Raw genomic sequence first — 112630 nt, 5'->3', positions numbered from 1 at the left:
CCGAGATGCGCGACGGCACTGGCCGTCGCTTGCGAGTCGGTGACTACCGGGTCCTGTATCGCCTCGACGGAGACGAATTAATCATTCACGATGTTGGTCATCGTAAGGACGTCTATTCGTAAGCCACACAGGTCTGCGCCTCGTCTGACCGCGACAGAACTGACGGCCAAGGGTTGGCGATCGGTGCGCAGACGCCAGCCGGCGGTGGGCGACAATCCATCACATGCGTTTCCGCATCCTGGGGCCGACCCAGGTGGTGCTTGCCGATGGGCGAGAGGTCCCCGTGGGCGGTCCGCGGCTGCGCGCCCTGCTCGCGCTCCTGCTGCTCGACGCCGGCCGGGTGGTCTCCGCCGAGCGGCTGATCGACGGCCTGTACGGGGAGCACCCGCCCCGGGGCGCGGTAAACGCGCTCCAGTCCCAGGTGTCGCGGCTGCGCCAGGCCCTGCCCGCCGACCACGACCCGGTCGAACTCCACCCGGCCGGCTACCGCCTGGCCGTGGCACCCGACGAGGTGGACGCGTACCGGTTCGAACGGCTCGCCGAGGCGGGTCGACGCGCGCTCGCCGACGGTGACTGGCACCGGGCGGCGACGGTGTTGCGCGAGGCGTTGGAGCTGTGGCGTGGTCCCGCTCTGGCCGATGCCACCGGCGCGGCCGCGCAGGCGGCCCGGTTGGACGAGCTGCGGCTGACCGCCGTCGAGGACCGGGTCGAGGCGGACCTCGCGCTGGGCGCGGACGGCGCGCTCGTCGCGGAGCTACGGGAACGGGTCGTCGCGCATCCGTTGCGAGAGCGCCTGCGCGGGCAGCTCATGCGCGCCCTGACCGCGCTGGGTCGGCCGGCGGAGGCGTTGGCCGAGTTCGAGGAGGCCCGGCACACGCTGGCCGAGCAGCTCGGCGTCGACCCGTCGGCGGAGCTGGCCGCAGTCCACGTGGCCGTCCTGCGCGGTGCGGAACGCCCGTCGGCCGAAGCGACGCTGCCCGGTCAGCTCACCACCTTCGTCGGACGCGAGGAGGAGCTGAAACGGGTCGGTGAGCTGCTCGGCGGGCGGCGACTCGTCACCCTCACCGGCCCCGGAGGTGCCGGTAAGACGCGCCTCGCCATCGAGGCCGCGGGCCGGGCCGACGGTGAGGCCCGGTTGGTCGAGCTGGCCGGGGTGGCCGACGGTTCGGACGTCCCGCAGGCGGTGCTGAGCGCGCTCGGCCTGCGCGACGCGGGCCTGCGGGCCCCGGCCGAGCCGGGCCGGCAGACGGTCGACCGGCTGGTCGAGGCGCTCGCCGAACGGCGACTGCTGCTGGTGCTCGACAACTGCGAGCACGTCCTCGTCGACGCGGCCCGGCTGGCGGCCCGGCTGTTGAGCGCGTGCCCGGCGTTGCGCGTCCTGGCCACCAGCCGAGAGTCGCTCGGGCTGGCCGGGGAGGCGCTGTGCCCGCTGTCCGGGCTCGCCGTGCCACCGCTCGGCACGTCCGCGCTCGCCGCCGACGACTACGCGGCGGTCGGCCTCTTCGTCCAGCGGGCCGTCGACGCCGCGCCCGACTTCACCGTCACCCCTGCGAACGTCGAGGAGGTGTTGCGGATCTGCCGCAGTCTCGACGGCCTGCCGTTGGCGATCGAGCTGGCCGCCGCGCGTCTACGGGCGCTCCCCGTCGCCGAGGTGGCCGCCCGTCTCGACGACCGGTTCCGGCTGCTGTCCACGGGCAGCCGAGCCGTGCCACCGCGACACCGCACCCTGCGGGCCGTGGTCGAGTGGAGTTGGGACCTGCTCGACGACGCCGAACGGAAGGTCGCCCGGCGGCTGACCGTCTTCGCCGGTGGGGCCACGCTAGAAGCGGCCGGGCGGGTCTGTGACCTGCCCACCGCCGAGTTCGTCGACGCGCTCACCGGCCTGGTCGACAAGTCCTTCGTGGAGATGGCCGGTGGCCGCTACCGGATGCTCGAGACGGTGCGGGCGTTCTGCGCCGAGCGTCTCGCCGAGGCCGGCGAGGCGGACCGGCTCCGTCGCGCGCACACCGCGTACTTCCTGGAGTTCGCCTGGGCGGCGAGCGACCACCTCCGGTGCGCGGAGCAGCTGCACTGGCTGCGCCGGCTCGACGCGGAACGGGACAACCTGCACGCGGCGTTGCGCCGGGCCACGGCCGCCGGCGACGCATCCGACGCGGCCGGAATGGTCGCGGCCCTGTCGTTCTACTGGTGGCTGCGCGGCATGCGGGGAGAGGGGGCGCGGCTCGCCGCCGACGTCCTCGACCTGCTCGGCACCGAAGCGCCGCCCGGGCTGAGCGAGGAGTTCGCCCTCTGCGTCTACAACGCCTCGCTCGCCGGCTCCGGTCACCTGCCGTCGGTCGGGACGCAGTCGTCGGTGATCCGCAGCCTCGACCGGCCGCCGCGGCAGCCGTTCCTGCTGTACCTGTCGGGGATCTCGACCGGACCGCCCGCCGGGGGCGCGGACGATGTCGACGAGCTGCTGGGGGAGCTGCGACGGCTGGTCGGCCCGGGAGACGAGTGGGTCAACGCGCTCGGCGCGATGGGCAGCGGCTCGGCGCTGATGTGGAGCAACGACTGGGACCGGGCCGGGACCGCGCTGGCCACCGCGCTCGACGGCTTCCGGAGCACGGGAGACCGATGGGGCACCATGATCACTCTGGGTGCGCTCGGCGAACTGGCCGCCTGGCAGGGCGACCCGGAGGCGGCGGCCGCCCACATGGACGAGGCCATGGGCCTGGTCGAGGCGCTCGGGTCGGCCGTCGACCAGGCCGACATGCTGCGTACCCGAGGGGAGATCAGGCTGCGCGCCGGTGACCTCGCGGCGGCGCACGACGACTTCGCCGGCGCGTTGCTCCTCGCCCAGCGCAGCGGCGCGCCCGAGTTCGTGGCCAGCGCCCGGCTCGGCCTGGCCCAGGTGGCCCGGGGGCGCGGAGACCTGGCCGAGGCGAGGCGGCTCTGCGAGGAGGCGTTGGCCGGCGGGCTCACCGGCTGGTACGTCGGCGAGGCCGCCCGTGCGGAGATCATTCTCGCCCTCGCGGAGATCACCAAGGCCGAGCAGGCCGGTGCGCGGCCGTCAGCGGACGGTGCGTGATCCGTCAGCGCCCGACCGCACCGTGGGGGCATGACGACATTCGAAGTGGTCGCCGAGGGTCTGGGCAAGCGGTACGGCCCGACCCGCGCGCTCGACACGTTCGACCTCACCGTGCCGAGCGGCACGGTCCACGGACTGCTGGGACCGAACGGCGCGGGCAAGACGACTGCCGTACGGATCCTCACCACGCTGCTGCGGTTCGACACGGGAAGGGCGACCGTGGCGGGGTACGACGTGCTGCGCCAGCCGGACCAGGTGCGCGCCCGGATCGGGCTGACCGGGCAGTACGCCGCGGTCGACGAGATCCTCAGTGGCCGGCAGAACCTGGAGCTGTTCGGCCGGCTGTTCCGGCTCGGCCGACGGGAGGCCCGTCGACGCGCCGACGAACTGTTGGAGCGGTTCGGGCTCGACGAGGCGGCGAGCCGCTCCGCAGGTGAGTACTCGGGTGGCATGCGCCGTCGCCTGGACCTCGCCGCAAGCCTGATCCGTACGCCGCGGGTGCTCTTCCTGGACGAGCCGACGACCGGCCTGGACCCGCGCAGCCGCAACCAGGTCTGGGACCTGGTCCGTGGTCTGGTGGCGGACGGGACCACGGTGCTGCTCACCACGCAGTACCTGGAGGAGGCCGATCAGCTGGCCGACCGGATCTCGGTGATCGACGCCGGTCGGGTGGTGGCCGAGGGCTCGCCGGACCAGCTCAAGGCGATGACCGGCGGTGACCGGATCGAGGTGGTGGTCCGCGAGGCCGCCGAGCTGAGCCGTGCCGGCCTGCTGGTCGCGCCGATCTGCGGCGCGGAGCCCGAACTCGACCCGGAGATCCGACGGCTCAGCGTGCCGGTGGTCGATCGGGTCGCCGGCCTGGTCGACGTGGTACGCGCGCTCGACGACGCCGGGATCGCGGTCGAGGACGTCGGCCTGCGGCGCGCGACGTTGGACGAGGCGTTCCTGCACCTGACCGGGCACCGACCGGACGAGACCCGGGAACCCGTCGCAGCCGGACGAAAGGTGGACGTGGCATGACCACAGCTGTGGCCGACGGCTGGACGATGACCAGGCGGAACATGACGCACGTGGTCCGCGCGCCGGAGGAGCTGATCCTCTACTTCTCGCTGCCGATCATGTTCGTGCTGGTGTTCGGGTACGTGTTCGGCAGCGGCATGCAGGTGCCCGGTGGTGGCAACTACCGGGAGTTCCTGCTGCCCGGGGTCTTCGTGATGACGATGCTCTACGGGCTGGGGGCGACCGCGACCGGCGTGGCGCTGGACCTCAGCCGGGGCGTGGTCGACAGGTTCCGGTCGATGCCGATGGCACGGTCCGCCCTGATGACCGGTCGCAGCGCCGCCGACCTGCTGCGCGCCCTGCTGGAGATGTCCACCCTCCTGGTCTGTGGGCTGCTGGTCGGCTGGCAGTGGCGACTCGGTGTGGGCAAGGCGTTGCTCGCCGTCGGCCTGCTCCTGCTGCTGCGGATCGCCATCACCTGGATGGGGATCTACCTGGCACTTCTGGTCCGCAACCCGGACACCGTCGGTGTGATCGTCTTTCCGGCGGCGTTTCCGCTGACCGCGATCTCCAACGTCTTCGTGTCGCCCGAACTGATGCCGTCGGTCATCGGCACGATCTCGGAGTGGAACCCGCTGTCGGCCACCGTCGCGGCGATCCGTGAACTGTTCGGCAACCCGGGCCTCGGCGGCAACTCCTGGCCGGCAGAGCACGCCGTCCTGTTGGCGGTGCTGTGGCCGGTGCTCCTGACCGCGATCTTCGCCCCGCTGGCAGTGCGCCGCTACCGGCGGTTGAGCCGCTGATCAGGCCGCCGGTGGCCCGCCCGTAGTGCGTACCAGGCGGCACCGACGGCGGCCAGCACCAGGTAGATCACGAGCACCACCCCGAGCGCCAGCGGCACCGCGCGGGGGATGGTCCGCTGCAGGTCGCGGACCTCCTCGCCGAGCGTGGCGATCCGGGCGTACGAAGACGCCCGCGCCAAGCATCGAGCCCAACCCGATGACAACCGCATCGCGTACGCCCAGCCGCCGCGCCAGTCGATCCACGAACCAGAACCTAGGGGTACGAGGTGAACGGCCGGTCCCACGCGCGTAACCGGCCGGGGAGCGGCAGACCGTCCCAGGGCACCCGGTGCAGCAACCGGTCCAGGAGCAGGCCCAGCAGCAGCCCGGCGACCGAGTCGGTCAGCCAGTGCCAGCCGAGGTAGGTGGTGGTGGTGAGGACGACCAGCGGCGGTACGACGCGGATCACGGTGACGAGCCGGCTCGGGAGTTGCCGGCCGAAGCTGCGGGCCAGCGGGGCGAGCAGCAGCGCGATGACCCCGTACCAGACGATCGCGTTGGCGACGTGGCCCGACGGGTAGGACTGGGCGAACCGCACCGGCAGGTCGTCGTGGAACAGCGGCAGGGTCTGCTCGGGTGTCAGGAACGGCTCCTTGACGCTGGCGCTCGGCGCCGCCCGCGCGGTCCAGACCTTCAGCGGACCGATCGTGAAGGTGGTGATCACGAACCCGACCACCGGCAGCAGGATCGGCCGCACCGACCGCAGCCGGACGGCCAGCAGCACGCCCAGCCCGACGCCGATCAGGGTCAGCGGGGTGCCCTGACCGAGGAAGTTCAGCACCCGGGCGACCCAGTACGCGGCGGCCGGCCGGTGCCCGTCGGCCCAGTCGGCGACCGCCCGGTCCAATCCGAAGAGCTGGTCGGCGGCGAGCGCCACCGTCAACCCGACCAGACCGACCAGCAGGAGCGCGTCGAACCACCAGCCGGCCGGGCGAACGGGCCGTAGCCGCAGGTCACGTCGTACCGCCGTGGGTTTGAGCACGCGACCACGCTACCGGCCCGGCGCGAGGCCGGGACGGTCGGCGCTGTGGGCCCAACCACGATCAGAGGCGGATGCGGGGGGCGACAGGTCATGCTTGTGCGCGTGCGGATCACGTCTGCCCTCGTGGATCCGGCGCTGCTCGACCTGCCGTGGTCGACACCGCTGGAGGAGTGGCCTGCCCAACACCTGGTGGCGCTGCCGCAGGGCATCTCCCGACACATCGTCCGGTTCGTCCGGTTGGGCGACTACGTGTACGCCTTCAAGGAGACCCGCGAGCGGATCGCCGAGCGGGAGTACGACCTGCTCCGGGCCCTGGAGCGGATCGACTTCCCGTCGGTCGAGGCGGTGGCGGTGGTCGCTGACCGGCAGACCGAGGACGGGGAACCGCTGGAGTCGGTGCTGATCACCCGGCACCTCCAGTTCTCGCTGCCGTACCGGGCGCTCTTCTCGCACACCCTGCGGCCGGAGACGATGAGCCGGCTGCTCGACGCGCTCGCCGCCCTGATCGTGCGGATGCACCTGACCGGCTTCTTCTGGGGCGACTGCTCGCTGTCGAACACGCTGTTCCGGCGGGACGCGGGAGCCTTCGCCGCCTATCTCGTGGACGCGGAGACGGGCGCCCTGCACAACTCGCTCTCCAACGGTCAGCGTGGCGAGGACCTGGAGATCGCCCGGGTGAACATCTTCGGTGAGGCGCTGGACCTGCAGGCCGCCGGGCTGCTGCACGAGTCCATCGACCCGGAGGTGGTCTGCGAGGAGGTCGTGCAGCGCTACGAGCGGCTCTGGCACGAGATCACCTACGAGCAGGCGATCGAGCGGGAGGCGCGGCGCGACATCGAGGGCCGGATCCGCCGCCTCAACGAGCTGGGTTTCGACGTGGCCGAGGTGGCCATGTCCTCCATCGACGGTGGGCGCTTCCTGGTCCGGCCGAAGGTCGTCGACGCCGGCTACCACACCCGCCGGCTTCTGCGGCTGACCGGCCTGGACGCCGAGGAGAACCAGGCCCGCAAGCTGCTCAACGACCTGGACGCCTATCGGGCCGAGAGTGACCTGACCGACGAGCAGCAGGCCGCCCACCGCTGGCTCACCGAGGTCTTCGAGCCGGTGGTCCGGGCCGTCCCCGCGCACCTGCGCCGCAAGCTGGAGCCGCAGGAGCTGTTCGCCCAGATCATCGAGCACAAGTGGCTGCTCTCCGAACAGGCCGGCCGGGACGTCGGGATGCGCCACGCCGTCCAGTCGTACCTGTCGGACGTGCTGGTGCACCGACCCGACGAGCAGGCCGTCCTCGGCGTGGAAGTCCCCAGCCTGAACTGAGGCCCAGCCCGGCGGCCCGTGCTCCGTGGTTAGTGGTCCGGAGTCTGGTTGTTCGTGGCCTGCGGGGTCCGAGGCATGGTGCTTTCGGGGCCTGGGGTCTGGCTCGCTGACGAGGCTGCCGGGCGGCTCGGTGGCTGGGATTCTCCAGGTCGCTGCCTTTGGAGCTGATGTCGTAAACGATTCAGCTCCAAAGGCTCCTCAGGTGCACTGCGGGGCTAGCGGCAGGCGGGCAGTCTGCGGCCACGGGCCGACGCCGGGCACGGGTGGACGGACTGGGCGACTCCCCAGCCGCGCAACGGGCGTGTCACTCCACCCAGGAGCCGCCGCGAAGCACCCGCACCACGTTGAAGTCGTCGTCCAGCACCACGAGGTCGGCGCGGAGGCCCACCTGGAGGGACCCGACCCGGTCGCCCAAGCCGATGGCCCGTGCCGGGGTGGTGGCCACCATCCGGGCGGCGTCGGCGATCGGGATTCCGGCGTTCACGGCGTGCCGCAGCGCGGCGTCCATGGTCAGGGTGCTGCCGGCGATCGCGCCGTCGCGGGCGAGTCGGGCCACCCCGTCGGCGACGGTGACGGCCTGGCCACCCAGCTCGTACTCGCCGTCGGGCATTCCGGCGGCGGCCATCGCGTCGGTGATCAGCGCGGCGCGGTCCGGGCCGGCGGTCGCCGTGGCGAAGGTGAGCATGCCGTCGTGCAGGTGCACCCCGTCGGCGACCAGCTCGCAGATCACGGTGGGCGCGTCGAGCAGGGCCACCACCGGGCCAGGCTCGCGGTGGTGCACCGGGCGCATCCCGTTGAACAGGTGGGTGCCGACACTGGCGCCGGCGGCGACCGCGGCGCGGGTCTGCTCGTACGTGGCGTCGGTGTGGCCCACCGCCGCCACCACCCGCTGCGCGGTGAGCAGCTTGATCGCCTCCAGCGCACCGTCGCGCTCCGGGGCGAGGGTGACCATCCGGATCGCGCCCCGGCCCAACTCGATCAGCTCGGTCAGCTCGTCGGTCGACGGGTCACGCAGGTACTCCGGGTTCTGCGCGCCGCAGCGGGCGGCCGACAGGTACGGCCCCTCGAAGTGGATTCCCGCCAACACACCCTCGTCGACAAGCGGAGCGAACGCCTCGGTGGCCGTCCGCATCAGCGGAAAGGGCGCGCTGACCAGGCTGGCCAGCAGCGTGGTCGTGCCGTGTGAGAGGTGGAAGTCGGCCGCCGCGCGGGCCTCGTCGGCGTCCCCCGTGGTGAAGGTGTGCCCGCCACCGCCGTGCGTGTGCATGTCGACGAAGCCCGGCAGGATCCAGTGCCCGTCACGAACCGACGGATACTCGGCCACCGCGGTGATCCGGTCCCCGTCCCACTCGACGCAGCCCTGTCGGACGACTCCGGTCGGGGTCACCACTCGGCCGTTCACCCGTACGGTCATCGATTCTCCTGACGGTCACGGACACCCACGGCGTCCAGGGCGAGCAGTGCGGCACCGAGGCAACCGGCCTCGTCGCCCAGGGCTGCCGCGACCAACTGCGGCTCCCGGTGAAAGGTCAATCTTTCGTGCAGCGCGGCGCGCAACGGGGTCAGCAGGCGGTCCCCGGCCTGGGCCAGACCGCCCCCGAGCACGATCGTCGCCACGTCGAACAGCGCCTGCCCGCTGGCGAGGCCATCGGCGAGCGCCTCGACGGCCTCCTGCCAGACCTGGCTGGCGAGCGGTTCGCCGGCCGCCGCCCGCTCGGCCACCTCGGCCGCAGTCACCGCGGCGTCCGCGGCTCCGCCGGCCAGTTCCGCGTACCGGCGGCCGATCGCGGCGGCCGACGCGATCGCCTCCAGGCAGCCGGGGCGACCGCAGCCGCAGCGTGGACCGTCGGGCCGGACCAGGATGTGGCCGATCTCCCCGGCGGCGCCGTGCGCTCCCACCGCCGCCGCGCCGTCGACGACGTGCGCGGCGGCGATGCCGGTGCCGATCGCCACGAACAGCACGTGCCCGGTGCCCCGTCCAGCACCGAGCCGGGCCTCGGCGAGACCACCGACGCGTACGTCGTGGCCGAGCGCCGTCGGCAGGCCGAGCCGCGTCACCGACAGGTCCCGCAGGGGTACGTCCCGGAAGCCCACGTTCGCCGACCAGACCGCGACTCCGCGCGCCTCGTCCACCACTCCGGGCACGGCGATGCCGACCGCGATCGGGGTGAGCCCGTCGGCGCGGGCCTTGTCGGCCAGCCCACCGGCCACGTCCAGGATGGTGGCCACCACGGCAGCCGGGCCACGTGCGGCCGCGGTGGGGTGCCGCTCGGTGCTCACCACGACGCCGTCCGGTCGGACCAGGGCGCACTTCATGCCGGTGCCGCCGACGTCAAGCGCAACGACAACGCGGTCGTCGCTCACGCCAGCACCTCGGTTCGCGACTGCGGGGCTCGCAACCCCGGCTCACTCCTCGCGCTCACGCCAGCACCACGGAGCGGGTCAGGTGTCGGGGCGCGTCCGGGTCGAGGCCCCGGCTGGTCGCCAGCGCGACCGCGAAGCGCTGCGCCAGGATCAGGTCCGCCATCGGGTCGACCGGGGTACGGCCGGCGGACCAACTGCCGAGCACCGTGCGCCAACCGTGCGTGCGACTGTGCACGAAGGCCGCGCCGGTGGCGGCCACGTCCTCGGGCAGCCCGTCGGGCAGCTCACCGAACGCCCACACCAAGCGGCCCGGAGCGGCGACCGAGATGGGCCCGTGGCGGTAGTCCATCGCCGGGTACGCCTCGGCCCAGAAGGTGGCCGCTTCACGGCACTTCAGCGCCGCTTCCTGCGCCAGCCCGACCGTCCACCCCCGACCGAGGAAGGTGGCCTGCTCGATGGTGGCCGGGTCGATCGGCAGCGGAGAGCGCACCGCCACCTCGGCGTCGGCGGCGAGTGCGGTCACCGGGTCGCCGAGCTGGGCCCGGAGCAGGGCCAACGCGGTGGTCGCGAAGCGGGTCTGCACCACCGACCGCTCGTCGGCGAAAGGCATGGTCACGGTCGCGGTGGCCAGATGGACCGCCGGGGACGCGGGGTCACCGACGATGACTGTGGTGGGTGTCCGGCCACGCAGTGCGGCGAGCAGCTCCAGCACCTCCGTGGTGGTGCCGGACCGGGTGATCGCGATCAGCCGGTCGTAGCGGCGCCCGGCGGGGAACTCGGACGCCTGGAACGCGTCGGTCTCACCCTGGCCGGCCTGCTCGCGGCGGGCCGCGTACGCCATTGCCATGAACCACGACGTGCCGCAACCGACGACGGCGACCCGCTCGCCGGGGCGCGGCAGGTCACCGCGGACCACCTCGGCCAGGCCGGCCGCCTCCCGCCAGCAGTCGGGTTGGCTCGCGATCTCCGCGTCCACGTACGCCATGGGAACTCCTCGCAGGCCGGGGCGATGCGCAATACGGCTCGTTACAGCCGCATTTCGCGCGTTATTCTGCGCGAACGCGGGTGACCATGGCAACCGGCCGGCCGATCGCGCAGGTCAGTCTTTTGCGCCAGCCTAGTTTTGCGCACTAGTGTGCACGCAATCAATCACCGTCCGTGCAGTTGCTGGGAGGGCCCCCGCAGTGGACCGGTACGCCAGATGGAACGCCCTGCTCGAGATGTTGACCGACAACGGTCGGGTCAGCGTGGAGGCGGCAGCCGAGCGGCTGGATGTCTCCCAGGCCACCATCCGGCGTGACTTCGACCAGCTCGCGCAGCAGCAAATGATCACCAGGACCCGGGGTGGCGCGGTTGCGAACGGCGTGTCGTACGACCTGCCGCTGCGCTACAAGACGGCCAAGCACTCGGCCGAGAAGCAGCGGATCGGGGCGGCCGCCGCGGCGCTGGTCACGCCCGGCACCGTGGTCGGCCTGAACGGCGGCACCACAAGCACCGAGGTGGCGAGGGCGCTCGCCGTACGACCGGATCTGAACACCAGCGCGGAGGGTGCCCAGCTCACCGTGGTGACGAACGCGCTGAACATCGCCAACGAGTTGCTGGTCCGATCCCGGATGAAGGTCGTGGTGGCCGGCGGTGTGGTGCGCCCGAAGTCGTTCGAGCTGGTCGGCCCTCTGGGCGGGGCGCTGCTGCGCGAGGTCACCCTGGACGTCGCCCTGCTCGGGGTGGATGCGATCGACCCGCAGCTCGGTGCCGCCGCCCACCACGAGGGGGAGGCGGCGATGAACAACCTGATGGTGGCCCGCGCCAAGCGCGTGGTGATCATCGCGGACTCGTCCAAACTGGGGGGTCACGCCTTCGCCCGGATCTGCCCGGTCGAGCGGGTGGAGACGCTGGTGACCGACTCCGGTGCCGCGCCGGAGGTGGTGGACGCGTTCCGCGCCGCGGGCGTCCAGGTCATCTGCGCCTGATCGGTCACTCTCCGTCGATGAATTGACCTGATCGGCGCGTCACTGCATACCGCGTATTGCGCGCTCCTGCATACCGCGTATGGTGTCCGCTGTCACGCCCATTCATCGGGGGAGGTGCAGCTTGCCAGCTGTCCTGGAGATCGAAGGTCTACGTAAGACGTACAAGAGTCGTCGACGCGGCACCCGCAACGCGCTCGACGGCTTCGACATGCGGGTCGACGCGGGGCAGGTGCACGGCTTCCTGGGCCCCAACGGGTCCGGCAAGACCACTACGCTGCGTACCCTGCTCGGCCTGATCCGACCCGACGGCGGCCGGATGTCGCTGCTCGGTCACGAGGTTCCCGACTCGCTGCCCACCGTCGCCGGCCAGGTCGGCGCGATCGTGGAGAGCCCGCAGTTCTTCCCGCACTTCACGGCACGGGACACGCTCTCCCTGCTCGCCGGGGCGGGCGAGGTGCCGAGCCCTCGGGTCGACGAGGTGCTTGAACTCGTCGGGCTGCGCGACCGGGCCGGCGAACGGGTCAAGACGTACTCGTTGGGCATGAAGCAGCGGCTCGCCGTGGCCTCGGCCCTGTTGAAGAACCCGAAGCTGCTCATCCTCGACGAGCCGGCCAACGGCCTCGACCCGGGCGGCATCCGGGAGATGCGCACGCTGATGCGCACCCTCGCCGAGTCCGGAATGACAGTGCTGCTGTCCAGCCACATCCTCGGCGAGATCCAGCTCATCTGCGACTCGGTCACCATCATCTCGCTGGGCCGACGGGTCGCGTTCGGCCCCGTCGACGAGGTGCTCGCGCAGCACTCGTCAGGTGCGGTCCGGATCCGGCTGGAGGCGGTCAGTGACCTGCCGATCGCCACCGAGGCGCTCACTCAGGCCGGAATCCGGGTGACCGGCCACCCGGACCACCTGATGCTTGCCGGCGTCGACAAGCCGGCGTCGGTGACGCGGCTGCTCGCCGAGAAGAACCTCTACGTCAGCGAGTTGGCGCCGATCGCCGTCGATCTGGAGAGTGTCTTCCTCGAACTGACCGCCACCGCGCCGGTACCCGGTCAGCACCGGCAGGTCGACGAGTCCATGAAGGTCGGCGGGACGGGTCAGCCCGGTCCCGCCGGGGGAGGGTGGGGCGCGTGAGCCTCTTTCGTACGGAGCTGCGCCGGCTCACCAAGCGGCGCTTCACCCGCTACTCGACACTGCTCGGCCTGCTCGTGCTCGTCGCGGTCGTGGTCGGGGTGTTCTTCACCAACCAGAAGATCGACGCTGGCCAGCTTGCCCGGGCCGAGCGGCAGGCCGACCAGCAGTACCAGGAGCAGGTGCGCTGGAGCGAGCAGGAGCGCGCCGAGTGCGAGAAGGCCAAGACGGCCGGTACCTCGACCGACGGCCGCTACCCGGACGACTGCTCGGTGATCACAGCCCCGCCCCGGGACCAGATCCAGGCGAGTTGGTTCCTGCCCTCGACGTTCGACTTCAAGGAGACGTTCGACGAGACGCTGATTCCGTTCGCGGCGATCCTCGCCCTGGTCGGGTTCGTCGTCGGAGCGTCCTTCGTCGGTGCCGAGTGGAGCACCGGCGGCATGATGAACCTGCTGCTCTGGCGGCCGAAGCGGCTCACCGTGCTGCTCACCAAGCTGGCTGCGCTGCTCACCGGCATCCTGGCGGTGACGCTTCCGGCCGCGGTGCTGTGGATCGCCGGGTTCTGGGCGGTCGCCACGTTCCGGGGCAGCACCGAGAAGATGACCTCCGGGGTGTGGCAGTCGTTCCTGCTGACCGGTCTGCGCGGAGTGGCGCTGGTGCTGGTGCTCACCACCATCGGCTTCGCCCTCGCCTCGCTGGGTAGGCACACCGCGATGGCCCTCGGCGGCGTGGTGGCGGTGATGGTGGTCGGTCAGTTCGGCCTGGGCATCCTGCTGGGGATGGCGGGCGTGCGGTTCGCCGAGGCATGGCTGCTGCCCACGTACATCCTGGCCTGGATGACGAAGACGGTCACCCTGCAGGACTGGAACTCCTGCAACGCGACCTACTTCGGCGAATGTAAGCCGGCGACGATGGAGATCACCTGGCAGCAGTCCTCCGTGCTGCTCTCGGTCTCGGTGTTGGTGATCCTCGGGGCCGCCCTCTGGACGATGCGTCGCCGCGACATCACCTGATGCCGGCGCGCGGTTGATGCCGGTGCCAGGTTGATGCCGGTGCCCGGTTGATGCCGGCGCGCGGTTGATGCCGGTGCTCGACGGGAAGGCCCTCGGCTCGTGCCGGGGGCCTTCGTGTCGTCGTGGGCGCGACAGGTCCGCGACGCTCACATGGCTGGCCGCGCCGGCTGGTGCGACCCGGATCGTCCCTGGCTAGGCTGAGTGTCATGTCCGCCGACGCCACCCCGGCCACGCCCGAGCCGTCCACTGACGCTCGTCCGGGCGACGCCCCGGGTGCGGTCGGGCCGGCGGTACCGACGCCGCGGCCAGCGCCGCCGATCGAGAGCACCGACGATTCTTCACCGGACGGTGGCGCGGATGTCGAACCCGCAGGGCCGGCGGTCGGGCTCACCGAGCGGGAGCGGGCCATCCTCGCCTTCGAGCAGCAGTGGTGGCGGCACGCCGGCGCCAAGGAGCAGGCCGTCCGGGACACCTTCGGGATCTCGTCGACCCGGTACTACCAACTGCTCAACGGTCTGCTGGACAATCCGGCCGCCCTCGCGGCCGACCCGGTGCTGATCAGCCGCCTCCGCCGCCTGCGCTCCTCCCGAGCCCGCAACCGCCGCCGCTGACCCCGCCCCGCCCGCGCTCTGCCCTCGCCCCCGCCCGCCCCACCCCCGCTTCACCCCCGCCGAGCCCCCGCCCCGCCGAGCCCCGCCTCGTCGATCTTGCAGTTCCTGTCGCCGTTTAGCGTTCTATGGGGCTTTTGTCGGGACACAAAGTGCAAGATCGCGGGGACGGTCGGCGGGCCGCGCGGGGGTTGGGGCCGCGCGGGGGGTGCGGCCGCGGGGCGGGCGGGGCGGGCGCGCGGGCGGGCGTGGGCCGCATGCCGGCTGGCGGGGCGGGTAGGCGGGAGGTTTCCGGGGTCGCCTGCGGCCTTGGGCCCAGGGAGGGAGTGGGACATGACGGCAACGAACCAGAGCGGCGCAGGACAGCAGGCCCGGGGCTGGCGTCGGTGATGCGGGTATGTTCCGCGTCGGCGCCAGCCCCGGGCCGGCCGGTCAACGAGGATCTGGTCTTCCGGTTCGGGCCGTTGGTCGGTGTCCTGGACGGTGCGACGGTGCCGGACGGCTTCGACACCGGCTGTGTGCACGGTCCCGAGTGGTACGTCCGGCACCTGGCCGCCCGGCTCGGTGTCGCCGAGGCGGTACGCCCCGCCGCCCGGCTCACCAGCAACCTGGCCGCGGCCATCCTCGCGGTACGCGCCGACCACGGCGGGCAGTGCGACCTCGACCATCCGGGCACCCCGTCCAGCACGGTCTGTCTGCTGCGGGAGTGCGGCGACCAGGTGGACTATCTGGTGCTCTGCGACAGCCCACTCGTCCTCGATCTTGCCGGGCAGGTGAGTGTGGTCACCGACAACCGGCTGGACGCGGCGATGGCGGAGCTGCGGGAGACCGTGGCCGTGGTGCCGGGCGGCGGGGCGGACCCGGTCACCCGGTTCCGGCACGCCGTGAGCGTTCAGCGGGAGCGGATGAACCGCACCCACGGCTACTGGGTGGCGGCCTCCGACCCGGATGCGGCGTTTCACGCGGTGACCGGGACCGCGCCCCGGCACGGTCCGGGGGCGCTCCGGCGGGCGGCGCTGCTCAGTGACGGAGCGTCGAGCGCGGTGGAGCAGTTCGCGCTCACCGACTGGGCTGGTCTGCTGGACCTGCTCAGTGTCGACGGTCCGGGCGCCCTGATCGACCGGGTCCGGGACGCCGAGCGCGACCACCCCGACCGGCTGCGCCGGCACAAGTCCACCGACGACGCGTCGGTGGTGTTCTGCGAGTTCGGGGAGACGGTTTGAGCGTTCGACACCCGGTCGGGTGACAACAGAGCGTGATGTGGAACACCCGGGCCGCCCGACCGGCCGGTACCGCTACCCGGACCGCCAGTGGATGGCCAATGGGGTGGACTTCGGCCGATGAGGGCGGCAGACTGCGGCACGTGGCGGGTGCGGTCCGGCTGGAGCCGGTGGACGAGCGGAACCTGGAGCCGTTGCTCTCCGTAGCGGCTGCGGAGGCGGAGCCGGGTGACGTGATGCCCCCGGTCGAGGCGCCTGCCGGCTGGTCGCTCGCCCGCCGCGAGGCGTTCCGCGAATTTCACCGGGCGAGCTTCGGCGGGCTGGACGGCCCGACCGGTTCGCAGATGTACGCCATCCTCGTCGGCGGCGAGGTGCTGGGCATGGTCCGAATGACGCGCTGTGACGAGCCGCGCACGGTGGAGACCGGGATGTGGCTCGGCCGGTCGGCGCGCGGGCAGGGGATCGGCGCGGCGGCTCTGCGGGAGTTGCTGAACGCCGCCGCTCTGGCGGGCATGCGGGCGGTGGTCGCCGAGACGACGAAGGACAACGTCGGCGCGATCGCCGTACTCGAAAAATGCGGCGCGAAACTGCGCGAGGACGACGGCAAGGTCCGCGCCGAGATCTGCCTGGATTCGACGCCGCCCGCGTTGTGAGGTGCGCCCGGCGGGGTCGGCGGCGACCGGTGGGCCGCCGCCGACCGCCTCGGTCAGGCCGGTACGCGGACGATGTCGTAGTCGGTGCTCGGCGTCGACTCCACGTCGAACCGGCCGTTCACCACGTACAACGCCGAGCCGAGCAGGTCGCCGGTGGCCGGTGAACGCAGCAGCGGGCTGGTGATCTCGCGCTGCACCACACCTGCGGTGTAGCCGGCGTTCAACCGGACCACCGCGATGATGTTCGACAGGTTCCGGATCACGTGCAGGGTGCGACCACGCAGCACCAGACCGTCGGCCCGGTCCACCGAGTAGCCGCCCAGGTCGAAGAGGCGGCTGCCGCCGGTACGCGGGTCGACGCGGACCAGTTGGCCGGTCAGCATCTGCGCGACGAGCAGGTCACCGTTCGGCAGGGCCACGATCCCGTTGTTGAACGCGTCCGGGGTCGCGCCCGGACCGGTGAGTGGCAGCACCCGGAAGGCGTCGGGGGCCGGCAGTCGACCGCTCGGGCCCAGCGGCACCACGTACAGCACCGGCCGGACGGAGTCGGTGAAGTAGATCGCCCGTTCGGTGATCACCAGGTCGTTGACCAGGGTGTTGGGGTCGGTGGTGAACTGGTATTGGGCCAACCGGGTGCCGCTGCCCGGGTCGTACACGCTGGCGCCGCCACCGTAGAAGTCGGCGGTCCAGAGCCGACCCTGCCGGTCGAGCTTGATGCCCGCCTTGGCGGTCCCCGGTGTGCCGGGAATCAGCACCGAGCCGCGTCCGGTGCGTAAGTCACCCCGCCACACGGCACCGTCCAGGACGGAGCCCACGTAGACCGTGGTGCCCCGGCCGATCGTCAGTCCTTCCGGGGTGTAGCCGTTCGGCAGCGCGATGCGGGCGGGGAACGGCTTCGCCGGGTGAGCCGTCGCCGGTGCGCCGACCGAGACCAGGGTCGCCGCCGCCACGAGGGGGACGAGGAGGAGAGAGAGCCGCTTGCGCAAGGAACACCACCTGACGTCGCAGTGGATGACTCCACTGAGGAATGTGACGTACTAGGGACGTCCGGGGCGCGGCGAAAGGTTGTGCCGGTCGGATCACTCCCGGTTGGCGGCGTACGTGGCCAGCCACTCGACCTGGGCCGGGTCCAACGACGGGCGGACCCGGGCCCGCGCGGCCGACACGTGTTCGGCGGTGACCGTGGCGGCGGCGAGCGACTCCCGCATCGCGGCCAGCGCCGCCTCGCGGACCAGCGCCGCGCAGTCCGCGGCGGAGAAGCCGGTCAGCTCGTCGCCGAGGGCGGACAGGTCGACGTCCGGTGCCAACGGCACCTGCCGGGACGCGGCCCGCAGGATCTCCGCGCGGGCGGGCCCGTCCGGTGGCGGCACGTAGACCAGCCGCTCCAACCGGCCCGGCCGCAGCAGCGCCGGGTCGATCAGGTCCGGTCGGTTCGTCGCGCCGACCACCACCACGTTGCGCAGCGTCTCGACCCCGTCCAACTCGGTGAGCAGGGCGGCGACCACCCGGTCCGTGGTGCCCCCGTCGGTGGCCTGGCCGCGTACCGGGGCCAGCGCGTCCACCTCGTCGAGGAAGATCAGCGTGGGGGCCGCCTCGCGGGCCCGCCGGAACAGCTCGCGGACCGCGCGTTCGCTCTCCCCGACCCACTTGGAGAGCAGCTCGGCACCCTTGACGGACAGCACGTTGGCCCGCCCCGACCCGGCCAGCGCGGTGACCAGGAAGGTCTTGCCGCAACCAGGCGGCCCGTAGAGCAGCACGCCGCGCGGTGGCTGCACCCCGAGCCGGGCGAAGGTGTCCGGATAGGTGAGCGGCCACAGCACCGACTCGGTGAGCGACTGTTTGACCTCGTCCAGGCCGCCCACATCGTCGAGGGTCACCGAGGCCAGGTCCAGGGTGGACGTCGCCATGGTGGTGGGCCGGACCACCTCCCGGGCGGCGGTGAAGTCGGCCATCGACACCGTCGGCGTCTCGGCGGACTTCTGCCGCAGCGCCGCGCGTACCCCGGCCTCCCGGACCAGTGCGGCCAGGTCCGCCGCGACGAACCCGGGGGTACGCGCGGCTACGTCGTCCAGCCGGACGTCGTCGGCCAACGGCACCTGCCGGGTCAGCACGGTGAGCTGCTCGCGGCGCAGCGCCTGGTCGGGAAGCGGCACGCTGATCCGCAACGACAGCAGGTCGGGTGCGCGCAGCGCCGAATCGACCGCCTCCGGTCGACCCGAGGTGCAGACCACGGCGACACCGGCGCGGATGCTCTCCGCGAGCACCTGACGGAACACCGTCGCCACCGGGCCGGGGTCGTCCGCGGGTGCGAGCGCCTCCACGTCGGTGACCAGCAGCACCGCCGGGCCGCCGGCTCGGGCCGCCGTCGCCGCTGCCCGCAACCGCTCGGCGGCGGCCTGGTTGGACAGCGCGGCCAGCTCGGGTGCCCAGATCGGGTGGACGCGTGCGCCGACCCGGGCGGCCACGGCCCGGACCAGCGCCGACTTGCCGGAGCCGGCCGGGCCGACGAGCAACACCCCCAGTGAGATGGTGGTGCCGAGCCGGCCCAGCACCTCCCGGTGGTGGAAGCCGAGGTCGAGCAGCTCGGTCAGCTCCTCGGCCTGGGCGCGCAGCCCGGGCAGCTCGTCCACGTCGGGTGCGTCCCCGGTCGCAACCGCGTCGGCGCTCGCACCCGGCCGGGCCGGCGTCGCTCCGACCGGGGCCGGTCCACCGTGGGTGGTCGCGCCGTGCTGCCAACCGGTCACCGTGCCCATGGTGACGAGCGCGCCGTCCGCAGGTTCGACCGTGACCACGGTGAGCAGGGTGCTGGTCCAGGCGAAACCGACGGTGTTGGCCAGGCTGTGCCGCGCCGCCTCGACCAGGCCGCGGACCGAGGCGTCCGGCAGCACGTCCTGCGGCAGCAGCGACACGTCGTCGCCGGCGGTGAGCACCTTGCCCAGCAGGGCGAGCCGGAGCATCTCCGGGCTGACCGCCGCGACGACCCCCACCGGCCCGGCCAGCACGACCCGGCTCGCCGGAACCAACGGCACCGGGCTCACCCGCACCTGGCCACCGTCGCGCAGGCCCAGGTTGCCCAACGTCAGGTCGTCGGCGTACAGCAGGGCGCTGCTCGCGCCCGTCCCGGCCGCCGCGGCGATCCCGGCCGTCTCCCGACGGCCGGCGAGGCGGACCGGGTCGCCGGGGGAGAGGCCCAGCGCGGTGAGCGCCTCCGGGTGCAGGCGCACGATGCCCCGTCGGGCGTCCAGCGCCGCCGGTCGCAGGCTCGCCGTCAAAGTCAGGTCGGGTTGCGCCACTGCCCGACCGTAGCCGCCGGCAGCCAGCCCCGCCGGTCAGCGCCGCGGATCCAGCTCGTCCAGGAGCGTCGGGTCGCGTCGGATCAGCTCGGCCAGCCGGGCCGCCGGGTCCGGGGTCAACCCGTCCGGGCCGGGCGCCCACGCGGGCACCGTCCGCCCGGAGAGCGGCCAGGCCGGCGGCGGTTCCACCGGGGTCGGCGGGGGCACCGGCCCGACCGTGACGGTGGGCCCGTCCCAGGAGACCCGCATCGGGTACGTCCGCCCGTCATGCTCCACCTGCACGGTCACCACCAGCCCGGGGTACGCCTCGACGACCTGGCGGACCACCTCGGCCACCTCCTCGACCGGCCCCCAACCGGCCACGTCGTTCGGAGCCTCCACCCCCGCGTGCCGAGGGTCGTGTCGACCCGATCGGGCGTTGCGGGTGTCGCCGCCGAGGCCGGGCGGGCTCGACGGTGCGGTGGTGTCGTCACGGTCGGTGGCCCGACGGCGCGACGCCTCCTCACGTCGAGCCAGCCGGGCCAGCGTCTCGTCCAGGTCGCCCCTCACCAGATCACCCTCTTCCCGCCACGGCCGGAGCCGGTCGGCTCAGGCCCTCCTGTCCCGGGTGGCGCGATCCAGCGCGCGGTCCAGGACGACCAGGAGGGCGTCCCGCACCGAGAGCCGGTCGCGGGCGTCGAACTGCACCAGGGGTACATGATCGCCGATGGCCAGCGCCCAGCGGATCTCGCCGAGTTCCAGGGCCAGTCGACCGTCGAAGGCGTTGACCCCGACGACGAACGGCAGCCCGGCCCGTTCGAAGAAGTCGATGGCCGGGAAGCAGTCGTCGAGTCGTGCGCTGTCCACCACCACGAGCGCGCCGAGCGCGCCCCGGGCCAGGTCGTCCCACATGAAGCCGAACCGGGTCTGCCCCGGGGTGCCGAACAGGTAGAGCTTCAGGCTGCGATCGATCGTCACGCAGCCGAAGTCCATCGCCACCGTGGTCGTGGTCTTGGCAGACCGGGCACCCGGGTCGTCCACGCCGATGCCGGCGCTCGTCATCTCGGCCTCGGTGGTCAGCGGTGCGATCTCGGAGATCGCACCCACGGTGGTGGTCTTGCCCACCCCGAAGCCACCGGCCACCAGGATCTTCACCGGGATCGGCGGTGCGGCCGGCTTACCCGGCGAGGGCGACACCGACTGCGCAGACGGGGGCCGGTACGGCGGCGGTGCGGTCGGCGACGCGGTCGGCGGTGGGCCGGCCCGCCCGATTATCGGCCCGGTGCCGGGGGACATGCCGTATCGGGCGGCGGCGCTGTTCGCGGCGACCCCGCCGAGCGGGGCGGCCGGCCATTCAGGAGATCGCACGGAGTCCATCAATCACTCGCAGGATGAGATCGGGATCGACAGCGTCGTCGGTGTCGTTGACGTGCACGTCCAGGTGCCCGGCGGCGCGCAGGTCGCCGACCAGGACCCGCACCACGCCGAAGTGCAGCCGGGCGCGGGCCGAGATCTCGGCCACCGAGATCGGCTCGGCGCAGAGCGCGATGATCGTCTGAAGCTCCGGTGCCAGCAGGGTGCCGGGTGGGCCCGCCCACCAGCCGCTCTCCGCGCGGAGGGTCACCTGGGTCTCCAGGCCGATCGCCGGGTCGGCGCCGGCAACCCGCCCGGAGGTCAGCACGAACGGACGGGGACCGGCCGGCTGGTCCCCGTCCGACTCCGGCTCGGACTGCGCCGGTGTCGCCGTCGCGCCACCCCCGGCCGGGGGTGGCGTACGCAGGTACGGGCGGATCCGAACCCTGGGTTCCGGATCCGGATCCTCGCCGGCGACGTCGGGGGTCACTGCTGAACGGCGTTCTTCAACTCGACGATCAGTCGCGGGGTCAGGGCGCCACCGGCCCGCCCGGCGAAGAGCGTCATCTCGTACGCGACGGTGCCCAGGTTCGCCGAACGGTCGGCGACCACCCCGAGCACGGAACCGCTGCTGATCGCGCTGATCAGCAGGTAGCCGTCGGCCATGTCGACGATCACCCGGTTCAGACCGCCGAGCGCGTACCAACTGGCGGCCCCGCCGGCGAGGCTCGTCATCCCGGACACCACGGCGGCCAACCGCTCCGCGTTGGACCGATCCTTGATCGCCGACATGGCCATCAGCAGGCCGTCCGAGGAGACCGCGATCGCCTCCAGGACACCCGCGGTGCTGGAGGTGAAGGAGTCGAGCAACCAGTTGAACGTACGGGCCTCCGGGCTGAGGTCCCCATTGGTGCTCGGCTGACTCTGGTCGACATTGTCGTGCAGGAAGGGGCTGGTCACCGTGATGATCCTTCTTCGTTCCGGTGGTCGGGGCTGACTTCGCGGAGAGCGCGGGCGACGCCCGCCTCGAACTCGCTGATGAGGTCACGGACCTCGGCCGGGTCACCGAGGTGCGTACTTGGCGGTTGGCAGGCCGGGATGGCGGTGAGGTTCGCCCCCGGGACCCGTCGACTCAGCCGCGGCTGCTCCGCTGCGGCATCGGTGGAGCCGCCGCCACGTGGCACCGCGGGGCCGGCGCCGCCCGGCGTACTGGGCAGGTCGAGGGTGCCCAGGTCCACCCCGGCAGCCCCGGAGCTGGTCGTCCGCGTCGACGCGCTGTCGAGGCCCGGTGCCACCTGCAGCTCGGCGCGTCGTACCCCGGCTTGGAAGGCCTCGACGAGCGCGAGGGCTTCGGCGGGGTCCGCGCCTGTCGCGTCCACCGGCCGGGTCGGCGCGGCGGTGGCCTGCAGGGTGGCCCCGGGGACCCGCTGCCGCACCCGTGGTCCGGCCGGCTTGCCCGCCGGCTCCGGGCTCGGGGTCTCGGCAACGACCTGCTCCGGCTGGATCCGACCGAACGCGTTCCAGGACGGGCCGGCGTCCAGGCTGCGGGTGGCCCGGCTGAGCAGGTCCGAGTCGAAGCGGGCCGGCGCGGCGACGGCCACCGCGGCGGGCTGCTTGACGTCGGGCGTCGCCGTCGTACGCCGATCCCGTTCCGGCACCGCCGCGCGGGCCACGGCGGCCCCGGCGCGGTCGGCGCGGCGCAGCACCAGCGACGTCGTCGGGATCTCCAGCTGTGCGGTCACTCCGCCGCCGCCGGTGGCGGCAAGGGCGACCTGCCAGCCGTGCCGACGGGCCAACCGGCCCACCACGAAGAGACCGAGCACCTCGGTCGGAGTCAGGTCGAGTCGTTCCCGTCGGGTGAACCTGGCGTTCTCCTCGGCCAGTCGTTGTTCGCTCATGCCGATGCCGTGGTCCACCACGGTGAGCCGCGCGCCGAGGCCGGACGTCTCGGCGGCCACCAGCACCCGGGTGTGCGGCGGGGAGAAGACCGTGGCGTTCTCCATCAGCTCGGCAAGTGCCAGCACGAGGTCACCGACCACCGCCGGCGCGGCCGAGACGCCCGCCGGCACCTGCACCTCCACCCGGGTGTAGTCCTCGATCTCACCGAGCGCCAACCGGACCACGTCGGCAAGCGGCACCGGCGCGGTGTGCGCGTCGGCCCCGGCCGATCCGGAGAGCACCACGAGGCTGCCGGCGTTGCGCCGCAACCGGCTGGAGATGTGGTCGAGCCGGTACAGGTGCTCCAGCCGGCCCGGGTCGGCCTCCTGCTGTTCCAGCCGGTCGATGAGCGCGATCTGCCGGCCCACCAGATTCTGGGTACGCCGCCCGACGTGGCCGAACATCTGCGCCACGTTGCGCCGGCCGGCGACCTGCCGCTCGACCAACTGCGCCGCCGTGTTCTGCACCCGGTCGAAGGCCCGCGCCAGGTCGCCGATCTCGTCGTTGGCGCGGATGTCCACCGGCTCCAGCCGGACCGACTGGGGTCTCTCCGTCTCGTCGTCGGTGACCCGGACCAGCTCCGCCTCGGCGACCCGGGCGACCCGGTCGGCCGAGCGGGTGAGGCGGGTCAGGGGTCGGGCCACCGTCCGCGCCACCGCCACGCTGAGCAGCACCACGAGCGCCAGGATCAACGCCGCCACGGCACCGACGAGGTACGCGGCGGTAAGCGCGCGCTGCTGCTCGGCCGTCACCTCGGCGAGCACGTCGGCGACGAGCTTCTTCTCGACGAACTGACCGAGCCGGATCATCGTGCGGACGGCCGGGAAGAGCGCCTCCATCGGTACGGGGCGGACCGCGGCGGCCGGGTCCCGGGCACTCTTGACCAGGAAGTCCGGGCTGGTACGCGCGGCCACCGCCGCGTCGTTGAGCTGCGCCACCGTCAACTGCTCCGGCGTGATCAGGCTGCGGAACCGCGAGTTGTCGACCTGGAGCGCGGCGATGCACGCCACGTACCCGGCGGTGGTGTCCGGGGTGCCGATCGCCTTGACCAGCAGGCTCAGGGTGGCGCAGGCGGCCAGGCCCTCGTCGGCGCGGAGCAGCCCGTCGAGGGCGAGCACCTGACGACCCGGCAGCGTGTCGGTGTCCACCCCGAACACCAGCCGCAGGGACTCGATGATCCCGATGTTGACCGGGCGGAAGGCGTCCATCACCTGCCCCGGGTTCGCGGCGCGGGCCAGGACGGCACTCCGCAGGTCGATGAGGTTGGACACGGCGTCGAGGGCCCGTTCGACCCGGTCGGTGAGCGCGTCGCTGCGGGCCGCCCGGATGTCGGCCACCCGGTCGTCCACGTCGGCGGACTTGCGGACCAGTTCGCTGCGGTCGACCCGGCCGAGCAGGAAGCCGACGGAGAGGATGCGCTCCTGCTGGAGGTCCTGGACCAGGCTGCCGACCCGGCTGGCGAGGCGTACCCGCTCGGCGGTGTCGTCGGCCCGCTGTGCCGCGGCGGCCCGGTCGAGCATCACCGGCACGGCCAGGCCGACCATGCTGAGTAGCGGGATCACCACGAGCAGCGCGAGCTTGCCGCGGATCCGGAGCCTACCGAGCAGCATCGAACGCCCCCCACTGTGTCGTCTCCGGGTCCCGGGCAGCGCCGACCGGTTGCAGCGCACGCTGCTCGTCGGTCGGCGATTGCCAGGGGTCGCGCTGCGGCGGGGAGTCGAGGCTCCCCGTGTGGGTGGCGGCCAGGGCGGCCCGACGGCGTGCCCGGCGGCCGGCGACGACAAGCAACGCGGCGAGCCAGCTCAGCAACAGCACGGCGACGACCCCCGCCCCGGCGGTCAGCCAGCGGTCCCGGTCGAGCCGATCGATGCGCTCGGCCAGCAGGGCGTCCAGCTCGGTGAGGATGACGGGCTGAAGTTGGCGGGCCGAGCGGTGCGAGTTGAGCGCGGCGGCGTTCAACTGGTCCGGGTTGACCACGCCCGTCTCCCTGCCCGGCAGGGAGTACCCGGCGAGCGCCTCCACCGACCGCTGGTAGGTGTCCAGCGGGGTCAGCACGTTGGCACCGAAGTCGGTGCTCTCCGAACCGTCCACGGCCGAGCGGAGGTTGTCGACCAGGTCGGCGGCGGGCGTCAGGGCGGACACCCGTAGGCCGGTCAGCTCCATCAGGCCGCGCGGTTTCTCGGCGGCCGGCCGGCGGGAGACAAGCGTGCCGAGGTCGGCGAGCCGGCCAGCGGCGACCACCGCCTCGGGCAGTTCCTGGCCGGCGCTGTCCTGGAGGAAGAACGAGTCCTCCTCGGGGTCGCGGACCAGCCCGGAACTCTCCCGGACCTTGCGGTGCAGGGCCAGCAGCAGGTCGGAGACCTCACCGTACGCGGTGAAGGCGGCCTCGGGGTCGGTGGCGTTGCGGCCGCGCAGCGCCTCCAACTTGGCCCGTACGCCGGCCCAGCGTTCCTGGCTGAGCAGCTCGCCGCCGATGCGGGCGTCCACCGCGGCGGCGGTTTCGACCGCGCCGTTCAACGCCTCCCGTGCGACGGGGCGGCCGTTGACCGCGTTGGACTGGGCCTCGACCAGGGCGTCGGTGACCGCCGCCAGCGCGGTGAGGTACTCCACGCCGAGCCGTTCTCGGGTGGCGAGGTCCCGGTCGGCCGTGATCTGCCGCCAGTTCGACGTCACGAGCAGGCCCAACGGTGCCAGCAGTGCTCCGATGAGCAGCAGGGGCAGCAGTCGGCCCAGCGTGGACGGCCGTCGACGGGCCCGCGGCGCGGGGATCGTCATGTGTGTCTCCTCCGGCGTGGGGCGCGGATCGGGGCGGCGTCGGGCTAGCCGACAAGTCCCGTGCACCGGACCGGAAAACTAATCGAACCCTCGCCTGGTCAGACCTCGCGCGACGAGTCAGGTTCGCGTCACTTCGAGCCATGTCACCATTTGTCCGCGTTACCGGCACGCTCTGTGTCATCTGTGGGTGTGACATGGAGGGATCGAGGTGGATATCTGTAGAAGATCGGAATTTACGGGATCCGAACTCAACTCACTGTGCCGCGCCGGACGTTGCGCGCTCGCACCGCCTCACGCACCGATCGGGGCAACCGGACGGACGTACGGCGGATCTCAGCCAATGCTCAGGTGGCGGGCCGTACCGTGTGCCGCATGACATCGCCGTCGCCGGCCGCGTGGTTCCGGCGTGCCCTGCCCACCCGCCGCCACGCGACCGCCGCCGCGGTGGTCGCCGTGCTGTTGGCCGCGGCCGTGACCTGGGCGGTGTGGCCACAGGGGTCGGGTGTACGCACCGAGAGCACGATGCTCACCGTCCGCTCCGGACCATCGGGCGACCAGCCGGTGGACCTGGACACCACTCTCTACCTGCCGGACGACGCGTCGGCCGGTCGGAAGGTGCCGGCGGTGCTGCTGGCGCACGGGTTCGGCGGCACGAAGGAGTCGGTGCGCTCCGACGCGGAGGAGTTCGCCGGGCGCGGCTACGCGGTGCTCACCTGGACCGCGCGGGGTTTCGGTCGCAGCGGCGGTGAGATCCACCTGGACAACCCGGACTACGAGGTGCGCGACGCCGAGCGGCTGCTGGACTGGCTGGCCGCTCGGCCGGAGGTGCGCACCGACGCCCCGGGTGATCCGAAGGTCGGCGTGGTCGGCGGCTCGTACGGCGGTGGGTTGGCGCTGCTGCTGGCCGCCCAGGACCGCCGCGTCGACGCGATCGTGCCCATGATCACCTGGAACGACCTGTCCCGCGCGTTCCTGCCGGAGAGCACCGGCGCTGCGCCGACCGAGGGTGTGTTCAAGAAGGGCTGGGCTGGCCTCTTCTTCGGTGGGGGCGGCAACGTGGGCTCCGGCCCGGCCGGGCTCTCCGGTGCGACCGCCGCCCAGCCGCAGGGCGCACCGATGTCGGCGGGCCCACCCAGCCCCGGCCCCGGTGCCGGCCCGGGCAGCGGTCCCGGTGGCGCCCCGGCGGGTGCCGCCGACCCGTCCTGCGGTCGGTTCGCCGCCGACGTGTGCGCCGCGTACCTGCGGATCGCCACCACCGGCCGCGCCGACCAGGCCGCCGTGGACCTGCTGCGCCGCTCCAGCCCGGCCGGCGTGCTGGACCGGATCAAGGCCCCCACCCTGCTGGTGCAGGGCGAGGCGGACACGCTCTTCCCGCTCGGCGAGGCGGACGCGAACGCCCGTGGCATCGCCGCCACCGGCACCCCGGTGCGGGTCGCCTGGTTCACCGGCGGACACGACGGCGGCAGTGGACCCCGCTCGGACGAGGACCGGGTGAAGTTCCTGACCGTCAAGTGGCTCGACCACTACGTCAAGGGTGAGGGAGACGCGCCCGGCGACGACTTCACCTGGTCCCGGATCGCCGGCTTCGACGCGCTCGACCGGGGTCTCGTCGCCACCGGCTTCCGCCGCGCCGACTACCCGGGCCTGACCGGAAACGCCCGCCGGGAGGTGACGGTCACCGGCCCGGCGCAGCCGATCGCGAACCCGCCGAACGGCAACCCGGCGGCCATCTCGTCGATCCCGTTCGCGGGCGGGCTCACCTCGCTGCTGGGCGGCGTGGCCGGCGACGTGCCAGGTCAGCACGCCCAGTTCGAGTCCACCCCGTTGACCGAGGCGGTCGACGTGGCGGGTGCGCCCACCGTCACCCTGCGCGCGGCGTCGCCGACCGGCGAGGCGGTGCTCTTCGTCAAGCTCTACGACGTCGACAAGGACGGCGCGGCCACCCTGCCCAACGGCCTGGTCGCCCCGATCCGGCTCACCGGGCTGCCACAGCAGGTGCAGGACGCCCGCCCGGTCACCGTGACGCTGCCCGGGATCGTCCGCCGGGTGGAGGCCGGGCACCGGCTGCGGCTGGTGGTCGCCACCTCCGACCAGGCGTACACCACGCCCGCCGCGCCGACCGTCTACACCGTGGCGGCGGACGGCGCGGTCAGCCTGCCCACCGTCAACGGCGAGCCGATCCCCACCGCGGCGACGGTCTGGCGCTGGGTGCTGGCCGGCCTGCTCGCCGCGATCGTGATCGGGCTCGTCGTGGTCGTCGCCCTGGTCCGCCGCCGGCACCGCCGCCAGGACCGGTCGGTGCATCCGGAGTACGCGGACACCCCGCTGACCGTGCGCGCACTGCGCAAGGAGTACGCGGACGGCTTCGTCGCCGTGTCGAACGTGGACTTCGAGGTCCACCCCGGTCAGGTGGTGGGTCTGCTCGGGCCGAACGGTGCCGGCAAGACCACCACCCTGCGGGTGCTGATGGGGCTGACCCAGCCGACCGCGGGGGAGATCTACGTCTTCGGTCGTCGGCTGGTGCCCGGCTCGCCGGTGCTGTCCCGGATCGGGGCACTGGTGGAGGGGCCGGGCTTCCTGCCGCACCTGTCGGGTCTGGACAACCTGAAGGCGTACTGGCGGGCCACCGGGCGGCCGTGGGAGGACGCACAGTTCGACGCGGCGCTGGAGATCGCCGGGCTGGGCGACTCGGTGCACCGCAGGATCAAGAACTACAGCCACGGAATGCGCCAGCGTCTCGCCATCGCCCAGGCCATGCTCGGCCTCCCCGAACTCCTGGTGTTGGACGAGCCGACCGACGGGCTGGACCCGCCGCAGATCGCCGAGATGCGTCGGGTGCTCCAGCGCTACGCCACCGACGGTCGCGCGGTGCTGGTCTCCAGCCACCTGCTGGCCGAGGTCGAGCAGACCTGCACGCACGCGGTGGTGGTGAACAAGGGTCGGATCGTGGCGTCCGGGCCGGTGGAGGAGATCGTGGGCGAGTCGCCGAGCGTGCTCTTCGACGTGACCGACCCGGTGGCGGCGCGGGCGGTGCTGGACCGGCTGCACGGGGTCCGGGTGTTGCCGGAGAGCGACGGCCACCTGGTGGTCGACACCAACGGCACGGCCCGCAGCGAGGTGGTGGCGGAACTGGTGCGCGCCGGCATCGGGGTGGACCGGGTGGTGCCCCGGCGGCGCCTGGAGGACGCGTTCCTCGCCCTGGTGGGCGACAACTCTCGGGGAAGCGGTGATCGGTGATGGCTGGATCTTCCGTCGAGGCGCCCGTAGGCGTCACCGACCCGGCCGGTGCGGCCCGGGGCTACCGACCCTCGGCCACCTTGCCGTTCGCGGCGGAGTTCCGTCGACAGGCGTCCCGGCGGCGGACCCAGCTGGCGCTCGGGTTCATGGTGCTGCTGCCGCTGATCATCCTGATCGCGTTCCAGTTCAACTCCGGTGGCGACGACGACAACGGCAACAACGAGTTCGCCAGCCTGGTCGACCTGGCCACCTCCGGCGGGCTCAACTTCACCCTGTTCTCGATCTTCGTGTCGGCGTCGTTCCTGCTGGTGGTCGTCGTCGCGCTGTTCTGTGGCGACACGGTGGCAAGCGAGGCGAGCTGGGGCAGCCTGCGGTACCTGTTGGCGATTCCGGTGCCCCGGGCGCGGTTGTTGACGGTGAAGCTGGTGGTCGCGCTCGCGTACTCGGGTCTGGCCCTGCTGCTGTTGGCCGGCACGGCGTTGCTGGCCGGCACCCTGCGCTACGGCTGGTCGCCGCTGCGCAGCACGGTCGCCGCCGAGCTGGAACCCACCGAGGGGCTGCTGCGGTTGCTGGCCGTGCTGGGCTACCTGGCGGTCGTACTCCTGGTGGTTGCCGGTCTGGCGTTCCTGCTGTCGGTGATCACGGACGCCGCGCTCGGCGCGGTCGGTGGCGCGGTTCTGCTGTGGATCCTGTCCAGCATCCTGGACCAGATCACCGCCCTGGGTGCGTTGCGTGACTTCCTGCCCACCCACTACAGCACCGCCTGGCTGGGGCTGCTCTCGACTCCGGTGCAGACCGACGATGTGGTGCGCGGCTGCATCTCGGCGATCGGTTACGCGACGCTGTTCTGGGGGTTGGCGTTCTGGCGCTTCACCCGCAAGGACATCACGTCGTAGCCTTCTGCCAGGCGCTGACGCCGATCCGGCCGGTGTTGCCGAGGTCGATGGGCCCGTCCGGGTCCACCTCTTCGTCCGGCTGCCCGGCGGAGGGTGCCACTGTCAGGAACTCTCCACTGGTGGCTACCACCGTCGAGTCGGTGACCAGGTTGCGCCAGAGCACCACGGCGGTGGCCCGTTCCCCGGCGGCGAGGGTGACGTTTCCGGGTGGTTGGTCGAAGCCCGCGGTGATCTCCTTGGCGCCGTTGACCACGCGCAGCATGATCGGCTGACGCTCTTCGTCGAACACGTGCAGTACCGGGTACCCGTTGAGCTGGTAGGGGCGCTCGCCGCAGTTGACCAACTCCAGGCCGAGGGCGCGCAGACCCATTGCCGCGTCCCCGCCGGTCGACCGGATCCGGACGCCGGAGGCCGGGCACGCCGCCAGCGACTCGACGCTGGCCGACGGGGTGGGGCTCGACACGGTCGGCAGCGGGCCCGTCGGGTCTCCGCCCTGGCCGCGATGGTCGCCGGGGGTGCAGGCGGCGAGCAGAAGAGCCGCCGCGACCACTGCGCCGGCGCGTCGCCGTGCTGCTAGATGGCTGGAGATCATCTGTCGATCCTCACCCATTGAGGTGTCCCACCGCTGCCTGGCCCCCGCCGCAGCGCTGGTGTAGACCTGCCGTCGGCTGATCGAGGCATGCAGAGCTGCCCCGGATCCAGGGCGTTGACACCCTGCCCCTGGCCGGCTGGCGTGCCGTCCCGGTCCGCCTTTGGAGCTGAATCGTTCAGGGCATCGCTCGCAGGCAGCACGGGGCCGACCCGGCCCGCAAACGACCCGCCGAGGCCCGTCTCACGGTGCCAGGCACTGTCCGTCTTGGTCGGCCGGGCGTCCGCAACGGCCGGTCCCGGCGAGCCTGGTGTCGCACCAGACCCGGGTACGCACGGACTGCCGGTCCTCCTCGCTGAGCGTCGTCTCGCCGAAGTCGATGGCGAGCACATGGCCGAGGAAGTGGCGCAGCGCCATGGTCAGCGCCGCCGCGTCGTCGACCCGGTGCAGGGTGGTCGGCAGGTGGATGATCCAGTGCGGTTCGGTCACCGGGACCACCGGCTGTTCGGGGCCGCCGAGGTGTGCCGACAGTCGGTGTGCCCGCGACTGCCACTGCCGCAGACCCTGCCGGATGCGTTCAGCCTCGGTGTTGGCGGTGGTGAGATCGCGGGTGAGCCGTTCCAGTTCGTCGGCGACAAGGGCGAGGTAGGTGGTGGCGCGGACGTGCTGGGGAAGCAGGCGCCGCATGGCCTGGTAGATCAATTTGTACCGAGCAGGAGGGTCGCGCCGATCTTGCGTTTTCGGTAGTCGATATAGGCGGGATGCCCTCTATGTCAGGACAGAAAATGCAAGATCGCGGGGATGTGGCACTCGACCTTGTCGATCAAGGAGTCTTGGTGCCTGATTTGCTCATCTTGAGGATTATTTGTCACCCACCACAACTCCATGATCGACGAGCAGGAAGCGCAAGATCGCGGAGATCGGGCGGGGTGGGGTGGGGTGGGGTGGTGAAACGTCATGCCATTTTCAGGGTGGATTTTCCCACCAGCAAGGAACTTATGTTCTTCGATGCGTTCGTCCTCCACGATTAACGGGACCTATTCGCTCTCTTCGATGGAGGTTCGATGAACGTCTCTCGGCTCGGCGGGCCGATCCTGTCCCTGTTCCGCATCGTGATCGGCCTGCTGTTCACGCTGCACGGCCTGTCCTCGGTGTTCGGGTTGTTCGGCGGCAACCCGATGACTGGCAAGGCGGTGCCGTTCGGCACCTGGCCCGGTTGGTGGGCCGCCCTGATCCAACTGGTCTGCGGCGTACTTGTGCTGGTCGGGCTCTTCACCCGACCCGCCGCGCTCCTCGCCTCCGGCTCGATGGCGTACGCCTACTTCGTGGTGCACCAGCCGGACGCTCTCCTGCCGCTGCACAACGGAGGCGAGCGGGCGGCGCTCTTCTGCTGGGCGTTCCTGCTGGTCGCGGCCCTCGGTCCGGGTGCCTGGGCGCTCGACACTCTGCTCGCCCGGCGGCGCGCCGGCTCCACCTCCACCTCGACATCGGCTTCGGCTTCGGCGGCTGAGCCCGATTCGGTGCCTGTCTGACCGCATCCCCGCCCGTCCGCCGAAGCCTCGACGAGGCGGCTTCGGCGGACGGGCGGCGGCTTTCGCCTGATGTCGTAGACGATTCAGCTCCAAAGGACGTGTCAGTGGCAAGTTCCACCAGCCCGCCGACAGGGAAGCGCTGCCGGTTGAGCCGACAGGGAAGCGCTGCCGGTTGAGCCGACAGGGAAGCGCTGCCGGTTGAGCCGACAGGGAAGCGCTGCCGGTTGAGCCGACAGGGAAGCGCCGCCGGTTGAGCCGACAGGGGCCGCGCTGCCGGTTGAGCCGCCAGCGGCCGCGCTGCCGGTTGAGCCGCCAGCGGCCGCGCTGCCGGTCGAGCAGGCAGGCGGGCGGTGCAGCGTGCGGACCGCGGCCGGCGGGCCGGCGGGCGGGCGGGCGGAGCGCTCAGGCCGGCGGGCGCTGGCTGAGGACCGCGTCCAGCAGGCCGGGGTAGAGCTTGTCCACCTCGTCCCGGCGGAGCCGGACCAGTCGGCTGGTGCCGGCGGCTCTGGTCCGGGTCAGGCCCGCCTCGCGCAGCACCTTGAGGTGGTGACTGCGGGTCGCCTTGGAGACGCCGAAGTCGAGGCTGCCGCAGGCGGCCTCGCCGCCCTCGGCGAGTGCCCGGACGATCTGTAGCCGCACGTCGTCGGCGAGTGCGGCCAACACGCTGGTGACCGGGACGACGGTCAGGTCGGGCTCATGCGGCTCCATGTGACCAGTGTAACCCTTGTTCGACAATGATCGAACAACGCCTTATGGTCGGTGTCGTTGGTTCGACGATACTCGAACATTGGAGTTGCCGATGCGATCCCGCGCCACTGCGTACCCCCTGGTCGCCGTGCTCGGCTGGGGCGTCATGTTCCCGATCCTGGCCAGCGCGCTCCACCGGATCGACCCACTCAACCTGACCACCGCGCGCTACCTGCTGGCCGCCGTCGTTCTGGTCGCCATCCTGCTGATTCGCGAGGGGGCCGGCGCGCTGCGGCACGGTGGTCGGGCGGGGGAGGTCGTGGTGCTCGGAGTGGTCGGCTTCGCCGGCTTCAACCTGCTCACCAACCTGGCACTCGAACACGCCGCCCCGCAGCAGATCTCTCTCTTCGTGGCCACCACTCCGGTGATCACCCAGCTCGTCCGCTGGGCCCGCGACGGCGTACGCCCGAAGCCGCTCCTGCTGGCGCTCTCCCTGGTGGCGCTCCTCGGAGTCGGCTTGGTGATCACGCGCGGCAGCCTGGCCGGACTCGGCCAGTTCGGCCTGGGCGGCCTGATGATGATCGGCGCGGTGCTGGGCTGGGGCATCTACACCCACGGTGCGAGCCGGTTCGGTGAGTGGTCCCCGCTGCGCTTCACCACCCTGACCGCGCTCGCCGGCACGGCGGCCATGCTCGTCCTGAGCATCGGCGCCGACGCGGTCGGTTGGCAGCACGCGCCGGCCGCCGCCGACCTCGTGGCGGTCGCCCCGCAGTTGGCGTACGCCGTGCTGGTGGGCGCCGTGATCGCGGTCCTGGCCTGGAACACCGGTGTGCAGCGACTCGGCGCCGCCAACGCCGCGCTGTTCATGAACCTCGTTCCGGTGACCACCTTCGCGGTGCAGATCGCCCGCGGCTACCGCCCGGAGCCCGTCGAGCTGGTCGGGGCTGCCATCACGATCGCCGCCCTGATCGCCGCGAACCTCGCCGCCCGACCCCGGACCCCTTCGCTGCCCCGGCCGAGCGCGGTGACGGACCCGATCGCGGTGACCGACCCGGTTGCGGTGAGTGCGCGCTGACCCACTGACTGGGATCGGCGGTAGCACGGGGCGACAGCGTTGTCCTAGACTCGACGGCACAACTGCATACCTCATCCAGAGGGGCTGAGGGATACGGCCCGACGACGCCCCGGCAACCACCCCGCGCGCTCACCGCTGAGCGACCCGCGGGGCAGGTGCCAATTCCGTCCCCGCCGCACCGTGCGATGCGGGGAAAGATGAGAGGACTCTCGACATGACGTCGACGCTCGTCGCCTCCGGCATCGACACCGCTGCCAGCCCCGCCCGCGCCCTGGTCTGCCGTGCCTGCTCGGCCCGCTACCCGCTCGCCGCCCAGCACGCCTGTTACGAGTGTTTCGGCCCGCTTGAGGTCGACTACGACGCCGCCGCACTGGCCGCCGTCACCCGTGAGCAGATCGAGGCCGGCCCGAACAACATCTGGCGGTACGCCGCGCTGCTCCCCGCAGGTCAGGACCCGGCCAGCCGGGTCACCCTCGACCCGGGGCTGACCCCCCTGGTGGCGGCCCCGCACCTCGCCGCCGAGCTGGGCATCACCGCGCCGCTCTGGGTCAAGGACGACAGCGCCAACCCCACCCACTCGTTCAAGGACCGGGTTGTCTCGGTGGCGCTCACCGCCGCCAAGGCGCTCGGCTTCACCCGGTTCGCCTGCGCGTCGACAGGCAACCTGGCCAATTCGGTGGCCGCCCACGCGGCCCGGGCCGGGGTGCCCTCGGTGGTCTTCATCCCCAGCGACCTGGAGCAGGGCAAGGTCATCACCACCGCCGTCTACGGCGGCGAACTGGTCGCCATCGACGGCTCGTACGACGACGTCAACCGGCTCTGCGGTGAGCTGGTGGAGACCGACGAGTTCGAGGACACCGCGTTCGTCAACGTGAACGTCCGGCCGTACTACGCGGAGGGCTCCAAGACCCTCGGCTACGAGGTGGCCGAGCAGCTCGGCTGGCGGATCCCGGCGCAGGTGGTCATCCCGATGGCCAGCGGCGAGCTGCTCACCAAGATCGACAAGGCGTTCTCCGAGCTGGTGGAGGTCGGCCTGGTCGAGGCGCCGGCCGGTGGTTGGAAGGTCTTCGGCGCGCAGTCCGCCGGCTGCAACCCGATCGCCACCGCCCTGCACGCCGAGACCGACACGATCGTCCCGGTCAAGCCGACCGGCATCGCCAAGTCGCTGAACATCGGCGACCCGGCGGCCGGTCTCTACGCCCTGGAAGCGGTCCGTCGCACCGGCGGCTGGATGGAGTACGTCGACGACGACGAGATCCGTGCGGGCATCCGTGACCTGGCCCGCACCACCGGGGTCTTCGCCGAGACCGCGGGCGGGGTGACCGTGGCCGTGCTGCGCAAGCTTGTCGAGTCCGGTCGGCTGGACCCGACCGCCGAGACCGTCGTGTTCAACACCGGCGAAGGTCTGAAGACCATCGACGCGGTCGCCGGCCAGGTTGGGCCGACCCACCACATCAAGCCCTCGCTGCGCGCCGCCCGGGACGCCGGCCTCCTCGGCTGAATCCACCGGGTGACTGGATTTTCGCTGTGAGTGTGGAAAAACCGCCGCTACGGACTTGACGGCAGGAACCGGACGGCGCAAGATGCTCCGTGCGGGAGGGCATTTCGCCGAAGACTTTTGAAGTTCTTGCGACCCAACGCCGGAGGCGTTGTGCGAGTGTCCCTCCCGACCACGTCCGATCGGGCCAGCGAATAATTCGCTGGCCCGATCGCTTTTGTCCGGTGCACGCTCAAGGGCATGAGCATCACGATCGCGTCGTTCGACGGCGCCGACCGGGCTTCCATTGACGCGGCGTACCGGATCGGATCGGCCGCCAACGGCGTCGATCTGCCGGACTTCCCACCCTTCTGCCGACGCCGCTTCGAGGCGCTGTTCCACACGCCCATGCCCGGTGACAGGTCGCTCTGGGCGTTGGCCCGACTGGACGGTGTGCCGGCCGGCTACCTCCAGCTCGACCTGCCGCAGCTCGACAACCCCGACAACGCCACCGCCGACCTGACGGTCCACCCCGAGCTGCGGCGTCGCGGCGTCGGTCGGGCCCTGCACGAGTACGGGGTGCGCCTGCTCCGCGAGCACGGCCGCAAGCGGGTCGTGGCGATGGCGGTCTCCGCCCTGCCCGACGGGCCGGACCGCAGCGGGGCGGGCGACGCCTTCGCCGCCGCGATCGGCGCCCAGCCCGCTTTGGCCGAGGTGCGTCGCCGACTCGACGTCGCAAAGATCGACCGGGTGGCGTTGCGGGCGGCGCTCGCCGAGGCGCGGCCGCACGCCGAGGGATACCACTCCGTCTGCTGGCAGGGGACAACCCCACCGGAGTACGTCGCCGACATCGCCTACCTGGACGGCCGGCTGATGATGGACGCCCCCATGGGTGACGTGCAGTGGGAGCCGGAGCAGGTCGACGCCGAGCGCATCCGCGGCAACGAACGGGCGCTTGACGCCCGGGGCCGGCGCCGATACCACCTCGGGATGCGGCACGAAGCGACCGGCCGGATTGTCGCCTGGACGTTGCTGGACGTGGGTGCCTCCGCCGACTGGCACGCGTTCCAGCAGATCACCATCGTCGACCCCGCCCACCGTGGGCACCGGCTCGGTCTCATCGCCAAGGCGGAGAACCTGCACCACCTGCTCACCCACGAGCCGGCGGTCCAGGTGATCGACACCTTCAACGCGGCAAGCAACAGCTACATGGTGGCGATCAACGAGCGGCTCGGCTTCCGCCCGGTGGACGCCTGGACCGACTGGCAGCTCGCCCTCTGACCCGGCCGGTCATTTCGCTGTCCGTGCCAGGCGTTCGACCAGCTCGCCGATCGCGGCGTGAAATTCGTCGTCCGGCGTGAACCCGTGGCCCTGCACCGGTGGGGGCACGGTGTCGGTCGGTGGGATGAGGAGGCCCTTCGGATCCCGTACCCGACGGTCGACCCGGGCGGCCGGGTCGTCGGGTCCGTTGACGAGCGGGACGAACACCGCCCCCCCACCGCGTCGGTGTACCGCCACAGGTTGATCCAACGCCAGGCCAGCCGGCGCCCGACCTCGCGCAACATCTCGTCGCTGACGTACGCCGGGAAGATCCGCCGGTAGTGGTTGCCCAGCGGGGCTCCGTAGGTGAGCAGTGCCACTCGCTGGCGGCACTCTTCGGAGAGTTGAAGGACCGTCACCGCCGCGAGCACGCTGCCGTGACTCTGCCCGGACAGCACGACCGCGTGCCCGTCGGCGGTGAGCTGCCCGATCCGACGGCTCAGCTCAGGGACCGCCCGCTCGACGTAGCACGGTGGGGCGAGTGGGTGCGCGGCACGCGGCCAGAACGTAGCCAGTTCCCAGAGCACCCCGACCAGCCGGATCGCGCCGGATCGGTAGGCGACCAACCCCAGCACGGCGAGGACTGTCGCGAACAGCCCGATCAGCAGGGCGCCCAGATCAGTCACGAAGATCACCGGGCGGGCCAGCGGCTCGCCGCCGAGTCGCAGCGCAAGCGCCCCCGGGCCGGGACCGATCACCGAGAGTCCAGCCGCCGCGAGGGTGAGCAGTGCCAACACCACGTACGCGGTGGCCAGCAGCGGTCCGAGCCGTTCCGTCAACCCGGCACGCACGATCGCGTCGCGGACGGCCCGGACTCGTACGGAGGCGGCCCGGGAGGCTTCCGGGTAGTCCCGCTGGACCAGGTCCTCGGCCTCTCGGCGGCGGCGATTCCGGCCGATCCGGGGTATGAGCAGGGCCGTCACGACCACCAGGAGCGTGGCGAGGGTGAAGCCGAGGGTTACCCAGCGGTAGGCGATCGGCGGTGACAACGGTGGCGCACCGGGCGGCAGCGGCCGTGCCGGCGTGGGGCTGGAACCACGATCCAGATACTCGGCGAGCCCGTAGGTAAGGCCCGAGTCGTAGGCGACGCCCAACCCGATGGCGACGGTTATCAGCACCGGCGCGCCCAGCCCGGCCAGCAGGGCGAGGGGCCGGGGAAGGGAACGGCGCTGCACCACGACCACCAGGCCGAGCATCGCGAGCAGCACCACCTGACCGGCGAACAGCCCGGCGACCGCCGTGCCGTACCCCGGCAACATCCCCTCGGCGGTCCACCGCGGCCGTGGGGCCGATGCGTACGCCAGGGTGAGTGCGGTGAGCGTGATGGCCGTCCAGCGGATCGTTCGCGAGCTGCGCTGGTCGCTGTCTCCGCGCCGCTCGATCGCCGGTCGGCAGAGCAGCACCACCGAGCCCGCGAGCAGCGCCACGTCCGCGACCAGCAGCAGCCAGCCCGGCAGGGCGGCGTCGTGCGGCGCCAAGGCCAGCAGCAGGGTGAGGTCGAGCGTACCCAGCGCCACCGCGACGTGCACCGAGCGCAGCCGGCGCAGCAGCGAGCGGGTGTCCCAGAAGGCGTGCGCGTCGAGCCGGTCCGCACCCACCCCCGGCGCGTGGTCGCTGTCCTCGGGAAGCTGCCAGGTCCGTGCACCGAGCCGCCAGATCAGGACGATCGCGATGATCGGTGGTACGGCCAGCAGCGCGAGCCGCTGACCGGGCGGCACGTCGCCCAGCCAGGAGACCTCCCGCCGCCCCTCCAGGCATCTCGGATAGGCCGCGCACTGCCAGGCGATCAGGTCGAGGGACACCCCGACGGCGGAGAGTACGTACATCGCGGTCATCGTCGCCGCCAACAGCCGGCACAGCGCCCGCGCGGCGCGGCCGCCGCGTCCGGTGACCGGCAGCATCCAGACCGCGATGTTGCTGAGCATGAAGGGCAGGAGCAGAACAAGGGAGAACGTCCGGGTGGCAGTGCCACCGGTCAGCCGACTCCAGCGGTACGCCTCAGGCATCACACCGTTGCGGTCGGCAGGGGCGCCGTAGCCCGGCCGCGGCCGGTAGAAGCCGGCGTTGTCGTCTCCCGCGACCCGCGCGACGATCGGTCGGTCGAGGATCCCCTCGGGCCCCTTGTTGGCCACCCCGTGCACCCGGATCTCGGTGATCCTCACCCGGTGCCCTCCCCTGGCCGACTTCCGAAGGCCCGCGGATACCCGCTACCGCCGCGAGCAACCCCTACCGTCGGCCATTGGCGCTTCTGCTCCGGAACTCGGCTGCGGCATGATTGCGGGCATGACGGAGACCCCGCATCCCCTGTACGACAGGCACGCCGACACCCTCAACCGTGCGCTGACCGCGATCACGGAGCGGGGCTACTGGTCCGCCTATCCGGAATCCCCAAGCCCCCGGGTGTACGGCGAGACCGCCGCCGCCGACGGTAAGGCCGCCTTCGAGGCGTACCTCGGTGGTGATTTTCCGCTCGACCAGCCCGGCGCGGGCGCTCGGGTCGCCACCGAGACGAGCCCGTTCGGGGTCGAGTTGGCGGTGCGGTACCCGCACGCCGGCACCGACGAGCTGGTCGACGCCGCCACCGCCGCGCTGCCGGCGTGGCGGGACGCCGGCCCGCAGGCCCGGGTGGGCGTCTGCCTGGAGATCCTCGACCGGCTGCACAAGAACATCTTCGAGCTGGCAAACGCGGTGCAGTTCACCAGCGGGCAGGCGTTCGTGATGGCCTTCCAGGCCGGTGGCGCGCACGCGTTGGACCGGGCGTTGGAAGCGCTGGCGTACGCGTACGCCGAGATGACCCGGCACCCGGGCACTGCGGGCTGGGAGAAGGCCGCCGGCAAGGGTGACCCGCTGCGGATGACCAAGACGTTCCACGTGGTGCCCCGTGGGGTGGCGCTCGTCATCGGCTGCAACACCTTCCCGACCTGGAACTCGTACCCCGGGTTGTTCGCCTCGCTCGTCACCGGCAACCCGGTGATCGTCAAGCCGCACCCGCGCGCGGTGCTGCCGCTGGCCATCACCGTGAAGTACGCCCGGGAGGTGCTCGCCGAGGCCGGGTTCGATCCGAACCTGATCATGCTGGCGGCCGAGGCGCCCGGCGAGAAGCTCGCCAGCGACCTGGCCCTGCACCGCTCCATCAGGATCGTCGACTTCACCGGTTCCACCGAGTACGGCGACTGGTTGGAGACCCACGCCCGGCAGGCGTCGGTCTTCACCGAGAAGGCCGGCCTGAACACCGTCGTCGTCGACTCCACCGACGACTTCGCCGGCATGTGCCGCAATCTCGGTTTCACGCTGACCCTCTACAGCGGGCAGATGTGCACCACCTCGCAGAACATCCTCATCCCGGCCGGGGGCATCGAGACCGACCAGGGGCACAAGAGCTTCGACGAGGTCGCCGGTGGGATCGCCGCCGCAGTCGGCAAACTCACCGCAGACCCGGCCCGGGGCGTGGAGCTGACCGGCGCGATCGTCAACGACGGGGTGCTGGAGCGGCTGGCCGAGGTGACGAAGGTCGGCGAGCCGGTGCTGGAGTCGCGGGTCGTCGCGCACCCGTCGTACGCCGACGCGGTGGTGCGTACCCCGACGATCGTGAAGCTGACCGCTGACGACGCCGAGACGTACGGCCGGGAGTGGTTCGGGCCGATCTCGTTCGCCATCGCCACCGACTCCACCGCGCACAGCCTGGAGTTGCTGCGCCGGACGGTCGGCGAGAAGGGCGCGCTCACCGCCGGGGTCTACTCGACCGACGAGGCCGTGCTGGACGCCACCGAGGCGGTGGCGGTCGAGGTCGGGGTGCACCTGTCCTGCAACCTCACCGGCGGTGTCTTCGTCAACCAGTCGGCGGCGTTCTCCGACTTCCACGGCAGTGGTGCCAACGCGGCGGCCAACTCGGCGCTGACGGACGGGGCGTACGTGGCCAACCGCTTCCGCATCGTCCAGTCCCGCCGGCACGCCTGACCATCGGCACCCCACTTGTCGATCAAGAGGTTTGCGTCAGGAACGGCGCTCGACCTGACGCAAACCTCTTGATCACCGGAACGGGGTCAGGCTGGGCGGCGCATCTGTAGCTCGGTCAGGGCCGGGATGGTGGGGTGGGGCACTCGTACGCCGGTGTCCTTGAAGCCCAGGCGCTGGTAGGCGCGGTAGGCGCGGCCGTTGCCGACCACCACCTCCAGCAGCAGCTCCGGGCGGCCACAGGCTCGGGACCAGGCGGCCACCCCGTCGATCAGTTCGCCGAGTAGTCCGCTGCCGCGCCAGGTCGGCGTGACGTACACGGCGTAGATGACGGTCAGCCCGGGTTCGTTCGGCGCGGTCGTGCCACCGGCGTGCCCGACCAGCCGGCCACCCGGGTCGGCGACGAACTGCGCGTTGCGGGAACCGGCCGAGGTGTACGCGACGCGGGCGGCGTACTCGTTGTGTGATCGGGCCGCCGCATCCGCCAGGGTCTCCAGGAAGGCCAACGGCGCGTCGGCGAGCATCTCCAGGCGCAGCGCCCGCATCCGGGCGGCGTCCTCCGGGCGGACCCGACGGATCTCCGCGAGCCGCAGGGCCGACGGGCCCATGTCGGTGGTCATGTCCGCATGCCTACCACAGCGGATGGTCATCGTTTCGAGAGCTGGGCCGCAGCGCCGTCAGCTCGGCTGCGCCAGGCGGTCCACGTTCCATTCGCAATGACGCGCGCGAATTCGGTGGATCGGAAACCCAACCCGATCACTGTGGTCGAGACGCCCCGAAGTGTGTCCGATTTGTGGCCGTGCGCGGCCGTCACTCCTCGTGTAGCGTGCGATTTCGGTCACCTATGTCAATGGCGGTCATCGATCGCTGAGTCGGTGGTCGGTGGTGCCCGGCCCTGCCGTGCACCGGGTCAGGCAACGCCGCGCAGAGTGAGGGAAGTGCACCGTGGCACAGGGCTCCGTGAAGTGGTTCAACGCTGAAAAGGGCTACGGCTTCATCGCCGTCGACGGCGGTCAGGACGTGTTCGTCCACTTCTCCGCGATCGAGATGGACGGTTACAAGGCGCTGGACGACGGTCAGCGGGTCGAGTTCGAGATCGCCCAGGGCCAGAAGGGGCCGCAGGCCGAGCACGTGCGCGTCATCGGCTGAGCTTCCTGGCCGATCGGCCCCGCGAGTCGGGGCTGCGGCAGGGGCGTGCAGCCGGGAAGATCGTGAACCGTTCCAGCCGATGCCGAGGAGCGTTCATGAACGACCAGCCGCCCCCGCCCTCTCCCTCCCCCGGGTCGGGGGAGCCGGACCCGTCCGGCTCTTCCTCGCCCGCCGGCAACCCAGGCCAGGCCGGTCCGCCGTCGGGCTGGGGTCCGGTTACGCCTCAGGTCGGCCCGCCGCCCGGCCACGCCGGCCCGCAGTCGGGCTGGGATCCCGCGAAGGATGCCTGGGGTACGGCCCCGCCGCCGCAGGGCTGGGCCGTCCCGCCCACCGGGGGTTACCCGCCCGGGTCGGGACCCTACGGCGGGCAACCGTGGTATCCGGGGCAGCCGGTCGGCTGGTACCCGCCGGGTTACGGGTTCGACCCGAACGACGCCCTGGTCACTGCGCCCGGCGCCGGCCTCGGCGCGTGGTTCAACCGCTGCGGCGGAGCGCTGCGTCGAGGGTGGCGGCAGTTGGTGCCGATCATGCTGCTCACCCAGGTGCTGCCTGCGGCGGTGCTCTCGGTGCTCTCGCTCGGGCTGGACCCGTCCGCGGAGTGGGCCGCCCAGTCCGGGTCCAATCCCACTCCCGTGCTGCCGGACAACTTCGCCGTCGAGGTGCTGAGCCTGCTGGTCGTGCTCGTCGGCGGCAGCGTGGTGGTCGGGTTGGTGCAGGCCGTCGGGTGGGCGTCCGGCACCTGGGTGATCACCCGGCAGGCCGCCGGTCAGCCGGCCAGCCTGGAGTCGGCGCTGCGCTACGGCCTGCGGCGGGCACTCGGGCTGTGGGGTTGGACGCTGCTGGTCAGCCTGCTGATCGGCGTCGGCATCTGCTTCTGCGTGCTGCCGGGCGTCTACCTGGCCTTCGCACTGAGCATGGCCGGCCCGGTCTACCTCTTCGAACGCCACAACCCGATCGGTCGATCGTTCCGGATGTTCCACGACCGGCTCGGTCTGCTGCTCGGGCGGGTGGCCCTGGTGGCCCTGGCGGTGATCGTCGGCACCCTGATCCCCGGTGGCCTGGAGGGGGTGGGCACCTCCGCGTTCGGTACGGATCCGTTCGCCTCGGCGGGCACCGCGGTCGGGGCGGTGGTGGTGATCGGGATCACCGCCGTGCTGGCTCTGCCGGCCCACCTCGCGCAGTTGATCGGCCTGCTGGTGACGTACGCCGAGCAGCGCGCCCATGAGGCGCCGGTGAACACCGCCGGGCTGGCTGCGGAACTCGGCTGAGCGGCGGCATCGTGCTTGCACTCGGCAGGGGAGAGTGCTAAACAAGTCATTGGCACTCGCATACCGTGAGTGCCAATGGTCGGGACGGTGGGGCCAGGTTGCACCGGCGTGGAGACGCCGGGGCGGCACATGGCCGGTCGTCGCGGGCTATCCGGCCCGGCCGAAGGACGTCGTCGTCGCCAGGTGGCGACGTCCCAAGGTGCGTACACCAGGCGGCCCATCCGGGGCACACATCTCGGGTGGCCCGTGAGTGTCCAGGAGGACAACGCCGTATGGCCAAGATGATCGCGTTCGACGAAGAGGCGCGCCGCGGCCTCGAGCGGGGCATGAACCAGCTCGCCGACGCCGTAAAGGTGACCCTCGGCCCCAAGGGCCGCAACGTCGTGCTCGAGAAGAAGTGGGGTGCCCCCACCATCACCAACGATGGTGTGAGCATCGCCAAGGAGATCGAGCTCGAGGACCCGTACGAGAAGATCGGCGCTGAGCTGGTCAAGGAGGTCGCCAAGAAGACCGACGACGTTGCCGGTGACGGCACGACGACGGCGACCGTCCTGGCCCAGGCCCTGGTTCGCGAGGGCCTGCGCAACGTGGCCGCCGGTGCCAACCCGATGGCCCTGAAGCGGGGCATCGAGGCTGCGGTCGCGAGCGTCTCGGAGGAGCTGTCGAAGCTCGCCAAGGACGTCGAGACCAAGGAGCAGATCGCCTCCACCGCCTCCATCTCCGCTGGCGACAGCACCGTCGGCGAGATCATCGCCGAGGCGATGGACAAGGTCGGCAAGGAAGGCGTCATCACCGTCGAGGAGAGCAACACCTTCGGGCTGGAGCTGGAGCTCACCGAGGGTATGCGCTTCGACAAGGGCTACATCTCGGCGTACTTCATGACCGACCCGGAGCGTATGGAGGCCGTCTTCGACGACCCGTACATCCTGATCGCGAACAGCAAGATCTCGTCGGTGAAGGACCTGCTCCCGATCCTGGAGAAGGTCATGCAGTCGGGCAAGCCGCTGCTGATCATCGCCGAGGACCTGGAGGGCGAGGCCCTCGCCACCCTGGTGGTCAACAAGGTCCGTGGCACCTTCAAGTCGGTCGCCGTCAAGGCGCCGGGCTTCGGTGACCGCCGCAAGGCCATGCTGACCGACATCGCCATCCTCGCCGGTGGCCAGGTCATCAGCGAGGAGGTCGGCCTCAAGCTCGACGCCGCCAGCGTCGACATGCTGGGCCGCGCCCGCAAGGTCGTCGTGACCAAGGACGAGACCACCATCGTCGACGGTGCCGGTGACGCCGAGCAGATCCAGGGCCGGGTGAACCAGATCCGGGCCGAGATCGACAAGAGCGACTCCGACTACGACCGGGAGAAGCTGCAGGAGCGGCTGGCCAAGCTGGCCGGCGGCGTTGCGGTCATCAAGGTCGGCGCGGCCACCGAGGTCGAGCTCAAGGAGCGCAAGCACCGCATCGAGGACGCCGTTCGCAACGCGAAGGCCGCCGTCGAGGAGGGCATCGTCCCGGGTGGTGGCGTCGCGCTGGTGCAGGCCGGCAAGACCGCCTTCGACAAGCTCGACCTGGTCGGCGACGAGGCGACCGGTGCGAACATCGTCAAGGTCGCGCTGGACGCCCCGCTGCGGCAGATCGCCGTCAACGCCGGCCTCGAGGGCGGCGTCGTGGTGGAGAAGGTCCGCAACATCGAGGCCGGCCACGGCCTCAACGCCGCCAACGGCGAGTACGTCGACCTGCTGGCCGCGGGCATCATCGACCCGGCCAAGGTGACGCGCTCGGCGCTGCAGAACGCCGCTTCCATCGCGGCGCTCTTCCTCACCACCGAGGCTGTTGTCGCGGACAAGCCGGAGAAGACCCCGGCTGCCCCGGCTGGCCCGGGTGGCGGGGACATGGACTTCTGAGTCCAGTTCCGACACCGAACGGGGCGGGCCGCTGACGCGGTCCGCCCCGTTCGTCGTCAGGTGGGTAGTGGGCGCTGGTTGCGCCGTTTCTGGGCCCGGTCGTACGGCGGCAGCAGTTGGATCGGCGCGTCCACCATCTCCTGCGGCTCGTCGGCCACCGACGACTCACCGTCGGTGGTCATCTCGGCCAGTTGCTCGGCGTCGCCGTAGTCGAGTCGGTCGAACGGCAGTTGGCCGGGGAGTTCACCTACCGGTTTCCAGGTGATCGGCCGGCCGTCCTCGGTCTGGTTCTCATCCGTGGTCATGGCTGCCTCCTCTACCGAAACGGTAGGGGGCGACGATTGCCGATGCGGGCGAATGGATCTACGTCCCGTTTGCCCGGTTACGCCGTCGGCAGGGTCCGCCGGTACAGGAAGAAGACCCGTTCGATCCACGCGCCCGCACTGCCCGAATAGAACGGCACCGGCCCCACCCAGCCGATCTGTGCCCGATCCAGTCCCGCCGTCCGCTGGTCGCGCAGGCAGCGCCGCAACAGCACCCCGCCGATGCCCGACCCCTCGGCGGCCGGCGCGGTGCCCATCGGCCCGAACCAGCTCGGCCGGGACGACCCGTACGCGGCGAAGCCGAGCAGCTCACCGTCCCGCTCCGCCAGGTGGCAACCGGCGTCGGCGCGCCCCACCGACCCGGCCAACTCGCCATCCCAGGTGCCGCCGAAGGTGGACCGTGCGAACGCCGTCAGCGCCGGCAGGTCCGCCGGCTCCGCACGTCGTACGGTGACGCCCTGGTCGGCCAGCCGCCGCTCGGTCGCCTCGGTGGACCGCAGCGCCGGCGACCCGTCGTACGACAGGTCGGCGGTCATGTTCCAGGCGGTCCGGTCCTGCCGGTAGCCGAGCGCGAGGGCGGCGCAGATCGCCGGCGTGTAGCGGACGTCGATGCCCGGCCACGCGTAGTACGGCGGATTTCCGGCCAGCAGCACCTCGGTCGCCCCGCGCTCGGCGAGCACCCGCTCGGCCCGCGACAGCAGCGTCCGGCCGACGCCCCGACGCCGCTGGTCCGGGAGGACCGCGACCAGGTCCACGTGCCCGATTCCCGGCTCGGTCGACGACACCGAGCAGATCAGCACGCCGACCAGAGTCGCGCCCCGGTACGCGCCAAGCCCGACCACCTGCCGGTCGGCGGCGGCCCGGGGCCAGAGGACGTCCACGATGGCGGCCGCCTCGGCGGCGTCCTCGGGCAGGTCCAGAGCCTGCTCGCAGAGCTGTACGACGTTGGGGGCCAGGTCGGCGGTCAGCTCGGTGACGGTGATCTCGGCGTCCATGGTCGCCGACCCTAGATCACCGGGCGGCGGGTCGCGCCTCCTGGGCGGCGCGCACGGCGGCGTACGCGTCGACCTGGCCGGCGCCGGTGATGTTCGACGGTGTGCCGCAGGCATCGGATGGGTTCTGTGAGCGGTAGGTGGGCGTCGCCGCCGTCGCGGTGTCCCGCAGGATCTGCCGGGTGCGGGTCACGTCCCCGACAAGGTCCGGATTCGCCGACCACATCAACGCCACCACCCCGGCCACCTGCGGAGTCGCCATCGACGTGCCGTCAAGCGCGGCGTACGTGCCGCCGGGCATGGCGGACACCACACCCACTCCCGGTGCCAGCACGTCCGGCTTACCCGAGCCGCCCGGCACCGGCCCGCGGGAGGAGAACTCGGCGACCCGCCGCTCGTCGTCCACCGCGCCCACGGTCAGCACGTCCGCGTACGGCGCTGGTGGGTCGTCGATCGACGCGCACCACGGGCCGGTGTTGCCGGCCGCCACCACCACGAAGATGCCTGCGGCGTCGAGTGCGGCGGTGGCCGGCCGCAGCACCCGCTCGTCACAGCCCTCAAGCGACGGGCAGCCCCACGAGTTGGTCAGCACCTGCGGTGCGCGCTCCGGACGGCCGTCGGTGAACGGGTCGCCGCCGGACGGGAAGGGCGCCAGCATGAACTGGAGACAGTCGAGGTAGTGCCCGGGGCTGCCGAGGTTGCGGTCCAGGTTGACGCAGCCCACCCACTGCGCGTCCGGTGCCACCCCGATGCCGTCGCGCCCGACCGCGCTGCCCACCGTGTGCGTGCCGTGCCCGCCCTGGTCGGTCGGGCTCCGGGTGGCATCCCACGGGTCGTACCAGGAGTCGTCGCCACCACGGAACCCGGCCCGCAGCGCCGGATGGGTGCCGTCCACCCCCGAGTCGGAGCTGCCGACCACGACGCCCGTGCCGGTCACCCGCAGTTGGGACCACACCCGGTCGGCGCCGATCTGGCGGATGTTCCACTCCGGGCCGGTGGGCTTGGGCGCGGAGCCCCGACTCTGCCCGGCCGGGGCCGGCAACGGGCGCAGGCGCTGGCCGACCAGCACCCGGGCCACCTCCGGTCGGCGGGCGAGCCAGGCCCGCACCGCCGGGCCGCCGTCCACCTCGACCGCGTTGACCAGGTAGTACGACACCGGGTCGAGGCGCAGCCGGTTCACCTCCCGCAGCAGGTCGCCCTGGCTCTGCTCGGCGGTCGTCACCAGCCGCCGGTAGACCTCCGCCGCGCGGGCGTCCCGGCCGGCCCGCCCCGGCGCACCGGCCGGGAGACCGCTCAGGTCGGCCTGGGCGCGCAGCACCACGAACAGCCGCTCGCCGTACAAGCCCGGCTGGCCGGGGCCGAGGTCGACCACGCCGAACGCCACCAGCAGCACCACGGCCGCCACCGCCGCGGCCCGCCGGTTCGGGGTGCGTGCCGTCGGCCGGGCGAGCAGCACCGCGTACCCGATGGCGACCAGGACCGCGACGGCGAGTCCGATGCCGGCGGCGACCGCAACCCAGAACGGCACGTCCCGGGTGCCGACCAGCAGCAGGGTGATCTCTTCCGGGTCGGCGAAGGCCAGCGGGCCGAGCGCGGCCAGGCCCACCAGCCAGCCGGTCGCCGTCCGGCCGGCGCGGGTCGCCTCGGCCGGGCTGATCGTGGACCGCCAGGCGGCGGCCCAGAGCGCGGCAAGCGCGAAACCCACCGGCGGCAGGGTGAGCAGCGCTGGCAACTGCGCGCCGGACTGGCCCGTTCCGGCCGCGAGCAGGAGCAGCGCCACCCCGGCGACCAGGCCGCCGACAAGCACCAGCCGCGCCGGCCGGGGCGGTCGGCCGACCGCGAACGGGGACCAGAAGGGGCGATCCAGCAGCGCCCCGGCCAGCACGCCGAGCGCGGCGGCTGCGAGCAGCGCCAGCGCGGTCTCCAGGAGACCGCCGAGCGCGCCCAGCCAGGCCCACGGCAGCAGCAGCGCCAACCCGGCGGCGACCGCGAGCAGCGGCACCGCCCCCGGTCGGCGCGCACGCCCTCCGGCTGGCGCCAACTCTCCGACAACCTCGCGCCGTGTGGCGTCGCCGTCGGCGGTGGCCTCGCGCCGCGTGGTGTCGCCGTCGGCGGTGGCCTCGGGTCGCGTGGTGTCGCCGTCGGCGGTGGCCTCGGGTCGTGTGGCGTCGCCGTCTGCGAAGGGTGCCGGGCCGCCGACCGAGCCGACCAGCCCGGGGTACGCCCACCGGCGCGCCGCCCAGCGCACGGCGAGGGCGCCGAGCAACGCGGCGCCGGCCAGCGTGGCGAGGTACGCCTCATGGTGCACCTGTGGCACGACACGCAGCAGTGTGAGCAGGCCGAGAGCGAGTGCCCCGATCAGCCAGGCCCGTCCGGTGGCCCGGACCGCAGCCGACCTGGGCAGCACCGCCAGCAGCAGGGCGGGCGTGCCGACGAGCACGACGGTGGCCAGGCCGAGCACCGGCCAGAGCCAACCGATTCGGTCCCGCCCGAAGCTCAGCAGCACCTGATCGGTGACCCACCCACCGGTCTGGGTGCCCAGGGTGATCGCCACCGTCCAGCAGCCGACGAACACGGCCGCGACCACCGGCCAGGGGGAATGGCGAGTGCTGACTCCGGGATGCGCAGGGTGACCGTGCATCCGAGAACCTTACGACCATGGTGAACGGTTTCGAACCGACCGCCTCGTTCGAGGATCCGTGGAGATCTTGGACAGTTACCGTTCGCGCAGGACGGAAACTGTCCAAGATCTCCGACTGGCGGGCCGTTGATCACTGCTTCGCCTGATCTGCGCGGGACAGCACAGGCGTGCAGCACGGGCCGGGCGGCGAAATGTCGACATGGTGGTACGGCGGTTACGGTGGACGGGTGCGTGACCCCAATGTCTCCCGTTCCGTCGCCGGTCAGCTCCCACCTGTCCGCCGTGCGTCCGACCTGCGTCGACTGCGTGCCGAGCGCTTCGACGTGCTGGTCATCGGCGGTGGGGTGACAGGTGCCGGTGCCGCCCTGGACGCGGCCTCCCGCGGCCTGAAGGTGGCCCTGGTCGAGGCTCGTGACCTCGCCGCCGGCACCTCCAGCCGGTCCAGCAAACTCATCCACGGTGGCCTGCGTTACCTGGAGCAGTTGGAGTTCCACCTGGTCCACGAGGCGCTCACCGAGCGCGGCCTGCTGGCCACCCGGCTCGCGCCGCATCTGGTGCGCCCGGTGCCGATCATGGTGCCGTTGCCGGCCGGGCGCGGCCTGCGAGGTCTGCCGGGTCGGGTCTTCCGCCGGTCGTACTACGGCGCCGGGGTGGCCGCCTACGACGCCTTCGCCGGCGTCTTCGGGGGTGGTCGGGGCATGCCCCTGCACCGCCACCTGACCCGGGAGGGCGCCCGGCGGGTCTTCCCGAGCCTGCGGGCCGACGCGCTGGCCGGAGCGATCCGTTACTACGACGGGCAGGTCGACGATGCCCGGCTGGTGGTCACCCTGGCCCGCACCGCGGCCAGCCTCGGGGCCACGGTGGTGACAAGTGCCCGTGCCGTCGGGCTGATCCGGCAGGCCCGCGAGGTGACAGGCGTCCGCGTCCGCGACCTGGAGGCCCCGGAGGGTTCGCCGGACGCCGAGTTCGAGGTGCAGGCCCGTACCGTCATCGCCGCCACCGGCGTGTGGAGCGACGACATGTCCCGGATGCTCAACGACGTGGGCCTGCGGCCCGGCGTCCGGGTGCGCGCCTCCAAGGGGGTGCACCTGGTGGTGCCCCGCTCGGCGATCACCGGCGAGACGGGGCTCATCCTGCGGACGGCGAGTTCGGTGCTCTTCGTCATCCCGTGGGGCGGGCACTGGATCATCGGCACCACGGACACCGACTGGCGACTGGACCGCTCCCACCCGGCCGCCTCGGCCCGCGACATCGACTATCTCCTGCAGCAGGTCAACATCGTGCTGGACCGGCCGCTGACCACCGCCGACATCGAGGGGGTGTACGCCGGGCTGCGACCGCTGCTGGCCGGCGAGGCCGACTCGACCTCGAAGCTCTCCCGGGAGCACGCGGTCTTCGAGCCGATGCTCGGGCTGTTGCTGGTCGCCGGTGGCAAGTACACGACGTACCGGGTGATGGCGTCCGACGTGGTCGACCGGGCCGCTCGTCGGCTCGGTGGCGCCCGCCCGTCGCGCACCGCCGACCTGCCTCTGCTCGGTGCCGACGGCTACCCGGCGATGTGGCGGGACCGGGCCGACCTGGCGCGTCGGCACGGTGTGCCGGTGGGCGTGGTGGAGCACCTGTTGGAGCGGTACGGCACCCTCACCCTGGATCTGCTGGCGCTCGTCGACGCCGATCCACTGCTGGCCTCCCCGCTGACCGGCGCTCCGGAGTACCTGGCGGCGGAGGTCGCGTACGCGGCGCGGGCCGAGGGTGCGCTGCACCTGGAGGACGTGCTGACCCGGCGGACCCGGATCTCGTTCGAGACCAGCCACCGTGGGTTGGAGTCGGCGGAGCACACCGCCGAGCTGATGGGCTCGGTGCTCGGTTGGGACGCGGCCACCCGGGCACGCGAGGTCGAGCACTACCGGGTTCGGGTGGAGGCGGAGCGGCAGTCCCAGTTGATGCCGGACGACGCGGCGGCGGACGCCGCCCGGCTCGGCGCTCCGGACGTACGGGGTTACGCCGCCGACCGGGGTGGCGACGACGATCAGGCGGAGCTGCGCCCGTCCGCTCGATGACGAATTGCGACGTTACCGATGGGTAATTATCGATACCGGCCCGGATGGTGGTTTCGAACGCTACCTACGGTGGGGTAGGTTTCCGCGCGTGCTAGCCCGCGCGCGCCCTCGTCTGCTCGTACCCGTGCTCGCCGTCGCGCTCGCCGGCGCCCTGGGCGGGTGCTCGCTCTTCGACCGGGACAAGCCGGAAACGCCTGTCGCGCAGTCGACCGGCGCTGCGGGTGGCGCAACACAACTGGAGATCCCCACCACCGTCGCCGCCGGTCAGGTCAGCCTGCTCCAGCGGCTCGGCGAGGACGGGCCGATGCGCACCCTGAGCGTGGAGCGCAACGGCGCATGGCAGTGCGTCGACTGCGCCGGCGACGGCGTGACGTCCCGGGGCACCCTCGCACCGGAGTTGACCGAACGGCTCCAGGTGCTGCTCGCCAACCCGAGGCTTGCCGACGAGACCGATCAGGCCCGGCGGTACCGGACCACCTGCATCGACGCGCTGACGTCAAGCCTCATCACCTCGGCCGGGCTGATCACCTCGCAGGACTGCCCGGGTGAGGAGCTGACGCCGGTCGCCGGGGAGATCCTGCTGCTGCTCACCCAGGCGACCCCGGCCGAGGTCAAGGGCTGACCGCAGCAGGTCAGAGCACCTTGCCCGGGTTGAGCAGGCCGGCCGGGTCGAGCGCCGACTTGATCGCCTGATGGACGCGGACGCCGACCGGCCCGATCTCCCGGGCCAGCCAGTCCCGTTTGAGCAGGCCCACCCCGTGCTCGCCGGTGCACGTGCCGCCCAACTCCAGGCCGAGCCGCATGATCTCGTCGAACGCCCGCCGGCCCCGCTGCACGCTCGCCGGATCGGCGCGGTCGACCACGATGTTCGGGTGCATGTTGCCGTCCCCGGCGTGCCCCACCACGCCGATCGGCACCTCGCACTCGGCCGCGATCCGGGCGACCCCGTCCAGGAGCGCGGCGAGCGCGCCACGCGGCACCGCCACGTCGTCGATCACCAGACCGCCGTTGCCGCCCGGGTAGGCGTCCGCCGCGAACTTCTCCATGGCCGGGTGGGCCAGCCGGCGGGCCTGCAACAGCGCCGCCGCCTCGACGGCGTCGGTGGCCGCGTAGACCTCCTCGGCACCGACGGCCTCGCAGACCTCGGCCAGCACCGCCAGGTCGTCCGCAGCCCGGGCGCCGGTGTCGGCGGCGGCGAGCAACAGGGCCTGCGCGTCGGTCCGCAACCCCATCGGTTGGTACGCCTCGATCGCCCGCAGGTGGGTCTGGTCAAGCAACTCCAGCAGGCTGGGCGTGAGCCCGCGAGCCGCGATCTCGGCCACCGCCGCGCCGGCCGTTGCGGTGGACCCGAAGACCGCCACCAGGGTCAGCGAGTCGGCCGGGGCGGGTCGCAGCGCCACGGTCACCTCGGTGATCACCCCGAGGGTGCCCTCCGACCCGACGAACAGCCGGGTCAGGTCGTAACCGGCAACCCCCTTTGCCGTACGCCGGCCGGTGCGCAGCACCTCACCGGAGGCGAGCACCACCTCCAGGCCGAGGACGTACTCGGTGGTCACGCCGTACTTCACGCAGCACATGCCACCGGCGTTGGTGGCCACGTTGCCGCCGATCGTGGACGACTCCCAGGAGCCGGGGTCCGGCGGGTACCAGAGGCCCTGCTTCGCCACCGCCCCGGCCAGCGCCGCGTTGACCACCCCCGGTTGGACCACGGCGATCCGGCTCACCGGGTCGATCTCCCGGATCTCGGTCATCGCCACGGTGCTGAGCACCACCGCGCCGTCCACCGCGTTCGCCGCGCCGGCCAGCCCGGTCCGTGCGCCCTGCGGCACCACAGGTACGCCGTGCCGCGCCGCCGCCTGGACCACGGCCACCACCTGCTCGGTGGTGCGCGGGCGGGTCACCACCAGCGGAACGCCGGCGTCGCACAGGTCGGCCTCGTCGCGCTGGTGCACGCGCAGCAGGTCCGGGTCGGTGAGCACGGCGTCGGCACCGAGCGCGGCGCGCAGGTCGTCGAGGAGCGCGGTGGGGGCCATGCAGCCGAGGCTAGGTCGCCGGCCGGCGATCATCAACATGATCGACTGCGGGGGATACCTTGGGCACCATGCTCTACCTGGACCGGCCGGCCTGGCCGTGGCGTGGTCGGCTCTGGTCGCACCTGATCAGTGACGTCTCGTACGCCGAGCTGCACGCCTTCGCCGAGGCACTCGGCGCGCCCCGACGCGGCTTCGACCGGGACCACTACGACATTCCGGCCGACCGCTTCGCGGCGGCGGTGTGGCTCGGTGCCCGGGAGGTGCCGAGCCGGGAACTGGTTCGGTTGCTCCGGGCCGCCGGCCTGCGTCGCCCGAAACATCTGGTCAGCCCGCGCTCTCCGGTTCCCCGGTGAGCGAGGTCAGCTCACGGCGCACGTTGTCCCGGGCGGGCACCTCCCAGCGGCTGGCCAGTGGCGGCGACCGGAACAGCGCGGGCAACGCCAGCAGGCCGGTCAACACGGCGGCCCGGCCAGCCCGGAAGGCCGGCTCCGGCACGTGGGCGTACTCCCGCCGGATCGCCGCCGTGTAACTCGCGTAACGGGCCGACGGTGCGGCAAGCACGGCCAGGTCGGCATCGCAGAGCAGTGCGCCGTCCCGGTCGCCCGGCGCCACCGAGTGCCCGGCGGTGAGCAGCACCAGCCGGTGCACCTCGGCCACCGTGACCGCCGGCACCCCGAGCCCGGTGAGCACGGTCTCGGCGAGCGCGGCGCTGTCCCGTTCGTTGACGTCGCCAACGGCCCGGGGGTCGTAGACCGCGTCGTGGAACCAGGCCGCCAGCCGCACCACATCGGCCCGACCAGCCAGGTCGGCGTGCTTGTCGACGACGTCGAGCACCGCCGTCAGGTGGGCCAGCGTGTGATAGTGCCGGTGCGGCTCCCGCCAGCGGGCGACCAACTGCTCGCCGGCCCTCGTCGTGCCCGGATCGGGCCGCGCGCCGGCACCCCGGGCCGCCGCCCGCCACCGGTCCAGCAGATCAACCATCGCCCGAGTCTGCCGCATCCAGCCACCGTGCGCGGGACAGGAGGATTCAGCTCGCCCACCACGGGTAGTCGCGCCCATGGCCGTGGCCCGGGACAAGCGACAGCCGGTGGTGCGACGTACCGCGCTGCGCGACGGGTTGGTGGACATCGACGGCGCGCGGATCGCCGAGGCCACCGAACAGCTACGCCACCGCAGCCGGGCCACCCTGCACGACCGGCTGCACCGGGTACGGATGGCCGGCGGGCTCGCCGTGCAGGCCGGGCTGGCGGCCGGGCTCGCGTACCTGATCTCACACAAGGTGCTCGGCAACCCGCAACCGGTCTTCGCGCCGATCTCCGCGGTCGGCACCCTGGCCGCGTCGGTGGGGCAGCGGTTCCGCCGGACCGTGGAGTTGATCGTCGGCGTGGGGGTCGGGGTGGCCGTCGGCGACCTGCTGATCTATCTGCTCGGCACCGGGGCGTGGCAGCTCGGCCTGGTGGTCACGGTGGCGATCCTGCTCACCATCTTCGCCGGAGCGAGCGTCGCGATCGTCATCCAGGCGGCGGCCACCGCGGTGCTGATCGTGACGCTGAGCCCGTCGACCCAGAACCTCGAGATCCCCCGATTCGTCGACGCGTTCCTCGGTGGTGGGGTCGCGCTGCTGGTCACGGCGGTGTTGCTGCCGCTGAACCCACTGCGGGTGATCAACCGGGCGGCTCGGCCCGCCCTGGACCTGCTGGCCGCCCAACTCGACGCCACCGCTGACGGGCTGCGCAACCGGGACCGCGCCACCATCCAGGGCGCGCTGGAGAGGCTGCGCGACAACAAGGAGGAACTCGCCACGCTCGGCGAGGCGATCGAGGGGGCGAAGGAGACGGCGACCCTCTCCCCGGCCCGCTGGCACCGGCGCGACGAGCTGACCCACTACGCGGAGGCGGCCGACCCGATCGACCGGGCGATGCGCAACAGCGGCACGCTGATCCGCCGGTCCGTGACGCTCGTCGAGGACGAGGAGCCGGTGCCCGATCCGATGCCGGACGCGATCGGGCACCTCGCCGAGTCGGTCCGGCTGCTCAAGCACGAGTTCGCCGCCGGTGAGGAGCCGGAGAAGGCCCGGGAGCGGTCGCTGCGGGCGGTCAGCGAGGCCGGCCGCGCGTACGGCGACGGGGTGGGCTTCTCCGGCAGCGTGGTGATCGCCCAGGTCCGGACGACCGCGAGCGACCTGCTGGTCGCCTCCGGGATCGAGCAGGAGGAGGCGAACCGGTGGATCCGCACCGCCTTCGGGGAGCAGGAACGCCCGGTCGGTGAGCCCGTCGAGCCAGGTGCGGCGCCGAAGCCGCCCACCGCCCCGCCCGTCGGCTGACCGAGGCCCCCGCCGACCCGGCCTCAGCCCAACTCGGCAAGCGCCCCGAGTAGCCGGTCCACCTCATCGGCCGTGCTGCCCAGCCCGATGCTGGCCCGCAGCGCGGTGGGCGGCAGGTCCCGCCGGCCGGTACGCCCCGCCGCCTCGCCGAGCAGACGCCGGGCCAGCGGGTGGGCACAGAACAACCCGTCCCGTACGCCGATGTGGTGCTCGGCGGCGAGCCGGGTGGCCACCTCGGCGGAGTCCCATCCGGCGACCACGAACGACACGATGCCGACCCGGGGCGCGTCCGGGCCGAACGTGCTCAGCTCCACGACGTGCGGCAGAGCGGCGATGCCGGTCCGCAGCCGGTCCAGCAGGGCCTGCTCGTGGGCGACAAGAGCGGCCTGGTCCGCGTCGTCGAGCGCCGCGCACACCGCCGCCAGTGCGACCGCGCCGAGCAGGTTCGGCGTGCCGCCCTCGTGTCGCGCCGGACCGGTCGCCCAGGTCACGTCGTGGGTGGCCGGCCCGACATGGCTGGTGGCCCCACCACCGGCCAGGTACGGCGGAGCGGCGTCAAGCCAGTCCCCCCGACCGATCAGCACACCCGCGCCGAACGGCGCGTACAACTTGTGGCCGGACACGGCCAGGTAGTCGACGTCGAGCGCGAGCAGGTCGACCGGGGCGTGCGGGGCGAGCTGCGCGGCGTCGAGCACGATCCGGGCGCCGTGCCGGTGGGCCACCCGCGCCAGCTCGGCGACCGGCCACCGCTCACCCGTCACGTTGCTCGCGCCGGTCACCGCCACCAGCACCGGCAGCGCCGGGCTGCTGCCCCGACGCAGCTCGGCGAGGGCGGCGGCGAGATCGCGTACCGCCCCGTCCGGGTCGACGGGCACCGGCAACCGCACCGACCCACGGGGCCAGGGCAGCAGATTCGCGTGGTGCTCACCGGCGAACGTGACCACCGTCGTGCCGGCCGGCACGGCCCGCGCCAACAGGTTGAGCGCATCGGTCGTGTTGCGGGTGAAGATCACGTGATCGTCGGCGCGAGCCCCGAAGAAGTCACCGATCGTCTGGCGCGCCTGCTCGTACGCGAGGGTGCAGCGCCGCGACAGCGCTCCGGCGCCGCGGTGCACACTCGCGTACCAGGGCAGCAGCTCGGCCACCGCGTCGGCGGCGGCCCGCGCGCACGGCGCACTTGCCGCGTAGTCCAGGTTGATCTCACCGGGTACGCCCAGGACGTCGAGCGGGGCGGACGCCGCCGACGGCACGGTGGGCAGACGTGACGGTGCGGGTACGACAGAGACGGACACGCCGGAACCTCCGGGGTCAGGGACCCCGGGTGCGGCATCGGGACGGGGTCCGCGCTTGCCCAGCACGCCGATCGGGCTGGGCCCGGTCATCACCCGGGGCACCCCACCGCGAACTCGACGAGGGTTGCCGGCCAGCAAGCCGGGGCTTGACGCTGGCGCTCGTGACCTGCCGGCAGCATAGCGGCTACCGATGCGACCGAACCAGCCGGCGGCGGATGGCTACGCTGACCGCATGGCCGACACCCCGCCCGGTACACCGCTGCCGCCGTCGCCCGACGCCCCGCCCGGTGGGCCGCTGCCAGCGTCGCCTGCCGTTCCGTCCGGTGGGCCGCTGCCGGCGTCGCCTGGCGTTCCGCCCGCGTCCGCCGTTCCGCCCGCGCCCGCCGCCCCGCCCACGGGCGAGACGCCCCGGATGCCGCTGCGCCGGCTGGGCTGGCGGCGGTTCCTGGTGCTGGCCGGGGTGGTGCTGCTCATCGCCGCGTGCGCCGTGTTCATGGTCTTCACACTCGGGCAGTCGCTCGGTGCGCAGGCCCTGCTGATCGGGGTGGTCGCCGCCATCCTGCCGGTGCCGGTGCTCGTCGCCTGCTTCCTCTGGCTGGACCGCTACGAACCGGAACCGCTGAAGTACCTGATCTTCTGTTTCGCCTGGGGGGCGTTCGTCTCCACCGCCGCCTCGCTCAAGGTGAACGACTTCGCGGCCAACCAGTTCGACGACTGGGGTCTGCCGTCCGCGCTCACCGGGGTGCTGGTGGCGCCGTTCATCGAAGAGTTGACCAAGGCACTCGGCCCGATCCTGCTGCTGGTGTTCCGCCGCCGCGAGTGGTCCGGAATCACCGACGGCCTGGTCTACTGCGGGCTCTCCGCGGTCGGCTTCGCGATGGTGGAGAACATCCTCTACCTCGGCGGGTTGGGTTACGCGTCAGGTGCCGACCGCTACGGCCCCGCCACCGGTATCCAGCAGGTCATCGCGATCTTCATCCTGCGGATCCTGCTGTTCGGGTTCGCCCATCCCCTCTTCACCTCGATGACGGGTGTGGGGCTGGGCATCGCCTCCCGGACGGCCGACCGACGCATCCGGGTGCTCGCCCCGATCGCCGGCCTGCTGCTGGCGATGATGCTGCACGGCACGTGGAACCTGCTGCCCACGCTGACCCAGGCCACCGGCGAAGCCGTGATCATGCTGTACGGCTTCCTGGGCCTCATGGTGCCGGTCTTCTTCGGCACCGTCGGGCTGGCGCTGTGGCTGCGCGCCTGGGAGGGGCGGCTCACCGAGCGGGTCCTGCCGGACTATGTCCGCGCCGGCTGGCTCAGCCCGCCCGAGGTCGCCGCCCTCAGCAGTCTCGGCCGGCGGCACGCCGCCCGCAGTTGGGCGCGTCGGGTCGCCGGCGACGCCGGGGTACGGGCGATGCGCGGTTACCAGTCCGCCGCCACCCGGCTGGCCCTGCTACGCGACGGGGCGCTGCGCGGCCTGGACCGCAAACCAGCCGACCAGGAGCGGACCGCCCGCGAGGAGCGCGAACTGCTGGACGCGATCAGCGCGTACCGGACGTTCTTCGTCGGTCGGGACCCACAGGCCCCGGCGGGGGTCTGGGACGGCAGCCGCTACCACCTGCGCTTCCCGGACGGTACGCAGCGCCCGGTGGACGCCCCGGACGAGCCGGTGGTGCCGATCCCGGTGGTGCTGGCCCCCGCCCCGGCTCCGCTGGGCTACGCCCCGCCCGGCTGGCCAGGCCCGCGCTCAGCACCCCCCTGGCCGCCAACCCACCCCTGACCCCGCGACCAAGGGCCAGGCGTGGCGACCCCGCGCCCCGCCCCGTCGGCGCCGATCTTGCAGTTCCTGTCGTCGAAAGGCCTCAAACGCCCCGTATGTCGGGACAGAAAGTGCAAGATCGCCGCTGATCGTCGTCGATCAAGGAGTTGTGGTGCCTGGTTTGTCCTTACCCATGAACTTTGTCACCCACCACAACTCCATGATCGACGAAGCGTGGCGCGCGTGGCGTGGCGTGGCGCGCGTGGCGTGGCGTGGCGCGCGTGGCGTGGCGTGGCGCGCCTGGCGTGGCGTGGCGCGCCTGGTGGGGCTTGCTGTGGTGGGGCTTGCGGGGCTTGGTGTCAGGTCATCAGTGAGGTGAGGAAGTCACCTAGGCCCTGGAACATCGCGATGAGCGCGGCTCCGATGGCCCTGAACATCTGCGCGGCACCGTCCGGCCGGAAGGCCATGAAGTAGATCAGGAACGCGACACTGCCCCAGGTCAACAGCTTCTTCACGAATACCGGCATCGTCCCTCCCCAGGGCCACGGTCGCCGGATGGCTTCCCGTCGTGCGGCCGGGCAAACGGTGCGCGACGGGGCCCGGTGGCCGGGGGAGGTGCGTCAGAGGTAGAGGCCGGTCGAGTCGTTCTCGATCCGCTCGGCGGCCACGGCGTGTACGTCCCGCTCCCGCAGCAGTACGTAACCGCGGCCGTGCAGCTCGACTTCGGAGCGGTCGTCCGGGTCGAAGAGCACCCGGTCGCCGGAGACGATGGCGCGGACGTTCGGCCCGACCCCGACCGCGGTGGCCCAGGCGAGGCGCTTGCCGACGGCGGCGGTCGCCGGAATGACGATGCCGGCGGTGGAGCGGCGTTCGCCCTCGCTGCCCTCCATCCGCACCAGCACGCGGTCGTGCAGCAGGCGGATCGGCAGGCCGGCGTCGAGATCGTTGTCGACGGTCACGCCGCAGACGCTACCGTGTGGCCGACGGTGGCCCGCCGGTGGTTACGCCGGAGGTGCTCGGGGCAATGTGTGGCTGAACTGCCCTACGGTGTCGGGAACGGACGTATGCTGTCCGACCTGTCGCCGTTGGCGGGCCGGGGTCTTCTGCCAGGAGGTGCGCTTGAGCCGCTTCGAGCGGGTACGCGGGCGGCTTCGCCGCGCCTACCAGTCACGACAGGAGGCGGTGCGCGTCGACGAGGGCCCGTCGTCCGACGCGCTGAGCGACGTGTCGGAGGGTGCCCGGGTCGCTTCGCCGGCTGTGCCGGGGCCGACCGCGCCGTCGAGCGCCACGGTCTACGGCGCGGAACCTCCGGTGGACCTGCACAGCTCCACATCCAGTCGGGACGACGCCGACGTTCCGCACGGGCTGCGGATCGCCGCCGCGTGGTGTTGGCGACTGATCGTGATCGGCGTCGTGGCCTGGGCGCTGCTGCGGATCGTCGGCACGATCAAGATCGTGATCATTCCGCTGGCCATCGCGCTGCTGCTCTCCGCGTTGCTCGCGCCGGCTGTCGGCTGGCTGCTGCGGGTCCGGTTCCCCCGGTCGCTGGCGACGGCGGTGGTGCTTGTCGGCGGCCTGGCCGCGGTGATCGGCACCCTGACGTTCGTGGTCAACGAGTTCATCCGCGGCGTACCGGAGCTGAGTGAGAAGTCGTCGGAGGGCGTCCGGCAGATCCAGAACTGGTTGAAGACCGGCCCGCTGCACCTCTCCGACACCCAGCTCGACCGCTACATCGACGAGGCGCAGGCCTGGATCAACAACAACACCTCGAGGTTCACCAGCGGCGCGCTGAGCACCGCCGCGACGCTTGCCGAGGTGCTGACCGGCACGCTGCTGGTCCTCTTCGCGACGTTCTTCTTCCTGCGGGACGGCAACCGGATCTGGCGTTTCCTGGTCCGGCTGCTGCCGGTGGCCGCCAGGTGGAAGGTCGACGACGCGGGCCGCGCCTCCTGGCAGACGCTCGTCGCCTACGTCCGCGCGACAGTGCTCGTCGCCTTCATCGACGCGGTCGGCATCGGCATCTTCCTGGTCGCCTTCGACATCCCGTTCGCCTTCCCGCTTGCCGCGTTGGTCTTCCTCGGCGCGTTCATCCCGATCGTCGGTGCGGCGCTCTCCGGCGGCGTGGCGGTGTTGGTGGCCCTGGTCGACAGCGGCCCGGTCACCGCGTTGATCATCCTCGCCGCGGTGATCGTGGTGCAGCAGGTGGAGGGTCACATCCTGCAACCGCTGATCATGGGCCGGGCGGTCGCACTGCACCCGCTCGCGGTGATCATCGGTATCGCCGCCGGTGTCGTACTCGCCGGCATCACCGGCGCGCTGGTCTCCGTGCCGCTCATCGCGGTGCTGAACACCGCGATCCGCCGGCTTGCCGCCCGACGGGTCCCGGACACCCCACCCGACGCCGTGGTCGTCGCCTCCCAGGCCCCCTAGCCGGCGCGGCGCGCGGTGCGACGGGCCGGCGGAGGTGGGCGTCAGGATTTGGCGAGGCGTTCCAGGGCGCCGCGGGCCACCTCGGGGCGCGTCGTGTACCAGAACGGGGGCAGCGACCGGCGCAGGAACGGCCCGTAACCGCGGGCCGTCTCCAGCCGTGAGTCGAGCACCGCGACCACACCCTTGTCGCCGGTCGCCCGGATCAGCCGGCCCACGCCCTGCGCCAGCCGTACCGCCGCGATCGGCACGCTGACCGCCGCGAAGCCGGAGCCGCCACCGGCGTCGACAGCAGCGGCGCGGGCGGCCGCCAGCGGTTCGTCCGGGCGGGGGAACGGCAGCCGGTCGATGACGACGAGCTGGCAGGCGTCGCCAGGCACGTCCACCCCCTGCCAGAGCGACATCACCCCGAACAGGCAGCTCGCGCGCTCCTCACGGAAGCGACGTACCAGCAGCGGCAACGCCTCCTCGCCCTGAAGCAGCACCGGGAGGTCGGTCCGCGCCCGCAACAGCTCCGCCGCCTGCTGCGCGGCCCGCCGGGAGGAGAAGAGCCCGAGAGTACGACCACCGAGCGCTTCGACCAGCCCGAGCAACTCCTCTCCGGCAGCCTCGGGCAGCCCGGAGACGCTGGGGCGGGGGAGGTGCGCGGCGACGTACAGGATGCCCTGCCGGGCGTAGTCGAACGGCGAGCCGACGTCGAGTGACCGCCACCCGGGGCCCTCGGTGGCCGGTACGACGGCGTTCGGGGTGACGTCGCCGGCGAGGCGACGGCCCGGCGTCTCGGCGGCCGGGCGACCCGGGCCGGTGCGGGCGGCCAGCGCGGCCGAGGCGGGGGTGGGCGGGGCGGGTGGTGGCGCGTCCAGCCCGAGAGCGCGGGCGACAGTGTCGAACCGGCCGCCGAGCGCCAGGGTCGCCGAGGTGGCGACGACTGTGCGTTCGTCGTACAGGTGGGTGGCGAGGGTGCCGGCGACCGAGAGCGGCGCGACGACGAGCGCCCGGCGGCTGCCGCTGTCGTTCTTCTCCACCCAGGCCACGTCGTGGTCGGCCTCCTCCAGCAACCGCTGCGTGGTGGTGGAGAGTTCGTCCAGGGCGGCCTTGGCCTGCTGCTTGCGGACCGGGTCGGGGTCGTCGGCCTTGATGTCGCCGATCGCGTCGAGGGCGGTGCGGGTCGCGGCGTCGAGCAGGGTGCACGCCTCCCGCAGCGGTGTCGGCAATCCTGCGGTGATCCGCCCGGCCGGCGCCTCGGCCAGCCCGACCGCGAGCGCGTCGCCGGCGGCGGTGAGCGCCTCGGCGGTCTCCGGGCGCAGCAGCGTGCGGGCCCGCCGGGTGGTCCGGTCGATCAGCTCCGGCACCAGCTCGGCCTGCGCGGCGGAGGAGACCCGGTCGGCCAGCTCGTGCGCCTCGTCGACGATGAGCAGCTTGTGCGGGGGCACGATGTGCCGGTCGGCGAGCATGTCGACAGCGAGCAGGCTGTGGTTTGTCACCACGATGTCGGCCTCCCGGGCGCGGGCCCGGGACGCCTCGGCGAAGCACTCCTGCCCGAACGGGCACCGGGTCGCGCCGACGCACTCGCGGGCCGGCATCGACACCAGCCGCCAGGCCTGGTCGTCGACGCCTGGGTCCAGCTCGTCCCGGTCGCCGGTGGCGGTCTTCTCGGCCCAGTCGCGCAGCCGCTCGACCTGCTTGCCCAACCGGCCCGCCTCACCGAGCCACTTCGTGCCGCCGCCGGGACGTGCCGCAGGGGCGTCGAAGAGGGTGTCCTCCGGCTCCTCCTCGGTGGAGTTGTCCAGGCGGGCGAGGCAGAGGTAGTGGTGGCGGCCCTTGAGCACGGCGAAGGTGGGGCGACGGCCGAGCACCGGCTCTACCGCGTCGGCGAGCCGGGGCAGGTCGTGGTCGACGAGCTGGGACTGCAACGCCAGGGTGGCGGTGGAGACCACCACCGGGCCGTCCACTGTGAGCGCCGGCGCGAGGTACGCCAGTGACTTGCCGGTGCCGGTGCCCGCCTGCACGAGCAGGTGCTCGCCGCCGGCCACGCACTCCTCGATCGCCGTGGTCATCTGTAGCTGGCCGGGGCGTTCCGCGCCGCCGGGCACCGCGCCGACCGCCGCCGCAAGCAGCTCCGTGCCGCTGGGCCGGGCACCCCGCCGCCGGCCCTTCGCGCGGGCCGACGGGGTGGCGGAACCGGTGGCGGTGCGGGGCGGAGTCACCGTGCGACGGTACCCGGCGCCGCCGACACCGACCGCGCCCATCCGCCGCGTGGCGTGCCGTCGACCGGACGGGTCGGCTGGACGACCCCGTCCGGTTACGGCCGCGCTACGACGTGTTGGGCAGTATCGGTTAGGGTGCGAATCATGCCGAGCGACATGGTCCGCGTGATCTACCGCAAGTACGACGGCAGCGCCCACCGCGACTACCCGGCCCGCCGGCTCACCGAGGACGATCTCGGCATCTGGCTCGGCGTGCCCGAGGGCACCGAGTCGGTCTACCACGGCCGACCCTCGGTGGAGAAGATCCCATTCGTGCTGCTGGTGCCCCATCGGGCCTGGTGGACGGCCATGTTCAACCCACCGCCGCGCACCAGCGAGGTCTACTGCGACATCACGACGCCGGCCCGCTGGGAGTCCGACGACACCGTCCACCTGATCGACCTGGACCTGGACGTCGTCAGGCGTCGGGCCACCGGCCTGGTGGAGCTGCTCGACGAGGACGAGTTCGCCGAGCACCGGGCCCGGTTCGGCTACCCGGACGACGTGGTGGCCGAGGCGGAGGCCGCGGCCCAGCGGCTGTTCGGGGCCCTGGGCGACGGCACCGAGCCGTTCGCCACCGCGTACCGCAAGTGGTTGGCCCTGGTGGTCTGACGCCGCACGCCCGTTAGGGCCGCGTCACCAGCGTGGTGGCCAGCCGTCGTCGCCGTCGAGCGGCGGCAGGTCGGTCAGCTTCTCCGGGTTGAGCTGGTTGTAGATGGCGGTGATCCGGCCCTGGTCCACGGCGAACGCGGTGACCAGGCGGATCGGCCGCCCGTCGGTGTGCGCCGTCTCCATGTGCAGGCCGAGCGCGCCGTCGACGAGCACGGGCCGAGCCAGCACCCGGTCGGCGTAGCGGCCGGTCCGGCCGAACAGGCTGAGCGTGAGGCGGGCCACGGCGTCCGCGCCGAGCACCGGCCGACGGGCGGCGGGGAAGTGCCCGCCCGAGTCGCCGACGAAGACCACCTCCGGCGCGAGCACCTGGAGCAGTTGGTCCAGCTCACCGGACTCGGTGGCGGCGACGAACGCCTTGAGCACCCGGCGCTGCTCGGCCGGGTCGGCGGTGTGCCGAGGCACATCCGGCGCGCTGACCGCCCGGCGGGCCCGGGAGGCGAGCTGCCGGGCGGCCACCTCGGTGGTGCCGAGCACCGCCGCGACCCGGGTGAACGGCAACGCGAACACGTCGTGCAGCACGAGGGCGACCCGTTGCTCCGGCGCGAGCCGTTCCAGCACAACAAGCAGCGCGGTGCCGACCTGATCGGTGCGGACCGCCCGTTCGGCCGGGTCGGGAGCGTACCCGTCAGCCGGCGACAGGCCGCCCAACGGGCTCACCACCGGCTCCGGCAGCCACTGCCCGGGGTACGCCTCCCGGCGGACCCGGGCCGAACGGAGCACGTCCAGGCAGATGCGGGCGCAGATCGTGGTCAGCCACGCGGAGAGGTCACGGATCTCGGCGCGGGCCGCCGGTCGGGCCAGCGCGCCGGCGTAACGCAGCCAGGTCTCCTGCACCGCGTCCTCCGCCTCGCTGCGGCTGCCGAGCATCCGGTGGGCCACCGCGAGCAGCCGGCCCCGCTCGGCCTCGAACTCCGTCGCCAGTTCCCGCACGACCCACCACCCCATTTCCGGTCGGCGTCCCGCCCCACATCCTCTCGCTGAGCGGGCGGGCCGGCAGCCCCGTCCTGGCCCGACCGTGGGTGCGGGTCGGGGAGCGCCGGTCGGCGGGCCGGGAGCCGCGGGGCCGCTCGGCAGGCGGAGCGGTGGCGGTTAAGCGATGATCCGTGCATGAGCGCACCCCAGCAAGGGCAGATCGTGGCACCGGACGGTGGCTCGGTGCGGGACCTTCTGCGGGTCACCGCGCCGGTGGAACTCGGCGCCGTCGACCCGCGGTCCACGCCCGGCCTGCCCGGGCCGGCGGGCCGCGGCGAGCACCGGAAGACCTGGGCCCGGGGGCAGGTCGAGCTGGTCGGTGCGGAGTTGGGCCGGCAGCAGGAGATGCTCTTCGCGATGGCCAAGACCGGGTCGGAGCGGCCGGCGCAGCGGGTGCTGCTGGTGCTCCAGGCCATGGACTGCGGCGGCAAGGACGGCACGATCAAGCGGGTGGCCGGCGCGATGAACCCGTTGGGCCTGCACATCCGCTCGTTCGGGCCGCCGACCCGTCAGGAGCTGCGGCACGACTTCCTCTGGCGGATCCGGCGGGAGCTGCCGCCGGCGGGTTACGTGGGGATGTTCAACCGTTCGCACTACGAGGACGTGTTGATCGCGCGGGTCGGCGCGCTGGTGCCGGAGACGACCTGGCGAGCCCGCTACGACCAGATCAACTCGTTCGAGCGGGAGCTGACCGACGGCGGGGTGACCCTGATCAAGGTGATGTTGCACATCTCGTACGCCGAGCAGGGCGAGCGCCTGATGGACCGGCTCACCGACCCGCGTAAGCACTGGAAGTACAACCCCTCCGACCTCGACTCGCGGGGGCGCTGGGACGACTACCAGGCCGCGTACGCCGAGGCCCTGGGCCGGTGCGGCACGGACGCGGCGCCCTGGTTCGTGGTGCCGGCGGACCGCAAGTGGTACCGGGACTGGGCGGTCGCGCACCTGCTGCGTGAGACGTTCGACACGCTCGACCTCGGGTATCCGGCGGCCGATTTCGACGTTGCAACGGAGCGGAAACGGCTCCTGGCTGGGGGAGCGGGTACGGGTGGGACGGCCGAGATGAACGGCAGATGAACGAGCGGTGAATGACGCCTGGCCAGGGGTGGGCCGGCGAACTGCCGGTTCCGCCGTTTCCTAGCATTCACCGAGCGGGCACCCGTTGGGCACCGCCACCCTTCCACCGACGCGACGAGGTCTGTGCTGTGAAGTTTTCCTTCCGCCCCACCGAGGGCGCCTTCTACGAGCTCTTCACCAGGGCCGCGCAGAACCTGGTCCGGGGCACCACGCTGCTCAACGAGCTGGCCCTGCCCGGTGTGGACGTGCAGTCCGTCAGCGAGCGGCTGACCGAGGTCGAGCACGACAGCGACCAGATCACCCACGACCTGTACAAGAAGATCAACTCGACCTTCATCACGCCGTTCGACCGGGAGGACATCTACCGGCTCGGCTCGCTGCTGGACGACGTGATGGACCACCTCGAGGCGGTCGGCGACCTGCTCTACCTGTACGGGTTGACCGAGCTTCCGGCGCTGCCCCGCGAGCTGCACGAGATGGTCAACGTGCTGGACCAGCAGGCCAAGTTGACGGCCGACGCGATGCCCCGGCTGAAGTCGATGAAGGACCTCGAGGACTACTGGATCGAGTGCAACCGGCTGGAGAACGAGGGCGACCGGATCAACCGGCAGCTGCTCGTCCGCCTCTTCTCGGGTGAGTACGACGCGTTGACGGTGCTGAAGATGAAGGAGGTCGCCGACGAGCTGGAGGCTGCCTGCGACGCCTTCGAGCACGTGGCCAACACCGTCGAGACCATCGCCGTCAAGGAGTCCTGAGCCGGTGTCCCCTGAACTCATCGCCGTGCTGGCGGTGATCGCGGTGGCCCTGGCGTTCGACTACACCAACGGCTTCCACGACGCCGCCAACGCGATCGCCACAAGCGTCTCCACCCGGGCGCTGACCCCTCGGATCGCCCTGGGGCTCGCCGCGGTCGGCAACTTCATCGGCGCGCACTTCGGCGCCGGAGTGGCCAAGACCGTCGGCGACGGCCTGGTCACCCTGCCCACCGGCATCAGCAGCCTGGGGGTGGTCTTCGCCGGGGTGCTCGGCGCCATCGCCTGGAACCTGATCACCTGGTACTTCGGCCTGCCCTCGTCGTCCTCGCACGCCCTCTTCGGCGGGCTGGTCGGCGCGACCTTGCTGTCCACCGGCGGCATCGTGCAGTGGGTCAACATCGGCGAGAAGGTGCTGCTGCCGATGGTGCTCTCGCCGATCGTCGGCCTCACCCTCGGCTACCTGCTGATGCTGGCCATCCTGTGGCTGTTCCGGAAGGGGCAGCCGGGCAAGCTCAATCGGGGCTTCCGCTGGGCGCAGACCGCCTCGGCGGCCGCCATGTCGGTCGGTCACGGCATGCAGGACGCCGCCAAGACCATGGGCATCGTGGTACTGGCGCTCTACACCGGCGGTTTCCAGGAGAGCAAGACGCACATTCCCGGATGGGTGTTCTGGACCTCGGCGACGATGCTGGCCCTCGGCACGTACGCCGGTGGTTGGCGGATCATCCGGACCCTCGGCCGCAAGATCATCGACCTGGGGCCGCCGGAGGGCTTCGCCGCCGAGACCGTCGCGAGCGCGGTGCTCTACTTCAACGCCCTGGTGCTGAAGGCGCCGATCTCCACCACCCACACGATCACCTCGGCGATCATGGGCGTGGGCGCGACCAAGCGGCTCTCCGCGGTTCGCTGGAACGTGGCCGGCAACATCGTGCTCGCCTGGATCATCACGTTCCCGGCAGCCGCACTTATCGCGTGCATCATGTACCTGCTGGTCCGGCCGCTCTTCGGCTGACCCGTTCCGCTCGGCGTCGGAGGCCCCCGGTCACCCGGGGGCCTCCGACGTTCACTCGTACCGCACGCCGATCTGTTCGCGGACCGTGTCCAGCAGGGCCATCACCTCGAGGGTGGTGGAGTGCGGCACCACCGGGCTCTCGGTCAGCCCGGCGGCCAGGCAGCGCTGCACCTCGATCGCCTCGTACTGGTAGCCGTTGCCGGCCTCCTCGGCGGTGATCGTCTCCGGCTCCGCGCCGGCCCGGTGCAGAGTCACCGAACCCGGCCGGAAGAACGGCTCCGGCAGGTCGATCCGGCCGGTGCTGCCGACGATCGACGCGGACAACTCACTCGCCCCGACCATGCCGCAGCTCAGGGTCGCCAGCGCGCCGCTGTCGTACCCGAACAGGATGCCGGTGTTCTCGTCCGTGCCCTCCGGGCCCAGCTGTGCCCAGGAGCGCACGTGCTGCGGCACCCCGAGCAGCAGGTGAGCCAGACTGATCGGGTAGATCCCCAGGTCGAGCAGGGCGCCCCCGCCCAACGCCGGGTTGCGCATCCGATGCTCCGGCGGGAAGGGGCCGGCCACCCCGAAGTCGGCCCGGACGCCGGTGACCGTGCCGATCGCCCCTTCCCTGATCAGCTCGACCACCCGCAGGATCATCGGATTCAGTCGCATCCACATGGCCTCCATCAGGAAGACCCCGGCGGCGCGCGCTGTGTCGATCAACTCGGTGCTGGTGGCCAGGTCGAGGGTGAACGGCTTCTCCAACAACACCGCCCGCCCGGCGGTGAGGCAGGTCATCGCCGCCTCGTAGTGCGCGGAATGGGGGGTCGCGACGTAGATCGCGTCCACCTCCGGGTCGGCGGCAAGCTCCACCCAGGAGCCGTAGGCACGCTCCGCGCCGTACGTGTCGGCGAAGCGCCGCGCGCTCTCTGCGGCGCGGGAACCGACCGCTACCAACTCGGCGTCCGGCACCAACCGGAGGTCTTCGGCGAAACGGCTGGCGATGTGGCCGGTGGCCAGGATGCCCCAACGAGTCATGCCGGAACGCTAACCCCTGCGGTTGCCGGGTCGCCCGCCCCCTCGCCTACCAACCACCTGTTGCGTTGCCTTTGCTCTGCTGCCGCCGAAGCGCCAGCACTCGGCCGCGCCCGAGGGCGCTGCGTGAGGGTGGTGCCCGAGGGTGGTGCCCGAGGGTGGTGCGTGAGGGTGGTGCCCGAGGGTGGTGCGTGAGGCTGGTGCCCGAGGCTGGTGCGTGAGGCTGATGCGTGAGGTCTGAGTGTGGGTGGTGCGTATACGGCAGCAGAGCAAAGGGCGTGGTCGGTGGTGCGGCCCGCTGGTCCGGCCCCGCTGGTCCGGCCCCGCTGGTCCGGCCCGGTGGTGGCTCGGCCCGGGGGAACTAGGCTCGCGGCATGACGATCGACAGCGCCGGCTTCGCCGCCCCGGCCGCCCTGGTCGAGCACGCCCGCCGGTTCCAGGCCGAGGGTGGCGTCCCGGCCACGCCCCGGGTCGCGGCCACCGTGTTGCTGCTGCGTCCGACCGACGACGACTTCGAGGTGTACGTCATCCGCCGGGTCGCCGCGATGACCTTCGGCGGGATGTACGCCTTCCCCGGCGGCGGGGTGGACCGCTCCGACTCGGAGGCGCACCTGGACTGGGCCAGGCCCACACCGGGTGAGTGGGCGGACCGGCTGGGCGTGGCCCCGCAGGCCGCGCAGGCGGTGGTCTGCGCCGCTGCCCGGGAGGTCTTCGAGGAGGCCGGTGTCCTGCTCGCCGGCCCGGACCGGGAGACCGTGGTGGGTGACGTCAGCGGCGACGACTGGGAGGCGGCCCGACAGGACCTGGAGGGGCGCCGGCTGGGCTTCGCCGCGCTGCTGGCCGACCGTCGGCTCACCCTCCGGTCGGACCTGCTGCTGCCGTGGAGCCGGTGGGTCACTCCCGACTTCGAGCCGCGTCGCTTCGACACGTACTTCTTCGTCGCCCTCTTGCCGGCGGGCCAGCGGACCCGCGACGTCTCCGGCGAGGCCGACCACACGCTGTGGATCCGGCCGGCGGACGCGCTGGCCCGCGCGCAGGCCGGCGAGCTGACCATGCTGCCACCGACCCTTGTCACGCTGGCTCAGGTGGCGGCGGCCGGCGACCTCGCCGGAGTGGCGCGGGCGGCGGCCGATCGGGACGCCGCCAGCCCGGTCACCCCCCGCCTGGACCTACCGCCGGACGGCGAGCCCCGTTTCGTCCTGGGCTGACCCGCCTGCCCCGCGCTGCGCTGCCCTCGCGTCCGGCGCACGCCGTCAAGATCCGCGCAACTTCGGGGATGCTGCTGCCTCGGTCACGTCGGAGACAGCAGTATCCGTGAAGTTGCCCAGGTCTGAGGCGCGGTCGGGACCGCCTGGGTCTGGGCGGAAACCGTGTCCGGGTACGCGAAAGGGCGCCGGTCAGGTCGACCGACGCCCCTGGCGGAACGGGAGCCAGCGGCTCAGCCGAAGCGGCCGGTGATGTAGTCCTCGGTCTTCTTCACGCTCGGGTTGCTGAAGATCTTCTGGGTGTTGTCGTACTCGATCAGCCGGCCCGGGTCACCGGTCTTCTCGATCGAGAAGAAGGCGGTCCGGTCCGACACCCGCGCGGCCTGCTGCATGTTGTGCGTCACGATGATGATCGTGAACTTGTCCTTGAGCTGGAACATCAGGTCCTCGATCGCCAGCGTGGAGATCGGGTCCAGGGCGGAGCACGGCTCGTCCATCAGGACGACCTGCGGCTCGACCGCGATGGTCCGGGCGATGCAGAGCCGCTGCTGCTGACCGCCGGAGAGGCCGGCGCCGGGCTTGCCCAGCCGGTCCTTGACCTCGCCCCACAGGTTCGCGGCGCGCAGGGCCTTCTCGGCCGCGTCCTCCAGGATCGACTTCTTGCGGACCCCGTTCAGCTTCAGCCCGGCCACCACGTTCTCGAAGATGCTCATGGTGGGGAACGGGTTCGGCCGCTGGAAGACCATGCCGATGGTGCGCCGAACCGCGGTGACGTCCACGTCCCGGTCGTAGATGTCCTGGTCGTCGATGGTCAGGCTGCCCTCGACCCGGGCCCCCGGCAGCACCTCGTGCATCCGGTTGATCGACCGGAGGAACGTCGACTTGCCGCAACCGGACGGCCCGATGAGGGCGGTCACCGTCTTCGGCTCGACCGTCAGGTTGATGTTCTCGATCGCCTTGAAGCCGCCGTAGTACGCGGTGACGTTCGAGGCGGAGACGCGCTTGGCCATGGTGGTACCTCCGGGGTTCATCGGCTGAGCCTGTTGCGACGGGCCAGCAACTTCGCCGCGATCGTCAGGATGAGTACGAGGGCGACCAGGGTGAGTGCCGCGGTCCACGCCCGTGCCGGCGCGTACTTCGACGCGTCACCGGCCTGCTGGTAGACGAAGAGGGACAGCGACGACTGGTTGTTCTCGAAGGGGTTGGTGTTGATCGCTGCGCCGCCGCCGGCGACCAGCAGCACCGGCGCGGTTTCGCCTGCCGCGCGGGCGATGGCGAGCATGACGCCGGTGACGATGCCGGGCAGCGCCGTCGGCAGCACCACCCGCAGGATGGTCTTCCACTTGGGTACGCCGAGCGCGTACGCGCCCTCGCGCAGTGGCGCCGGCACGAGGCGGAGCATCTCCTCGGTGGACCGGACGATCGTGGGCAGCATGAGCACGCTCAGTGCGAGCGCGGCGGCGAAGCCGGAGAAGCTGGGCCGACCGTCGTTGAACCACGGCGACACGATCAGCACCCAGAACGCCAGCACGAAGAGGCCGGAGACGATCGACGGGATGCCGGTCATCACGTCCACGAAGAAACGGATCGCGAAGGCGAACTTGCCCCGTCCGTACTCGACGATGTAGATCGCGCAGAGGACGCCGAGCGGGACGGTGATCAGGGTGGCGATGCCGACCTGCTCCAGCGTGCCGACGATCGCGTGGTACGCGCCGCCGTTGGCGTCCCGGGCCCCGATGTTGTTCATCGAGGTCTGGAAGAAGTTGACGTCCAGCCGCTCGGTGCCCTTGCTGACAAGCGTCCAGACCACCGAGACGAGCGGCAGCACCGCAAGCACGAAGGCGGAGTGGATCAGTGCGCTCCAGGTGCGGTTGCGGGCCGACCGGCGCCCCTCGACCGCGTTCGCGGCGGCGAAGAGGCCGACCAGGTAGAGGATCGCGCCGAGGACGACCACGAGGACCGGGCCGCCGACGCCTGCGCCGTAGACGATCACGGCGGAGAGCGCCAGGGCCGCCACGGCGATGGCCGGGGCGGCGTACCAGGGCAGTCGTCTGGCCCGCAGCGAGTCGGGCTGGGCCGGCGGCCGGGTGCGGTGGGAGGTGGCGGTTGTGGTCATGCGGCCGACTCCGTGAACTCCCGGCGGCGGTAGATGATCGCCCGAGCCGTGATGTTGACGATCAGCGTGATGGTGAACAGCACCAGACCGGAGGCGATGAGCGCGCCCCGGCCGGTCTCGTTCGCCTCGCCGAACGCGTTGGCGATGTTCGCGGCGATGGTGTTGCCGCCGTTCTGGATCAGGTTGAACGAGATGCCGAAGGTGATGCCGAGGGTCAGCGCCAATGCGATGGTCTCGCCGAGCGCCCGGCCGAGACCGAGCATCATCGCGGCGATGATGCCGGGGCGGCCGTACGGGAGCACCGCGGTGCGGAGCATCTCCCAGCGGGTGGCGCCCAGGGCGAGGGCGGCCTCCTCGTTCGCGGTGGGCGTCTGGAGGAACACCTCGCGGGAGAGCGAGGTGATGATCGGCAGCACCATGATCGCGAGCACCAGGGCACCCAGCATGACTGACGCGCCGAAGGGGCCGTCGCCACCGAAGAGCGGGATCCAGCCGAAGTGCTGGTTCAGCCAGATGGAGAAGTCCCGGACGGGGCTGCTGAAGACGTCCCGTCCCCAGAGGCCGAAGACCACGCTCGGTACGGCGGCCAGCAGGTCGATCAGGAAACCGAGCGCGGTGCCCAGCCGGCGCGGCGCGTAGTGCGACAGGTAGAGCGCGATGCCGAGCGCCACCGGAACCGCGATGAGCAGCGCGAGTGCCGAGCTGAGCACGGTGCCGAAGGCGAGCGCACCGATGCCGAACTTCGGCTCCGTGTCGTTGGGGGACCAGCCCTCGTAGGACCAGAAGTTCTCGGTGTTGGCGCGGAGGGCCGGCACCGCCTTGGCGACCAGGAAGATCGCGATGGCGGCGATGATGACCAGAACGGCGGTACCGGCGGCCAGGGTGAGACCGCGGAAGGCCCGCTCGGCGCCGAACTTACGGCTGCGCGGCAGCGCGCCGCCGCCGCCCAGCCCGGTGCCGCCCGGGGAACGGGTGCTGACTGGTGCCTCGGCCACACGCGCCGAGGCACCGGCGGGCCACTCGTGACTCTGGGTCACGCGCGTCCCGCCGGTGCCGGCGTCGGCCGAGCGGTGAGGGGTTTCACCCATCTGCTCGCTCGATTCGGTTGCGGAGGTGTGGAATCGGGTCAGGAGAGGTTCTTGACCGCGGTCTCGACCTTGGTGCGGACCGTCTCCGGCAGCGGGGCGTAGCCCAGCTCGGTGAGAGAGGCCTGGCCCTCGGCGCTGGCAGCGTGGCCCAGGAGGCCCTTGACCAGCTTGAGCTTGTCGGCCGCGAGGCCCTTGCTGCAGACGATCTCGTACGTCGCCAGGACGATCGGGTACGCCCCGGCCTCCTTGGTGTTGTAGTCGATCTTCAGCTTGAGGTCGTCGCCCTGACCCTCGATGGCAGCGCCGGCGATGGTCTTGCCAGCCGCCTCGGCGGTCAGCGCGGCGAACTCGCCGTTGCCGTTGCCGATCTTCGACATCTTCAGACCGGCGTTCTCGGCGAACGACCACTCCATGTAGCCGATGGAGCCGTCGGCGCCCTTGACCCGGCTGGCCACGCCGTCCGAGCCCTTGGCGCCGGTGCCGCCCGGGGCCTTCCACGCCTTGGCGTTGCCGAGGGTCCAGTCGCTCTCAGCGGTCTTCGAGAGGTACTTGGTGAAGTTGTCGGTGGTGCCCGACTCGTCCGAACGGTGGACGGTCTGGATGGTGGTCGCCGGGAGCTTGGCGTCCGGGTTGTCGGCCTTGATCGTGGCGTCGTCCCACTTGGTGACCTTGCCGGCGAAGATCTTCGCCAGGGTGGCCGGCTTGAGCTGGAGGTTGTCCACGCCGCTGACGTTGTAGGCGACGGCCACCGGGCCGATCACCATCGGCAGGTGGATGGCCTTGCCGCCGGCGCACTTGGCGTCGGCCTGCGGCTGCTCCTCCGGCTTGAGCGCGGAGTCGGAACCGGCGAAGTCGGCGGTCCCGGCGATGAACGCCTGGATGCCGGCGCCCGAGCCGGAAGCCTCGTAGTTGATCGTGGTGCCCTGGCACTTCTGCTGGTACGCCTTGATCCACTCGGCCATGGCGTTCTTCTGCGCCGACGAGCCCTGGGCGTTGAGCGTTCCGGTAGCGCAGTCGACCGCGGCGGCCGAGCCCGAGGCGCTCGCGCCGGAGGCGGGCTCGTTGTTGTCCGAGCCGCATGCACTGAGGCCGAGCGTCGCGGCGAGGGCGAGGCAGGCAATAGTGCCGTACCGCTGGAGCTTCACCTGAGGGGTTTCCCTTCGCGTCTGACTTGGCGCCCCGATCCCGGGGCCCGAGGACCGGCACTGACCGGCTGACACGAAAGTTAGAAGTGCCAGGTAGCCGGTTCGCCGGTCGCAAGTGAACGCAAGGTGAACACGTGCGGCCCCCGAGGTGACCGCTTGCTGAGGGTGAGTTGTCCGTTAAGTGAACCGGGATACACCTGTCGGAAGTATGGGTATATTTCCGGTTCGGTGTTATGTCGCCGAGGCCCTGCCGTTACTCACCGGTGACCCGTCCGCAGCGCCGGCCGCCGGTCAGCCCAGGTGGTAGTTGATGTGCGCCGACCAGCGGGCGAAGCCCAGCCGCTCGTAGAGCGCGACGGCCCCGGTGTTCGAGTCGTCCACGTAGAGCATCACCCGGTCCAGGCCCCGCCTGTCCCGCAGGTGTGCCAGCCCGGCCGTGGTCAGGGCCCGGCCGAGCCCGCCACCGTGCGCGGTCGGCTCCACCCCCAGGACGTACACCTCGCCGATCCGGGCGGACCCCGGCCGCTCGTGCACCTTGGTCCAGTGGAAACCGAGCAGCCGGCCGGTCGCGGTCTCCTCGGCGAGAAGGAAGCCCGCCGGGTCGAACCACGGCTCGGCGAGGCGGACCCGCAGGTCGTCCGACGTCCACCGGCCCTGCTCGGGGTGCTCGGCGAAGGCCCGGGCGTTGAGGGCCAGCCAGGCCGCGTCGTCCGCTCCCGGGCGGAACGCGCGGAGCACCACCCCGTCGGGCAGGCGCGGCTCACCGAGCGGGGCGGCCAGCGGCCGACGCAACTGCCAGAGCACCCGGGCGCGGGTGAAGCCGAGGTCGACGGCGAGCGCGGCGGCCGAGGGGTGGTCACCGTGCGACCAGGCCCGCAGCGGCCCGGTGGCCGAGGCGAGGACGCCCCGGGCGAGGGCCCGCCCGGTGCCCCGCCGCCGGTACGCGGGGTGCGCCACCAGCTCGACGCCGATCCCGCCTACCGGGTCGGTGGTGTCCAGGTGGGCGTACCCGGTGAGGGTGCCGTCGTCGGCGCGGGCGATCAGGTGCACGGCGGGCGCTTCGGGGTCGCGCAGGCGGAGCAGGACGTGTTCGTCGAGCGGGTCCGCTCCGTCCGTGTCCCCCGCGGTGCTGGCGAGGGCCAGTACGTCGGCGATCTCGGCCGATGTCAGTCGGTCGCTCCGGGTCACCTGGTCGCTTGTCGGCTCCGCGCTGCTCATTCCGCCACCGTAACCGCTGCGGTTCGTGGCGCTCGGACCGTCGCCGCAAAGCCGCGACTCACGTCGGGTCGGTCGGGAGTGCCTCCAGCTCGAACCGGGCGGTCAGGTCGGGCAGCATCCGGCGTAGTGCCTCCACCGTGCCCTGCCGATCCCCGCCCGCGTCGTGCAGCAGCACCACCGAACCCGGTTCGGCCTGTGTCACCACCGTTGCGGTGATCTTGCTGGCGCCGGGCAGCTCCCAGTCCGACGGGTCCACCGACCAGTGCAGCGGGGTCATGCCGAGCTGCCGTGCTACCGACACCACCGGGTAGGTCCAGGCGCCACCCGGCTGGCGGTACCAGACAATCGGGGCGTTCGGCACCGCCGCCCGGATCGCCGCGTTGGTGCGCAGGAGGTCGGAGCGGATCGCGTCCGCCGATCGGGCGCCCAGACCGACGTCGTGGTGCCACGAGTGGTTGCACAGGGTGTGCCCGTCGTTCACGATCGACTGGAGCAGGTCAGGGTGGTTCTGTGCGTTCTCGCCGACCACGCAGAAGGTGGCTCGTACGTCGTATTCGCGCAGGATGGCGAGGACTTCCGGGGTGTAGCGCGGGTCCGGTCCGTCGTCGAAGGTCAGCGCGAGCCGTGGCGTGCCCGTGGTGGAGTGCGCCCCGAACAGGTTGTCGCCTCCGGCGTCCCGGCCGGACCCGTCCTGGCCGGCCTCGGCCGGGCCGGCACTGGTGCTGGCGCTGGTGTTCGGGGCGTCGCCCGGCTCGGCAACGCTTGGTTGGTCGGCGTAGTGCGGCCCGTCGGCGCCGGTGATGACACCCGTGGGGTGTCGGGGTGTCTGGTCGGGGACGAGGCTGCGGCCCAGCACGTACGCGGAGCCGAGCAGCCCCGCCAACACCAACGTCACGACCCCTGCGGCCCGCGCGGTGGAGCTGACCCGCATCATGATGTCCGCCCGGCTCGCCGGTCACGCCGGCCCGTCGCCCCCGTGGTCAGTGCGCGCACCGTCGCCCCTTTCTCCGACAAACCCGGCAGTCAGAATAGAGCTGCCAAGCTGGGCAAAAAGGGCATATGGGAAATCGTCCGAGGTGGTCCTCGGATCAGACCGGCAGGGGCGCGTGCTCCGCCTCGGCAAGCGACCGTGACGGCGGCACGACGAACTTGTAGCCGACCTGGCGCACCGTGCCGATCATCGACTCGTACTCCGAGCCGAGCTTGGCGCGCAGTCGCCGGACGTGCACGTCCACCGTGCGGGTGCCGCCGAAGTAGTCGTAGCCCCACACCTCGCGCAGGAGTTGATCGCGGGTGAACACCCGGCCCGGGTGCTGAGCCAGGAACTTCAGCAGCTCGAACTCCTTGTAGGTGAGGTCGAGCGGACGGCCCTTGAGCTTGGCCGCGTACGTGTCCGGGTCGATGGTCAGCTCGCCGGCCCGGATCGAGCCACCCGCGCCGGCGGTGGCGTTGCTGAGCCGGCCCACCGCGAGCCGCAGCCGTGCCTCGACCTCGGCCGGGCCGGCCGAAGCGAGGATGACGTCGTCGACGCCCCAGTCGGCGTTGAGTGCGATCAGGCCGGCCTCGGTCACCACCGCGACCAGCGGTACGCCGAGCCCGGTGGCGTGCAGCATCCGGCAGGTCGCCCGGGCCTCGCTCAACTCCGATCGGGCGTCCACCATCACCGCGTCCGGGCTGGGGCCCGCGACCAGGGTGCGCACGTCACGCGGCGCGGTACGGACCGAGTGCGGTAGCAGGTCGAGCGCCGGCAGCACAGCCGACGGTTCTCCTGCGCGCGCGGTCACCAGCAGCAGGATCTCCACGATCACCTCCGTCCCGGCGGCGCGAGGCCGCACGCGACCAGTCGCACTCGGCGAGGGAGTGCGCTGAGAAATTGCGTGGTCCCGGCGTCGCTGACGGGCGGGTAACGCGTTGAGCCTAACTGATCGCCTCGGCCGCGCCGCCGGGCCATTTCCCGTTTGTCTACCTTGCCCCTGATCGTGGCCCGGATTTTAACGTCGCTGAAACCCGTGACCACCGCTTCGGGCCGTCGGTCTGGCACGATCGGGTCGTGTTTCCCTCCACCTCGCCCGAGGCCGGCCGCGAATCGTGGCCCGCCGGGCCCCCACCGGGCCCGGCCGCCACACCGACGCGCGGCCAACCGCCCGCGCCGCGTACCGGCCCGGCCACCACCGATGGCGACCGCCGTGAACGGGGTGGGCCTCGTCGTGCCCGTCGCTCCGGCGAACCGGCCCGCCGATCCGAAGAAGAGATCGACGAGCCGGAAGAGGAGGTCATCCCCCCGGTCGAGGTGCACCGCCAGTTGGCGCTGACCATCGCCGGCTTCGCCGCGCTGCTCGGTGTCGGCCTGGTGCTCGGCGCACAGACGTCCGGCCCCGGTCACCGGCTGCCGTTCGCCTTCATCATCTTCGGCGTCCAACTGCTGTTCGTGCTCGCCTGGACGATGGCCATGCGCCCGCCCGCGTTGCTCGTGGTCGCCGGGATCAGCGCCGTGGTCGCGGCGCTCGCCGACATCGCCGCGGTGCAGACCGACGTGGCCGGCCTGGCGCCGCTGGGCTACCTGGCCGTCGGCGGGTTCGTCGCCGCGGTGCTCGGCCAGTTGGTTCGTCGGGTCGACCGGGTCCGGGTCACCGACTCCCTCGGCGCCACGCTGCTCATCGTCGTCGGGGTGGTGGCCATCGGCACCCTGATCGTGCTCAGCCGGATCCCGGCCGGCACCCAGGCGATCACCGTCTGCCTGACCGCGAGCGGTGTCGCGCTCACCGTCGCGCGGCTCACCGACGCCGTGCTGCCCTGGCCCAGGCTGGCCCCGCAGGTGCCCCGTGGCGCCGCCGGCGTGGTGGCCGGCGCGATGGTCGGCACGTTGACGAGCGCCCTCCTCGGCAGCTATCTGGTGGCGCCCTTCACGCCGACCCGGGCCGCCGTGATCGGCCTGGTCGCGGCGGTCACCGCCGTCCTCTCCGACCTCGCCGTGGGGTACGCGGAGGCGGGCCGCCTGATGGCCGGCGAACCGCCCACCATGTGGGTGGCCCGGCACATGCAGGGTCCGCTCGGCGGTTTCGCCCTGGCGGCGCCCGCCGCGTACGTCATGTGCATGCTCTTCCTCTGAGTCACGGTTGAGCGCGGAGGCGCTCGGGTACCTACGGGTGCGCCGCCCTGCGGCGTCGGTACGAACGACCCGTCGCGGCGCGACGGGCGGAGACAGGAGGCGGCGTGGCGCAGGACTATCCGGTGGAAGAGGCGCGACCCCGACGGCGTGGCCGCAAGCTGCTCATCGGGCTGTTCGTGCTGCTCCTGCTGCTGGCGGGGTTGCTTGTGGTCGCCGACCGGGTGGCGGTCGGGGTCGCCGAGCGGATGATCGCCGACCGGTTGCAACAGGAGATCACCAAGCAGGGTGCGCAGTCCGCGAAACCCGACGTGGAGGTGGGCGGCACCCCGTTCCTCACCCAGGTGCTGGACGGCCGCTACAAGCGGATCACCATCAACCTGCGGGACGTGCAGGCCTCGGTCGAGGGCGACGCCGTCCGGCTGCCGGTGCTCGATGTGACCGCCCGCAACGTCCGGGCCTCGCTCGACACTCTGCGCACCGGCCAGGGTGACGTCGTGGCGGACACTGTCGACGGTGCCGGCACGATCAGCTACGAGAGTCTCGCCGCGCTTCTGAACCGCCCGGGGCTCGCGCTCGGCGAGCAGAACGGCAAGCTCACCGTCACGGCCCCGGCCGACATCCTCGGTCAGAAGCTCACCATCAGCGGCACCGCCGACGTCACCGTCGCCGACAACGGCGCCGTCGCCCTGCGCTTCAACGATCTGGACGCCGCGGGGCTGCCGAACCTGCCGCTGGCCCGTGCCTTCCTGAGCAACTACGCCAAGAGCATCTCGATCGACGTGCCTCTTCCGGAACTGCCCTTCCAACTCGCGATCCGGGAGGTCCGTCCACTGCCGGAGGGGCTGGCGGTCTCCGGCGACGCGAAGAACGTACCCATCAATTCCGTCAACTGACTGACGGCCCGGGCCGGCCCACGGCCCGGGCCGTTCCCGGATGGTGGTCGGCTGAGTGGCAGCTCGGTCACTGGCTGGTAGGCTCCCTGGCCATGGGGACCCACCTCACCAAACGGCGCGCGGTCGACCTGTGCCGCGTGGCCACCTGCCTGTGTCGCCCCGTCATCTGACGGCGGGGCTGTCTCCGGCCGCCTGACGGCGGCCACCGGCACCGGGTTCTCATACCCTCCGGTCATCCCACCGAACGCCCGGCAGCGGCGCCGTCGCACGAACCCGTGATCCCGTCCTTCCGCTGGGTCCCGCGCGTGGTGCGACAGATGCATCGATCGATTCGCGCGCGTTGGCTCACCATCCATCCTCACCAGGGAGTGATTCGATGAGTCGCGACACCGCACTCGTTTCGGCCGAGTGGGCCGAGAAGAACCTCGACGCCCCGGGCGTCGTCTTCGTCGAGGTCGACGAGGACACCTCGGCCTACGACACCGGCCACATCGCCGGCGCCATCAAGATTGACTGGAAGACCGACCTCCAGGACCAGGTCCGCCGGGACTTCGTCAACAAGACGCAGTTCGAGGCGCTGCTCTCCGAGCGGGGCATCAGCAACGACGACACCGTGATCCTGTACGGCGGCAACAACAACTGGTTCGCCGCGTACGCCTACTGGTACTTCAAGCTCTACGGTCACCGCGACGTGAAGCTGCTCGACGGCGGCCGCAAGAAGTGGGAACTGGACGCCCGCCCGCTCGTCACCGACCAGGTGTCCCGGCCGGCGACGCAGTACGTGGCGCAGGAGCCGGACACCTCCATCCGGGCCTTCCGCGACGAGGTCGTCGCCGCGATCGGCACCAAGAACCTCGTCGACGTGCGCAGCCCCGACGAGTTCGCCGGTCGCCTGCTCGCCCCCGCCCACCTGCCGCAGGAGCAGGCGCAGCGGGCCGGTCACATCCCCACCGCGATCAGCGTGCCGTGGTCCAAGGCGGCAAACGAGGACGGCACCTTCCGGTCCGACGACGACCTGCGCAAGATCTACGGCGACGCGGGGCTCGACGACGGCAAGGAGACCATCGCGTACTGCCGGATCGGTGAGCGCTCGTCGCACACCTGGTTCGTGCTCCAGGAGCTGCTGGGTCACCGCAACGTCAAGAACTACGACGGCTCGTGGACCGAGTACGGCTCGCTCGTCGGTGTGCCGGTCGCGCTCGGCGACGAACCCGGGGAGGCCTGATCATGACTCTTCCCATCGCCGCGGGTTGCGCCGCACCGGACCAGGCAGCGCCGTTGCCGGCCAGCCTGGACCTGGAAAAGGAAACCGTCATCACCGGCGTCGTCCGCTCCGCCGAGGCCGAGCCGGTGCCGGGCGCGTACGTCCGGCTGCTCGACTCGACGGGTGAGTTCACCGCCGAGGTGGTCACCTCGGCCGCCGGCCAGTTCCGGTTCTTCGCCGCGCCGGGCTCCTGGACGCTGCGGGCGTTGTCCCGGCACGGCAACGGCGACACCGCGGTCACCGCCGGCCGGGGTGTCAACGAGGTCGCCGTCACCGTCGCCTGACCCACCGCTCTGATCAACCGGGGCCGGTCACCCTCCCGGGGGTGACCGGCCCCGGTCGTCTCCGCGCCGGGTCAGTAAGCGCGCATCCTGCTCTGGTTTTCCGCGGGGACGGGGTCGGGCGGAAGCCATCGGTATGCGTCACTATCTTCTGGTGGAGATCACAGTTGGTGCGGCCGGTGGCGTATCCGATCAGAATGTTCCGATCGTCGTCTGCGTCGGCGCGGATGCGCTGATGCTCGAGCGGGTGCGGCGATAGCTCGACGGACTCGGCCAGGTGGTGAGCTGTGCGGACCTGGCCCTCCTGCGGGCGATGCTGTTTCCGTTGCCGGCCGTCGGGTCGGTCTGCCCAGGGATGGTGGCAGGGCCTGACGACGTGGGGTGAGTTGGCCGCCGGCCGCCTCCGCCGCCGGGCCGGCGGCGAACGCGTGACACCATGGCCGGGTGAGCGGTGCTGTCCAGACGGGTTGGGCCTCTTCGGCCGGCCCCGCCGCACCGGCGCTGGCCCGGTCGCGGCGGCGCTGGCTGCTTGCTGTGACCGTGGCCTGGGCCGTGTTGCTGGCCGGGCTCACCTGGGTGTCGGTGCAGGGTGATCCGCCGACGGTGCGCGAACAACGTTCCCTCGACCAGGCCGGCCCGGTGGTCGACCGGGCGGTCGGCGAGTTGGCCCGCGCGGTCGGTGCGGCAAGTCTGCTTGAGCTGGGTCCGGCGCGGGTCGCGTCCGGTTGTCGGGTCACCCCGTTCGCGGACGGGGCGAGGCTGCGGCGCGAGGTCGGGGTGCTCGTGGGCACCGGTGACGCGCGGGCCGTGCTCGCCGGCATCGCCGAGCGACTGCCGCCGAGCTGGCGGGCCGGCGTCGGGCCCGGCGTGGACGGCCCTGAGCTGCGCGCCGACGCCGGAGAGTTCGTGGACGTCGACGGGCGGCCGACAGCCGACGGCCGGTTGCGGCTCGTCGTCGACACCGGCTGCCGGCCGGTCGGCGCCGGCTACACGCCGGCCCCGGCTACCGCTGCCGGCCCGGAGACCGCCGCGTTGACCGCCGCGCTGCGGGCCCTCGACCGGCCGGGTGACGCCGCGCCGGAGCTGGTCACCGCACCCTGCCCGGGCGGCGGGCACGCCCGTACCGCGTGGTCCGCGAACGGTAGCGGTCCGGCGGCCTCGACGGCCGCGCTCGCCCCGCTGGCCGGCGACGCCCCCCTGCTGGACGAACCCCCGGTGTACGCGTACCGCAGCGGCACCGTCACGGTGCTGGCCGAGGTCGGCCCGGACGCCGCCCGCCTGGCCGCCACCGTCGGCTGCCCGGACTGAGCCCGGCCGCCCGCACCGGTCAGCCGTCGCCTGGCTGGTCCTCCCGGTCACGGCTGCGGCCCAACGCGTCGACCATGCCCCACCGGCCGGGGATGTCCAGCAGCTCGATCCGGCCCATCCCGGGCGGGACGGCCGGATCGATGATCAGGTGCTCGCCCTGCGGCTCCAGTCCGAGCATCACCCGGAGCAGCAGCAGTGGGGTGCCCGCCGACCAGGCCTGCGGGCTGCACGCGGTGGGGTACTCCACCGGATAGTCGGTGAGGGTCCGGGCGTACCCGGCGAACGCCTCCGGCAGCCGGCCCTCGAAGTACCGGGACGCCGCGAGCATCGTGTCGCAGAGCAAGCCGGCCTCCTTGCGGAAGCCGTACCGCCACAACCCCCAGGCGATGATCGAGTTGTCGAACGGCCAGACCGTGCCCACGTGGTAGCCGATCGGGTTGTACCGACCCTCGTCGGCGGCGAGCGTACGCACCCCCCAGCCGGAGAAGAGCCGTGGTCCGAGCAGGTGCTCGACCACCTTGCCGGCACGGGACTCGTCCACGATGCCGCTCCACAGCAGGTGCCCGATGTTCGAGGTGAGCGCGTCCACCTGCCGGCCGTCGGCGTCCAGCGCGAGCGCGTAGTGCTCGCGGTCGGGGATCCAGAAGTCGCGGTCGAACCGCCGCTTCAGGTCGGCGGCCTGCCGCTCCAGCTCGTCGGCGAACTCCGGGTCGTTCCAGAACGTCCGGGCCAGCCGGGCGGCCCGGAGCTTCGCGTCGTACGCGTAGCCCTGCAACTCACAGGTGGCCCGGGGGAAGCCGGGGAGCTGACCGTCGGCGTACGAGATGGCGTCCCAGGAGTCCTTCCAGCACTGGTTCTGCAGGCCGGTCTCCGGGTTGCGGGTCCGGTACCAGAGGTAGCCGGTGCCGAGCAGGTCACCGTAGGTGTCGATCCATTCCAACGCCGCGCGGACCTGCGGTTCCAGCCGGCGGACGAGCGCGGCGTCGCCGGTCCACCGCTCGTACTCGTCGACCAGGATGATGAACAGGGGCGTCGAGTCCGCCGACCCGTAGTACGGCGAGTGGGGCTGTTCCTCGAAACCGGCGGTCTCCCCGTACCGCAGCTCGTGCAGGATCTTGCCGGGCTCCTCGTCCCGGAAGTCGTCCACCCGCTGCCCCTGTAGTCCGGCCAGCATCAGGATGGTCGGCGGGACCAGCTCCGGCAGGAACGGCAGCACCTGCAACGAGGTGATGATGCTGTCCCGGCCGAACAGGGTCATGAACCACGGCAGCCCGGCGGCGATCAGCCGTACGCCCAGGGCGATCGACTCGTAGCGCAGCGCGGCCAGGTCGTTGAGGCTGCGCCGGTACGCCCCGGCCAGCGGCTCGCAGTCGCAGCCGAGCTTCGGCGCCCGGTCGATCAGCTCCTGCTGTTCGGCCCGGATCGCGTCCGCGCTGCGGCTGCCGCCGTACGGGAGGGTGGCCCGGATGTCCTCGCCGCGGGCACCGAAGACGACGCTTGACACGTGCAGTCTGGTGGTCCAGCTGTCGTTGCGGGCTATCCGGATCCGGAAGGTCATGCCGGTGTCGTCGACCTGTGCCGGCGCGGTGGTGCTGACCACCATCTCCCGGTGGAACGCCTCCCGCCGATAGGACAGCCGCAGCTCGTTCTCGGCGACCGTGATCGTGGTCCGTCCCCGCTTCTGCCGAGAGTTCTTGATCTCGAACAGGTCGGCGAAATCGGCCCCGATCTCGATCCGGAGGGTGCACTCGACCTCCGCGCCGAGGTGGTTCAGCACGGTCAGCTCCTCCTCGAAGCTGCCCACGATCGCCCGGCTGCGGATCACCGACGCCTTGGCGTCCAGATAGTGCGTGGGTTCGCCGGGGGCGAGGAAGAACTTGGTGCGGTACGACTCGGCATCGTCGACGGAGAGGGCGTGCAGCCGTTCGCCGTCCAGGGTGAGCACCCAGGTGGACAGGAAGCGGGTGTCGAAGGAGAACAGCCCGGTGGGGAAGTCGTAGGACGGCTCGATGTCCCCGCGCCGGTCGCTGACCAGGAAGGTGTTGCCGTCGAGGATGCTGACGAGTTGCCTCACCCACGTCGCCCGGCTGCTCGGCGGGCCGTTTCGCGGGGGTCGCGGGTGCCGGGTGGGTTGGGGAAGAACCGGCGGAAGGCGAGGAAGAGCACCACGTTCCCGCTGAACGTGCTCTCGTTGCGCAGCACCGCCGCGACCCCCTGGGCCTCGCCGCTGATCAGCCGGTCGAAGAGGGCGGCGCTGCTGTACCAGATGGCGTCGGCCGGGCCACGCCCTCGGGTGACCTGCACCGACCCGGGCCGCATCCGGACCAGCCAGTGTTCGGTGCGGTGGTCGTCGCCGAGGTCGATCTGGAGGGTGCCGTCGGCCAGGCCGCCGAGGACGTCGGGGGCGCGCGACGGCAGCGATTCGAAGAACCTCTCCGCCGCCTCGGTCACACCCGAATCGTAGGCATCCGTCCGAGATGTCGGGTCGGTATCGGCACTCCGTCGGGATGGATCAGGTGACCCCGTGCGGTCAGTAGACGAGTGCCTGGGTGCCCTCGGCCAACGCCTCCTCGACGAAGACCGCTGCGCCGGCGATCCGCACACCGGGGAGCACGTCGTCCGGGCCGATCTCCCGTCGGGCCGCGCACTGTGTGCAGGCGGTCACCCGGCCGCTGGTCAGGATCACGTGCAACAACTCGGCCAGCGGTGCGGAGTGCGGCAGGTCGAACTGCTGGGCGCGACCGGGCAACGCGAACCAGGTCGACTCACCGGTCAGCCAGAGTGAGACGTCCACCCCGGCCGCGACCGCCGTCGCGGCGACGGTGAATGCCTGCGCGCACCGCTCCGGGGCGTCCGCCCCCGCAGTGACCTTGACGACGAGAGTGCGGGCCATGTGCCCCAGCATAGGATGGCCGGGATGGTTACCGAGATCGGGTTTGTCAGCCTGCTGGTCGCTGGCCTGGGCGGGCTCGCCGGTGGCCTGGTCTACCTAGCCGTACGCATATCGAGAGGGAACTGGTGAGCGACGAGAACCCGCTGCAGCCGCCGTGGCTGAACGCGCCGCCGGTCGAGGAGTACCCGTTCGAGGAGAGTCACGACCTGCGGGTCGGGCCGAAGCTCCACCCCGCGCTCGATGCCCTGCTGCCGTACGTCGGGCTGTGGCGTGGCCGGGGCAAGGGCGGTTTCCCCACCATCGAGGACTTCGACTACGCGCAGGAGATCCGGATCAGCCACGACGGCCGGCCGTTCCTGCACTACGAGTCGCGTGCCTGGATCCTCGACGAGCAGAGCAGGCCGGTTCGTCCGGCTGGCCGTGAGGTCGGCTGGTGGCGGCCGGTGCTTGTGGACGGGCGGGCGACCGACGAGTTGGAGGCGCTGCTGACCACCCCGACCGGGGTGATGGAGCTGCACCTGGGCAAGCGCACCGGCACGCAGGTCGAGTTCGCCACCGACGCGGTGATTCGGACTCCGACCGCCAAGGAGGTCACCGGCGGGCACCGGCTCTTCGGCATCGTCGAGGGTGCGTTGCTCTACGCGCAGGAGATGGCCGCCATGGGGCACGGGCTCAGCCCGCACCTCTCCGCCCGACTGGTCCGGGTCGGCGGCTGACCGCTACCCGACGGGGAAGCCCAGCAGTGAGTGCAGGGCGGGAGTGCGCGGGCAAGGGTTCCGGCGCACCCCGTCCAGCGTGTGGATCTCGGCGGCGCCGCGCAGCGACGAGGTGAACCACACGCCGTCCGCCGCGTGCAGCCCGGCGGGAGTGGCCATCCGCTCGTCGGCGCTCAGGCCCAGCTCGGTCGCGTGAGCGAGCAGCCAGGCCGCGGTGGTGCCGGCGAGGATGCCGGTGGTGGCGGCCGGCACCGTGCAGAGCACTCCGTCGGTGAGCCACACCACGTTGGCCGTGGGGCCCTCCAGCGCGTACCCGTCGGAGGAGGTCCAGAGCACGTCGTCCACGCCGCTGCGGCGCGCCCAGCGGCGGGCGGCGCTGTTGACCGCGTAGGACGTGGACTTGACGCCTGCCGGCAGCCAGTCCAGCCCGGTGCGGGCGGCGGCGGGCAGCCCCAGCGGCAGGGTGGCAACCGCGATCCCGTCCCGCCGGGCGGCCCGGGTGGCCGCCGGCACCTCGCTCAGCGTGGCGTACACCGTGGGCGGCCCGCCGGCCTCGGGGCCGCGGGTGCAGACCAACCGCAGTGCCCCTTCCACCGGCGCTGGCCAGCCCGTTCGCACCTCGTCCAGCAGGTCGACGAGCGCGGCGACCGGGGGCAGGGCCAGCTCGACTGCGGTGGCTGCCGTGGCCAGGCGGGCGAGGTGCTCGTCGCGAAGCCACGGCTTGCCGTCGCGCAGGTGCATGGTCTCGAACAGGCCGTCGCCGTGCAGCACCCCGAGGTCGTCGCCGCGGAGCACCGGGTCGCCGGGTGGCACCAGGCCACGTCCCAGTACGGCGACCCGGGCGGCCGGGCCGGCCGGGTTCTGCCCGACGGGCGACCTCACCATGACCGCGAGCGTAGTGGTGATCGATCGCGGTGCGGGGAACAGCCTGGCGGCCGAACTATGATCGGAGCGTGTCCGAATCCTCCCTCGCGGAAATGCTGCGGGCCCGTGGGCTGCGGCTGACGCCCCAGCGGCAGCTCGTCCTCCAGGCGGTGCTCGACCTGGGTCACGCCACCCCGGAACAGGTGCACACCGCGGTCCGGGAGGTCGCCGCCGGCGTCAACATCACCACCATCTACCGCACGCTCGAGCTGCTGGAACGGCTCGGTCTGGTCACCCACACGCACCTGTCGCACGGCTCACCGACCTATCACGCCGCTGGTGAGCACCAACACGTCCACCTGGTCTGCCGGGAGTGCGGCGCGATCGACGAGATCGATCCGGAGCTGCTCCGGCCACTTGCCGACCAGTTGGCCGCGCAGCGCGGGTTCCGGGTGGACATCGGGCACGTGTCACTCTTCGGCGTCTGCGTACGCTGCGAGAACGGGGACGAGAAATGATCGACATCGCGGGCGCGGTGGCCGTCGAGAGCATCGACGAGGCCAGCCGTGACCAGCCGGATCCGGCGCACGTCGCGGCCGGCGTGCGGGGGGTGGCCGCGCACTACGGCGACCCGCTGCGTGAGCAACGCACCCTCGACACCGCTGTCGGCCTCGTCGACAGGTCGCACCGGGGGGTCATCGCGGTGCCCGGCGAGGAGCGGGCCAGTTGGCTGCACACGGTCACCTCGCAGCACCTGAACACGCTCGCCGCGAACGAGGGCACCGAGTTGCTGGTGCTGTCCCCGCACGGCCACGTCGAGCAGCACGCCATGGTCGCCGAGGACGGCGAGACCACCTGGCTGGACACCGAGCCGGGGGCGACCGAGGGCCTGCTGACCTACCTGGAGAAGATGCGGTTCTTCAGCCGGGTCGACCCGCGCGACGCGACTGCCGAGCGCGCGCTCCTGTCGCTTGTCGGGCCGGCGGCCACGGACGCGCTCGCCACGCTCGGCGTGACCGGGCTCGCCGAGCCGGACGTGGTCGCGGTGCCAGGTCCGAAGTTCCCGCACGGTGCCGTGCCACCCCGGGCGAGCGCGCGGTACGACGTACGACCACTGCCGATCGGCGGCTGGGCCCGACGTGGTCCGCTCGGGGTGGACCTGCTGGTGCCCCGCTCGGCGATGGACCAGGTGGTTGCCGAGCTGCGCGGCGCCGGCGTGCCGGTCGCGGGGCTCTGGGCGTACGAGGCGATCCGGGTGGCCGCCCGGCAGCCCCGGGTCGGGGTGGACACCGACCACCGGACCATTCCGGCCGAGGTCGACCTGATCGCCCCGGCGGTGCACCTGGACAAGGGTTGCTACCGGGGGCAGGAGACGGTGGCGCGGGTGCACAACATGGGCCGGCCGCCGCGTCGCCTCGTACTGCTGCACCTGGACGGGGTGACCACCGACCAGCCGCCGACGGCAGGTACGCCGGTGACCCTCGACGGCCGGGCGGTCGGCTTTGTCGGCAGCGCCGTGCTGCACCACGAGCTGGGGCAGATCGCGCTCGCGGTGCTCAAGCGGAACGTTCCGGACGACGCCGCACTGCTGATCGGCGAGACCGCCGCGGCGATCGACCCGTCCTGACCCGGCGTCTAGGATCGCCGGCATGACGACAGGGACGTTGATCACGGTGGCCCCGACCGGCGCGGAGTCGGCCAAGGCGGAGGTGCCGGCGCTGCCGGTGACCCTCGACGAGTTGCTGCTCACCGCCAAGGAGTGCGAGGCGCTCGGTGCTTCCGTGATCCACGTCCACATCCGCGACGACGAGGCGCGGCCGACGCTCGACCCGGTGCGCCTGGCCGACACGGTGGCGGCGTTGCGGGACAGCACCGACCTGATCGTGCAGCTCTCCTCCGGCGGCGCGGTGACCGACCCGGAGGCCGCCCGGCTCGCCGTGCTCGACGCCCGTCCGGACATGGCGTCCTGCACCATGGGCACCGTCAACTTCGGCGACGACGTCTTCCTCAACCGCTGGGAGTTCATCGTCGACCTGCACACCCGGATGCAGGAGCGCGGGATCGTGCCGGAGTACGAGATCTTCGACCTCGGCCACCTGTCGGCGTTGCAGCGGTTGCTCGGCAGGTACGGGCTGCCGGCCGGCGGGCACGTGCACGTCGACTTCGTGATGGGCGTGCCGGGCGGCATGCCGGGCACCACCGAGACTCTCGTCGCGGCCCACCGGATGCTGCGGGACCTGCCGGAGGGCACCACCTTCTCGGCCACCGGCGTCGGCCGGAGCACGATCCCGGTGCTGTTGGCGTCGCTTTCGACGGGCGGGCACCTGCGGGTCGGCATGGAGGACACCGTGACGTACGCGAAGGGTCGCCCGGTGGAGTCCAACATGCAGTTGGTCGCCCGCGCGGTGGGTTTCGCCCAGCTCGCCCAGCGCCCGCCGCTGAGCACCACCGAGGCCCGCGAGTTGCTCGGGCTGTAAGGCCGGGTCCGTCCCGCGCCCCTGTCACCCGGGCGGTGGACCTGCTGGTCACCCCGCCGTCGGGCACCCCCGGACCGTCGGTACCGTCCAGCGCGTGACGAAGACGTACGAGGGCGGCGCGCCGCTCGCCGAGGTGGTCCGGTCGGGGTTCGTGGAGGGTGCGCACCGCGGCTCGGTGGTGGTGCTGGACGCGGCCGGTGTCGTGGTGGCGTCCGCCGGGGACGTGAGTTCGCCGGTCTTTCCCCGCTCGGCGAGCAAGCCGATGCAGGCGATCGGGATGCTCCGGGCCGGGCTGGCCCTGACCGACCCGGCCGATGTGGCGCTGGTCTCGGCGAGTCACGCGGGTGAGGAGTTCCACCTGGCTCGGGTCGGTGCGCTGTTGGAGCGTGCCGGGCTGGACGCGTCGGCGCTGCACTGCCCGCCCGACCTGCCGGTGGGTGCCGCAGCCCGGGAGGCGGTGCTCCGGGCCGGTGGTGGCCCGAGCCGGGTGCAGATGAACTGCTCCGGCAAGCACAGCGGGATGTTGCTGACCTGCGAGGCCGCCGGTTGGTCGCGGGAGGGTTACTGGCGGCCGGAGCACCCGCTTCAGCAGCGGTTGGGGGCCGCCATCGAGGAGTTCACCGGGGAGCCGGCGGCGGCCGTGGGGGTCGACGGCTGCGGTGCCCCGGTGCTCGCGGTGTCGTTGACCGGCCTGGCCGGGGCGTACCTCCGACTTGTCGACGCCGAGCCCGGCTCGGTGCCGCGCACGGTGGCCGACGCGATGCGGGCGTACCCGGAGATCGTGGGTGGCACCCAGGCCGACGACACCCGGCTGATGCGGGGTGTTCCGGGGTTGCTGGCCAAGGTCGGTGCCGAGGGCGTGATCGCCGTGGCGCTGCCGGGCGTCGGCGCGGTCGCGCTGAAGATCGACGACGGCGCCGACCGGGCGCGGATGCCGGTGCTGGTCTCCGCGCTGCGCCGGCTCGGCGTGGACGCCCCGGTGCTGACCGAGTACGCCGAGGTGCCGCTCTTCGGCGGCGGGGTGCCGGTGGGGGCGGTCCGCCCGCTCTGGTGACACCACCGGCACCCCGGCCCGCGCGGTTCAGCCCAGGAAGTCGAGCAGTGCGGCGTTGACCGGCTCCGGACGCTCCAGCGGCAGCAGGTGCGCCGCGTCCGGCACGTCGGGGAGTCGTACCGCGCCGGGGACCTCGGCGGCGATCCGGTCGGCGAGTCGGCTGATGTCCGGCACGTCGGCGGCACCGGCGGTGACCAGGACGGGGATCGTCAGCTCGCCAAGTCGGCCGATCGCCGGCGGCGTCAGCTCGCCCACCTCGACCGCGCCGAGCGCCAGTTCGGCGGCGAGGGCGCGCTGGTCCATCTCCCGCGCGAACGCGACCAGCTCGGGGTCGACGTCCTCCGGCTGGCGTCCCGGGCCGACCACCCAGAACCGCACCTCACCGGCCGCGCCGGCGGCGAAGTCGTCGGGGTCGACCTCCCCGACGAGGTCGTCCCAGAGGTCGTTCGCCTCGTCGGACCACTCGTTGCCGGAGACCGCCGTGTCGAACAGCGCGAGCGCGCTCACCCGGTCGGGGTGGGCCAGCGCGGTGTCGATGGCGACCGCTCCACCGAAGGAGCAGCCGACGAGCGCCGCCCGGGGGAGGCCCAGTGCGTCCAGCAGCCCGACCACGTCCTCGTGGTGGGTGAACGGTGCCGGGGGCAGCTCCGAGTCGCCGTAGCCGCGCAGGTCCGGGACGATCACCCGGTGCCGGGCTGCCAGCGCGGACACCTGTCCCCGCCACATCCGCCGGTCGGCGATTCCGGCGTGCAGCAGGACGACTGGCGAACCGCTGCCGGCCTCGTCGTACGCGATGCTTGCTCCATTGATTGTGATCTTGTGCACGGACGGACCGTACGGATCGGCCGGGCGGGGCGCAAACGGCATGCTGAGACCTTGCTAACTATGGTTAGCGTTTTGCTTGCAGGAGCTAGCGCGGCCGGTTAGCGTCGCTGTCATGGCCACACCCAAGGACCTTCCCGACGTCGGCGGGTTCATCCGCGACCTGCGGCGCAACGCCAAGATCTCGCTACGGCAACTCGCCGAGCAGGCGGGGGTCAGCAATCCGTACCTCAGCCAGATCGAGCGTGGCCTGCGCAAACCCAGCGCCGAGGTGCTCCAGCAACTGGCCAGCGCCCTGCGGGTCTCCACGCCGGCGATGTACCTGCGCGCCGGTCTGCTCGACGACAAGGAAGGCCACGGGGTGCTCGCCGCCATCGCCGTGGACGCCGACCTGACGATGGCGCAGAAGCAGTCGCTCAGTCAGATCTACGAGACGTTCCGCCGGGAGAACACCCGACTGGCCGAGGCCGAGGCGGCTCAGGAGGCCGACGAGCCTGCCGACCAGCCCGCCAGCCAGGCCGCCGAACTGGCCAATCTGGCCGCCACCGGCCCCACCACCGTGGGCGGCACCCCGACCGAGGCCGTCCTCGAGTCGGTCGCCGTCACCGAGGCGGGCACCGCACCCGCTCCGGGCAGCACCAGCATCCCCCAGAAGAAGAAGGCCGCCGAGGCGGCCGAAGAGGAGACGTCATGAGCGAGCCGAAGACCAACCGCATCCCCGCCCCGATCTACGCCGCGGCCGGCGCCGGTGAGCTGGCCATCGAGCAGCTACGCAAGCTGCCGGCCGTGGTCGGCGTCCTCAGCACCCGGGTCGTCGCCGACCTGGGTGGCCGGGCCGTGCTGACCGGCTTCGAGCTGAAGCAGAAGGCCACCGAGACGCTGCGTACCGCGAACGAGACCGCCGACCTGGCGAAGCTGCGGGAGGTGGCCGACATCGACAAGCTGCGCGCCGCCGCGACCCGCAACGCAGCCCTGGTGGTCGCCAGCGCCCAGGTCGCGCAGGAGCGCGCGTTCGCCGCGTACGGCGCGCTCGTCGCCCGTGGCGAGCGGGTCGTCGGAGCCGGCGTGCTGGAGGCCGCCGAGACGGTCAACGCCGACATCGAGGCCACCGAGGCGGTCGCACCGACCACCACGCCGGCCGCCACCGCCGCGACCTCGACCGCTCCTACCGCCGACGCGCCGACCCCGGCCGACGTGGCCGAGATCGCCGAGGCCAAGCCGGCCGCGGTCAAGAAGGTCGCCCGCGCGCCGAAGGCCACCAAGCCGGCCGAGTCCCCGTCGGCGAAGCTTCCCCGGGCCACCAAGCGGACCCGCCCGGCCGCCGAGTAGCTCGTCGAGTCGACGACCCCGGCGGCGTCCTTGTCGGACGTAGCCGGGGTCGTGGACATAAACTGGCCGACATGGCCAACGCCGCGCCGATCTTCGCGTTCGAAGTCCGCTACGTGATCGAGCTGATCCTGCTCGTCTTCGCGCTGATCATCCAGGGTGTCGCGCTGGTGCACGCCGTGACGCAGCGCTCCGACGCCTTCCCCGCAATCGGGACGCTGCCCAAGGGCGGCTGGATCGCCATCCTGGCGGTCTGCCTCGTGCTCACCCTCCTCGGCTTCGGTCCGATCAGCCTCTTCGGCCTGGTCGGCATCGCCGCCGCGCTCATCTACCTGCTCGACGTCCGGGTCGGTCTCCGCGACCTGAGCGACGGCAAAGGGTTCTGGTGAGAGGTTTTCGCTGGCCGCCCCCACCCGACAGCGGGCCCCGCACCTGGGGGCCCGGGCCGGGTGGGCCGCGTACCGGCCGGCCCGCGCTGCCGGAGCCGGAGACCGAGCTGGTCACCACCCCGCACGGTGTGAGTCTGGAGCGACTGGTCACCGGCACCGGTGACCCGGTCACCGTCTTCGCGCACGGGCTGGGCAACGGCATCGCCACCACCCGCCCGTTCGGCAGTGCGGTGAACGGCCGCAAGGTGTTCTTCCAGTTCCGCGGGCACGGCCGTTCCGAAGCCCCGGACGGGCCGTGGGACTACCTGGACCTGGCCCGGGACCTGCGCGCCATCGCCGACCTCGGCGGCGCCAGCCGGGCGTTCGGCGCGAGCCTCGGCGCGGGTGCCCTCTGCCGACTTCTGGTGGAGAGCCCGGAGCGTTTCGACAAGCTGGTCTTCTTCCTGCCGGCGGTCCTCGACGAGCCACGTGGGCCGGTCGCCCGGGAACGCATCACCAGCCTGCTGGAGGCGGTGGAGAGCGGGGACGCCTCGGCGGTCGCCGACATCGTCACGCTGGAGCTGCCGCCTGCGGTGCGCAACACCCCGGCCGGTTGGGCGTACCTGCGGCAACGACTCGACCAACTGCTCCGCGACGGTCTGGCCGACGGTCTGGCCACCCTCGCCGACCAGACGCCGCTGCGCCAGATCGGTGACCTGACGGCGGTCACCGCGCCGGCGCTGGTCATCGCTTGCGCGGGCGACGACCTGCACCCGGTCGAGGTCGCCGAACGGCTCGCCGTCGCGCTGCCCCAGGCCACCCTGCACGTGTACGAACGGCCCGGCGTCCTCTGGTCGGAACGCGCCGATCTGCGGGACCGCATCTCCGGCTTCCTGAACGAGTAATCTGCCCTGTCATGGGCGTCACACAGCATGGCCGGACGCACCGGCTCGACCTTGCCGACCCGACCCTGCGCGAGTGGACGTGCACGGTCCTGCACGCCGACGCCGAGCAGGGCATCGTGCTGGACCGTTCGGCGTTCTACCCGGGCGGCGGCGGTCAACCACCGGACCACGGCGTGCTGCTCTGGCAGGGTGTGCAGACCCGGATCGTCGGCACCCGCAAGGGCGACGACCCGTACCTGATCCCCGCTGAGGGTGACCCGTTGCCGCCGGTGGGCACCGAGGTCGTCGGCGCGGTGGAGGACGAGCGGCGGACCAGGCTGATGCGTACGCACTCCGGGCTGCACGTGCTCTGCGGTGTGGTGTTCCGCGACTTCGGCGCGCTCGTCACTGGTAACTCGATGGAGCCGGGCGAGGCCCGGATGGACTTCAACCTCCCCGAGGTGCCGCCGGACTTCAAGGCCCGCATCGAGGAGCTGGTCAACGCCGAGGTGGCCGCCGACCGTTCGGTCGCCACCCGGGTGCTGCCGCGCACCGAGGCGCTGGCCCTGCCGGACATCATCCGCACCCAGTCCAACCTCATCCCGCCGGACGAGAAGGAGGTCCGGATCGTCGACATCGTCGGGCTGGACGTGCAGGCCGACGGCGGCACCCACGTCGCCTCCACCGCCCAGATCGGCAAGGTGCAGGTGGTCAAGGTGGAGAGCAAGGGCCGGGCCAACCGCCGGGTCCGCGTTCGACTTGTGGATTAGGTCGCACCCCGAATTCGGACGTCGGCTGTCAGGTATCCCTGGCAGCGTCGCAGGCATGACACAACCGCTGACCGGAAAGATCGCGCTCGTCGCCGGTGCCACCCGTGGCGCCGGGCGGCAGATCGCCGTGCAACTCGGCGCTGCCGGTGCCACGGTCTACGCCACCGGCCGCAGCACCCGGACCGGCCGCTCCGAGATGGACCGACCGGAGACCATCGAAGAGACCGCCGAACTGGTCGACGCGGCCGGCGGCACCGGCATCGCCGTTCAGGTCGACCACCTCGTGCCCGAGCAGGTCCGCGACCTGGTCGCGCGGATCGACGCCGAGCAGGGCCAGCTCGACGTGCTGGTGAACGACATCTGGGGCGGCGACCCGCTTGTCACCTGGGACAAGCCGGTCTGGGAGCAGCCACTCGACGCCGGGTTCCGCACCCTGCGACTGGCCGTCGACACGCACATCATCACCAGCCACTTCGCCCTGCCGCTGCTGATCCGTAAGCCCGGCGGACTGGTGGTGGAGATGGGCGACGGCACCAAGGCGTACAACGACGAGAACTACCGGCTGTCGGTCTTCTACGACCTGGCCAAGGTCTCCGTCAACCGGCTCGCCTTCAGCCAGGCGCACGAGCTGAAACCGCACGGCTGCACGGCCGTGGCGCTCACCCCCGGCTGGATCCGGTCCGAGGCGATGCTCGAGCACTTCGGCGTGACCGAGGAGAACTGGCGCGACGGTGCCGCCACCGACCCCAACTTCCTCATCTCGGAGACCCCGGCCTTCGTCGGGCGGGCGGTGGCCGCGCTCGCCGCCGACGAGGACAGGGCCCGCTGGAGCGGCAGGTCCGTCGACGCCGGCACGCTCTCCAAGGTGTACGGGTTCACCGACCTCGACGGCAGCCAACCCGAGGGCTTCCGCTACATCACCGAGGTGGTCGACGCGGGCAAACCGTCGGACGTGACCGGCTACCGGTAGAGCGCACCGAGCCGCTCGGCGCTCTCCGCGAACAACTGCCGCAGCTCGGGTGGCTCGAGGACCTCCACCTCGGGGCCGAGCCCCAGCAGTTGGCGGTACGCCACCTGGACCGACTCGACGGGCAGCCGCGCCACCACCCAGCCCTGCCCGTCGGGTGGGCCGACGGCGGCGACGATGTCGTCGTACACGAAGGGGGCATCGACCAGGTGCCGGAGCTGGCGCAGGCCGGCGGGGCTCAGCCGGACGGCGACCTCGGCCCGCAGCATGGTCCGCAGGAACGACCCGGCCTGCTCGCGCCAGTGCCCGGCCAGGTCGAAACCCTCGTCGCGGTCGAAGTGCTCGTCGCCCACCTCGACCCCGGTGACCCGGTCCACCCGGTAGGTGCGCACATCGTCGCCGACCCGGCCGACCAGATACCAGACCGCGCTCTTGAGCACCAGGCCGTACGGCTGGACCCGGCGGGTAACGTCCCGGTCGCCGCGCCGGTAACGCAGCTCCACCACCCGGTCTGCCCAGACGGCCCGGGCCAGCTCGGGCAACCAGAGCGGAGGCGCGGCCTCCCGGAACCAGCCCGGCACGTCCAGGTGGAACCGCTGCCCGGCGCGGGCCGGCGCGTCACGCAGGGCGGGTGGCAGCGCGGCCAGCACCTTCAGCTCCGCGGACGCGACCGCGTCGGCGAGCCCCATCTCGCCGGCCGGCCCGGGCAGCCCGGCGAGGAAGAGCGCCTCCGCCTCGTCCCGGGTCAGCCCGGTCAGCCGGGTGCGGTAGCCGCCGAGCAGGCGGTAACCGCCGGCCCGCCCCCGGTCGGCGTAGACCGGCACCCCGGCGGCGGAGAGCGCCAGCACGTCCCGGTAGACGGTCCGCTCGGAGACCTCCAACTCCCGGGCCAGCTCGCCTGCGGTCATCGACCCGCGCGACTGCAACAGCAGCAGCAACGAGATCAGTCGGGACGCGCGCACCAGCCCATCCTGCCCGGTGCCGCTCACCGCCCGCCGGGCGTCAGCAACCCCCGGTCGTACGCGGTGGCCACCGCGGCGGCCCGGTCGTTGACCCCGAGCTTGGCGTACAGGTGCAGCAGGTGCGTCTTGACGGTGGCCTCGCTGATGAACAGGCGGGTCGCCGCCTCCCGGTTGGAGGCGCCCCGGGCCACCAGGGTGAGCACCTCCAGCTCCCGTTGACTGAGCGGCTCCTCCGCGGGAGCGCGCAGCCGGCCCATCAGCCGGCCCGCGACGCTCGGCGCGAGCACCGACTCGCCCCGGGCCGCCGCCCGGACCGCCCGGACCAGATCCTCCCGAGGTGTGTCCTTGAGCAGGTAACCGGTCGCACCGGCCTCGATCGCCGGCAGCACGTCCGCGTCCGTGTCGTAGGTGGTGAGCACCAGCACCCGGGCGGTGCTGCCGGCGCGAGCCAACCGGCCGATGGCGGTCACCCCGTCCATGCCGGGCATCCGCAGATCCATCAGCACCACATCGGGCCGCAGGGTAGCGACCAGGGCCAACGCCTCCGAACCGTCCGCCGCCTCGCCGATCACCTCGAAGTCGGGGTCGCCGGTGAACATCCCCCGCAGGCCGTCCCGCACCACCGGGTGGTCGTCGACGATCAGCAGTCGGACCGGGGCGGTCAACCGGCACCTCCGGGTAGCGCGGGAACGGACGCCGAGATGGCGGTGCCGCTGCCCGGCTCGGACTCGACGGCCAACTCGCCACCGACCCTCGTCACCCGTTGCCGCATGGCGGTCAACCCGTACCCGCCGCCCGGCTCACGGGGCAGCGGCTGCTCGGTGAGGTCGAAACCCGCCCCGTCGTCACGAACGTCGAGCGTCACCACGTCCGCCATGTACGACAGGGTCAGCCCGACCCGCGACGCGGCGGCGTGCCGGGCCACGTTGGACAGCGCCTCCTGGGCGGCCCGCAGCAGGGTCACTTCGATCTCGGGGTGCAGCGGGCGGGGAGTGCCGGTGGTGGCCACGTCGGCCCGTATCCCGTTCAGCGCCGTCCAGCGCCCGCCCAGATCGACGAGGGCATCCGGTAAGCGGGCCGTCTCCAACGGTTCCGGTCGGACCGCCTGTACCGAACGGCGAGCCTCGGTGAGACTCTCCCGGGCCAGGGCGAGCGCGTTGTCGACGTGCCGGCGCCAGTCGGCGGACCGGTCGCGGGTCTGCTCGGCGGCCTCCAACTGGGTGATGATGCCGGTCAGCCCCTGCGCCAGGGTGTCGTGGATCTCGCGTGCCATCCGTTGCCGTTCGTCGAACACGCCGGCTTCCCGGGCCTGAGTGAGCAGTTGGGCGTGCAGGCCGGCGTTCTCACTTACCGTCGCGGTGAGTTGACGGTTGGTCTCGCCGAGTTCCGTCACCAACCGCTTGCGTTTGGCGTCCTCCTGTTCGGCGATCATCGCGAACCAGCTCACCGAGCCGGCCACCACCAGGTTGAACAGCACCAGCACCAACCAGAGCGGCAGGTGCGACACCACCACCGACAGGCCACCGCCCTGTGAGGTGGCGACGAGGGCGGCCGTGGTGACCACCCCGGCGACCCGCCAGCGCCCGGGCAACACTGGAAAGGCGTGGATGTAGCCGACCCAGGCGAAGAAGCCGTACCACGGGCTCGCGGCGACCAGTGCGGCGGCGAACGTGAGCAGGCCGGCGTAGTAGACCGCCATCGGCGTCCGCCGGCTGTGCCAGCCGGGGTGCAGGGTGACGAACCAGGCGACCCAGCATCCGGCGGCCACGGCGACAGCAAGCGTGGGCAGTGCCGCGAGATGTTCGGGTGCCGGTGCGACGAGGGCCAGCAGGGTGCCCAGGGCCAGCCCGCCGAAGGGGAACACCCGATAGAGGCTGGCCTCGCGCTCTCGCCAACTGGCGAGACGGTCGTGCCCACCGCTGCAGGTCATCGCATCACCGCTCACTCCCAGCGGAACAGTTTCGCCGCGCCGGCGCCGGCCGCCACGGCGATCACCGCCATTATCCCCAGGTTCAGCGGCTGCGGTGGGGTGCCGGTCCAGGCGTCGAGGAGCGCCTGCACCCCGGGCGGCGTGTAGTCGCCGATCCGCGCCACAAAGTCCGGGAGCAGGAACCGGGGTAGGTAGACCCCGCCGAAGAACATGGTGACCAGGAACAGCGGCACGGCCAGGGCCTGTGCCGCCTTCGTCGTGCGGGCGACGGCGGCGACCAGCAGGCCGAGCGCCAGCAGGGCGGCAGCGCCGAGGATGAACGCGAGCGTGAAGCCGAGCGGGTGCCGGGGGAGCGGCACCCCGAACGCGAGCCGGGCGACGACGATGAGCAGCAGCGCGCTGGCCAGGATTCCGGCCAGGGCCAACACCAGTTGGGCGGCGAGCAGAGCCCCCGGGTGCGCCGGAGTGGTCGCCAGCCGCCGCAGCACGCCGCGTTCCCGGTAGGTGGCCAGCACTGCGGGCAGGATGTTCACCCCGACCATGGCGAGGGTGACCACCAGCAGCGACGGGGCGAAGTAGCTGACGAAGGTCTGCCCGCCGAAGGTCGGATCCGGCTTGCGCAGCGAGGGGATCAGCCCGAGCACCACCAGGATCAGCGTGGGCAGTCCGATCGTGGTGAGAAGCGTCGGCAGGTCCCGCAGGTAGAGCCGCGCCTCGGTGCGCAGGATGTTGCGGAAGGCGTGCATGCTGGCTCCCTCTCAGTTGGCGGGCCGGTGCCCGGTCAGCTCGACGAAGGCGTCGTCGAGGGTGGACTGCTCCAGTCGCAGGTCCGCGGCGACGATCTGGTGGCGGGCGAGCACCGAGGTGACGGCGTGCAGCAACTCGCCGGTGCCGGTCACCACCACCTGGGTGCCGGTCCGCTGCACGGCGGACACCTCGGGCAGGTCGGTGAGGAGTCGGTCGTCGACCGGAGCCGAGGGCCGGAATCGGATCCGTTGCTCCGGAGCCACCGCCGACACCAGGCCCGCCGGGCTGTCCAGGGCGACCACCCGACCGCGGTCGATCACCGCGACCCGGTCGCAGAGCCGCTCGGCCTCCTCCATGAAGTGGGTGACCAGCACGATCGTCACCCCGCTGTCCCGGACCTGTTCGATAAGGCCCCAGGTGTCCCGGCGAGCCTGCGGGTCCAGCCCGGTGGTCAGCTCGTCGAGGATGGCGATCTCCGGGTTGCCGACCAGGGCCAGCGCGATGGAGAGACGCTGCTTCTGACCACCGGAGAGCTTCTTGTACGCGGCGTTCCGCTTGTCGCCGAGACCCAGCCTGTCGATCAACTCGGCCGGGTCGGCGGGGTTGCGGTAGAACGAGGCGTACAACTCCAGCGCCTCCGCCACCCGGAGCCGGTCCGGCAATTGGCTCTCCTGGAGCTGCACCCCGACCCGCTGGCGTAGCTGGGCCGCGTCCCGGCGGGGGTCGAGCCCGAGGACCGACACCCCGCCCCCGTCGGGGACGCGCAGCCCGGCGACACACTCTACGGTGGTGGTCTTGCCGGCGCCGTTCGGACCGAGGACGCCGAAGATCTCCCCGGCCTCCACGGCGAGCGACACGTCGTCGACCGCCACCAGGTCGCCGTACCGTTTCCTCAGGTGGGTCACCTCGATGACCGGCATCGTGCCGCCTTCCGCCGCCGCTGACGTCGTACCCCTCAAGGGTTGTCGGGGTGGCCCGGCGGCGAATCGACCGGTCGGCGACGGGTCCCGGTGTCCCCGGTGGATCGCTGCCGTCCGTCAACCGGTTGATGTGTACGCGGTGGTTCGCTGCTAGCGCTCTGCGCAGCGGAATCGATCACGGCTGGTTAGGCTGCTCGATCGTGGATGCCAGCAGAATCGCCAGCCCGGTGACCGGGGTCGTCGGACGTTTCCTCGCCGGGGCGGGCCTGCTCCTGCGAGGGCTGGGCCTCTACGTACGGAGCCCGGGCCTGATGCTGCTCGGCATCGTGCCGGCGCTGATCTCCGGCGTGCTCTTCCTGGCCGCGTTCGCCACCCTCGTGTACTTCGTGGACGATCTCGCCGCGCTGGTCACCCCGTTCGCCGACGACTGGTCGAAGACCGGCCGCAGCCTGGTCCGGGTGATCGCCGGGCTGGCCTTCCTGGGGCTCGGCGGCCTGCTTGGCGTGCTCACCTTCACCGCTGTCACCCTGGTCATCGGCGACCCGTTCTACGAGAAGATCTCCGAGCAGGTGGAGCAGCGGTACGGCGGCACGCCGGGTGCCGTGGACGTGCCCTTCTGGTCGTCGCTGCGCCGCAGCGCCGCCGACTCGATACGTCTGGTGGCGCTCACCGCGCTCGTCGGTATCCCGCTCTTCCTCGCCGGTTTCATCCCGGTGGTCGGGCAGACGGTCGTCCCGGTGATCGGGGCGGCCGTGGGCGGCTGGTTCCTCGCCGTGGAGCTGGTCGGCGCGCCGTTCTACCGGCGCGGCATGCGGCTGCCACAACGCCGGACGATCCTGAAGGCCGATCGACCCACCGCGCTCGGCTTCGGCGTGGCCGTCTTCCTCTGCTTCCTGATCCCGCTCGGCGCTGTGCTGATCATGCCGGCGGCGGTCGCCGGTGCCACCCTGCTGGCCCGCCGCTCGCTCGGCCAGTCGATCGAGGAGAGCTGACCCCGGTCAAGGCCCCCACCCACGCCGATCTTGCAGTTTCGGATGTCGACATGAGACTCGATGTCCCTTGTGTCGGCACAGAAAGTGCAAGATCGGCGCCAGCCAGGCCAGGCCAGGCCAGGTCGGGTCAGGTTGGGTCGGGTCAGGCCGAGGCGCGGCGGATCAACTCGGTGGGGAGCATGACCGCCTGTTCGATGGTCTCGCCGGCGGCCAGCCGGAGCAGTTGGCGGGTCATCCGGCGGCCGAGTTCCACGATGGGCTGCCGGACGGTGGTCAGTGGTGGTTCGGTGTAGGCGGCGGTCTCGATGTCGTCGAAGCCGACCACCGCCACGTCCTCCGGCACCCGGCGGCCGGCCTCGCGCAGCGTCCGCAGGGCGGCGTGCGCCATCAGGTCGGAGGCGGCGAAGACGCCGTCGAGGTCGGGATGCTCGGCGAGCAGGTGGCGCATCGCGGCCGACCCGGACTCCCGGGTGAAGTCACCGATGGCGACCAGCTCGGGCAGCCCCGCGTCGGCGATCGTGCTGCGGTAGCCGCTGAGCCGTTCGATTCCGGCGACCATGTCCTGTGGGCCGGCGATGGTCGCGATCCGTCGACGACCGCTGTCGATCATGTGTCGGACGGCCGCGGTGACTCCTGCCACGTGGTCGACGTCGACGTACGGGACGGGCACGTCGCCGAGCGGTCGACCGCTGACCACCACCGGGATGCCGAGCCGGGCCAGGGTGCCGGGCAGCGGGTCGGCGCCGTGCAGCGACGCGAAGAGAACGCCGTCGACGTGCCGGCCGGTGGTGTACCGCTCGACCCGTTGGTGCCCGGCCGGCGAGCCGGCGAGCATCAGCACCAGTTGCTTGTCGGCCGCCTCCAACTCCTGGCTGACGCCCCGGATGATGCCGGGGAAGACCTGGTCGTCGGAGAAGACCCGGGTGGCCGCCTCGGGCATGACCAGGGCGATCGAGTCGGTGCGTTGGGTGACCAGGCTGCGGGCGGCGAGGTTGGGGACGTACCCCAACTCGGCGACCGCCCGGGTGACCGCCTCGCGGATCGGTTCGGCGACCGTGGTGGAGCCGTTGACCACCCGGGACACGGTGGCGCGGGACACCCCGGCCCGCGCTGCCACCGCTTCGAGCGTCGGCCGCTGAGCCGTCGTCATCGCGCCTTTCCCCCCGCTCGTCACAGCCCGTTCCGGGAGATCACCTCCTGGTACCACCGGGCGCTGGCCTTCGGTGTGCGCCGCTGGGTCAGGTAGTCGACGTGCACGATCCCGAACCGCTTGCGGTAACCCTCCGCCCACTCGAAGTTGTCCAGGAATGACCATACGAGATAACCGCGCAGGTCCACGCCCCGGGAGATCGCCTCGTGCGCCGCACGGAGGTGCCCGTCGAGGTAGGCGATGCGATCGGCGTCGATCACCTGGGCCGAACCGTCGGGCGAGTCGACGCCCGGCTTGTCGGGGAACGCCGCACCGTTCTCGGTGATCAGCAGCGGCACCCCGGGGTAGTCGGTGGCGATCCGTTCCAGCAGCCGGGTCAGCCCGGCCGGCTCGATCATCCAGCCCATGTCGGTGAGCGGGCCGGTGGGCGGCAGGAAGTGCACCGTGCCCTCGGTGCCCGGGTAGGCGGCGTTGCCCGCGGCGTCGGGTCGACCCGCTACGTAGCCGGGTGCGTAGTAGTTGATGCCGAGCAGATCGATCGGGGCGGCGATCAGTTTCTCGTCGCCGTCGCGGATGAACGTGGGCTCGACGATCCGGGCCACGTGCTCCCGGACGTCGTCCGGGTAGCCGCCGGCCAGCAGCGGGTCGAGGAAGATCCGGTTGTGCAGGCCGTCGACGAGCCGTACCGCGGCGGCGTCGACGGCGCTCTCCGGGTCGGCCGGCCGTACGTCGGCCGGGTTGAGGGTGATGCCGACGCTGCGCGCGCCGGCGGCCCGCAGCGCCCGCGCGGCCAGGCCGTGCCCCAACAACAGATGGTGTACGGCGGTGAAGGCCGCTGCCGGACTCTGCTCGCCCGGGGCGTGCACGCCGTTGGCGTAACCGAGGTAGGCCGAGCACCAGGGTTCGTTGAGGGTGGTCCACGTGTCGACCCGGTCGCCGAGGCGGGCGTACACGGCGGTGGCGTAGGTGGCGAAGTGCTCGGCGCTGTCCCGGTTGGTCCAGCCGCCCCGGTCGCCGAGGGCCTGCGGCAGGTCCCAGTGGTAGAGGGTCACGATCGGGTCGATGCCCCGATCGAGCAGCGTGTCGGTGAGTCGGTCGTAGAAGTCCAGCCCGCGCGGGTTGGCGGGGCCGGTGCCGTCGGGTTGGATTCGTGGCCAGGAGACCGAGAAACGGTACGCCCGTAGGCCCAGGTCGGCCATCAACGCCACGTCGTCGGCGTACCGGTGGTAGTGGTCGCAGGCGACGTCGCCGGTGTGACCCTGGTACACCTTGCCCGGCGTACGGCTGAAGGTGTCCCAGATGGACGGACCGCGACCGTCGTCGTGGGCCGCGCCCTCGATCTGGTACGCGGCGGTGGCCGCCCCCCAGAGGAAGCCGTCGGGGAAGTTGAGTTCACTCACGCCTTGACCGCACCTTCCATGATTCCGCCGATGATCTGTCGGCCGAACAACACGAAGACCAGCAGCAGGGGCAGCGTCGCGATGGCCGTTCCGGTGAACACCTGCGACATGTCCTGGTAGTACCCGTCCGACAGCGCGCGTAGGGACAGTTGCACTGTTGGATTCGCCGGATCGTTCAGCACAGCGTACGGCCACAGGAAGTCGTTCCAGGTGGTCATGAAGGTCAGCAGACCGAGGACGGCGGAGGCGGGGCGCAGGGCGGGCAGCACGACGTGCCACCAGATCCGGGCACTGCCGCAGCCGTCCACCCGGGCGGCCTCGATCAGTTCGTCGCTGATGGCCTGGCCGGCGTACTGCCGCATCATGAACACCCCGAACCCGGTGACCAGCACCGGGACGATCACCGCGGGTAGCCGGTCGTTCCAGTGCAGCTTGGTCATGAGCAGGTAGAGCGGGATCACGCCGAGTTGCGTCGGCACCATCATGGTCGCGATGATCACCATCAGCAGCGCGTTTCGGCCCCGGAACCTGAGCTTGGCGAAGGCGAACCCGGCCAGGCTGGCGAAGAAGACCACGGAGACGGTCACCGTGGTCGCGACGATCGCTGAGTTGATCAGGCCGGTCAGGAAGTACGCGTCGGTGTTGTCGAACAGGCGGGCGATGTTCGCGCCCAGGTTGCCCCCGGGGGTGACCGGGGGTGGCAGTTGGCCCATCGCGTCGTTGGTGCGGCTGGCGACGACGAACATCCACCAGATCGGGAAGATCGACAGGCCGGCGGCGAACACCAGGGCCAGGTAGGTGAGCGGGCTGGCCCGCCAGAGCCGGCTCATCGGCTGGTTCCCTTCCGCGGGCGGTTCCCGCTGCCGAGTCGGCGCAGGATCAGCACGTTCACCGCCGCGACGATCGCGATGAGTGCGAACAGCAGCCAGGCCACCGCCGAGCCGTACCCGAAGTTGTAGTGCGGGGCGAACGCGTTCTCGAACATGTACATGGTCAGCGTCTGTGACTCGCGCAGCGGCCCACCGCGGATCGGGTTGGTACCGGAGTGGAACAGCCGGGGCTCGGTGAAGAGCTGCAGGCCGCCGATGGTGGCGATGATGGCGCAGAAGATGATCGTCGGTTTGAGCAGCGGCACGGTGATCGACCAGAACTGTCGGGCCCGGTTGGCGCCGTCGATCGCCGCCGCCTCGTACAGGTCGCGGGGGATGGCCTGCATCGCGGCCAGGAGGATCAACGCGTTGTAGCCGGTCCACCGCCAGTCGACCATGGCGGAGATGGCCACCCAGGACGCCAGCCGGTTGGACTTCCACTCGATCGCGTCCATGCCGACCAGGTCGAGCAGCCAATTGATCATGCCGAACTCGCGGCCGAAGAGCACCCCGAACACGATCGCCACGGCGGCCGTGGAGGTGACGTTCGGGACGAGCACCGCCATCCGCCAACCGATGCGGGCGCGCAGCCCTCGGTTCAGCAGGTTGGCCAGCCAGAGCGCGGCGAGCAACTGCGGCACCGTGGAGATCACGAAGATGCCCAACGTGTTGACGAGCGCGTGCCAGAAGTCGACGTCGGCGAGCAGCCGGGTGTAGTTCTCCGCGCCGACGAACGGGTGGTCGGAGCCGAGCAGGTCCCAGTCGTGCAGCGACACCCAGAAGGTGTACGCCAGCGGGTACGCCCCGAAGATGCCGAAGATCAGGAAGAACGGGGCGATGTAGAGGTACGGGGAGAGCCGGGCGTCGAGCCGGCTGAACCGACCTGACGAGCGTGGGGGTGCCGGTGCGACCGGCGGGCGGGCGTCGAGCTGGACGGTCATGCCCGAGAACTCCTTTCCGTCGCGCGGGCGGGACTCCGGTGCTCGGAGCCCGCCCGCGCGCTCGCTCGGGCTACTTGGCGGCGGCCTTCTTCGCGTTCGTCACCGCGTCGGTCCAGCCCTGCGCGGGGCTGCGCTGACCCAGCTCCACGGTCCGTACGGCGTTCTCCACCTCGGTCCGTACGGCCTGGTTCTTCGGGCCCATGTAGACCGGCTTGAGGCTCTTCGCGCCGGTGCCGAAGATGGCGCCGACAGGTGCCCCCGAGAAGTACGCGTTCGTCGCGCCGGTGATCGCCGGGTCGTCGAGCGCCTGCGGCGAGGAGGGCAGCGGACCCTTGGCCTTGAACGCCCCGATCTGCCCCTTGGCGCTGGTCAGGAACTTGGCCAGCTCGATCGCCTCGGCCTGGTGCTTGCTCTGCTTCGGCACGGCGAGGTGCGATCCACCCCAGTTGCCGCCGTTGCCGGGGACCCGGGCGATGTCCCACCTGCCCTGGGCGCCGGTGCCGGCGTTGGCCTCGATGACACCTGTCATCCAGGCGGGGCAGGCGATGGTGGCGAACTTCGACTGCTTGAAGGCGGAGACCCACTCCTCCGACCAGGAGCCGTACTTTCCGGAGAGGCCGGAGTCGACGATGTCCATCGTGGTGTCCCACGCCTGACGTACCGACGGGTTGCTGTCGACGACCAGGTTGTTGCTGGTGTCGTAGTAGCTGTAGCCGGTCGTGTTGCCGGCGGTCTGGAGCAGGATGGTGTTGAAGGTGTTCGTCGCCGCGTCGAGGAAGGACGCGCCGGTCTTCGCCGCGACGAACTTCTCGCCGGTGGCGATGTAGTCCGACCAGGTCGGCCAGAGCTTGGAGACCGCGTCCCGCTCGGTGGGCAGGCCGGCCTTCTCGAACAGGTCCTTGCGATAGCACATGGCAATGCCGCCGACGTCGGTGCCGAGGCCGATGAGCTGCTTGCCGTCGGCGGTCAGGCCGGCGTTCCACTTCCACTCCAGGAAGTTGCCCTTGAGGTCGGCGGCGCCGTGGTCCAGCAGGTTGACGAAGTTCGCCGGGTTGGCCTTGTACTCGACGAGCAGGCCCTCCTCGATGGCCACCACGTCGCCGGCGCCCCGGCCGGCGGCGAGCCACTGGGTCAACTTCGGCGAGTACTCGTCGAGGTTGGTGCCGGTGCCCCGCTCGACGATCTTCACGCCGGGGTTCGCGGCCATGTACTCCTGGTAGAGCTGCTCGTAGCCGAACTGGCCGAAGACGTCGACGGTCAGCGTGACCGACCCGTCGCCCGGCTCGTCACCGCCGCCGCAGCCAGTGGTGACGAGCAGGGCGGTGGCGGCGGTGAGGGCCACCGCGGCGAGGCGGCGGCGCGGGAGGACAGCCATGGGTTTCGACCTCTCTCAAGGTGGGCGGGTGGTGGCAGATGGTCCAGAGAGCGCTCTCACGACAGGGTGGTGGGTCCTCGACCCGCTGTCAAGAGAGCGCTCTCTCGCTCCTGCGAGTCAGCCCCCGACATAGACGAGGGCGCCACCCCGGATGGGATGACGCCCTCGTTCGTGCGTGTCAGTCAGCCGGTGCGCAGCCCGTTCAACAGGTTGCGGTCGCCGACGACGTCGAGCGTCTCGAAGCTCACCCGGCCCCACAGCGCCAACAGCAGGTCGCTCGCAGTGCCGCTGACCTGGGCGCGCGCGTGGTGATCGTCGTGGTCGAAGATGGTCGCGGTGTCGAGCAGCGCCACCCCCTCGCCACGCAGCCGCAGATACCAGTCCTGGGCGGCGTCGGTCGCGCAGAGCTGCACCACCCCGTGCCAGTCACCCGGCACCTGCCGCCGGCCCGCCGGCAGCCAGGTGTCAAGCACCTCACTCACCCCGTCGGCCGCGAGCTTCGCCTCCACCGGGTCACCGGCCGCGATGGCGAGTTGGGCGTCCCAGCGGTGCACGGCCGTCTCGTGCGCCATCCGACGCGGCCAGAAACCGGCCTTCTTCGGCTGGGGAGCCCAGTTCCACGCCGGTGCCTCCGGGTCGAGCCCGTCGAAGAGAGTCATCAGCCGGTCGTACCCCTGCTGCCAGAGCTGGAGCGCGTTCACCCCCGGGTCGGCCCCGAGCTCCTCCCGGCGCGGCGGCTGAGTGGCCTGGCCGGAACCGACGAACGACGAAACCCAGAGGTAGATGCCGGCCATGTGCAGTGTGAGGTCGTTGACCGTCCAGCCCGGACAGGACAGCACCGGTGTCTCCGGCGGCGCCTCGGCCACCGCTGCCGCGAAAGCCGGAGCCTCCGTCCGGAGCGACCCGATCCAGAAATCCTTGCTGCCGTGCAGTCTGCTCATTGCCATCCTCCCGGGGGTGCCGGGCGACCAGTGGGTGCCACGGCTAGTTGTCAGCCTAAGGTGAAGGGCGTGCCAGACGCCTCCGCCCAGCCGACAACCGACGCCGATCGTGCCATCCCCGGTCCACTCGCCGGCTACACCACCCTGCGAACGGGTGGGCCGGCCGGGCGGATCGTGGCAGCCGGCAGTGCCGACGAGATCGTCCGGGCGGTCCAGGCCGCAGCAGAGCCGGTCCTCGTCCTGGCCGGGGGCAGCAACGTGGTGATCGGCGATGCCGGCTTCCCCGGCACCGTCGTCCTGGTGCGCTCCCGCGGCCTGCGGGTCGTCGCCGAGGACGACGCCTCGATCACCGCGCGGGTCGACGCCGGCGAACCATGGGACGACCTCGTCGCCGCCACGGTAGCCAACGGCTGGGCCGGCCTGGAGTGCCTGTCCGGCATCCCCGGCTCGACCGGCGCCACCCCGATCCAGAACGTCGGAGCGTACGGCCAGGAGGTCGCCGAGACGATCACCGGCGTCGAGGTGTACGACCGGATCACCGGCACCCGCCAGGTCATCCCCGCAGCCGACTGCGGCTTTGCCTACCGGGGCAGCATCTTCAAGTACGTGGACCGCTGGGTCGTGCTCTCGGTCGACTTCCGGCTCACCAGATCCGCGCTCAGCGGGCCGGTGCGCTACGCCGAGTTGGCCAGGTCGCTCGGTGTCGAGGTGGGCGACCAGGTGCCACTTGCGGACGCCCGCGCGGCGGTGCTGCGATTGCGCGCGGGCAAGGGCATGGTGCTCGACGCCAACGACCCCGACACCCGCTCGGTCGGCTCCTTCTTCACCAACCCGGTGCTCGACCGCGCGACGTACGAACAGCTCCTGGAACGCTCCACCGAGCTGGGCGACCCGCCCGCCTGGCCCGGGGCGGACGGCCTGGTCAAGGTGAGCGCCGCCTGGCTGATCGACAAGGCCGGCTTCACCAAGGGCCACCCCGGCGAGGGCGGGGTGGCGATCTCCGGCAAGCACACCCTGGCCCTGACCAACCGCAGCGGCACCGCCCACACGGCCGACCTGCTCACCCTGGCCCGCACCATCCGTGACCAGGTCCACGCCCGCTTCGGCGTAACCCTGCACCCCGAACCAGTCCTCATCAACTGCACCCTCTAACCCACCCCGGGTCCCTCCCCGAGCGCCCCACCCTGCCCGCCCGCCTGCCCGCCCCACCCCACCCGTGCCCACTCCACCCGTGCCCACCCCACCCGTGCCCACCCCAGCCCTCCCCGCCCCGAGGCCAGCGGGCCCCTGCGACCGCGTCGATCATGGAGTTGTGGTGCCGGACGTTAGCCCCTCTCGGGCTTAAATCGCCCACCACAAGTCCATGATCGGCGGGGCGGGGCGGGGCAGGGCTGGGCTGGGCGGGGCGGGGCGGGGCGGGGTGGGTCGCTAGGGGAGGGGCCAGGGGAGGGTTAGTTCGCCGTGGCGCCAGCGGGTGGGGTTGTCGAGGATGGGCCAGCCTGATTCGCGGAGACGGCTCACCGTTCGCAGCCACCGTTGGCGCGGACCGAAGGTGGCGTACGGGGCGGCGGCCTGCCAGGCTTCCTCCAGGGCGCGGAGCAGGGCGTGCACCGGCTCACCGGGGACGTTTCGGTGGATCAGCGCCTTGGGTAGCCGCTCGGCCAGCTCGGCGGGGCTGCCCAGGGTGGTGAGCTTCGCGGCCAGGGTCAGCGTCCGGGGCCCTTCGGCGTCGATCAGCAGCCAACTCGCGAGCCGCCCCAACTCGTCACAGGTGCCCTCGACGAGCACCCCACCGGGGGCGAGTGCGGCGCTCATCATCTGCCAGGCTTCGGCCACTTCGCTCTCGTCGTACTGTCGCAGCACGTTGAACGCGCGGACCAGCACCGGCCGGAGCCCGGCCAACTCGAAGCCACCTCGGGCGAACGTCAGCCCAGGTGGGTCGGCGGCCGGCGCCGCAGCCGCCACCCGGGCCGCGTCGATCTCCAGCCCCACCAGCCGTACGTCCGGACGGACCCCGGCCGCCAGCCGAGCGCGCAACTCCACCGCGGTCACCGGGGTGGCGCCGTAGCCGAGGTCGACCACCAGGGGGTCGTCCGCCGCCAACAGCCGGTCGGCGCAGGTGGCGACGATCCAGTTGTCCACCCGACGGAGCCGGTTCGGGTTCGTCGTGCCACGGGTGACCACGCCGAACGGCCGGCGCCGCGCCGCAGGGCTCATGTCGACCTCGGGACCGATCTCCGTTCGGGACTGCGGGGCTCGCAGACCCGGCTCACTCCTCGCGCCTCACTGGCCAATCTCCGTTCGCGACTGCGGGGGTTGGAGAACCCGGCTCACTCCTCGTTAGACCCGGTGCACCTTGTGCTGGGCGGCCTGTGCCCGTGGCCGAACGACCAGCCGGTCGATGTTCACGTGCTCCGGGCGGGTGGCGCACCAGGCGATGCAGTCGGCGACGTCCTCGGCGACAAGTGGTCCCGGCACTCCGGCGTAGACGGCCGCCGCCCGTTCCGCGTCGCCCTCGAAGCGGACCAGCCCGAACTCGTCGGTCTTCACCATGCCTGGGTCGATCTCGATCACCCGCAGTGGCCGGCCGCACAACTCGAGGCGGAGCGTGCCGGCGATGGCGGTCTGTGCGTGCTTCGCGGCGGTGTAGCCGCCCCCGCCCTCGTAGACGGTCAGACCGGCGGTCGAGGAGACCACCACGATGGTGCCGGCACCGGAGGCCTCCAGCGCCGGCAGCAGCGCCTGGGTGACGCGCAGGGTGCCGAGCACGTTCACGTCGTACATCCACTGCCAGTCGGCGACCGACCCGGACTCCACCGGGTCCAGCCCACGTGCCCCGCCGGCGTTGTTGACCAGGAGGGTGACCGGCCCGGGTGCCTGGGCGGCGGCCTCGGCCAGCCGGGCCACCGACTCGTCCGAGGTGACGTCGCAGGTCACCGCGGTGGCCCCTCCGCCGGCGGCGGTGATCTCGCCGACCAGGTCGGCGAGCCGTTCGGCGCGGCGGGCGGCGGCGAGCACGTGGAAACCCTCGGCGGCGAGCCGGCGGGCGGTGGCCGCACCGATCCCGCTGGAGGCTCCGGTGACGATGGCGACTGAGGTCATTCCGACATTGTCACCCCGACCGTGGGAGCCGTCCCGACCGGGCGTACGGGGGCCATCGACGGGTGTCCGGTCATGAGGTCCGTCACCCCGGGGGGCCGCGCCGGGGAATTTCCGAAGCCCGATGGGGAAGATGACATCCGGCGTACAGGTTGACCGAGAAGCGCCGGTCGTGCGAGACGGCATCAACCGTGACGAAGGAGCGGATGTGGCGGAAATGCACACCGGTGTCGGGCGTCAGCGAGGTACCCAGCCGTGGCCCCGGCCGCGCCGTATCGCAACCCTGTCGGTGCACACCTCGCCCCTGCACCAGCCCGGCACGGGTGATGCCGGCGGGATGAACGTCTACATCCTCGAGGTCGCCAGGCGTCTCGCCGAGGCCAACGTGGAGGTGGAGATCTTCACCCGGGCCACCTCCGGTGACCTTCCCCCGGTGGTCGAGATGGCGCCCGGCGTGCAGGTCCGGCACATCACCTCCGGTCCCCTGGAGGGCCTCACGAAGGAAGAGCTGCCCGGTCAGCTCTGCGCCTTCACCGCGGGGGTGCTCCGCGCCGAGGCGTCCCGCCCGCCCGGCCACTACGACCTGATCCACTCCCACTACTGGCTCTCCGGCCAGGTCGGCTGGCTGGCCAAGGAGCGCTGGGGGGTGCCGCTGGTGCACACCGCGCACACCCTCGCCAAGGTCAAGAACGACCAGCTCGCCGCCGGTGACCGGCCGGAGCCCAAGGCCCGGATAATCGGCGAGGAACAGGTCGTCGCCGAGGCGGACCGACTCGTCGCCAACACCAGGGTCGAGGCCAGCGACCTGCTCGGCCGCTACGACGCCGACCCGGCCCGGGTGTCCGTCGTGCAGCCGGGCGTCGACCTGGCCCGGTTCCGGCCTGCGCCGGGCGACCGGGCCGCGGCGGCCCGCCAGGCCCGCCGCCGGCTGGGGCTCCCCGTCGACGGGTACGTGGTTGCCTTCGTCGGTCGGATCCAGCCGCTCAAGGCCCCCGACGTGCTGATCCGCGCGATCGCCGCACTGCGCGAGCGCGACCCGGCGCTGGCCGACCGTGTGACTGTGGTGATCTGCGGTGGGCCCAGCGGCACTGGGCTGGACCGGCCGACCGCCCTGATCGAGTTGGCCGCCAACCTCGGGGTCAGCGACGGGGTGCGGTTCCTCCCACCGCTGACCGGTGACGACCTGCCGGCCCTGTACCGCGCGGCGGATCTGGTCGCGGTGCCGTCGCACAACGAATCGTTCGGGCTGGTCGCCCTGGAAGCGCAGGCCTGCGGCACCCCGGTGCTGGCCGCCGCCGTCGGAGGGCTGGTCACCGCCGTACGGGACCAGGTCAGCGGCGTGCTGATCGACGGTCACGACCCGGTCGACTGGGCCCGCGCGCTGGGCAGCCTGCTGCCGAACCAGGCCCTCCGCTCGGTGTTGGCCCGAGGTGCCGAGCAGCACGCCAGGCAATTCTCCTGGGACCGTACCGTCGCCGGCCTGCTCGGGGTCTACGGCGAGGCGATCGCCGGGCACCGCGCCCGGCTCGCGGCCGACCTGGCCTGCGATCCGGCGCTCTCCTGCTCCTGGTGACCCCGGGCGTTGGTAGTCAGCCGGCGCCCGCCTGCTCTTGGTGACTCCGGGGGCGTCGGTAGTCAGCCGGCGCTCGCCTGCTCCTGGCGACTCCGGGGCGTTGGTAGTCAGCCGGCGCTCTCCTGGGGGCCGGGTGGCCTGGTGGCGCAGTGGCGCGGGTCGCCACCCGGTGCGCGGGCCGGGTCGGTCGTAGAGTGGGTCCGGTGAGCCCGAAGAGCGATCTTGCGACCCTGATCGAGTCGGTCTGCGCCGAGCGGGACCTGGCCTGTGAGTCGACCGGCCCCGGCTCGTACGCGGTGACGCTGCCGGGCACCCACAAGCTCAAGACGGTCTGCAACCTGATCGTCGGCGAGCACGCGCTGCGGGTAGAGGCGTTCGTGATGCGCCAGCCGGACGAACGCCGTGAAGAGCTGTGGGCCTGGCTGTTGCAGCGCAACGCCCGGATGTACGGCGTCTCCTTCTCCACCGACGCGGTCGGCGACGTGTACCTGACCGGTCGGGTCAACCCGGCCGGCGTGGACGCCGACGAGCTGGACCGACTGCTCGGCGCCGTGCTCACGTACGCCGACGAGTCGTTCGACACGATGCTGGAGATCGGCTTCGGCAGCTCGATCCGGCGCGAGTACGAGTGGCGGGTGAAGCGCGGCGAGTCGACCGCCAACCTGGCCGCCTTCGCCCACCTCTTCGAGCCCTCCCCCGCCGCCCCCAACCCAACCTGACCCCACCCCGCACCCCCCGCACCCCCCGCACCCCCGCACCCCCGCACCCCCGCACCCCCCGCTCCGCC

General features: G+C 72.0%; 106 protein-coding genes, 3 pseudogenes and 2 riboswitches (1 of these 111 cut by a window edge). Of the genes and pseudogenes, 55 read left to right on the top strand and 54 right to left on the bottom strand.

The features are described from left to right. The 4 genes from AB0C15_RS12235 to AB0C15_RS12220 all read left to right on the top strand — a co-directional run. A protein-coding gene (locus tag AB0C15_RS12235) for a type II toxin-antitoxin system RelE/ParE family toxin (protein WP_357351244.1) crosses the window boundary here: on the top strand, positions 1 to 122 show its 3' portion. The gene continues 121 nt to the left of window position 1, outside the view; only the last 122 of its 243 coding nucleotides appear in the window; its start codon lies off the left edge, out of view; the stop codon is at positions 120 to 122. A 101-nt stretch (positions 123 to 223) separates the two neighbouring features. Continuing rightward, positions 224 to 3070, top strand: coding sequence for a BTAD domain-containing putative transcriptional regulator (locus tag AB0C15_RS12230; protein ID WP_357351243.1), 2847 nt, complete (start codon positions 224 to 226; stop codon positions 3068 to 3070). A 30-nt stretch (positions 3071 to 3100) separates the two neighbouring features. Further along, positions 3101 to 4090, top strand: coding sequence for an ATP-binding cassette domain-containing protein (locus tag AB0C15_RS12225; RefSeq protein ID WP_357351242.1), 990 nt, complete (start codon positions 3101 to 3103; stop codon positions 4088 to 4090). After that, positions 4087 to 4872, top strand: coding sequence for an ABC transporter permease (locus AB0C15_RS12220; RefSeq protein WP_357351241.1), 786 nt, complete (start codon positions 4087 to 4089; stop codon positions 4870 to 4872). Before AB0C15_RS12225 ends, AB0C15_RS12220 begins: the two co-directional genes overlap by 4 nt. Before the next feature lie 44 nt (positions 4873 to 4916). Here AB0C15_RS12220 and AB0C15_RS12215 read toward each other — a convergent pair. Together AB0C15_RS12215 and AB0C15_RS12210 are read right to left on the bottom strand one after the other, a co-directional pair. After that, positions 4917 to 5039: pseudogene (locus tag AB0C15_RS12215) on the bottom strand (amino acid permease); the annotation flags it as partial. An 86-nt stretch (positions 5040 to 5125) separates the two neighbouring features. Beyond that, positions 5126 to 5863 carry a phosphatase PAP2 family protein gene (locus tag AB0C15_RS12210; RefSeq protein ID WP_357351366.1) on the bottom strand — a complete coding sequence of 246 codons (738 nt, stop codon included), beginning with the start codon at positions 5861 to 5863 and terminating at the stop codon, positions 5126 to 5128. A gap of 120 nt (positions 5864 to 5983) precedes the next feature. Here AB0C15_RS12210 and AB0C15_RS12205 point away from each other — a divergent pair, with 120 nt between their 5' ends. Continuing rightward, positions 5984 to 7207 (top strand): DUF4032 domain-containing protein, encoded by a 1224-nt coding sequence (locus AB0C15_RS12205; RefSeq protein ID WP_357351240.1) that lies wholly within the window; start codon positions 5984 to 5986, stop codon positions 7205 to 7207. A gap of 304 nt (positions 7208 to 7511) precedes the next feature. Here the strand turns inward: AB0C15_RS12205 and nagA are convergent, their stop codons facing one another. Genes nagA through AB0C15_RS12190 form a run of 3 tightly spaced genes read right to left on the bottom strand, consistent with a single transcriptional unit; the run spans position 7512 to position 10556 of the window. Then, complete coding sequence (gene nagA / locus AB0C15_RS12200; RefSeq protein WP_357351239.1) at positions 7512 to 8621, bottom strand: N-acetylglucosamine-6-phosphate deacetylase; 1110 nt, start codon at positions 8619 to 8621, stop codon at positions 7512 to 7514. Further along, positions 8618 to 9571, bottom strand: a complete 954-nt coding sequence (locus AB0C15_RS12195; protein WP_357351238.1) for an ROK family protein — start codon at positions 9569 to 9571, stop codon at positions 8618 to 8620. Before AB0C15_RS12195 ends, nagA begins: the two co-directional genes overlap by 4 nt. Before the next feature lie 55 nt (positions 9572 to 9626). Then, entirely contained in the window at positions 9627 to 10556 is a 930-nt protein-coding gene (locus AB0C15_RS12190) for an SIS domain-containing protein (protein WP_357351237.1), read from the bottom strand. Between the two features lie 199 nt (positions 10557 to 10755). Here AB0C15_RS12190 and AB0C15_RS12185 point away from each other — a divergent pair, with 199 nt between their 5' ends. The 6 genes from AB0C15_RS12185 to AB0C15_RS12160 all read left to right on the top strand — a co-directional run bounded on the left by AB0C15_RS12185 (position 10756) and on the right by AB0C15_RS12160 (position 16167). Next, on the top strand, positions 10756 to 11541 hold the full coding sequence (locus AB0C15_RS12185) for a DeoR/GlpR family DNA-binding transcription regulator (protein ID WP_091403015.1): 786 nt from the start codon (positions 10756 to 10758) through the stop codon (positions 11539 to 11541). A 121-nt stretch (positions 11542 to 11662) separates the two neighbouring features. Continuing rightward, positions 11663 to 12673, top strand: coding sequence for an ATP-binding cassette domain-containing protein (locus AB0C15_RS12180; RefSeq protein ID WP_357351236.1), 1011 nt, complete (start codon positions 11663 to 11665; stop codon positions 12671 to 12673). After that, positions 12670 to 13686: an ABC transporter permease subunit gene (locus AB0C15_RS12175; protein WP_357351235.1), complete on the top strand. Its 1017-nt coding sequence runs from the start codon at positions 12670 to 12672 to the stop codon at positions 13684 to 13686. The genes AB0C15_RS12180 and AB0C15_RS12175 overlap by 4 nt, the downstream gene beginning before the upstream one ends. A gap of 206 nt (positions 13687 to 13892) precedes the next feature. Then, complete coding sequence (locus AB0C15_RS12170) at positions 13893 to 14297, top strand: DUF3263 domain-containing protein (RefSeq protein ID WP_357351234.1); 405 nt, start codon at positions 13893 to 13895, stop codon at positions 14295 to 14297. Positions 14298 to 14683: 386 nt separating this feature from the next. Then, positions 14684 to 15517, top strand: coding sequence for a hypothetical protein (locus AB0C15_RS12165; protein ID WP_357351233.1), 834 nt, complete (start codon positions 14684 to 14686; stop codon positions 15515 to 15517). A gap of 140 nt (positions 15518 to 15657) precedes the next feature. Next, positions 15658 to 16167 (top strand): GNAT family N-acetyltransferase, encoded by a 510-nt coding sequence (locus tag AB0C15_RS12160; protein WP_357351232.1) that lies wholly within the window; start codon positions 15658 to 15660, stop codon positions 16165 to 16167. A 53-nt stretch (positions 16168 to 16220) separates the two neighbouring features. Here AB0C15_RS12160 and AB0C15_RS12155 read toward each other — a convergent pair whose 3' ends face one another. The 8 genes from AB0C15_RS12155 to AB0C15_RS12120 all read right to left on the bottom strand — a co-directional run bounded on the left by AB0C15_RS12155 (position 16221) and on the right by AB0C15_RS12120 (position 25505). Further along, positions 16221 to 17153, bottom strand: coding sequence for a superoxide dismutase (locus AB0C15_RS12155; protein ID WP_357351231.1), 933 nt, complete (start codon positions 17151 to 17153; stop codon positions 16221 to 16223). A 93-nt stretch (positions 17154 to 17246) separates the two neighbouring features. Continuing rightward, a complete protein-coding gene (locus tag AB0C15_RS12150) occupies positions 17247 to 19460 on the bottom strand; it encodes an AAA family ATPase (protein WP_357351230.1) in 2214 nt (737 codons plus the stop codon). Positions 19461 to 19496: 36 nt separating this feature from the next. Then, positions 19497 to 20009 (bottom strand): hypothetical protein, encoded by a 513-nt coding sequence (locus tag AB0C15_RS12145; protein WP_357351229.1) that lies wholly within the window; start codon positions 20007 to 20009, stop codon positions 19497 to 19499. Positions 20010 to 20048: 39 nt separating this feature from the next. Then, positions 20049 to 20816: an ATP/GTP-binding protein gene (locus tag AB0C15_RS12140; protein ID WP_357351228.1), complete on the bottom strand. Its 768-nt coding sequence runs from the start codon at positions 20814 to 20816 to the stop codon at positions 20049 to 20051. Beyond that, complete coding sequence (locus AB0C15_RS12135) at positions 20794 to 21282, bottom strand: DUF742 domain-containing protein (protein WP_357351227.1); 489 nt, start codon at positions 21280 to 21282, stop codon at positions 20794 to 20796. The genes AB0C15_RS12140 and AB0C15_RS12135 overlap by 23 nt, the downstream gene beginning before the upstream one ends. Beyond that, positions 21279 to 21752 carry a roadblock/LC7 domain-containing protein gene (locus tag AB0C15_RS12130; protein WP_350857371.1) on the bottom strand — a complete coding sequence of 158 codons (474 nt, stop codon included), beginning with the start codon at positions 21750 to 21752 and terminating at the stop codon, positions 21279 to 21281. Before AB0C15_RS12130 ends, AB0C15_RS12135 begins: the two co-directional genes overlap by 4 nt. Further along, positions 21749 to 24340 (bottom strand): nitrate- and nitrite sensing domain-containing protein, encoded by a 2592-nt coding sequence (locus AB0C15_RS12125; protein ID WP_357351226.1) that lies wholly within the window; start codon positions 24338 to 24340, stop codon positions 21749 to 21751. Before AB0C15_RS12125 ends, AB0C15_RS12130 begins: the two co-directional genes overlap by 4 nt. After that, on the bottom strand, positions 24327 to 25505 hold the full coding sequence (locus AB0C15_RS12120; protein ID WP_357351225.1) for a hypothetical protein: 1179 nt from the start codon (positions 25503 to 25505) through the stop codon (positions 24327 to 24329). Before AB0C15_RS12120 ends, AB0C15_RS12125 begins: the two co-directional genes overlap by 14 nt. A 372-nt stretch (positions 25506 to 25877) precedes the next feature. On the opposite strand from AB0C15_RS12120, the gene AB0C15_RS12115 reads away from it, so the two are divergent. Beyond that, positions 25878 to 28742: an alpha/beta fold hydrolase gene (locus tag AB0C15_RS12115; protein WP_357351224.1), complete on the top strand. Its 2865-nt coding sequence runs from the start codon at positions 25878 to 25880 to the stop codon at positions 28740 to 28742. Next, positions 28742 to 29638 (top strand): ABC transporter permease subunit, encoded by an 897-nt coding sequence (locus AB0C15_RS12110; protein ID WP_357351223.1) that lies wholly within the window; start codon positions 28742 to 28744, stop codon positions 29636 to 29638. The genes AB0C15_RS12115 and AB0C15_RS12110 overlap by 1 nt, the downstream gene beginning before the upstream one ends. Here the strand turns inward: AB0C15_RS12110 and AB0C15_RS12105 are convergent. Next, positions 29628 to 30230: a DUF4232 domain-containing protein gene (locus tag AB0C15_RS12105; protein WP_357351222.1), complete on the bottom strand. Its 603-nt coding sequence runs from the start codon at positions 30228 to 30230 to the stop codon at positions 29628 to 29630. The genes AB0C15_RS12110 and AB0C15_RS12105 overlap by 11 nt on opposite strands. A gap of 240 nt (positions 30231 to 30470) precedes the next feature. Continuing rightward, on the bottom strand, positions 30471 to 30725 hold the full coding sequence (locus tag AB0C15_RS12100; protein ID WP_357351365.1) for a hypothetical protein: 255 nt from the start codon (positions 30723 to 30725) through the stop codon (positions 30471 to 30473). Positions 30726 to 31291: 566 nt separating this feature from the next. Here AB0C15_RS12100 and AB0C15_RS12095 point away from each other — a divergent pair. Then, entirely contained in the window at positions 31292 to 31759 is a 468-nt protein-coding gene (locus AB0C15_RS12095; protein ID WP_357351221.1) for a DoxX family protein, read from the top strand. Between the two features lie 402 nt (positions 31760 to 32161). Here the strand turns inward: AB0C15_RS12095 and AB0C15_RS12090 are convergent, their stop codons facing one another. Further along, entirely contained in the window at positions 32162 to 32467 is a 306-nt protein-coding gene (locus AB0C15_RS12090; RefSeq protein WP_357351220.1) for a metalloregulator ArsR/SmtB family transcription factor, read from the bottom strand. Between the two features lie 91 nt (positions 32468 to 32558). Here AB0C15_RS12090 and AB0C15_RS12085 point away from each other — a divergent pair, with 91 nt between their 5' ends. From AB0C15_RS12085 to AB0C15_RS12075, 3 genes are all read left to right on the top strand, one after another. Further along, on the top strand, positions 32559 to 33521 hold the full coding sequence (locus tag AB0C15_RS12085) for a DMT family transporter (RefSeq protein WP_357351219.1): 963 nt from the start codon (positions 32559 to 32561) through the stop codon (positions 33519 to 33521). 68 nt (positions 33522 to 33589) lie between these two features. Then, positions 33590 to 33725, top strand: a riboswitch (SAM riboswitch). Positions 33726 to 33735: 10 nt separating this feature from the next. Continuing rightward, positions 33736 to 35022, top strand: coding sequence for a threonine synthase (thrC, locus tag AB0C15_RS12080; protein ID WP_357351218.1), 1287 nt, complete (start codon positions 33736 to 33738; stop codon positions 35020 to 35022). Between the two features lie 237 nt (positions 35023 to 35259). Continuing rightward, positions 35260 to 36279, top strand: a complete 1020-nt coding sequence (locus AB0C15_RS12075; RefSeq protein WP_357351217.1) for a GNAT family N-acetyltransferase — start codon at positions 35260 to 35262, stop codon at positions 36277 to 36279. On the opposite strand, the gene AB0C15_RS12070 is transcribed toward AB0C15_RS12075, so the two are convergent. Next, entirely contained in the window at positions 36204 to 38480 is a 2277-nt protein-coding gene (locus AB0C15_RS12070) for a hypothetical protein (RefSeq protein ID WP_357351216.1), read from the bottom strand. The two genes, AB0C15_RS12075 and AB0C15_RS12070, sit on opposite strands and share 76 nt — an antisense overlap. Before the next feature lie 121 nt (positions 38481 to 38601). On the opposite strand from AB0C15_RS12070, the gene paaN reads away from it, so the two are divergent. Next, the gene (gene paaN / locus AB0C15_RS12065; protein WP_357351215.1) at positions 38602 to 40275 is read left to right on the top strand and encodes a phenylacetic acid degradation protein PaaN; all 1674 of its coding nucleotides are present in this window, start codon (positions 38602 to 38604) and stop codon (positions 40273 to 40275) included. Positions 40276 to 40361: 86 nt separating this feature from the next. On the opposite strand, the gene AB0C15_RS12060 is transcribed toward paaN, so the two are convergent. Further along, positions 40362 to 40892 (bottom strand): GNAT family N-acetyltransferase, encoded by a 531-nt coding sequence (locus AB0C15_RS12060; protein WP_357351214.1) that lies wholly within the window; start codon positions 40890 to 40892, stop codon positions 40362 to 40364. A 325-nt stretch (positions 40893 to 41217) separates the two neighbouring features. Here AB0C15_RS12060 and AB0C15_RS12055 point away from each other — a divergent pair, with 325 nt between their 5' ends. The 3 genes from AB0C15_RS12055 to groL all read left to right on the top strand — a co-directional run bounded on the left by AB0C15_RS12055 (position 41218) and on the right by groL (position 44584). Continuing rightward, positions 41218 to 41421: a cold-shock protein gene (locus AB0C15_RS12055; RefSeq protein ID WP_124815530.1), complete on the top strand. Its 204-nt coding sequence runs from the start codon at positions 41218 to 41220 to the stop codon at positions 41419 to 41421. Positions 41422 to 41516: 95 nt separating this feature from the next. Beyond that, entirely contained in the window at positions 41517 to 42689 is a 1173-nt protein-coding gene (locus AB0C15_RS12050; RefSeq protein WP_357351213.1) for a hypothetical protein, read from the top strand. Between the two features lie 272 nt (positions 42690 to 42961). Then, on the top strand, positions 42962 to 44584 hold the full coding sequence (groL, locus tag AB0C15_RS12045; RefSeq protein ID WP_354882257.1) for a chaperonin GroEL: 1623 nt from the start codon (positions 42962 to 42964) through the stop codon (positions 44582 to 44584). A gap of 56 nt (positions 44585 to 44640) precedes the next feature. Here the strand turns inward: groL and AB0C15_RS12040 are convergent, their stop codons facing one another. The 3 genes from AB0C15_RS12040 to AB0C15_RS12030 all read right to left on the bottom strand — a co-directional run bounded on the left by AB0C15_RS12040 (position 44641) and on the right by AB0C15_RS12030 (position 48540). After that, positions 44641 to 44889, bottom strand: a complete 249-nt coding sequence (locus AB0C15_RS12040; protein WP_357351212.1) for a hypothetical protein — start codon at positions 44887 to 44889, stop codon at positions 44641 to 44643. A 77-nt stretch (positions 44890 to 44966) separates the two neighbouring features. Beyond that, positions 44967 to 45902 (bottom strand): GNAT family N-acetyltransferase, encoded by a 936-nt coding sequence (locus tag AB0C15_RS12035; RefSeq protein WP_357351211.1) that lies wholly within the window; start codon positions 45900 to 45902, stop codon positions 44967 to 44969. A gap of 16 nt (positions 45903 to 45918) precedes the next feature. Next, positions 45919 to 48540 carry a S8 family serine peptidase gene (locus AB0C15_RS12030; RefSeq protein WP_357351210.1) on the bottom strand — a complete coding sequence of 874 codons (2622 nt, stop codon included), beginning with the start codon at positions 48538 to 48540 and terminating at the stop codon, positions 45919 to 45921. Positions 48541 to 48731: 191 nt separating this feature from the next. Between AB0C15_RS12030 and AB0C15_RS12025 the strand changes: the two genes are divergently transcribed. Together AB0C15_RS12025 and AB0C15_RS12020 are read left to right on the top strand one after the other, a co-directional pair. Further along, positions 48732 to 50600: a glycerol-3-phosphate dehydrogenase/oxidase gene (locus AB0C15_RS12025; protein ID WP_357351209.1), complete on the top strand. Its 1869-nt coding sequence runs from the start codon at positions 48732 to 48734 to the stop codon at positions 50598 to 50600. An 88-nt stretch (positions 50601 to 50688) separates the two neighbouring features. Beyond that, positions 50689 to 51222, top strand: coding sequence for a hypothetical protein (locus AB0C15_RS12020; protein WP_357351208.1), 534 nt, complete (start codon positions 50689 to 50691; stop codon positions 51220 to 51222). Between the two features lie 10 nt (positions 51223 to 51232). On the opposite strand, the gene AB0C15_RS12015 is transcribed toward AB0C15_RS12020, so the two are convergent. Then, a complete protein-coding gene (locus AB0C15_RS12015; protein WP_357351207.1) occupies positions 51233 to 52633 on the bottom strand; it encodes an FAD-linked oxidase C-terminal domain-containing protein in 1401 nt (466 codons plus the stop codon). 68 nt (positions 52634 to 52701) lie between these two features. Between AB0C15_RS12015 and AB0C15_RS12010 the strand changes: the two genes are divergently transcribed. Beyond that, a complete protein-coding gene (locus tag AB0C15_RS12010) occupies positions 52702 to 52986 on the top strand; it encodes a DUF4031 domain-containing protein (protein ID WP_357351206.1) in 285 nt (94 codons plus the stop codon). Here the strand turns inward: AB0C15_RS12010 and AB0C15_RS12005 are convergent. Further along, entirely contained in the window at positions 52958 to 53614 is a 657-nt protein-coding gene (locus AB0C15_RS12005; protein ID WP_357351205.1) for a metal-dependent phosphohydrolase, read from the bottom strand. The two genes, AB0C15_RS12010 and AB0C15_RS12005, sit on opposite strands and share 29 nt — an antisense overlap. 139 nt (positions 53615 to 53753) lie before the next feature. On the opposite strand from AB0C15_RS12005, the gene AB0C15_RS12000 reads away from it, so the two are divergent. Further along, positions 53754 to 54956: an FUSC family protein gene (locus AB0C15_RS12000; RefSeq protein WP_357351364.1), complete on the top strand. Its 1203-nt coding sequence runs from the start codon at positions 53754 to 53756 to the stop codon at positions 54954 to 54956. Between the two features lie 23 nt (positions 54957 to 54979). Here the strand turns inward: AB0C15_RS12000 and AB0C15_RS11995 are convergent, their stop codons facing one another. Further along, positions 54980 to 56215 (bottom strand): aminotransferase class V-fold PLP-dependent enzyme, encoded by a 1236-nt coding sequence (locus AB0C15_RS11995; protein WP_357351363.1) that lies wholly within the window; start codon positions 56213 to 56215, stop codon positions 54980 to 54982. A 79-nt stretch (positions 56216 to 56294) separates the two neighbouring features. Continuing rightward, a riboswitch (SAM riboswitch) is annotated at positions 56295 to 56415 on the bottom strand. Positions 56416 to 56438: 23 nt separating this feature from the next. Here AB0C15_RS11995 and AB0C15_RS11990 point away from each other — a divergent pair. Then, on the top strand, positions 56439 to 58019 hold the full coding sequence (locus AB0C15_RS11990) for a PrsW family intramembrane metalloprotease (protein WP_357351204.1): 1581 nt from the start codon (positions 56439 to 56441) through the stop codon (positions 58017 to 58019). 338 nt (positions 58020 to 58357) lie between these two features. On the opposite strand, the gene AB0C15_RS11985 is transcribed toward AB0C15_RS11990, so the two are convergent. Both AB0C15_RS11985 and AB0C15_RS11980 read right to left on the bottom strand, forming a co-directional pair. Beyond that, positions 58358 to 58525 (bottom strand): hypothetical protein, encoded by a 168-nt coding sequence (locus tag AB0C15_RS11985; protein WP_167337262.1) that lies wholly within the window; start codon positions 58523 to 58525, stop codon positions 58358 to 58360. A 93-nt stretch (positions 58526 to 58618) separates the two neighbouring features. Continuing rightward, a complete protein-coding gene (locus AB0C15_RS11980) occupies positions 58619 to 58957 on the bottom strand; it encodes a co-chaperone GroES (RefSeq protein ID WP_238676642.1) in 339 nt (112 codons plus the stop codon). Between the two features lie 160 nt (positions 58958 to 59117). Here AB0C15_RS11980 and AB0C15_RS11975 point away from each other — a divergent pair, with 160 nt between their 5' ends. Further along, on the top strand, positions 59118 to 60428 hold the full coding sequence (locus AB0C15_RS11975) for an AI-2E family transporter (RefSeq protein WP_357351203.1): 1311 nt from the start codon (positions 59118 to 59120) through the stop codon (positions 60426 to 60428). Between the two features lie 41 nt (positions 60429 to 60469). Here the strand turns inward: AB0C15_RS11975 and AB0C15_RS11970 are convergent, their stop codons facing one another. Next, positions 60470 to 62674, bottom strand: coding sequence for an ATP-dependent DNA helicase (locus AB0C15_RS11970; RefSeq protein ID WP_357351202.1), 2205 nt, complete (start codon positions 62672 to 62674; stop codon positions 60470 to 60472). A 102-nt stretch (positions 62675 to 62776) separates the two neighbouring features. On the opposite strand from AB0C15_RS11970, the gene AB0C15_RS11965 reads away from it, so the two are divergent. Then, the gene (locus AB0C15_RS11965) at positions 62777 to 63283 is read left to right on the top strand and encodes a DUF402 domain-containing protein (protein ID WP_112674113.1); all 507 of its coding nucleotides are present in this window, start codon (positions 62777 to 62779) and stop codon (positions 63281 to 63283) included. Between the two features lie 24 nt (positions 63284 to 63307). On the opposite strand, the gene sigJ is transcribed toward AB0C15_RS11965, so the two are convergent. Continuing rightward, on the bottom strand, positions 63308 to 64273 hold the full coding sequence (sigJ, locus tag AB0C15_RS11960) for an RNA polymerase sigma factor SigJ (RefSeq protein ID WP_357351201.1): 966 nt from the start codon (positions 64271 to 64273) through the stop codon (positions 63308 to 63310). Positions 64274 to 64450: 177 nt separating this feature from the next. On the opposite strand from sigJ, the gene AB0C15_RS11955 reads away from it, so the two are divergent. The 3 genes from AB0C15_RS11955 (at position 64451) to AB0C15_RS11945 (ending at position 67159) form a co-directional block, all read left to right on the top strand. After that, positions 64451 to 65392 (top strand): PPK2 family polyphosphate kinase, encoded by a 942-nt coding sequence (locus AB0C15_RS11955; RefSeq protein WP_357351200.1) that lies wholly within the window; start codon positions 64451 to 64453, stop codon positions 65390 to 65392. 128 nt (positions 65393 to 65520) lie between these two features. After that, positions 65521 to 66147, top strand: coding sequence for a DUF47 family protein (locus AB0C15_RS11950; protein WP_357351199.1), 627 nt, complete (start codon positions 65521 to 65523; stop codon positions 66145 to 66147). 4 nt (positions 66148 to 66151) lie between these two features. Next, positions 66152 to 67159 (top strand): inorganic phosphate transporter, encoded by a 1008-nt coding sequence (locus AB0C15_RS11945; RefSeq protein ID WP_357351198.1) that lies wholly within the window; start codon positions 66152 to 66154, stop codon positions 67157 to 67159. Positions 67160 to 67210: 51 nt separating this feature from the next. On the opposite strand, the gene AB0C15_RS11940 is transcribed toward AB0C15_RS11945, so the two are convergent. After that, positions 67211 to 68179, bottom strand: coding sequence for a Gfo/Idh/MocA family oxidoreductase (locus tag AB0C15_RS11940; RefSeq protein ID WP_357351197.1), 969 nt, complete (start codon positions 68177 to 68179; stop codon positions 67211 to 67213). Between the two features lie 371 nt (positions 68180 to 68550). On the opposite strand from AB0C15_RS11940, the gene AB0C15_RS11935 reads away from it, so the two are divergent. Further along, a complete protein-coding gene (locus tag AB0C15_RS11935; RefSeq protein ID WP_357351196.1) occupies positions 68551 to 69384 on the top strand; it encodes an NUDIX hydrolase in 834 nt (277 codons plus the stop codon). A gap of 230 nt (positions 69385 to 69614) precedes the next feature. Here the strand turns inward: AB0C15_RS11935 and pstB are convergent, their stop codons facing one another. The 7 genes from pstB to AB0C15_RS11900 all read right to left on the bottom strand — a co-directional run bounded on the left by pstB (position 69615) and on the right by AB0C15_RS11900 (position 76756). Continuing rightward, complete coding sequence (gene pstB / locus AB0C15_RS11930; RefSeq protein WP_112584183.1) at positions 69615 to 70391, bottom strand: phosphate ABC transporter ATP-binding protein PstB; 777 nt, start codon at positions 70389 to 70391, stop codon at positions 69615 to 69617. Positions 70392 to 70408: 17 nt separating this feature from the next. After that, the gene (gene pstA / locus AB0C15_RS11925; protein ID WP_357351195.1) at positions 70409 to 71497 is read right to left on the bottom strand and encodes a phosphate ABC transporter permease PstA; all 1089 of its coding nucleotides are present in this window, start codon (positions 71495 to 71497) and stop codon (positions 70409 to 70411) included. Then, on the bottom strand, positions 71494 to 72585 hold the full coding sequence (pstC, locus tag AB0C15_RS11920; protein ID WP_357351194.1) for a phosphate ABC transporter permease subunit PstC: 1092 nt from the start codon (positions 72583 to 72585) through the stop codon (positions 71494 to 71496). The genes pstA and pstC overlap by 4 nt, the downstream gene beginning before the upstream one ends. Before the next feature lie 38 nt (positions 72586 to 72623). Then, positions 72624 to 73730, bottom strand: coding sequence for a phosphate ABC transporter substrate-binding protein PstS (pstS, locus tag AB0C15_RS11915; protein ID WP_357351193.1), 1107 nt, complete (start codon positions 73728 to 73730; stop codon positions 72624 to 72626). Positions 73731 to 74021: 291 nt separating this feature from the next. Next, the gene (gene mshD, locus AB0C15_RS11910) at positions 74022 to 74948 is read right to left on the bottom strand and encodes a mycothiol synthase (RefSeq protein WP_357351192.1); all 927 of its coding nucleotides are present in this window, start codon (positions 74946 to 74948) and stop codon (positions 74022 to 74024) included. 58 nt (positions 74949 to 75006) lie between these two features. After that, a complete protein-coding gene (locus AB0C15_RS11905; RefSeq protein WP_357351191.1) occupies positions 75007 to 75879 on the bottom strand; it encodes a polysaccharide deacetylase family protein in 873 nt (290 codons plus the stop codon). Between the two features lie 157 nt (positions 75880 to 76036). After that, positions 76037 to 76756 (bottom strand): response regulator transcription factor, encoded by a 720-nt coding sequence (locus tag AB0C15_RS11900; protein ID WP_184188346.1) that lies wholly within the window; start codon positions 76754 to 76756, stop codon positions 76037 to 76039. Positions 76757 to 76998: 242 nt separating this feature from the next. Between AB0C15_RS11900 and AB0C15_RS11895 the strand changes: the two genes are divergently transcribed. The 7 genes and pseudogenes from AB0C15_RS11895 to AB0C15_RS11865 all read left to right on the top strand — a co-directional run bounded on the left by AB0C15_RS11895 (position 76999) and on the right by AB0C15_RS11865 (position 81803). After that, positions 76999 to 78057 (top strand): hypothetical protein, encoded by a 1059-nt coding sequence (locus AB0C15_RS11895; protein WP_357351190.1) that lies wholly within the window; start codon positions 76999 to 77001, stop codon positions 78055 to 78057. A gap of 104 nt (positions 78058 to 78161) precedes the next feature. Then, a complete protein-coding gene (locus tag AB0C15_RS11890) occupies positions 78162 to 78950 on the top strand; it encodes a DUF2993 domain-containing protein (RefSeq protein ID WP_357351189.1) in 789 nt (262 codons plus the stop codon). Between the two features lie 92 nt (positions 78951 to 79042). After that, complete coding sequence (locus AB0C15_RS11885) at positions 79043 to 79120, top strand: Ms5788A family Cys-rich leader peptide (RefSeq protein ID WP_310503780.1); 78 nt, start codon at positions 79043 to 79045, stop codon at positions 79118 to 79120. Between the two features lie 206 nt (positions 79121 to 79326). Next, positions 79327 to 80175 (top strand): sulfurtransferase, encoded by an 849-nt coding sequence (locus AB0C15_RS11880; RefSeq protein ID WP_357351188.1) that lies wholly within the window; start codon positions 79327 to 79329, stop codon positions 80173 to 80175. Positions 80176 to 80177: 2 nt separating this feature from the next. Continuing rightward, positions 80178 to 80498 carry a DUF1416 domain-containing protein gene (locus tag AB0C15_RS11875; RefSeq protein WP_357351187.1) on the top strand — a complete coding sequence of 107 codons (321 nt, stop codon included), beginning with the start codon at positions 80178 to 80180 and terminating at the stop codon, positions 80496 to 80498. 232 nt (positions 80499 to 80730) lie between these two features. After that, positions 80731 to 80826, top strand: a pseudogene (locus AB0C15_RS11870) (transcriptional regulator); the annotation flags it as partial. A 113-nt stretch (positions 80827 to 80939) separates the two neighbouring features. Then, positions 80940 to 81803, top strand: a complete 864-nt coding sequence (locus tag AB0C15_RS11865; protein WP_357351186.1) for a hypothetical protein — start codon at positions 80940 to 80942, stop codon at positions 81801 to 81803. Between the two features lie 19 nt (positions 81804 to 81822). Here the strand turns inward: AB0C15_RS11865 and AB0C15_RS11860 are convergent, their stop codons facing one another. The 3 genes from AB0C15_RS11860 to AB0C15_RS11850 form a co-directional block, all read right to left on the bottom strand. Then, positions 81823 to 83877: a glycogen debranching N-terminal domain-containing protein gene (locus AB0C15_RS11860; RefSeq protein ID WP_357351185.1), complete on the bottom strand. Its 2055-nt coding sequence runs from the start codon at positions 83875 to 83877 to the stop codon at positions 81823 to 81825. Next, positions 83874 to 84254 (bottom strand): SCP2 sterol-binding domain-containing protein, encoded by a 381-nt coding sequence (locus AB0C15_RS11855; protein ID WP_357351184.1) that lies wholly within the window; start codon positions 84252 to 84254, stop codon positions 83874 to 83876. Before AB0C15_RS11855 ends, AB0C15_RS11860 begins: the two co-directional genes overlap by 4 nt. Before the next feature lie 79 nt (positions 84255 to 84333). Beyond that, positions 84334 to 84708, bottom strand: coding sequence for a DsrE family protein (locus AB0C15_RS11850; protein WP_357351183.1), 375 nt, complete (start codon positions 84706 to 84708; stop codon positions 84334 to 84336). Between the two features lie 12 nt (positions 84709 to 84720). Here AB0C15_RS11850 and mtfM point away from each other — a divergent pair, with 12 nt between their 5' ends. Together mtfM and AB0C15_RS11840 are read left to right on the top strand one after the other, a co-directional pair. Next, complete coding sequence (gene mtfM, locus AB0C15_RS11845; protein WP_357351182.1) at positions 84721 to 84825, top strand: small membrane protein MtfM; 105 nt, start codon at positions 84721 to 84723, stop codon at positions 84823 to 84825. Beyond that, positions 84822 to 85412, top strand: coding sequence for an FABP family protein (locus AB0C15_RS11840; RefSeq protein ID WP_357351181.1), 591 nt, complete (start codon positions 84822 to 84824; stop codon positions 85410 to 85412). The genes mtfM and AB0C15_RS11840 overlap by 4 nt, the downstream gene beginning before the upstream one ends. Before the next feature lie 3 nt (positions 85413 to 85415). On the opposite strand, the gene AB0C15_RS11835 is transcribed toward AB0C15_RS11840, so the two are convergent. Then, a complete protein-coding gene (locus AB0C15_RS11835) occupies positions 85416 to 86297 on the bottom strand; it encodes an aminotransferase class IV (RefSeq protein ID WP_357351180.1) in 882 nt (293 codons plus the stop codon). 68 nt (positions 86298 to 86365) lie between these two features. Here AB0C15_RS11835 and AB0C15_RS11830 point away from each other — a divergent pair, with 68 nt between their 5' ends. The 4 genes from AB0C15_RS11830 to AB0C15_RS11815 all read left to right on the top strand — a co-directional run bounded on the left by AB0C15_RS11830 (position 86366) and on the right by AB0C15_RS11815 (position 89807). Further along, positions 86366 to 86794 carry a Fur family transcriptional regulator gene (locus AB0C15_RS11830; protein ID WP_238660121.1) on the top strand — a complete coding sequence of 143 codons (429 nt, stop codon included), beginning with the start codon at positions 86366 to 86368 and terminating at the stop codon, positions 86792 to 86794. Then, positions 86791 to 87903: a folate-binding protein gene (locus tag AB0C15_RS11825; protein WP_357351179.1), complete on the top strand. Its 1113-nt coding sequence runs from the start codon at positions 86791 to 86793 to the stop codon at positions 87901 to 87903. The genes AB0C15_RS11830 and AB0C15_RS11825 overlap by 4 nt, the downstream gene beginning before the upstream one ends. A gap of 22 nt (positions 87904 to 87925) precedes the next feature. Next, complete coding sequence (locus tag AB0C15_RS11820) at positions 87926 to 88753, top strand: 3-keto-5-aminohexanoate cleavage protein (RefSeq protein WP_357351178.1); 828 nt, start codon at positions 87926 to 87928, stop codon at positions 88751 to 88753. A gap of 94 nt (positions 88754 to 88847) precedes the next feature. After that, on the top strand, positions 88848 to 89807 hold the full coding sequence (locus tag AB0C15_RS11815; RefSeq protein WP_357351177.1) for an asparaginase: 960 nt from the start codon (positions 88848 to 88850) through the stop codon (positions 89805 to 89807). A 27-nt stretch (positions 89808 to 89834) separates the two neighbouring features. Here AB0C15_RS11815 and AB0C15_RS11810 read toward each other — a convergent pair whose 3' ends face one another. After that, positions 89835 to 90632, bottom strand: coding sequence for an alpha/beta hydrolase (locus AB0C15_RS11810; RefSeq protein WP_357351176.1), 798 nt, complete (start codon positions 90630 to 90632; stop codon positions 89835 to 89837). Positions 90633 to 90744: 112 nt separating this feature from the next. On the opposite strand from AB0C15_RS11810, the pseudogene AB0C15_RS11805 reads away from it, so the two are divergent. The 6 genes and pseudogenes from AB0C15_RS11805 to AB0C15_RS11780 form a co-directional block, all read left to right on the top strand. Continuing rightward, positions 90745 to 91206 (top strand): annotated as a pseudogene (locus AB0C15_RS11805) (helix-turn-helix transcriptional regulator); the annotation flags it as partial. Between the two features lie 113 nt (positions 91207 to 91319). Next, on the top strand, positions 91320 to 91958 hold the full coding sequence (locus tag AB0C15_RS11800) for a hypothetical protein (protein ID WP_357351175.1): 639 nt from the start codon (positions 91320 to 91322) through the stop codon (positions 91956 to 91958). 71 nt (positions 91959 to 92029) lie between these two features. After that, on the top strand, positions 92030 to 92344 hold the full coding sequence (locus AB0C15_RS11795; RefSeq protein ID WP_357351174.1) for a DUF2516 family protein: 315 nt from the start codon (positions 92030 to 92032) through the stop codon (positions 92342 to 92344). Next, a complete protein-coding gene (locus AB0C15_RS11790; RefSeq protein ID WP_357351173.1) occupies positions 92341 to 93228 on the top strand; it encodes an alpha/beta hydrolase in 888 nt (295 codons plus the stop codon). The genes AB0C15_RS11795 and AB0C15_RS11790 overlap by 4 nt, the downstream gene beginning before the upstream one ends. 11 nt (positions 93229 to 93239) lie before the next feature. After that, a complete protein-coding gene (locus AB0C15_RS11785; protein ID WP_357351172.1) occupies positions 93240 to 93977 on the top strand; it encodes an alanyl-tRNA editing protein in 738 nt (245 codons plus the stop codon). A 55-nt stretch (positions 93978 to 94032) separates the two neighbouring features. Next, a complete protein-coding gene (locus AB0C15_RS11780) occupies positions 94033 to 94947 on the top strand; it encodes an SDR family oxidoreductase (RefSeq protein WP_357351171.1) in 915 nt (304 codons plus the stop codon). On the opposite strand, the gene AB0C15_RS11775 is transcribed toward AB0C15_RS11780, so the two are convergent. The 5 genes from AB0C15_RS11775 to AB0C15_RS11755 are packed head-to-tail and all read right to left on the bottom strand — an operon-like array spanning position 94938 to position 99503. Further along, positions 94938 to 95906 (bottom strand): WYL domain-containing protein, encoded by a 969-nt coding sequence (locus tag AB0C15_RS11775; protein ID WP_357351170.1) that lies wholly within the window; start codon positions 95904 to 95906, stop codon positions 94938 to 94940. The genes AB0C15_RS11780 and AB0C15_RS11775 overlap by 10 nt on opposite strands. Before the next feature lie 23 nt (positions 95907 to 95929). Then, on the bottom strand, positions 95930 to 96571 hold the full coding sequence (locus tag AB0C15_RS11770) for a response regulator transcription factor (RefSeq protein WP_357351169.1): 642 nt from the start codon (positions 96569 to 96571) through the stop codon (positions 95930 to 95932). Then, positions 96568 to 97836: a sensor histidine kinase gene (locus AB0C15_RS11765; RefSeq protein WP_357351168.1), complete on the bottom strand. Its 1269-nt coding sequence runs from the start codon at positions 97834 to 97836 to the stop codon at positions 96568 to 96570. Before AB0C15_RS11765 ends, AB0C15_RS11770 begins: the two co-directional genes overlap by 4 nt. Positions 97837 to 97847: 11 nt before the next feature. Further along, complete coding sequence (locus AB0C15_RS11760) at positions 97848 to 98582, bottom strand: ABC transporter permease (protein ID WP_357351167.1); 735 nt, start codon at positions 98580 to 98582, stop codon at positions 97848 to 97850. Positions 98583 to 98594: 12 nt separating this feature from the next. Beyond that, positions 98595 to 99503 (bottom strand): ABC transporter ATP-binding protein, encoded by a 909-nt coding sequence (locus tag AB0C15_RS11755; protein ID WP_357351166.1) that lies wholly within the window; start codon positions 99501 to 99503, stop codon positions 98595 to 98597. A gap of 200 nt (positions 99504 to 99703) precedes the next feature. On the opposite strand from AB0C15_RS11755, the gene AB0C15_RS11750 reads away from it, so the two are divergent. After that, a complete protein-coding gene (locus AB0C15_RS11750; RefSeq protein ID WP_357351165.1) occupies positions 99704 to 100495 on the top strand; it encodes an EI24 domain-containing protein in 792 nt (263 codons plus the stop codon). Positions 100496 to 100637: 142 nt separating this feature from the next. On the opposite strand, the gene AB0C15_RS11745 is transcribed toward AB0C15_RS11750, so the two are convergent. The 6 genes from AB0C15_RS11745 to AB0C15_RS11720 all read right to left on the bottom strand — a co-directional run bounded on the left by AB0C15_RS11745 (position 100638) and on the right by AB0C15_RS11720 (position 107171). Then, positions 100638 to 101645, bottom strand: a complete 1008-nt coding sequence (locus AB0C15_RS11745) for a LacI family DNA-binding transcriptional regulator (RefSeq protein ID WP_357351164.1) — start codon at positions 101643 to 101645, stop codon at positions 100638 to 100640. A gap of 20 nt (positions 101646 to 101665) precedes the next feature. Further along, positions 101666 to 103045 (bottom strand): GH1 family beta-glucosidase, encoded by a 1380-nt coding sequence (locus tag AB0C15_RS11740; RefSeq protein ID WP_357351163.1) that lies wholly within the window; start codon positions 103043 to 103045, stop codon positions 101666 to 101668. Continuing rightward, positions 103042 to 103875 (bottom strand): carbohydrate ABC transporter permease, encoded by an 834-nt coding sequence (locus tag AB0C15_RS11735; protein WP_357351162.1) that lies wholly within the window; start codon positions 103873 to 103875, stop codon positions 103042 to 103044. The genes AB0C15_RS11740 and AB0C15_RS11735 overlap by 4 nt, the downstream gene beginning before the upstream one ends. Further along, complete coding sequence (locus AB0C15_RS11730) at positions 103872 to 104855, bottom strand: sugar ABC transporter permease (RefSeq protein ID WP_357351161.1); 984 nt, start codon at positions 104853 to 104855, stop codon at positions 103872 to 103874. Before AB0C15_RS11730 ends, AB0C15_RS11735 begins: the two co-directional genes overlap by 4 nt. Before the next feature lie 70 nt (positions 104856 to 104925). Next, positions 104926 to 106230: an extracellular solute-binding protein gene (locus tag AB0C15_RS11725; protein WP_357351160.1), complete on the bottom strand. Its 1305-nt coding sequence runs from the start codon at positions 106228 to 106230 to the stop codon at positions 104926 to 104928. Between the two features lie 182 nt (positions 106231 to 106412). Next, the gene (locus tag AB0C15_RS11720) at positions 106413 to 107171 is read right to left on the bottom strand and encodes a maleylpyruvate isomerase family mycothiol-dependent enzyme (protein ID WP_357351159.1); all 759 of its coding nucleotides are present in this window, start codon (positions 107169 to 107171) and stop codon (positions 106413 to 106415) included. Positions 107172 to 107240: 69 nt separating this feature from the next. Here AB0C15_RS11720 and AB0C15_RS11715 point away from each other — a divergent pair, with 69 nt between their 5' ends. After that, a complete protein-coding gene (locus AB0C15_RS11715) occupies positions 107241 to 108323 on the top strand; it encodes a UDP-N-acetylmuramate dehydrogenase (protein WP_357351158.1) in 1083 nt (360 codons plus the stop codon). Between the two features lie 276 nt (positions 108324 to 108599). On the opposite strand, the gene AB0C15_RS11710 is transcribed toward AB0C15_RS11715, so the two are convergent. Together AB0C15_RS11710 and AB0C15_RS11705 are read right to left on the bottom strand one after the other, a co-directional pair. Next, the gene (locus tag AB0C15_RS11710; protein WP_357351157.1) at positions 108600 to 109388 is read right to left on the bottom strand and encodes a class I SAM-dependent methyltransferase; all 789 of its coding nucleotides are present in this window, start codon (positions 109386 to 109388) and stop codon (positions 108600 to 108602) included. A 123-nt stretch (positions 109389 to 109511) separates the two neighbouring features. Next, entirely contained in the window at positions 109512 to 110273 is a 762-nt protein-coding gene (locus AB0C15_RS11705) for an SDR family oxidoreductase (protein ID WP_357351156.1), read from the bottom strand. 205 nt (positions 110274 to 110478) lie between these two features. Between AB0C15_RS11705 and mshA the strand changes: the two genes are divergently transcribed. Continuing rightward, on the top strand, positions 110479 to 111843 hold the full coding sequence (gene mshA, locus AB0C15_RS11700; RefSeq protein WP_357351155.1) for a D-inositol-3-phosphate glycosyltransferase: 1365 nt from the start codon (positions 110479 to 110481) through the stop codon (positions 111841 to 111843). A 203-nt stretch (positions 111844 to 112046) separates the two neighbouring features. Then, the gene (locus tag AB0C15_RS11695; protein ID WP_357351154.1) at positions 112047 to 112562 is read left to right on the top strand and encodes a YbjN domain-containing protein; all 516 of its coding nucleotides are present in this window, start codon (positions 112047 to 112049) and stop codon (positions 112560 to 112562) included. The last annotated feature ends 68 nt before the right edge of the window (positions 112563 to 112630 follow it).

This window comes from Micromonospora sp. NPDC048835, from assembly GCF_040649995.1.
In the GTDB taxonomy this organism is placed as follows: domain Bacteria; phylum Actinomycetota; class Actinomycetes; order Mycobacteriales; family Micromonosporaceae; genus Micromonospora.
The sequence above is the reverse complement of the archived record's forward strand: the minus strand, read 5'-3'. Positions and strand labels throughout refer to the sequence as shown.

Bases quoted from the DNA above. Each gene is read 5' to 3' on its own strand.
- AB0C15_RS12230 (WP_357351243.1), top strand. From the start codon at position 224: ATGCGTTTCCGCATCCTGGGGCCGACCCAGGTGGTGCTTGCCGATGGG.
- AB0C15_RS12225 (WP_357351242.1), top strand. From the start codon at position 3,101: ATGACGACATTCGAAGTGGTCGCCGAGGGTCTGGGCAAGCGGTACGGC.
- AB0C15_RS12220 (WP_357351241.1), top strand. From the start codon at position 4,087: ATGACCACAGCTGTGGCCGACGGCTGGACGATGACCAGGCGGAACATG.
- AB0C15_RS12205 (WP_357351240.1), top strand. From the start codon at position 5,984: ATGCTTGTGCGCGTGCGGATCACGTCTGCCCTCGTGGATCCGGCGCTG.
- nagA (WP_357351239.1), bottom strand. From the start codon at position 8,621: ATGACCGTACGGGTGAACGGCCGAGTGGTGACCCCGACCGGAGTCGTC.
- AB0C15_RS12190 (WP_357351237.1), bottom strand. From the start codon at position 10,556: ATGGCGTACGTGGACGCGGAGATCGCGAGCCAACCCGACTGCTGGCGG.
- AB0C15_RS12170 (WP_357351234.1), top strand. From the start codon at position 13,893: ATGTCCGCCGACGCCACCCCGGCCACGCCCGAGCCGTCCACTGACGCT.
- AB0C15_RS12165 (WP_357351233.1), top strand. From the start codon at position 14,684: ATGCGGGTATGTTCCGCGTCGGCGCCAGCCCCGGGCCGGCCGGTCAAC.
- AB0C15_RS12140 (WP_357351228.1), bottom strand. From the start codon at position 20,816: ATGGACTCCGTGCGATCTCCTGAATGGCCGGCCGCCCCGCTCGGCGGG.
- AB0C15_RS12125 (WP_357351226.1), bottom strand. From the start codon at position 24,340: ATGCTGCTCGGTAGGCTCCGGATCCGCGGCAAGCTCGCGCTGCTCGTG.
- AB0C15_RS12120 (WP_357351225.1), bottom strand. From the start codon at position 25,505: ATGACGATCCCCGCGCCGCGGGCCCGTCGACGGCCGTCCACGCTGGGC.
- AB0C15_RS12115 (WP_357351224.1), top strand. From the start codon at position 25,878: ATGACATCGCCGTCGCCGGCCGCGTGGTTCCGGCGTGCCCTGCCCACC.
- AB0C15_RS12110 (WP_357351223.1), top strand. From the start codon at position 28,742: ATGGCTGGATCTTCCGTCGAGGCGCCCGTAGGCGTCACCGACCCGGCC.
- AB0C15_RS12105 (WP_357351222.1), bottom strand. From the start codon at position 30,230: ATGATCTCCAGCCATCTAGCAGCACGGCGACGCGCCGGCGCAGTGGTC.
- AB0C15_RS12095 (WP_357351221.1), top strand. From the start codon at position 31,292: ATGAACGTCTCTCGGCTCGGCGGGCCGATCCTGTCCCTGTTCCGCATC.
- AB0C15_RS12090 (WP_357351220.1), bottom strand. From the start codon at position 32,467: ATGGAGCCGCATGAGCCCGACCTGACCGTCGTCCCGGTCACCAGCGTG.
- AB0C15_RS12085 (WP_357351219.1), top strand. From the start codon at position 32,559: ATGCGATCCCGCGCCACTGCGTACCCCCTGGTCGCCGTGCTCGGCTGG.
- thrC (WP_357351218.1), top strand. From the start codon at position 33,736: ATGACGTCGACGCTCGTCGCCTCCGGCATCGACACCGCTGCCAGCCCC.
- AB0C15_RS12075 (WP_357351217.1), top strand. From the start codon at position 35,260: ATGAGCATCACGATCGCGTCGTTCGACGGCGCCGACCGGGCTTCCATT.
- paaN (WP_357351215.1), top strand. From the start codon at position 38,602: ATGACGGAGACCCCGCATCCCCTGTACGACAGGCACGCCGACACCCTC.
- AB0C15_RS12060 (WP_357351214.1), bottom strand. From the start codon at position 40,892: ATGACCACCGACATGGGCCCGTCGGCCCTGCGGCTCGCGGAGATCCGT.
- AB0C15_RS12050 (WP_357351213.1), top strand. From the start codon at position 41,517: ATGAACGACCAGCCGCCCCCGCCCTCTCCCTCCCCCGGGTCGGGGGAG.
- groL (WP_354882257.1), top strand. From the start codon at position 42,962: ATGGCCAAGATGATCGCGTTCGACGAAGAGGCGCGCCGCGGCCTCGAG.
- AB0C15_RS12040 (WP_357351212.1), bottom strand. From the start codon at position 44,889: ATGACCACGGATGAGAACCAGACCGAGGACGGCCGGCCGATCACCTGG.
- AB0C15_RS12035 (WP_357351211.1), bottom strand. From the start codon at position 45,902: ATGGACGCCGAGATCACCGTCACCGAGCTGACCGCCGACCTGGCCCCC.
- AB0C15_RS12030 (WP_357351210.1), bottom strand. From the start codon at position 48,540: ATGCACGGTCACCCTGCGCATCCCGGAGTCAGCACTCGCCATTCCCCC.
- AB0C15_RS12025 (WP_357351209.1), top strand. From the start codon at position 48,732: ATGTCGACATGGTGGTACGGCGGTTACGGTGGACGGGTGCGTGACCCC.
- AB0C15_RS12015 (WP_357351207.1), bottom strand. From the start codon at position 52,633: ATGGCCCCCACCGCGCTCCTCGACGACCTGCGCGCCGCGCTCGGTGCC.
- AB0C15_RS12010 (WP_357351206.1), top strand. From the start codon at position 52,702: ATGCTCTACCTGGACCGGCCGGCCTGGCCGTGGCGTGGTCGGCTCTGG.
- AB0C15_RS12005 (WP_357351205.1), bottom strand. From the start codon at position 53,614: ATGGTTGATCTGCTGGACCGGTGGCGGGCGGCGGCCCGGGGTGCCGGC.
- AB0C15_RS11990 (WP_357351204.1), top strand. From the start codon at position 56,439: ATGCGACCGAACCAGCCGGCGGCGGATGGCTACGCTGACCGCATGGCC.
- AB0C15_RS11985 (WP_167337262.1), bottom strand. From the start codon at position 58,525: ATGCCGGTATTCGTGAAGAAGCTGTTGACCTGGGGCAGTGTCGCGTTC.
- AB0C15_RS11970 (WP_357351202.1), bottom strand. From the start codon at position 62,674: ATGGGCGCGGTCGGTGTCGGCGGCGCCGGGTACCGTCGCACGGTGACT.
- AB0C15_RS11965 (WP_112674113.1), top strand. From the start codon at position 62,777: ATGCCGAGCGACATGGTCCGCGTGATCTACCGCAAGTACGACGGCAGC.
- AB0C15_RS11955 (WP_357351200.1), top strand. From the start codon at position 64,451: ATGAGCGCACCCCAGCAAGGGCAGATCGTGGCACCGGACGGTGGCTCG.
- AB0C15_RS11940 (WP_357351197.1), bottom strand. From the start codon at position 68,179: ATGACTCGTTGGGGCATCCTGGCCACCGGCCACATCGCCAGCCGTTTC.
- AB0C15_RS11935 (WP_357351196.1), top strand. From the start codon at position 68,551: ATGACGATCGACAGCGCCGGCTTCGCCGCCCCGGCCGCCCTGGTCGAG.
- pstB (WP_112584183.1), bottom strand. From the start codon at position 70,391: ATGGCCAAGCGCGTCTCCGCCTCGAACGTCACCGCGTACTACGGCGGC.
- pstA (WP_357351195.1), bottom strand. From the start codon at position 71,497: ATGACCACAACCGCCACCTCCCACCGCACCCGGCCGCCGGCCCAGCCC.
- pstC (WP_357351194.1), bottom strand. From the start codon at position 72,585: ATGGGTGAAACCCCTCACCGCTCGGCCGACGCCGGCACCGGCGGGACG.
- mshD (WP_357351192.1), bottom strand. From the start codon at position 74,948: ATGAGCAGCGCGGAGCCGACAAGCGACCAGGTGACCCGGAGCGACCGA.
- AB0C15_RS11905 (WP_357351191.1), bottom strand. From the start codon at position 75,879: ATGCGGGTCAGCTCCACCGCGCGGGCCGCAGGGGTCGTGACGTTGGTG.
- AB0C15_RS11885 (WP_310503780.1), top strand. From the start codon at position 79,043: ATGGGGACCCACCTCACCAAACGGCGCGCGGTCGACCTGTGCCGCGTG.
- AB0C15_RS11880 (WP_357351188.1), top strand. From the start codon at position 79,327: ATGAGTCGCGACACCGCACTCGTTTCGGCCGAGTGGGCCGAGAAGAAC.
- AB0C15_RS11875 (WP_357351187.1), top strand. From the start codon at position 80,178: ATGACTCTTCCCATCGCCGCGGGTTGCGCCGCACCGGACCAGGCAGCG.
- AB0C15_RS11850 (WP_357351183.1), bottom strand. From the start codon at position 84,708: ATGCTGGGGCACATGGCCCGCACTCTCGTCGTCAAGGTCACTGCGGGG.
- mtfM (WP_357351182.1), top strand. From the start codon at position 84,721: ATGGTTACCGAGATCGGGTTTGTCAGCCTGCTGGTCGCTGGCCTGGGC.
- AB0C15_RS11835 (WP_357351180.1), bottom strand. From the start codon at position 86,297: ATGGTGAGGTCGCCCGTCGGGCAGAACCCGGCCGGCCCGGCCGCCCGG.
- AB0C15_RS11825 (WP_357351179.1), top strand. From the start codon at position 86,791: ATGATCGACATCGCGGGCGCGGTGGCCGTCGAGAGCATCGACGAGGCC.
- AB0C15_RS11820 (WP_357351178.1), top strand. From the start codon at position 87,926: ATGACGACAGGGACGTTGATCACGGTGGCCCCGACCGGCGCGGAGTCG.
- AB0C15_RS11800 (WP_357351175.1), top strand. From the start codon at position 91,320: ATGAGCGAGCCGAAGACCAACCGCATCCCCGCCCCGATCTACGCCGCG.
- AB0C15_RS11795 (WP_357351174.1), top strand. From the start codon at position 92,030: ATGGCCAACGCCGCGCCGATCTTCGCGTTCGAAGTCCGCTACGTGATC.
- AB0C15_RS11785 (WP_357351172.1), top strand. From the start codon at position 93,240: ATGGGCGTCACACAGCATGGCCGGACGCACCGGCTCGACCTTGCCGAC.
- AB0C15_RS11780 (WP_357351171.1), top strand. From the start codon at position 94,033: ATGACACAACCGCTGACCGGAAAGATCGCGCTCGTCGCCGGTGCCACC.
- AB0C15_RS11765 (WP_357351168.1), bottom strand. From the start codon at position 97,836: ATGACCTGCAGCGGTGGGCACGACCGTCTCGCCAGTTGGCGAGAGCGC.
- AB0C15_RS11760 (WP_357351167.1), bottom strand. From the start codon at position 98,582: ATGCACGCCTTCCGCAACATCCTGCGCACCGAGGCGCGGCTCTACCTG.
- AB0C15_RS11755 (WP_357351166.1), bottom strand. From the start codon at position 99,503: ATGCCGGTCATCGAGGTGACCCACCTGAGGAAACGGTACGGCGACCTG.
- AB0C15_RS11745 (WP_357351164.1), bottom strand. From the start codon at position 101,645: ATGACGACGGCTCAGCGGCCGACGCTCGAAGCGGTGGCAGCGCGGGCC.
- AB0C15_RS11735 (WP_357351162.1), bottom strand. From the start codon at position 103,875: ATGAGCCGGCTCTGGCGGGCCAGCCCGCTCACCTACCTGGCCCTGGTG.
- AB0C15_RS11730 (WP_357351161.1), bottom strand. From the start codon at position 104,855: ATGACCGTCCAGCTCGACGCCCGCCCGCCGGTCGCACCGGCACCCCCA.
- AB0C15_RS11725 (WP_357351160.1), bottom strand. From the start codon at position 106,230: ATGGCTGTCCTCCCGCGCCGCCGCCTCGCCGCGGTGGCCCTCACCGCC.
- AB0C15_RS11720 (WP_357351159.1), bottom strand. From the start codon at position 107,171: ATGAGCAGACTGCACGGCAGCAAGGATTTCTGGATCGGGTCGCTCCGG.
- AB0C15_RS11710 (WP_357351157.1), bottom strand. From the start codon at position 109,388: ATGAGCCCTGCGGCGCGGCGCCGGCCGTTCGGCGTGGTCACCCGTGGC.
- AB0C15_RS11705 (WP_357351156.1), bottom strand. From the start codon at position 110,273: ATGACCTCAGTCGCCATCGTCACCGGAGCCTCCAGCGGGATCGGTGCG.